Raw genomic sequence first — 115343 nt, 5'->3', positions numbered from 1 at the left:
CATGACCTGCGCAGGCGCGGCAGTGCACAAACGCTGGGTCGGTGTCTGCGGGGCCCTCGCCTCCGATCCGCTGGCCACACCGGTGTTGATCGGTCTGGGCGTCACCGAATTGTCGGTCAGCCCGGTGCAGATCGGTGAAATCAAGGATCGCGTGCGCCAACTGCATGAAGCCGAATGCCAACGCCTCGCCCGTGACCTGCTCAAGCTGAGCAGTGCGGCTGCGGTGCGTCACGCCTGTCATCAACATTGGCCTCTGCGCTAACAAAAACAACAAGGACAAACGCCATGTACCAACTCTTCATCGAAGGCCTGCAACGCCTCGGCCGTGCGCTGATGCTGCCGATCGCGATCCTGCCGATTGCCGGCCTGCTGCTGCGCCTGGGTGACACCGACCTGCTGAACATCGCAATCATTCACGATGCCGGCCAAGTGATCTTCGCCAACCTGGCGATGATCTTCGCCATCGGCATCGCCGTCGGTTTCGCCAAGGACAACAACGGCACCGCCGGCCTCGCCGGGGTGATCGGTTATCTGGTGATGATCTCCACGCTCAAGGTGCTCGACGCGAGCATCAACATGGGCATGCTCGCCGGGATCGTCAGCGGCCTGATGGCCGGCGCGCTGTACAACCGCTTCAAGAACATCAAGCTGCCGGAGTACCTGGCGTTCTTCGGCGGGCGGCGGTTTGTGCCGATTGTCACCGGGTTTGCAGCGGTCGGTCTGGGCGTGGTCTTCGGCTATATCTGGCCGCCGATCCAGCACGGCATCAACGCTTTTGGTGCGCTGATGATGGAAAGCGGCAGCCTCGGCGCGTTTGTGTTTGGCGTGTTCAACCGCCTGCTGATCGTCACCGGCCTGCACCACATCCTCAACAACATGGCGTGGTTTGTATTCGGCAACTTCACCGACCCAACCACAGGCGCACTGGTGACGGGCGACCTGTCGCGCTACTTCGCCGGTGATCCGAAGGGCGGCCAGTTCATGACCGGCATGTTCCCGATGATGATCTTCGGCCTGCCCGCCGCTTGCCTGGCGATGTATCGCAATGCCCTGCCGGAACGGCGCAAGGTGATGGGCGGGATTTTTCTGTCGATGGCCTTGACGTCGTTTTTGACTGGGGTGACCGAGCCGATTGAATTTGCCTTCATGTTTTTGGCGCCGTTGTTGTATCTGCTGCATGCGCTGCTGACCGGGTTGTCGATGGCGATCACCAATGCGTTGAACATTCACCTCGGTTTCACCTTCTCCGGCGGGTTCATCGACATGGTGTTGGGTTGGGGCCGATCCACCAATGGCTGGTTAGTGATTCCTGTCGGGCTGGCGTATGCCGTGGTGTATTACGCGGTGTTTGATTTCTGTATTCGTCGCTTCAATCTGAAGACGCCGGGGCGCGAGGATGTGGCTGCTGCTGAGAAAGCGGTCCTCACTGAAAACGAACGCGCCAGTGCTTACATCAAGGCATTGGGTGGGGCGGAGAATTTGGTCACCGTTGGCGCCTGCACTACGCGGTTGCGACTGGAGATGGTCGATCGCAACAAGGCGTCGGATGCTGAGCTGAAAGTGCTGGGGGCGATGGCGGTTGTGCGTCCGGGCAAGGGTGGAAGTTTGCAGGTGGTTGTCGGTCCAATGGCGGACAGTATTGCTGATGAGATTCGTCTGGCGATGCCTTCTCTGGGACGTGCCGTTCTGGTTGAGACATCTGTTGTTGCTGATGAGTCGAAAGCCGCTGTGATTGCCGGCTCCGAAGCGCAGCAATGGCTGACCGCACTGGGCGGTGGCGACAACGTGCTGCAACTGGATTGCATTGCCATGAGCCGGATTCGCTTGCTGTTGGCGGATGGCAAGGCGTTGTCCGAGGCGCAGTTGAAAGAGCTGGGTTGTCAGGGTGTCAGCCAGTTGGAGGGTGGGGTTTGGCATTTGCTGGTGGGGGATAAGGCTGCGAGTTTGAGTGGAGCGCTTGAAGCGTTGGTCAATCGCAGCGAGGTCAGCGCCAAGGTTTAGAGGTCTGGTGTTTGGACAGGCCTCATCGCTAGCAGGCTAGCTCCCACAGTTTGGAGTGTGTGCGTTCTGCCAGACTTGGGTTGTCTGGATCGGCGTCATCGCTGGCAAGCCAGGCCCCACAAGGGAATGCGTTTCAACTGTGGGAGCCAGCCTGCTGGCGATGAACGATGACGCGATCGTCAGGTTTGTGGATCGACTCGATCCAGCGCCCGGTTTACCGCGAGTTCGGCGAGCATGATGATTTGCTGGATGCCTAGCGCGGTGCTGCGCTGAGAACCGTTTAGCTCATTGGCGAAGTTGCTGGCGGCGGTACTTGCCGAGGCTAATGACTCGCAGGCGTGAGCGAGCAGGCTTTCGGTGTCGACCTCTGGGCAGACCATGAACATGGTGCTCGGTCGGCGGGGCTTTGCGGGTTCGGGGCTTAGGTAGAAGTCGAGGGCGCGTTTGATGGCTTCGCGGTTTTGGGCCTGGTCTTCGGCGCGGAGAGCTTCTTCGAGTGGGGTTTTGGTTTCGGGTGGATCGGGTACGGGCTTAGTCATTGCAATGATCTCTAATCAATGATTGAGCCATCACTGGTCGTTTCTCACGCGACGAAGAGGTGGCAGCTATGTGCGGAGTGAGAAACCGGTAAGAGATCAACCCGGCCGAACCGAAGTCCGCCCGCACACAGCCGCCATAGAACATCACCGGCAGCAAATGAGCTGGCGGCGATTATGGTGCTACTGACGTTTGATTAAAACCTCTTACCGGGTTCTCACACCCGATCACCGATTTGCGGTGATAGCCAAAGACTAGAGACCCGACGTCCGACGGACAACCTGAAAACCTTGTGGGAAGGTTCTGGCTATTCGACACATCATTAAACAGTCAAAAGCAAACCCTCACCCTAGCCCTCTCCCAGAGGGAGAGGGGACTGACCGAGGTGTTTGGTAGAAGTACGCCGACGTGAAAGACCGAGTCGAATTCAGATTCTGAAACAGATCAAAAGCCCCTCACCCTAGCCCTCTCCCAGAGGGAGAGGGGACTGACCGAGGTGTTTGGTGGATGTACGCCGACGTGAAATACCGAGTCGAATTCAGATTCTTGAAACAGATCAAAAGCCCCTCACCCTAGCCCTCTCCCAGAGGGAGAGGGGACTGACCGAGGTGTTTGGTGGATGTTCGCCGACGTGAAATACCGAGTCGAACTCATATCCTGAAAAGCCCAAAAATCGGCCCCCTCTCCCTCGGGAGAGGGCTGGGGTGAGGGGAAGCTCCAACACAAATCAAAAGCCGAACACCCCGTGCTCTTCACCACTCAACAGGATGAGCGTTAGCTCGGCTGCAGCTCTTGATCTTGATCCACCGGCCCCGTCGGCAGGCTGAGTGGAGGGATTTATCCGGGGGTGGGAGCGCAGCGACCGTTTGGCGCAGCCAAACACAGCGAGAGGAGGTGCAGCGAAGCAAACCGTAGGCGATGCGCCCGGATGAATTCCGGAGCGAAGGAACCCCGAGCTTTAGCGAGTGGGCCGAACGTTGGGGCAAGCGTTTTTTGCTTACTTTTTTAGGCGTTTGTAAAAAAGTGAGTCGCCGTAAGGGCGAAACCGCCAGCCGCAGCCCCCGAAAAAACGGATATTCACTCAGCCAGACAGAGCATGGTCGCCTGTCAGGGCGCCATCGCGAGCAGGCTCACTCCTACAGAAAAGCAAATCGGGGGCAACAAAAAAACCCGCAGACAATCACTCATCTGCGGGTTTCCCGTTTCAGCAGCAAGAAAGATCAGAAATCTTCCAGCCGCCACACTTCATAAGCCGGTGTCTCATACGGATGGCTCAACTTGAGCGCCGCCACAACAGCAACAATCAACTCATCCGCCACCACAAGCTCAACCTTCCATTCCTCAACCCGCTCAACCTGCCCCGCCTCGCCAATAAACGGCTGACTGCCGTCCAAAGGTCGAAACTGGCCCAGACCGAGCACCTGCCAGGCACAGTGGTCATAGTCACCGATTCGCCCACCACCGGCAGCGAACACAGCCCCTTTGACCACCTCGACATGACTGTCAGGAACAAAAAAAGCGAGCTTGTACACAGGCCTTAGTTCACCCAGACGCGCGCGTTACGGAACATACGCATCCACGGTGCATCTTCGTTCCAGTCTTCCGAACGCCACGAGTTCTGCACGGCACGGAACACACGCTCCGGGTGCGGCATCATGATCGTCACACGGCCATCACGGCTGGTGAGACCGGTAATCCCGCGCGGCGAACCGTTCGGGTTGGCCGGATAACGCTCGGTGACCTTGCCATGGTTGTCGACGAAACGCATCGCCACGCAACCGGACAGATCGGCTTCCAGCAATGCTTCTTCGCTGGAGAACTCGGCGTGACCTTCACCGTGAGCAATGGCGATCGGCATACGCGAACCGGCCATGCCTTGCAGGAAGATCGAGTTCGATTCCTGGATCTGCACCATCGCCACGCGCGCTTCGAACTGCTCGGAGCGGTTGCGCACGAAGTGCGGCCAGAACTCGCTGCCCGGGATCAGCTCGTGCAGGTTGGACATCATCTGGCAACCGTTGCACACGCCGAGGGTGAAGCTGTCGTTACGCTCGAAGAAGCCTTGGAAGGCATCGCGGGCACGGCTGTTGAACAGTGCCGACTTGGCCCAGCCTTCACCGGCGCCGAGCACGTCGCCGTAGGAGAAACCACCGCACGCCACCAGACCTTTGAACTCGTTCAGGTCGACACGGCCAGCGAGAATATCGCTCATGTGCACGTCGATCGCGTTGAAACCGGCGCGGTCGAACGCCGCGGCCATTTCCACCTGACCGTTGACGCCCTGCTCACGCAGCACGGCAACCTGTGGGCGGATGCCTTTCTTGATGTAAGGCGCGGCGATGTCCTGGTTAACGTCGTAGCTCAGCTTGACGCTCAGGCCCGGGTTGTCTTCTTCCAGCAGCACATCGAACTCTTGCTCGGCGCAGTCGGCGTTGTCGCGCAGACGCTGAATCTGGTAGCTGGTTTCAGCCCAGGTACGTTGCAGCAGACGACGCTGGCCTTCGAACACGGTGTCACCGTTAAAGGTGATGTTGATCTGACCATTGTTGATCGGCTGACCGATCACCGACACGCAGTCGCCCAGACCGGCCGCGCTAAATTGCGCGAGGATGTCTGGCGTGGCGTCCTGACGAACCTGGATCACTGCACCCAGTTCTTCGTTGAACAGGATGGCGGCGATGTCGGCGGTGGTTTCCGCCAGACCATCAAGGTTCAGGCTCAGACCGCAGTGGCCGGCGAAGGCCATTTCGACCACGGAGGTCAGCAGACCACCGTCGGAACGGTCGTGGTAAGCCAGCAGGTGACCGTCGGCGTTGAGGCCCTGGATCACTGCAAAGAAGGCTTTCAGGTCTTCGGCGTCATCGACGTCCGGCGCGTGTTTGCCGAGCTTGCCGTGAACCTGTGCAAGGATCGAAGCACCCATGCGGTTCTGACCACGACCGAGGTCGATCAGGATCAGGTCGGTGGTGCCCTTGTCCATGCGCAGTTCCGGGGTCAGGGTCTGACGGATGTCAGCCACTGGCGCGAAACCGGTCACGATCAGCGACATCGGCGAGGTCACGGTTTTTTCTTCGCCGTTGTCGCTCCAACGGGTGGCCATGGACATCGAGTCCTTGCCCACCGGAATGGTGATGCCCAGCTCAGGGCACAGTTCCATACCGACCGCTTTCACGGTGTCGTACAGACGCGCGTCTTCGCCCGGGTGGCCGGCAGCGGACATCCAGTTCGCCGACAATTTGATGTCGGAGATCTTGTTGATGCGCGACGCGGCAATGTTGGTCAGGGTTTCGCCGATGGCCATGCGGCCCGACGCCGGAGCGTCCAGCAGTGCCAGCGGAGTACGCTCGCCCATCGCCATCGCTTCACCGGTGTAGACGTCGAAACTGGTGGCGGTGACGGCAACGTCGGCCACCGGAACCTGCCACGGGCCGACCATTTGGTCACGGGCCACGAGGCCGGTGATGGTGCGGTCGCCGATGGTGATCAGGAAGCTTTTGCTCGCCACGGCCGGGTGATGCAGAACGCGTTCGATGGATTCGCTGATGTCGAGGTTCGACGGATCGAAGTCATCGCCCAGCTCGGCTTCACGAACCACCGAACGGTGCATGCGCGGGGCTTTGCCCAGCAACACTTCCAGTGGCATGTCCACCGGGTTGTTGCCGAAGTGGCTGTCGGTCACGGTCAGTTGCGGCTCGGCAGTCGCCTCGCCCACTACGGCAAACGGGCAACGCTCACGTTCGCAGATCGCCTGGAAGCGCTCGAAGTCTTCAGGGCCGACGGCCAGAACGTAACGTTCCTGGGATTCGTTGGACCAGATTTCGTGCGGGGCCATGCCCGGCTCGTCGTTGGGAATGTTGCGCAGTTCGAAACGGCCACCGCGGTCGCCGTCGTTGACCAGTTCCGGGAAGGCGTTGGACAGACCGCCCGCGCCGACGTCGTGGATGAAGCTGATCGGGTTTTTGTCACCCAGTTGCCAGCAACGGTCGATGACTTCCTGGCAGCGACGTTCCATTTCAGGGTTTTCACGCTGCACGGAAGCGAAGTCGAGATCCGCCGAGCTGGTGCCGGTGGCCATCGAGGAAGCGGCGCCGCCACCCAGACCAATCAACATCGCCGGGCCGCCGAGAACGATCAGCTTGGAGCCAACGACGATCTCGCCTTTCTTGACGTGTTCTTCACGGATGTTGCCCATGCCGCCAGCCAGCATGATCGGCTTGTGGTAACCGCGAACCTCGTCACCGTGCGGGGTGCTGATCGACTGTTCGAAGGTACGGAAGTAGCCAGTCAGGGCCGGACGGCCGAATTCGTTGTTGAACGCGGCGCCGCCGAGCGGGCCTTCGATCATGATGTCCAGCGCGGTGACGATGCGCTCAGGCTTGCCGTACGGCACTTCCCACGGCTGTTCGAAGCCCGGGATCTGCAGGTTGGATACGGTGAAACCGGTCAGGCCAGCCTTTGGCTTGGCGCCACGGCCGGTGGCACCTTCGTCACGGATCTCGCCGCCGGAACCGGTCGACGCGCCCGGGAACGGAGCGATCGCGGTCGGGTGGTTGTGGGTTTCAACCTTCATCAGGATGTGCACCGGCTCCTGCACCGCGCCGTACTGGCGGGTCTCAGGGTTCGGGAAAAAACGGCCGGCGACGTTGCCGACGATCACCGAGGCGTTGTCCTTATAAGCCGACAGAACGCCTTCGCTGTGCATCACGTAGGTGTTCTTGATCATGCCGAACAGGCTTTTTTCCTGGTTCTCACCATCAATATCCCAACTGGCGTTGAAGATCTTGTGGCGGCAGTGCTCGGAGTTGGCCTGGGCGAACATCATCAGTTCGATGTCGTGCGGGTTGCGCTTCAAGCCGTTGAAGGCGTCGACCAAATAGTCGATCTCGTCTTCGGCCAGAGCCAGGCCCAGCTCGGTGTTGGCTTTTTCCAGCGCGGCGCGACCGCCACCAAGGATGTCGATGGCCGTCAGCGGCTTCGGCTCGGCGTGGCTGAACAGACCGGCGGCCTGTTCGAGGTTGGCCAGCACGATCTGGGTCATGCGGTCATGCAGCACGTCGGCAATCTGCTGGGCTTCGGCTTCGCTGAACTGACCGGCCACGTAGAAGGCGATACCGCGCTCCAGACGCTGGATCTTGCTCAAGCCGCAGTTGCGGGCGATGTCGCTGGCCTTGCTCGACCATGGCGAGATGGTGCCGAAACGCGGCAACACCAGAAACAGACGACCGGTCGGCTCTTGTACCGGAACGCTTGGGCCGTACTTCAGAAGGCGCGCTAGCACCTGCTGTTCGTCGCCGGTCAGGACGCCGGTGACTTCGGCGAAGTGAGCGAATTCAGCATACAGGCCACTGACAGCTGGAACCTTCTGGCTCAGTTGCTCAAGGAGTTTGCTGTGGCGAAAGGCAGAAAGGGCAGGAGCGCCGCGCAGGATCAACATCTTCGGGACAGCCTCGGGAAGGGGTGTGCTTTGAGGCCGTGCATTCTAGCCTAAACCGCCTTCAACATCACCCGAAACGCTACGCACGGTTGCACTCGGGTATCAATCTGTGTTTCCGACTTCAGAGTCAGGTAAATCGGCTATTCTGAGGCCGCTTATTTTTACTGTAACAAAAAGCCGTAAAGGCCCGTTTCTGCGGGGTTCAGCCCGGTTTTGTGATCGCTAGCAGACTCGCCCTGCACTGTCGAGATATGGCGCCCGCGGCCGTTTGCGTATACTGCGCAGATGTTTTTCCCAACGGCTTTGCGTCCGCGGTACGCCAAATGGCTGATCGCAACCGGACTCTTCCTGATGCTCGGTGGCTGTGTTGATAAACCCAACACACTCGAGCGCGTAAAGGAGGATGGTGTGCTGCGGGTGATTACCCGTAACAGCCCCGCCACCTACTTTCAGGATCGCAGCGGTGAAACCGGCTTCGAATACGAGCTGGTGAAGCGCTTCGCCGACGATTTGGGTGTCGAACTGAAGATCGAGACCGCCGACAATCTCGATGACCTGTTCGATCAGATCGGCAAGCCGAACGGCCCGGTGCTGGCCGCCGCTGGTCTGGTCAGCAGCGATCAGCGCAAGCAGCAGGTGCGGTTCTCGCACTCCTACCTTGAAGTCACCCCGCAGATCATCTATCGCAATGGTCAGTCGCGGCCGACCGATCCCGGTGATCTGGTCGGCAAGAAGATCATGGTGCTCAAGGGCAGCACCCACGCTGAGCAATTGGCCGAGCTGAAAAAGAAATTTCCCGGTATCGAATACGAAGAGTCCGACGCGGTTGAAGTGGTCGACCTGCTACGCATGGTCGATGAAGGCCAGATTGACCTGACCCTGGTCGATTCCAACGAAGTGGCGATGAATCAGGTGTACTTCACCAACATCCGCGTGGCTTTCGACCTTGGCGATGCGCGCAGCCAGAGCTGGGCGGTCGGCCCGGGCGAGGACAACAGCCTGCTCAACGAGATCAATGCGTATCTGGACAAGGTGCAGAAGAACGGCACCCTGCAACGCTTGAAGGATCGTTATTACGGCCACGTCGACGTGCTTGGCTACATGGGCGCCACGACCTTCGCCCAGCACCTGCAGCAGCGCCTGCCGAAATACGAACAGCACTTCAAGAACTACGCGAAGAAAGAGAAAGTCGACTGGCGCCTGCTGGCGGCCATTGGTTATCAGGAATCGCTGTGGCAGCCGACCGTCACCTCGAAAACCGGCGTGCGCGGGTTGATGATGCTGACCCAGAACACCGCGCAGGCGATGGGCGTGTCCAACCGCCTCGACCCGAAGCAAAGCATTATGGGCGGGGCGAAATACCTGGCTTATATGAAGGATCAGCTCGACGATTCGATCAAGGAACCGGATCGCACCTGGTTTGCCCTGGCGGCGTACAACGTCGGCAGCGGCCATCTGGATGACGCGCGCAAGCTGACGGCCAAGGAAGGGCTGAATCCGGACAAGTGGCTGGACGTGAAGAAGATCCTGCCGCGCCTGTCGCAGAAGCAGTGGTACAGCAAGACGCGTTATGGCTACGCCAGAGGCGGCGAGCCGGTGCATTTTGTGGCGAACATTCGTCGCTACTACGACATTCTGACGTGGGTAACGCAGCCGCAGCTTGAGGGTGATCAAGTGGCTGAGGGCAATCTGCATGTGCCCGGTATCGACAAATCAAAGCCCACTCAAGAACCTGCCCCGCTCTAACTACCCCCCCAAATCAAATGTGGGAGCGAGCCTGCTCGCGATATCGGTGGGTCAGTCAATTAATTTTGTCTGACACACCGATATCGCGAGCAGGCTCACTCCTACAGGGGGTTTGTGTTGTTGATCAGGACTTGGCAGCCGCCAGGATCAGCGCTTTCATTTCCGATACGGCAGACTTGAAGCCAACGAACAACGCATGCGCCACCAGCGCATGGCCAATGTTCAGCTCGTTGATGCCCTTGATCGCCGCGACGGCTTCAACGTTATGGTAGTGCAAGCCGTGACCTGCGTTGACGATCAGGCCTTGGGCCAGACCAAACGCCACGCCGTCCGCCACACGCTTAAGCTCTTCAGCGACTTCAGTCGGGGTTTCAGCATCAGCATAACGACCGGTGTGCAACTCGATGGCAGGCGCACCGACGCGCTTCGACGCCGCAATCTGCCGCTCGTCCGCATCGATGAACAGCGACACTTCGCTGCCGATCTTCGACAGACGCTCGACCGCTGCTTTGATCCGCTCTTCCTGCCCCGCGACATCCAGGCCGCCTTCGGTAGTCAGCTCCTGACGGGTTTCCGGAACCAGACAGATGTGTGCCGGGCGAATACGCTCGGCGAACGCCATCATTTCTTCGGTGACGCCCATTTCGAAGTTCATGCGGGTTTGCAGCACGTCCTTGAGCAACAGAACATCGCGCTCCTGAATGTGCCGGCGGTCTTCACGCAAATGCACGGTGATGCCATCGGCGCCCGCCTCTTCCGCGTCCAGCGCCGCCTTGACCGGATCCGGATAGCGCGTGCCACGGGCCTGACGCAGGGTGGCGACGTGGTCGATGTTCACGCCAAGAAGAATGCGATTGCTGGTGGTCACGGATGCGCTCCTGAATTGAGAGATTCGGCGCACAGCATACGGGGTGATCAGGGCTTGCGAAACAGTTCGCGACTGACGAGGGGGCGACCGCCCAGGTGAACGGCCAATGCCTGACGCATCAGGCGCTTGGCAGCGGACAGCGCGCCGGGGGCGGTCCAGTCGGCTTCAGCCATGGCCAGTAGTTCAACGCCGTTGAACAGGCCCGGTTGCAATAGGAAAACCCTCTCAAGCCCCGCATCCACTTGCAGGCGATAGAGACCATCCGGCGCGACGGGCTCACCGTGAACGTCAGTGTTCAGTGAAAAGCCGTAACCGAGGTCGTCCAGCAGACGCCATTCGAAAGAACGCAGCAACGGTTCCAGTGGCCGACCTTCGGCCAGTGCCAGCAAGGTTGCAGCGTAGTGATCGAACACCGCTGGATGCGGATCTTCGGCAGGCAGCAAGCGGATCAGCAATTCATTGAGATAGAGACCGCTGAACAGCGCCTCGCCGTTGAGCCACGCCGAAGTGCCAGAACTCTCCATGCGCCCGACATTCTTCAACTCACCCTTGCCACGGAACTCGACTTCCAGCGACACAAACGGCCGCGCCAATGTCCCGGCCTTGCCCCGCGCACTGCGCAACACCGCCCGCAGCCGACCTTGCGGCGTGAGGAAGTCCACCAACGCACTGGTTTCGCGGTAGGCGCGACTGTGCAGGACATAGGCGGGTTGGGCGGGAGGCGGGTTTTGCGACATTGAGTTCTCGATGAAGAAACGCAGATTTACACACGACCCAAAACCACTGTGGGAGCGAGCCTGCTCGCGAAAGCGGAGTGACAGTCAACATCAATGCTGAATGTTACATCCCTTCGCGAGCAGGCTCGCTCCCACAGTGGGTATCGGTGTTCTCTGGAACGGTGATTACAGGTCGCCGTAACCCAGCGAACGCAGCGCCCGCTCGTCATCGGACCAGCCGCCCTTCACCTTGACCCACAGGTTGAGCATGATCTTGGAGTCGAACAGCAGCTCCATGTCCTTGCGCGCTTCGGTGCCGATGCGCTTGATACGCTCGCCCTTGTCGCCAATGATGATCTTCTTCTGGCCGTCACGTTCAACGAGGATCAAAGCGTGGATGTGCAGAGTCTTGCCCTGCTGCTTGAACTCTTCGATTTCGACGGTGATCTGGTACGGCAGCTCGGCGCCCATCTGGCGCATGATTTTCTCGCGCACCAGTTCAGCGGCGAGGAAACGGCTGCTGCGGTCGGTGATCTGGTCTTCCGGGAAGAAGTGATCGTTCTCCGGCAGATGATCAGCGATAACCTTTTCCAGCGCTTCGAGGTTATGCCCGTGCTGCGCGGAAATCGGAATGATCTGCGCGTTCGGCAGTTGTTCCTGCAACCAGCTCAAGTGCGGCATCAGCTCGGCTTTGTCTTCGATGCGGTCGGTCTTGTTCAGCGCGACGATCAGCGGGCCAGTCACGTACTGAACGCGCTCGAGAACCATCTGGTCTTCGTCGGTCCACTTGGTGCGATCGACGACGAAGATCACCACGTCGACGTCTTTCAACGCCGCCGAAGCAGTTTTGTTCATGTAACGGTTCAGGGCCTTTTCGCCACCCTTGTGCATGCCGGGGGTGTCGACGTAGATCGCTTGCACGTCACCTTCGGTTTTGATCCCGAGCATGTTGTGGCGAGTGGTCTGCGGCTTGCGCGAAGTGATCGCGAGCTTCTGGCCGAGGATGTGGTTCAGCAGCGTCGACTTACCGACGTTGGGACGGCCGACGATGGCAACATAGCCACAGCGAGTTGCGTTTGTATCAGTCATTGCCATTCTCCACGCCCAGGGCAATCAGTGCTGCAGCGGCCGCTACCTGTTCGGCAATACGACGACTCACACCCTGACCTCGGCTTTTTTCATTCAGTAAGACAACTTCGCACTCGACGAAGAAAGTTCGGCAGTGCGGCTCGCCCTGGATATCCACCACTTCATAGCGTGGCAGATCGCAACCGCGCGATTGCAGATGTTCCTGCAGGCGGGTTTTCGGATCCTTGTTGGTGTCGACCAGCGTCAGGCCTTCGAACTCGCCAGCCAGCCAGGCCAGCACGCGCTCACGCGCCATGTCCATGCCGGCGTCGAGGTAGATCGCACCGATCAAGGCTTCGAGGGCATCGGCCAGAATCGATTCGCGACGGAAACCACCGCTTTTCAACTCGCCGGAACCCAGCCGCAAGTAATCGCCAAGGTCAAAACCGCGCGCCAGTACGGCCAGCGTCTCACCTTTTACCAAACGTGCGCGCAAACGCGACAACTGGCCTTCGCGGGCCAGCGGGAAGCGATCGAACAGCGCCTCGCCGGCAACGAAGTTGAGGATGGCATCACCGAGGAATTCCAGGCGTTCGTTGTTGCGCCCGGCAAAACTGCGGTGCGTCAGAGCCAGCAGCATCAGCTCCTGGTCCTTGAAGGTGTAGCCGAGCTGGCGCTCGAGACGGCTTAGAGAAACGCTCACGGTTTACCCACGCTGAGTTCGTGGCTGGATTCCACTGCCATCGCCGGGATGCGGCGCAGGCCTGGGACAATTAACGCTGTGTTCAAAAATTAAATCCTGGCGATTGCGAAGCCGATTGTGCCGGCTCCAGAAATGCATTCGGCGCTGTGGTCAACAGCGCCGTGTGTGATTACTTGATCAGGCCAACCCGCGAGAAATTCGGCAGGTGACTGAGTTTCGGTTCTGGCCAGCTCATCCAGACCGCGAAGGCCTTGCCGACGATATTCTGGTCGGGAACCATGCCCAGCAGATCCTTGGGAATGTTCGGATCATCCCAGTAGCGACTGTCATTCGAGTTGTCGCGGTTGTCGCCCATCATGAAGTAGTGCCCGGCAGGCACTGTCCACGAGCGATCCGGCGTGGCGCGGTAGCGACTCATTTCCTTGCGGATCAGATGCTCGGCGGCGCCCAGTTTCTCTTTATACAGTTCGGCGCTGCCCAGCGTGCCCGGTTCGGCGCCGACCATCTGCTCGGCAATCGACTCGCCATTCACGAACAGACGCTTGTCGGCGGTGTAACGCACCGTGTCACCCGGCAGACCGACCACGCGCTTGATGTAGTTGACGTTCGGATCGCTCGGGTAGCGGAACACCATTACATCGCCGCGCTGCGGATCACCGACTTCGATGATTTTCTTGTCGACCACCGGCAGGCGGATCCCGTAAGAAAACTTGTTCACCAGAATGAAGTCGCCGACATCCAGGGTTGGCTTCATCGAACCCGAAGGGATCTGGAACGGCTCCACGAGGAACGAGCGCAGTACCAGCACGATGAACAACACCGGAAAGAACGACTTGCCGTATTCGACCAGCAGCGGCTCTTTATTCAGTTTTTCAACGACCACCCCGTCAGGCTGGCTGACACTGCCTTGATAAGAGGCAATGGCAGCACGCCGACGCGGCGCCAGGATCAACAGATCAAGCAACGCCAACAGGCCGCAGACAAACACGGCGATGACCAGCAACAGCGGGAAATTTAGCGACATAGGACCTAACTATCCAACCTGAGCACGGCAAGGAAGGCTTCTTGTGGAATTTCCACGTTGCCGACCTGCTTCATGCGTTTCTTACCGGCCTTTTGCTTCTCGAGCAGTTTCTTCTTACGGCTGACGTCACCACCGTAGCATTTGGCCAATACGTTCTTTCTGAGCGCCTTGACGGTTGTCCGGGCAACGATCTGACCGCCGATGGCGGCCTGAATGGCTACGTCGAACATCTGACGAGGAATCAGTTCTTTCATCTTCTCGGTCAACTGGCGACCTTTGTAGTGCGAGTTGTCACGGTGCACGATCAATGCGAGGGCATCGACCTTGTCGCCGTTGATCAGCACATCCAGTTTCACCAGATTAGCCGATTGGTAGCGATCGAAATGGTAATCCAGCGAAGCATAGCCACGGCTGGTGGATTTGAGGCGGTCGAAGAAGTCCAGCACCACTTCGTTCATCGGCAGGTCATAAGTGACTTGCACCTGATTGCCGAGGAACAGCATGTCGACTTGAACGCCACGCTTCTCTATGCACAGGGTGATGACGTTACCCAAGTGCTCTTGCGGCACGAGGATATTGGCGCGCACGATCGGCTCGCGCATGTCTTCGATCGACGACACATCCGGAAGCTTGGATGGGTTGTCGACGTAAATCGTTTCACCGGTTTTCAGCACCAGCTCGAAAATTACCGTTGGCGCGGTGGTGATCAGGTCCAGGTCGTACTCGCGCTCGAGGCGCTCCTGGATGATTTCCATGTGCAGCATACCGAGGAAGCCGCAACGGAAGCCGAAGCCCAGTGCGTCGGAGCTTTCCGGGGTGTACTGCAGCGACGAGTCGTTGAGGGTCAGCTTCTGCAGCGCTTCGCGGAAATCTTCGAAGTCGTCGGAACTGACCGGGAACAGACCGGCGTAAACCTGTGGCTGGATGCGTTTGAAGCCGGGCAGCACTTCAACGTCCGGGGTCGAGCTCAGGGTCAGGGTGTCACCGACTGGCGCACCGTGAATGTCCTTGATGCTGGCGATGATGAAGCCCACTTCGCCAGCCTTCAGGTCAGCGGTAGCGGTGTGCTTCGGGTTGAACACGCCCACGCTGTCGACCAGATGGATCTTGCCGGTGGACTTGACGAGGATCTTGTCGCCCTTCTTCACGCGGCCATGACGCACGCGCACCAGGGAGACAACGCCCAGGTAGTTGTCGAACCAGGAATCGATGATCAACGCTTGCAGCGGATCCTCGATGTTGCCGGTTGGCGCAGGGATGGTGTGCACCAGACGTTCGAGCACTTCGTCGACACCCAGGCCGGTCTTGGCGCTGCAGGTGACGGCGTCGGTGGCGTCGATGCCGATGATCTTCTCGATCTCGTCCTTGACGCGGTCAGGATCGGCCTGCGGCAGGTCGATCTTGTTCAGCACCGGCATGACCTCGAGGCCCTGCTCGATGGCGGTGTAGCAGTTGGCCACGGACTGGGCTTCAACGCCTTGACCGGCATCGACCACCAACAGTGCACCTTCACACGCTGCCAGGGAACGGCTGACTTCGTAGGTGAAGTCGACGTGACCCGGGGTGTCGATGAAGTTCAGCTGGTACTTGATGCCGTCTTTGGCGGTGTAATAAAGGGTGACGCTGTGGGCCTTGATGGTGATCCCGCGTTCACGCTCCAGATCCATGGAATCCAGTACCTGGGCTTCCATTTCACGCTCGGCCAGGCCGCCGCACATCTGGATGAAGCGATCGGCCAGCGTCGACTTGCCATGGTCAATGTGGGCGATGATGGAGAAATTGCGGATATGACTCAAATCACTCACGGATCAACACTCAAAAAGGCTGCAGGCATAGCCCGCCGAAAAATAGCCGGGAATTGTACCTGATACACGGCGCAAGCGTCACGTTCGCCTGTCACCCGGATTGCATGCAAAAACGCCCCGATCTGTCGACCGAGGCGTTTTCAAGTTTAAAGCGCAGGTCAAAGTGCGCGCATCAACCGGCTCGTCGCAGCAACCAGACACCCGCCAGCGCACAGACGCCGGCCGGTACCAGCACCGCGAACAGCGGCGAGAAACCGAACACCAGGCTCGACGGGCCGAGCAAATCCTGGACGATACGGAAGGTGAAGCCCACCAGTACGCCGGTGAACACACGCTGACCGAGGGTTACCGAGCGCAGCGGACCGAAAATGAAGGAGATCGCCATCAGCACCAGTGCTGCGGTCACCAGCGGCTGCAACACCTTGACCCAAAATGCCAGCCAATAGCGGCCGTTGCTCAGGCCCTGCTCGGACAGATAGTGGATGTAGCCCCACAAACCACTGATCGACAGCGATTCCGGTGCCATGACCACGGTGCTCAGCAATTGCGGGCTCAGGGACACGTCCCAGCGCTCGGTAGGCGTATTCACGACTTCAGTGCTGCGCTCATGAAACTTGGTGGTCGCCACATCCGTGAGCTGCCAGTGATTGCCATCGAACTCAGCCTTTTTGGCGAAGCTCGAACTGAGCAGATGGCGCTCCTTGTCGAAGTGATAACGAGTCACCCCGTACAGCAAGCCGTTCGGTTGCACGGCGTTGATGTGGATGAACTCTTCACCCTGGCGGTGCCACATACCGTGCTTGGCGCTTTGCGCGTCGCCGCTGCCCTGCGCCAGCGAGCGATTGGCCTGGGCCATGCTTTCGGTCGCCGGAGCGACGTACTCGCCGATCAGCACACCGGCCAGCATCAGCACCAGCATTGGCTTCATGACGGCCCAGACGATCCGGCCGATGGACACGCCTGCAGCGCGCATGACCGTCAGCTCACTGCTGCTGGCCAGACTGCCGAGACCGATCAGGCAGCCGATCAATGCGGCCATTGGCAACATTTCGTAGAGACGGCGCGGCGCGGTCAGCAATACAAAGCTCAGAACATCGACCAGCGTGTAGGTATCGCTGACGTCGCCCATCTCATCGATAAAGGCAAACAAGGTCGCCAGACCGAGAATGATGGCCAGCACGGCGATAATCGCCATGAACACGCTGCTGCCGATGTAGCGGTCGAGTTTAACCACGGGCCACCTCCAGCGCTGCAGAGCGACGGCTGGCCATCTTCAGGCGCAGCGGCTCCCAGTAGAGCAGGCCGAGACCGATGATCAGGAAGATCGCATGCACCCACCACAGGCCGAGGGCCGGCGGGATCTTGCCCTTCTCGAGGGCGCCGCGGGCGGCAATAAGGATGGTCAGGTAAGCCATATAAAGAAGAATCGCCGGCAGCAGCTTGAGGAAACGCCCTTGGCGCGGATTGACTCGCGACAGCGGCACCGCCATCAGGGTCACGATAAATACCAGCAGCGGCAGGGACAAACGCCATTGCAGTTCGGTTTTCGAGCGGATGTCATCGCTGCCCAGCAGAGACGAGGTCGGCATGGCGTCACGGTCGGTGACTTCTTCGCTGACGTCTGGCTTGGGCAACAGCACACCGTAGGTTTCGTAATGAATGGCGCGGTAATCGGCCTGCCCCGGGCTGCCGTCGTAGCGATAGCCGTTATCGAGGATCAGATAGCGATTGCCATCGGGGCGCACTTCCTGACGACCGCCTTCGGCCACCAGCACGGAAATCCCGCGATCCTTTTGATCAGCTCCGAGGTTTTTCTGCGAAATGAATACGCTACCCAGATTGACGCGATCGTCGCTCAACGTCTCGGTGTAGGTCACCCGCGTACCGTCACGCAGGGCCTGGAAACGTCCCGGTTCGAGGGTGTCGAATTCGGTCAGCGCGTCCTGCTTGTTCAGCAGCAACTGGAACTGATTGGCGCCTTGCGGGGCCAGGCCAAGGCTCAGCCATGCCACGACCAGTGCAACCAGGGTTGCCGGGAACAGGGTCATGCGAAACAGCTTCTGCTGGCTCATGCCGGTGGCCGAGAGCACGGTCATCTCGCTTTCCAGGTACAGGCGACCGTACGCCAGCAGGATGCCGAGGAACAGGCCCAGCGGCAGAATCAGTTGCAGGAAACCCGGCAGACGAAAGCCCATGATCAGGAACAAAGAGCCCGGATCGAGCTGGCCGGCAGCGGCCTGCGCCAGATATTTGATGAAGCGACCGCTCATGATGATGACCAGCAGCACGGCACTCACGGCGCTGAGGGTCAACAGGACTTCGCGGGACAGATAACGGAAGACGATCAAACCAGACACTCCAGGGTTGTCAGGCTAAGGCGGCCAAACACGCAAACACATCGACCGGCCCGCAACGCAGAGCCGTCGAAAAAAGATGCGGCATTATCCTGTGATTGGGGGCGCCTGTCACTGCGCACACTCATCCATGTCTGTAATCCTTTGCAGATCGTACAACCTAGGGGGCGTTCTCAATTAGTTTTCACACCGCGCCGGGTCTGCTGTTGTGCAGGGCAAGGCGCGAGAAGCGTGGTTTGGTCATTCCAAATAAGCTTCGAGCAACGCAGCCCTGCACAACAGCAGGCCCGGCCCTTCGGGTTGTGCCTTAAAGCCGGCCAGTCTGCGTTGCAGGCCTTGGAAAGGGAACAACCATTCCCAGCGACCTGCGCCTTGCCTGGCTGGCTTTAAGGCGACAACGCGGTGTGAAAACTAATTGAGAACGCCCCCTAGGGTTGTCAGGCGCGGGGAGCGAGGTTCAAACTGCGGCCCTTGTCGCAGGCTTTGGCCTGCGCCTCTTCTATCTATAAGCAGGCGACTGCGGACACCGTCGAACGCCTGCGTGTTGACCATTCATTCAGGGATCCGGACATGGAACTGGTTGTAAAAAGCGTTAGCCCAGAAACGTTGAAAACCGCCACCCTGGTGGTTGCTGTCGGCGAAGGCCGCAAACTCGGCGTCGCCGCCAAACAAGTCGACGAACTGAGCGGTGGTGCAATCAGCGCCGTCCTCAAGCGTGGCGATCTGTCCGGCAAAGTCGGTCAAAGCCTGCTGCTGCACAGCCTGCCGAACCTCAAAGCCGAGCGCGTGCTGCTGGTCGGCGTGGGCAAGGAAGAAGAGCTGGGCGACCGTCCGTTCCGCAAAATCGTTGCCGGCATTCTCAATACCCTGAAAAGCCTGAACGGCAGTGACGCCGTGCTGGCGCTGGATGAAGTTATTGTTAAAAACCGCGATAGCTACGGCAAAACCCGCCTGCTGGCGGAAACCCTGGTGGACGGCGAATACACCTTCGACCAGTTCAAGAGCCAGAAAGCCGAACCGCGCGCCCTGAAAAAAATCACCCTGCTGACCATCAAGGCTGCCCAAGCTGAAGTGCAGCGCGCCGTGAACCACGCTACTGCGATCGCCAACGGCATGGCCTTCACCCGCGATCTGGGCAACCTGCCCCCGAACATCTGCCACCCGACCTTCCTCGGCGAACAAGCCAAGAATCTGGGCAAAGAGTTCAAGGATCTGAAAGTCGAAGTCCTCGACGAAAAGAAAATCAAATCCCTCGGTATGGGTTCGTTCTACGCCGTCGGCCAGGGCAGCGAGCAACCGCCGCGCCTGATCGTCATGCAATACAACGGCGGCAAGAAATCCGAGAAGCCGTACGCACTGGTCGGTAAAGGCATCACCTTCGACACGGGTGGTATCAGCCTGAAACCAGGCGCCGGCATGGACGAAATGAAGTACGACATGGGCGGCGCGGCCTCCGTGTTCGGTACCCTGCGTGCCGTGCTTGAACTGAAACTGCCGATCAACCTGGTGTGCATCCTCGCCTGCGCCGAGAACATGCCTAGCGGCAACGCGACCCGTCCGGGCGATATCGTCACCACCATGAGCGGCCAGACCGTGGAAATCCTCAACACTGACGCCGAAGGCCGTCTGGTGCTGTGCGATGCGCTGACCTACTCCGAGCGCTTCAAGCCACAAGCAGTGATCGACATCGCCACCCTGACCGGCGCTTGCGTCGTTGCCTTGGGCGCTCACACCTCGGGCCTGCTGGGTAACAACGACGAACTGATCGACCAGTTGCTCAGCGCCGGTAAAGCCGCTGATGACCGTGCCTGGCAATTGCCGCTGTTCGACGAATACCAGGAGCAACTGGACAGCCCGTTCGCCGACATCGCCAACATTGGCGGGCCGAAAGCCGGCACCATCACGGCTGCATGCTTCCTGTCGCGCTTCACCAAGAACCTCAACTGGGCGCACCTGGACATCGCGGGCACCGCATGGACCAGCGGCGGCAAGGACAAGGGCGCCACTGGCCGTCCAGTACCGTTGCTGACCCAGTACCTGCTGGATCGTGCCAAAGCCTGAACCCGCTGATGGGCGGCGTCACTTTCGGGTGACGCCGCCTGCTGCTCTGGAACCGCAATGACCAAAGTCGACTTCTATATCCTGCCCAGCGCCGATCCGTCGGCTCGCCTGGACTTTGCCTGCAAGCTCACCGAGAAAGCCTGGCGCATGGGGCACCGCATCTACCTGCATTGCAGCGATGCAGCTCAGCGCGACGATCTCGATGCGCGCCTGTGGGCATTCAAGGGCGAAACGTTCGTGCCGCATGGCCCTGCCGACAGTGAGCCGGACGGTTGGATCGTTTTGGGCCTGGGTGACGACTGCGGTCAGCATCAGGATTTACTGGTCAATCTCGACCTGAAAGTCCCGGCCTTCGCCAGCAAATTCGCCCGGGTGGCGGAAGTGGTGGTGGAGGATCCGACGATTCGGGCGGCCGCGCGGGAGAGTTTCCGTTTCTACCGCGAACAGGGCTATCCTCTGCAAGATCACCGTTTACAGCGACTCTGAGCATTCCAATGGACACTCCGAAACCGCAGCAAAAGTCCGCACACCTGCTGGACGATCTCGAATCGATCCGCCAGCTGCTCGGCGATGACAACCTGCAACCGCCACTGTTGACCGATACGGTCGACGACGGTGAGCAGGAACAGATTCCGATGTTGTTTGATTCGGTAGGCAACGAGCCGGCCGCTGTCGAACCACCCCCCGCGCCAGCCCCGACACCTGCCGCGCAACCAGCGGCACCTGTGAATAAAGGTCCGGACGCTCTGCTCCACCTCGACAGCGAACTGCGCGCCGCCGCGCAATTGATCATGCAAGACGTGATCGACGACTTCGCTCCGCACATCGAAACCGAAATCAAACGCCGCCTCGATGCACGCATGGAACGCCTACTCGCCGCAGCTACGAGCGGCAAGCTTTAAGCTGCAAGCCAGAGCTAAAACAAACCTGCCACTCTCTTCTTGCAGCTTGTGGCTTGTAGCTTGCAGCTGTCCCCGCGGCTATACTCGTCGGCTTTTCCTGAATTAATGCCAATAGGGTCCCGCCGCGCATGGATAAGACCTACCAGCCGCACGCCATTGAAACTTCCTGGTACAACACCTGGGAGTCCGAGAACTACTTCGCCCCGCAAGGCGCGGGCGACTCCTACACCATCATGATCCCGCCGCCGAACGTCACCGGCAGCCTGCACATGGGTCACGGTTTCAACAACGCGATCATGGACGCCCTGATCCGTTTCCGCCGCATGCAGGGTCGCAACACCCTGTGGCAGCCGGGTACCGACCACGCCGGTATCGCCACGCAGATGCTGGTGGAGCGTCAACTCGAGGCCCAAGGCCAGAATCGCCATGATCTGGGCCGCGAAAAATTCCTCGAGAAAGTCTGGGAATGGAAGGATCAGTCCGGCGGCAACATCAGCCGTCAGATCCGCCGCCTCGGCTCGTCCGTTGACTGGAGCCGCGAACGCTTCACCATGGACGACGGCCTCTCGGAAGCGGTTAAAGAAGCCTTCGTGCGCCTGCACGAAGACGGTCTGATCTATCGCGGCAAGCGTCTGGTCAACTGGGATACCAAACTGCACACGGCGATTTCCGACCTCGAAGTGGAAAACCACGACGAGAAGGGTTTCCTGTGGAACCTGAAATACCCGCTGGCCGACGGCGCGAAAACCGCTGAAGGCAACGACTTCCTGATCGTCGCGACCACCCGTCCGGAAACCATGCTCGGCGACTCCGCCGTTGCGGTGAACCCGAACGATGAGCGCTACCAAGCCCTGATCGGCAAATTCGTCGAGCTGCCACTGGTTGGCCGCCGCATCCCGATCATCGCCGACGATTACTGCGATCCTGAATTCGGCACCGGCTGCGTGAAAATCACCCCGGCCCACGATTTCAACGACTACGAAGTCGGCAAGCGTCACAACCTGCCGTTGCTGAACATCTTCGACAAGAACGCCAACGTGCTGCCGGCAGCGCAGGTGTTCAACCTCGACGGTACGCTGAACGACAGCATCGACGGCAAGATCCCGGCTGAATACGCCGGCCTCGAGCGTTTCGAAGCGCGCAAGCAGATCGTTGCCGCATTCGATGCCGCCGGCCTGTTGGTCAGCGTCAACGACCACGGCCTGAAAGTGCCGAAGGGCGACCGCTCCGGCACCATCATCGAGCCATGGCTGACCGACCAGTGGTACGTGTCGACCAAACCGCTGGCCGAGCCGGCGATTGCTGCCGTTGAAGACGGTCGCATTCAGTTTGTGCCGAAGCAGTACGAAAACATGTACTTCTCGTGGATGCGCGACATCCAGGACTGGTGCATCAGCCGTCAGCTGTGGTGGGGTCACCGGATTCCGGCCTGGTACGACGAGTCGGGCAAAGTCTACGTCGGTCGCGACGAAGCCGAAGTGCGTGCCAAGCACAACCTCGGCCCCGACGTTGCGCTGCAACAGGACAACGACGTACTCGACACCTGGTTCAGTTCCGGCCTGTGGACGTTCTCCACCCTGGGCTGGCCTGAGCAGACCGAGTTCCTGAAGAAATTCCACTCCACCGACGTACTGGTGACGGGCTTCGACATCATTTTCTTCTGGGTTGCCCGGATGATCATGCTGACCATGCACCTGATCAAGAACGAGGACGGCACCCCGCAGGTGCCGTTCAAGACCGTTTATGTGCACGGTCTGGTGCGCGATGGCCAGGGCCAGAAGATGTCCAAGTCCAAGGGCAACGTCCTTGACCCGCTGGACATCATCGACGGTATCGAGCTGGAAGAACTGGTGCAGAAACGCACCTCGGGTCTGATGCAGCCGAAACTGGCGAAGAAGATCGAGAAGCAGACCCGCGACGAGTTCGCCGACGGCATCGCCAGCTACGGCACCGACGCCCTGCGCTTCACCTTCTGCTCGCTGGCTTCGACCGGGCGCGACATCAAGTTCGACATGGGCCGCGTTGAAGGCTATCGAAACTTCTGCAACAAGATCTGGAACGCCGCGCGTTACGTTCTGGACAAGGGCGAAGACTGCGGCCAGAACGGCGAAGCCTACGAGCTGTCGCTGGCGGACCGCTGGATCATCTCGCAGTTGCAACGCACCGAAGCCGAAGTGACCCGTCAATTGGATCAATTCCGTTTCGACCTCGCTGCACAAGCGCTGTACGAGTTCATCTGGAACCAATACTGCGACTGGTATCTGGAACTGTCCAAGCCTGTGCTGTGGGACGAGAACGCGCCGGTTGAACGTCAGCGCGGTACTCGCCGTACGCTGGTTCGCGTACTGGAAGTGGCGTTGCGTCTGGCGCATCCGTTCATGCCGTTCATCACTGAAGAAATCTGGCAGCGCATTGCGCCGCTGGCCGGCATTCAGGGCAAGACGATCATGCTGCAAGCGTGGCCAGTGGCCAACGAAGAGCGCATTGATCCGGCCGCCGAAGACGATATCGAATGGCTCAAGGAACTGATGCTCGGCACGCGTAACATCCGTGGCGAAATGAACATCGGCCCGGGCAAGCCACTGCCGATCTACCTGAAGAACGTCAGCGCTGAAGACCAGCGCCGTCTGACCGAAAACGAAGCGCTGCTGAAGAAGCTGGCGCGTCTGGAATCGATCACCGTTCTGGCGGCTGGCGAAGAAGCACCGTTGTCCGCTACCGCGCTGGTTGGCGAGATGGAAGTGCTGGTGCCGATGGCCGGCCTGATCGACAAGGGCGCTGAGCTCGCGCGTCTGGACAAGGAAATCCTGCGTCTGCAGGGTGAAGTCCAGCGCGTTGGTGGCAAACTGTCCAACGCCGGTTTCGTTGACAAGGCCCCGGCTGAAGTCATCGAAAAGGAACGCGCCAAACTGGCCGAGGCTGAACAAGCCTTGGGCAAACTGGCCGAGCAGCACGCGCGGATTGCCAGCCTGTAACGGCAAAACGCAATGAAAAAGGGAGGCCCAGGTGGTCTCCCTTTTTTATTCCTGATCACCACGAATCCCCTGTGGGAGCGAGCCTGCTCGCGAAAGCGGTGGGTCAGTCGACAAATCTGCCGGATGTGAAACCGCCTTCGCGAGCAGGCTCGCTCCCACAGTTTGAACGGTGTTGCCTTGAGATGTGGGACAATACCCGCCACTTTCAGCCATACCCGAATCGACCACGCCCATGAACGCCCCCCGCACACCCAAACCTGCGCGCAAAAAGCCTGACTCCGCGACCCCGGCCAAAGCCGTTGAGCCGCGTGAAAAGGCCAGCCTGCACCCGCGCAATCGCCATCAGGGTCGTTACGACTTCCCGGCGCTGATCAAGACCACGCCGGAACTGGCGAAGTTCGTGATCACCAACCCGTACGGCAAGGAAAGCATCGACTTCGCCAGCCCCGATGCGGTGCGCGTGTTCAACCGGGCGCTGCTCAAGTCGTTTTATGGCATCCAGCATTGGGACATCCCGGCGGATTACCTCTGTCCACCGGTGCCGGGCCGTGCCGATTACGTGCACTTCCTCGCGGATTTGCTGGCGAGCATGAACGACGGCAAGGTCCCGCGCGGCGCGATCGTCAACGTATTGGATATCGGCATGGGCGCCAACTGCGTGTATCCGCTGATCGGTAACAGCGAATACCGCTGGCACTTCCTCGGTTCGGAGATCGACCCGACGGCCGTAGCTGCCGCCAAAGCCATCGTTCAGTCAAACGACCTGAACAAGGTGATCCAGCTGCGCCAGCAGGAAAACCGCAAGCACATCCTGATCGGTCTGCTGGAACCGGGTGAGCGCTTTGACCTGACCATGTGCAACCCCCCGTTCCACGCTTCGATGGATGAAGCGACCAAGGGCAGCGAGCGCAAATGGCGCGCACTGGGCAAGGCCGACCCGAAACGCAAACTGCCAGTGCTGAACTTCGGTGGCCAGTCGGCTGAGCTGTGGTGTGAAGGTGGCGAGGCACGTTTCGTGACGCAACTGATCGCCGAGAGCGCGAACTTCCAGCATAAAGTGCTGTGGTTCAGCACATTAGTGTCGAAAGCTTCGAACCTGCCAGCCATCGAAACCGCGCTGAAAAAAGCCGGCGTGCTGGAAAGCCAGGTCGTCGAGATGTCTCAGGGCCAGAAGCAGAGCCGCTTTGTGGCCTGGACTTTCCAGACCAAGTCCGAGCAGCAGATCTGGCGCCGCGAGCGCTGGGTACGCTAACGCACCACAGATTCACCTGTGGGAGCGAGCCTGCTCGCGAAAGCGGTATGTCAGTCGGTATTGAAGGTGACTGATCCAACGCTTCGCGAGCAGGTTCGCTCCCACATTGGTTTCAATGTGCAGCGCCAAATCGCAGACACAAAAAAACCGTGCCCGGATCGCTCCGGTGCACGGTTTTTTATTACTGCGTCTTACTTGTTCACAGCGTCGGTCAGGCCTTTGGCCACAACCAGCTTGATCACTTTCTTTGCAGGGATTTCGATGGCAGCGCCAGTCGAAGGGTTACGGCCAGTGCGGGCAGGACGCTCGGTCACTTTCAGCTTGCCGATACCTGGCAAGGTGATTTCGCCGCCGTTTTCCAGCTGATCGGCAACGATTTGGCCCAGTTGGTCCAGAGCGTTACGCGCGGTGGTTTTCGGCGCGTCGATAGCTTCAGCGATGTCGGCGATCAGTTGGTCTTTAGTAAGAGCCATGTAGTGTTCCTTCCCTATCAAATTCATATGGATTGCAGAGTGCAGTGTCAGCCATCGAGCCCGATCTTCTGGATCTGGCACCCTCGGCGATAACCACGACGAGTCGGGTTATAGATACCGAAATCAGGGTTTGGTTCGACCTGACAAATGCTGATTGCACGCTTAACGCAGTGACTTCGCGTAAGACCGGGCAAAACTAGCACAGAGCCGGGGAAATATCCGCCTCTAGCTACCCATTTGGTCAGCTTTATTGCGCTAAATCGGTAAAAAACTGCATAAGCGCCAGTGCGCGCCCCGGTTTTGCCCTACAACCCGCGCCAAAACCAGTGGTTGCGGTACACTGGGCGCTTTTTCGGGGGAGCCTGCCCTCCTCCCTTCCAACAGCCGAGAAGCCCATGCCGATCCGTCATTGCATCGTCCACCTGATCGACAAAAAACCCGACGGCACGCCCGCAGTTCTGCACGCCCGTGACACGGAACTGGCCGAGTCTGCAGCCATCGAAAACATGCTCGCCGACCTCAACGAGAGCTATAACGCCAAACAGGGCAAAGCCTGGGGCCTGTTTCATCCGGAATCCGGTGCGTTCCCGTTCAGCGGCTGGCTGAAGGAATACATGGAAGGCGGCAAGGACTTCACCGCGTTCAGCAAGGTCGCGGTCGAGCACCTGCAGAAGCTGATGGAAGAATCGAACCTGTCGGTCGGCGGCCATGTGCTGTTCGCCCACTATCAGCAAGGCATGACCGACTACCTGGCCATCGCCCTGCTGCACCACAGCGAAGGCGTGGCGGTGACCGATGAGCTGGACGTGACCCCATCGCGCCACCTCGACCTCGGCCAACTGCACCTGGCGGCGCGTATCAACGTCTCCGAGTGGCAGAACAACAAGCAGTCCAAGCAGTACATCTCGTTCATCAAGGGCAAGAACGGCAAGAAGGTTTCGGAATACTTCCGCGACTTCATCGGCTGCCAGGAAGGCGTCGACGGCCCGGGCGAGACGCGCACGCTGCTCAAGGCGTTCAGTGACTTCGTCGAGAGCGAAGACCTGCCCGAAGAGTCCGCTCGCGAGAAGACCAAAACCCTGGTCGATTACGCCAGCAGCCAGGCCAAACTCGGCGAACCGATGGGCCTCGAAGAGTTGTCGGAGCTGATCGACGAAGAACGCCCGAAAGCCTTTTACGATCACATTCGCAACAAGGACTACGGCCTGTCGCCAGAGATTCCGGCGGACAAACGCACCCTGAATCAATTCCGCCGCTTCACCGGCCGCGCCGAAGGCCTGTCGATCAGCTTTGAAGCGCACCTGCTGGGCTCGAAGATCGAATACGACGAAGAGGCTGGCACCCTGGTGATCAAAGGCCTGCCAACGTCGCTCACCGATCAGCTGAAGCGGCGTAACTGATGCTCGGCAACGTGCTGAAGAAGGTCGCGCTGGTTCTGCTGGTGGTCGTGGTCTATCAGAACTGGGGCAAGATCGAGCGGGTGTTCAACCCCTCGCAGATGGTTGCCGAGCAGACGCGCGCGCAGGCCAACGTCGTACTCTACGCCACCGACTGGTGCGGCTACTGCAAGCAGACCAAACGCTTTCTCGACAGCAAGGGGATTGCGTTCAAGGAGTTCGATATCGAGAAGGATGCCGAGGCGCGCAAGGCGTATGAGGCATTGGGCGGACGCGGGATACCGTTGATCGATGTTAACGGCACATTGATTCGCGGATTCGACCCGGACGAAATCCTCGCCGCCCTGAAGTAACCAATGTGGGAGCGAGCCTGCTCGCGAAGACGGCTGATCATTCAACACTGTTGTTGTCTGACACACCGCTTTCGCGAGCAGGCTCGCTCCCACAATGGATCTTTAGCGGGCTTCGATGCGGAAACCGAAACGCGGGAAGTGCACATGCACCACACCGCCACGCTCGTCTTCACGACGAATGATCAACTCTTCGCGACCGGCAAACAGCAACTCGCCCACCACCGGATCAACCCCGTAATCGGTCGCGGCAATCGCCACCTGCTGCCCAGCCTTGAACCCATTCGGATCCACGAACTGCTCATCCGGCAATGCCGCCGGTGTCGCGTTGCGTGCAATCTCAAGCGCCTCTTCCGACGTCATCGCACTGGCTGCGCCATGGCCAAAGCCCAGCACTCGTCCCAACCAGGCCGAAACTGCCGGATACTCATCCACCAGTGGAGCCGTGACATGCGTAGCCTTGAGGAACCACAGCGGATGCGCCAGCGCGAAGTCGGCAATCGACGGTTCGCCGAACAGGAAGTCGCCCTGCTCGCGCTGCAACTGCTGCTCCAGACGCGCCATGATCGTCGGCCATTGATGCTTGGCCTGTTCGGCAGACAAACGCGTGGCGCTGCCACCACTGAACAGACCGGCACGGTCGGCAATAAAAGCCTTGATCGCTTCCGGCGGCAGCTTGGCGAAACGCACCGCCACCGATTCCGGCTGAAACACCAGGCTCACCGCATGTTGAAACACCACCGAGTCAGCCCACGTGGCAAAACTGGCGGCGGTGAATTCCTGGCCCTCGGGAAAGAACGCCGGCAACGCCTTTTCCTGCTCCAGGCGACGGGCGATCAGCGAAGTGTCGCAATAGATGTCGGCACCAATCTGCAGCACCGGGGTCTTGCGGTAGCCACCCGTCAGCGCGGTGAGATCCGGTTTCGGCATCACCGGCGAGATGTGCACCGAGCGCCACGACAAGCCTTTGAAGCCCAGCAGCAGGCGGGCCTTCTCGGCAAATGGGGAGGTCGGGTAATGATGCAGAATCAACTCGGACATGCTCGGCTCCGCCGCTCAGATAGTGAGCTGGCAGCTTAGCGTGCATTTGCTTAGCAGCCTACAGATCTGCCTGATGGGAACCAATCAGTCAGATTGATAAGACGCAACCAGACATTCCTTGGCGCTCTTCCTGAGTTTTTTGATCAAGCGTTCCTGACGCAGCGCATCGCTTTTGTCGCGGCACAGCTCGGTGTAGACCAGCGCCATCGCAGGGCTGGAGAGGAAGAACCGCGCGCCTTTGCCGCTTTGATGCTTGGCGAAACGGCGCACCGGATCATCGCTGATCCCGCAGTACAACGAACCATTGGCGGCGCGAACGAGGTAGACGAACCAGGACTTGCTCACCGGTTCGGCGACATCGACAGATTTTTCGCTAAGACTGGTCACTTCGGGATCAAGACGTGTAGGAAACAGGCGGCGATCTTATCAGCGACCGGCCTGAAATGCCTTCAGTCCCTTCAATGCCTGTGCACGCACGGCGTTGCGCACCAACGGCGTCCAGCCCAGCAGCAGGCCCTTGAAACCCAGCGCCTGACGCGACCAGCGCCACAGGTCGAAGTGATCGTGGTGCTCGCAGATCTTGCCGTCACGGAACACGAAGCGGGCCTGGATATCGTTGACCACGACGTTGCCGGTCTGGCTGAACAGGTAGGTCGCGACCCAATGCGCGCCGCCGCTGCGCTCATCGGCGCGGACATTGTCGAAGGTCAGCGAGAAATCCTTGGCGCGGGTGGTGAGCATGCGCCACATGTCGCCGGCATCGCGCCCGCGCAGTTCGCCGAAGGCCGGGTCGCTGAACACTACGTCATCGGTGTAGCAGGCGGCCATGGCTTCGGCGTCCAGGCGCTGGAAGGCCTGGTAGAAGCGGGTGATCAACGCGGCGTGGGCTTCGCTCATGGGCAATCTCCAAGATAGGTACAGATTGCCAGCACGATAATCTGCAATGCGCAGAAACACTATCGGCATTCGCACACCGAATACCTGCAGCACGCAAAACCCATGTGGGAGCGAGCCTGCTCGCGAAAGCGGCGTGTCAGTCGACACAGATATTGAATGTAAAATCGCCTTCGCGAGCAGGCTCGCTCCCGCATTTAAAATCAGTGCATTCAGATCTTCTCGCTTTGCACTTGCACGTACAGCGCGCGCCCGGCACCGAGGCCAGCAATGATCGCACCTGTGCCAATAATCCCGAAGATCCAGCCCACGGCATTCCAGCCGCCGGTCCAGTCATGCACCACGCCGACTGCGAACGGCCCCATCGACGCCAGCGTGTAACCGAAACCCTGGGACATGCTCGACAGGTTCGCCGCGACATGGGAATCGCGCGAGCGCAGCACAATCAACGTCAACGCCAGACTGAACGTACCGCCCTGCCCCAGACCCAGCAAAATCGCCCAGCCCCACAGGCCTTCGATCGGCGCGTACAGGCAGCCGAACAGACCGCCAAGGGTCAGCGCCATGACCACGACAATTGCCAGACGCTGATCCTTGCCACGGGTCGCCAGCCAAGGCGCGGCCAACGAGCTGGCAAGTTGAATGATCACCGAACCGGACAACACCAGACCGGCCTGAGTTGGCGTCAGGCCGCGACCAATCAGGATCGACGGCAACCAGCCGAAGACGATGTAGGCCAGCGACGATTGCAGGCCCATGTACAAGGTCACCTGCCAGGCCAGCGGATCACGCAGCAGGCCGCGCACGCGATAGGCGACGTTGTGCGCGCCATGTTTCTGCCCGACTTGCGGCAGCCAGAACACCGCTGCAACCAACGCCGGAATCACCCAGAAGCCCAGGCCCATCGCCCAGCTGTGACCGAAGTGTTCACTCAACGGCACGCTGGAACCGGCCGCCATCGCTGCGCCCAGACACAGCGCCATGGTGTAGACGCCGGTCATGGTGCCGGCGTGTTTGGCGAAGTCGCGCTTGACGATCCCCGGCAGCAGCACGCCGATGATGCCGATGCTCGCACCGCCCAATACGCTGCCGGCGAACAGGCCGATTTCACCGAAGTTGCTGCGCAGAATAATCCCGCCGGCGAGCGCCAGCAGAATCCCCAGCACCACCCGTTCAGCGCCAAAACGCCGCGCCAGAATCGGTGCCAGCGGCGCAAACAAACCGAGGCACAACACCGGCAACGTGGTCAGCAAACCGGCCTGAGCCGCCGATAAACCGAGACTTTTCGACACGTCGCTGAGCAGCGGCGCCATGCTCGATAGCGCTGGACGCAAATTCAGCGCCACCAGAATCAGCCCCAGCAACAACAGCCACGGGCGCTTCACCAGCGGATGGCTTTGTTGCACCTGCTCGTCGTCAGCCTCGGCGTCGATCAGCAGCTCTTCAAGTTCTGCCGTACGTTTCGGGGTTGTGGATATCTCACTGCGGGACATGGTTTTCTCGGTTTCAAGGTTCATTGATCAACTGCCTCGACAAGGCTTTGGCCCGTTCCGGGTCGCGTTGCTCGACCGCATCAAGCAACTCGATGTGCAGGTCGAACACTTCCTGACGGCGCGGGACGATGTTCAGGGTCTGGCGCAATTGCGCGCCGACGATGCTGGAGAAATAGCGATACAACTCGCTGAGGGTCGGGTTGTGCGCGGCGTCGACCAGACGGCGGTGGAACACCAGATCGCAGGCGATGTAGGTGTCGAGATCGCCGTGGTAGTGGCTGCCGCTGGTGCCAAGAGCTTCGCGCAATGCGACGAGGTCTTCGTCGGTACGACGTAACGCCGCAAGGCCGATGGCCTCGACTTCGAGGATGTGGCGGGTTTCCCGCGCCTGTTCCAGCGAGCATTGCGACAGCGCTTTCAGGGTATCCATCGGATCGATCACTGCGCGCAGGTAACTGCCGTCGCCCTGACGAATCTCGATCAGCCCGGAAAACGCCAGCACGCGCATGGCCTCGCGCACGGTATTGCGGCTGATGCCCAGTTCGGCGCACAGCTCGGGTTCGGTCGGCAAACGCTCGCCGACCTGCCAGGCGCCGCTGTTGATGCGCTGACGAAGTTGATCCAAGGCCTGATCGACCAAAGATCGCTTAATGAGTGGAGAAATGTCTGACATAGGATTCGCCCTTTCATCCAATCATAGGATGAATTTTCTGACATGTTAGTCAGACCCGTGTAGGACGGCAACTACCTAGGGTCAATCGGAGACACATGAAGCGGTATTTTCGATTAGTCAAAATTACCCTTTAAGGGTAATTTCAGGGACAGGGTTTTGGTTTCTTATGGAAAAGAACACACCCCATTACGACTTGGCGGTGATCAAGGCGGATGTCAGGCGACTTGGCTGGAGGGCTTTCGCGCACACGGCAAGAAAAACCGGCACTGCACTCAAACTCACTCTCGAAGAGATGCAAGAAATCGTTCTCAAACTGCAGCGCAGCATGTTGTACAAATCGATGACGACTTTTGACGATCACCGTATGTGGCAAGACGTCTATCACATCCAATCACATGGTTTGGAGATTTACATCAAGGTGTCATATCACTACGACAGGCGCCCACCCGTGATCTCTTTCAAGGAGAACCATTCATGAATACGCAGCAGTGTGTCAGTTGCGGCGCTCCGGAAGGCATGGTGCATTTCAAGGGTCGAGGCGAAACCCTGAGCGCCAAGGGAATGGAGCGTCGGATCGACGATTTGTCGGGCTGGGAGTGCCAGAAGTGCGGTGAGGTCGAATTGGACGATGAGTGCGGGCAGCGGTATTCCGACGCATGCGATGAACTCGTTATCGCCTGTAGAAAAATGGTCGGTGACGAAATGAAAAAGATCCGTCGCAAACTGCACCTGACGCAAAAGGAAACGGTGCAATTGCTTTCAGGGGGCGGGCACAACGCATTTTCACGATACGAACGCGGCGAGATACTTCCGCCGAAAGCATTGATGCTGCTCATGCGTCTGCTGGATCGCTATCCACACTTGCTTGCCGACGCGAGAGTCTTGGCCGAAGGGGCTGATTTAAGAGGCGCTTTCAAGTTCACTGAGCACAAAGAACAAGAACCTCTCACCGCCTCCTGACCCACAAAAAATCAAACCCGGCACAAGGCCGGGTTTGATTCACACACAAACCATCAATGCAAAATCTGACTCAAGAACAACTTTGTCCGCTCGTTCTGCGGATTATCGAAGAAGTCATTCGGCGCCGCCTGCTCAACGATCTCACCCTTGTCCATGAAGATCACGCGATTGGCCACGGTACGGGCAAAGCCCATTTCGTGGGTCACGCAAAGCATGGTCATGCCGTCTTCAGCCAGACCGATCATGGTGTCGAGTACTTCCTTCACCATCTCCGGATCGAGCGCTGAAGTCGGTTCGTCGAACAGCATGATTTTCGGTTTCATGCACAGGGCGCGAGCAATCGCCACACGCTGCTGCTGACCACCGGACAGTTGTCCCGGGAATTTGTGCGCCTGCTCCGGAATGCGTACGCGTTCCAGATAATGCATGGCGATTTCCTCGGCCTTGCGCTTGGGCATCTTGCGTACCCACATTGGTGCCAGGGTGCAGTTCTGCAAAATGGTCAGGTGCGGGAACAGGTTGAAGTGCTGGAACACCATGCCGACTTCACGGCGGATCGCTTCGATCTGCTTGAGGTCGTTGGTCAGTTCCACGCCATCAACGACGATGCGGCCCTGCTGATGTTCTTCCAGACGATTGAGGCAACGAATCGTCGTCGATTTACCGGAACCCGACGGGCCGCACAGGACGATACGCTCGCCCTGTTTGACGTTGAGGTTGATGTCTTTCAGCACGTGGAACTGGCCGTACCACTTGTTGACGCCCTGCATCTGAATAATGCCTTCAGGACCTGCAGGCTTTTTGATTGCTTCGCTCATTTACAGAGAACTCCTAACGCTTGTGGCCAGTGTCGAGCTTGCGTTCCAGATGCATGGAATAGCGCGACATACCAAAACAGAAAATCCAGAACACCAGGGCGGCGAACACGTAGCCTTCGGTGGCCATGCCCAGCCATTTCGGATCGGCAGCGGCTTGCTTGACGCTGTTGAGCAGGTCAAACAGGCCGATGATGATCACAAGGCTGGTGTCCTTGAACAGCGCAATGAAGGTGTTGACGATGCCGGGAATGACCAGCTTCAGGGCTTGCGGCAGGATCACCAGGCCCATCGAGCGCCAGTAACCGAGGCCCATCGCTGCAGCTGCTTCGTACTGACCTTTGGGGATCGCTTGCAGACCACCGCGCACCACTTCGGCGACATAGGCCGACTGGAACAGGATCACGCCGATCAGTGCCCGCAGCAGTTTGTCGAAGTTCATGCCTTCCGGCAGGAACAGCGGCAGCATCACCGAAGACATGAACAGCACCGTGATCAACGGCACGCCGCGCCAGAATTCGATAAAGGTCACGCAGACCACACGAATCGCCGGCATGTTCGAACGTCGACCCAGCGCCAGCACAATCCCCAGCGGCAACGCACCGGCAATACCGACTGTGGCGATCACCAGAGTCAGCATCAGGCCGCCCCACTGGCTGGTCGCCACGTTGGTCAGGCCGAAACCGCCGTGCAACAGGGTGAAAGCAATGATCGGGTAAAGCACCAGGAAGCTCAGCCCGTAGATCGCTTTACGCGGCACACGCGAGATGAACAATGGCGCTGCACCGATCACCGCCAGCCACACGGTCAGGTCGACACGCCAGCGCAGTTCCGTCGGGTAGTAGCCGTACATGAACTGGCCGAAACGCTGCTGAATGAACACCCAGCAGGCGCCTTCCTTGGTGCAGTCGGCGCGGGTGGTGCCGACCCAGTTGGCATCGACAATCGCCCAGCTGAGGATCGGCGGCACCACGAGGTAGATCAGGTAGAACGCAAACAGCGTCAGCAGGGTGTTGAGCCAGCTGGAGAACATGTTCGCGCGCATCCACGCCACCACGCCGATGCTGCTGTTCGGTGGGGGCATGTCAGGTTTGAAAGTATGAGTACTCATGCGCTTTTCCTTACCGCTCGATCAGCGCAATGCGCTTGTTGTACCAGTTCATCAGCAGGGAAATGCTGATACTGATCGCCAGGTACACGCTCATGGTGATGGCAATCACCTCGATCGCCTGGCCGGTCTGGTTAAGCACCGTGCCCGCGAACAGCGACACCATTTCCGGATAACCGATACCGGCCGCCAGCGAAGAGTTTTTCGCCAGGTTCAGGTATTGGCTGGTCAGCGGCGGAATGATCACGCGCAGGGCTTGCGGAATGATCACCTTGCGCAGGGTCGGACCGTTGCGCAGGCCGAGGGAACGCGCCGCCTCAGTCTGGCCATGGCTGACCGACTTGATCCCCGAACGCACGATCTCGGCGATGAACGCCGCGGTGTACACGGTCAGGGCCAGGGTCAAGGCAAGCAGTTCCGGGATCAGCACCCAGCCGCCAACAAAGTTGAAGCCTTTGAGCTCGGGCATTTCCCAATGCAGCGGTGCGCCGAAGATCAATGCGCACAACGCCGGGATCACCAGCAGAATCGCCAGCCCCACCCAGAACTTGTGAAACGGTACGCCGGTTTCTTCAAAGCGCTTGTTGGCCCAGCGCGTCATCAGCACGATGCCGACAATGGCCACCACGATGCTGAGCACGAACGCCCAGAAACCATCAGCCGCCAGCGCGGCTGGCATGTTCAGGCCACGGCTGCTGACGAAGAAGGTGTCGCCGAAATTATGGCTGTTGCGCGGCCCCGGCATGGTCAGGAATACCGCGAAGTACCAGAACAGAATCTGCAGCAGCGGCGGAATGTTGCGGAACACTTCCACATACACCGTCGCCAGTTTGCTGATGATCCAGTTCTGCGACAGCCGCGCTACACCGATGATGAAACCGAGAATCGTCGCCAGAATCACGCCGATCACCGTCACCAACAGGGTATTGAGAAGACCGATGACAAAGACGCGGGCATAGCTGTCCGCTTCGGTGTAGTCGATCAGGTGTTGAGCGATGCCGAAACCGGCACTGCGCTCCAGAAAGCCAAAACCGGAGGTAATGCCCCGGTGCTGAAGGTTGGTTTGCGTATTGTCGAACAAGTACCAGCCCAGCGAGACCACCGCCACAACGGTGATGATCTGGAATAGCCACGCACGCACTCGTGGATCGCTGAGGCTGAGCCTCTGCTTTGGTGCGCCGATTGAATTTTGCATGAAGTGCCCCGGAAGAAATGGAACAAGAACATCACCCGGCGGTTGGCCCGCCGGGTGATAGAACCATTAGCGCACTGGTGGTGCGTACTGAATGCCGCCGTTGTTCCACAGGGCGTTCAAGCCGCGGTCGATTTCCAGCGGAGTGCTCTTGCCGAGGTTTTTCTCGAAGATTTCACCGTAGTTGCCGACTTGTTTGACGATCTGCACAACCCAGTCTTTCGGCAGTTTCAGGTCTTTGCCGTACTCGCCGTCAGCGCCGAGCATACGGGCGACGTCCGGGTTCTTGGTCGACTTGGCTTCAGCTTCGACGTTCTTCGAAGTGATGCCGGCTTCTTCGGTGTTGAGCAGCGCGTAGCCAACCCAACGCACGATCGCCAGCCACTCGTCGTCGCCGTTACGTACGACCGGGCCCAGCGGTTCTTTGGAAATGGTTTCCGGCAGAACCACGTAGTCCTTCGGCGAGGCCAGCTTGGAGCGCTGGGCGAACAGCTGGGACTTGTCGGAGGTCAGCACGTCGCAACGACCGGATTCCAGCGATTTGGCGCTTTCATCGGAGGTGTCGAAAGTGATCGGGGTGTATTTCAGACCGTTGCCACGGAAGTAGTCGGAAACGTTCAGCTCGGTGGTGGTACCGGCCTGGATGCAGATAGTTGCACCGTCCAGCTCTTTGGCACTCTTCACGCCCAGCTTGTTGTTCACCAGGAAGCCGATGCCGTCGTAGTAGGTAATGAAGCCCGGGAATTTCAGGCCCATGCCCGCGTCACGCGAACTGGTCATGGTGGTGTTACGCGACAGGATGTCGATCTCGCCCGATTGCAGCGCGGTGAAGCGCTCCTTGGCGTTCAACTGACTGAATTTGACCTTGGTCGCGTCGCCGAATACGGCAGCGGCCACAGCGCGGCAGACGTCAGCATCAATCCCGAGGATCTTGCCGGTCGCGTCCGGAACCGAGAAGCCCGGCAGACCGTCGCTCACGCCACACTGCACGAAACCTTTCTTTTGCACTGCATCCAGGGTTGCACCCGCCTGAGCGAACCCGCTGACACCGAGTACTGTTGCTGCAGTCACGATGGCCAGGGTGGATTTCAACATCTTCATTCAAACCTCCAGTTTTGCTCTTGTTGTGTCGGAGCTTGAGTCCAGTCGCACCCTTTTGAGGCGTTGTTGACCCGTGTTGGCTTTTTTTGGGGTCAACCGACGTAAGACCTTCGCTATGAGTCTAGTAGGAGAAAATCCACATAATGGACAACTCACTTCTCACCAATCGGCCGAACGGGCTGTAGCCCTTTCACGTTCGCTGCGCCCGTAGCGGCCATTGGCGAACATCCATCACCGGATTCTTTGCCATCCCGTCGCGGGTCGTACACTGATAGTGTTACCGCCACGCGTAGGACGTTTCGTACAAAACCTTCCATAGCAAAGCCCGTACCACACCTGTCGCGGAATCGATTCGGCGACAGGTCAAGAGCAAAACTTGTACCCTTGCGACATCTTCTTAACGGATCAACCGGGCGCGCACTCGAATCACGCACTTAATGAGAGCGCCCGCACATATTTGGAGCAGACATGACCGAGCCCTTGATTCTTCAGCCTGTTAAGCCCGCAGACGCCTGCGTGATCTGGCTGCACGGCCTCGGCGCCGACCGCTACGATTTCCTGCCGGTGGCGGAAGCGTTGCAGGAAAGCCTGTTGAGCACGCGCTTCGTGCTGCCGCAGGCGCCGACTCGTCCGGTGACGATAAATGGCGGATATGCCATGCCGAGCTGGTACGACATTAAAGCCATGAGCCCGGCGCGGGCGATCGATCGTGATGAGCTGGAAGCGTCGGCGGATCGCATCATCGAATTGATCGAAAACGAGCGCGCCAGCGGAATAGACGCCTCGCGGATTTTCCTCGCCGGTTTTTCCCAGGGTGGCGCCGTGGTTTTGCACACTGTTTTCTTGAAATGGCAGGGGCCGTTGGGTGGTGTGCTGGCGTTGTCGACGTATGCGCCGACTTTCAATGATGAGATGGAGCTTTCAGCCAGTCAGCAGCGGATTCCCGCGCTATGCCTGCACGGCCAGTTCGATGGCGTGGTGCAGAACTCGATGGGCCGCAGTGCCTATGAGCATTTGGTGAAGCATGGTGTCACCGTGACATGGCAGGAATACCCAATGGAGCACGAAGTGTTACCCGAGGAAATTCGCGACATTGGCGTTTGGTTGAGCGAACGTCTGCGCTGATCACGCCAGCAATGCCTGCCCTTTGATCATCACACTACGCCGCGCCCGTTTCTTGCATTACACTGGCCGGCGTACATTCCTTAACCAATTGATGAGATGACCGTGCTCGAAGCACTCAAGAAAATGTTCGGTAAAAGCGAGGCTGAGCAGCTCGCGCCAGTTCCCAGTGCGCCGTCGCACGCCCCCGGTCATCGCCACGATGCGCCCCAGGCCGACCGCCCCGCTGCCGTAGCAGCACCGAAGCAAGACCCGCAACCCGCTCCGGCCGCGCCCATCGCCGCCGAGCCTGCGCGCAGTGACGAGCCGAAACCGGCCAGACCGCGTCGCGAACCGAAGCCCAAGGCATCGGTCATTCCGTGGAAACTCGAAGATTTCGTCGTCGAGCCACAAGAAGGCAAAACCCGCTTTCACGATTTCAAACTCGCTCCAGAACTGATGCACGCCATTCAGGATCTGGGCTTCCCGTATTGCACGCCGATCCAGGCGCAGGTGCTGGGCTTCACCCTCGCCGGCAAAGACGCCATTGGTCGCGCGCAGACCGGTACCGGCAAAACCGCCGCGTTCCTGATCTCGATCATTACTCAACTGCTGCAAACGCCGCCGCCGAAAGAACGCTACATGGGCGAACCTCGTGCGCTGATCATCGCGCCGACCCGTGAGCTGGTGGTGCAGATCGCCAAGGACGCCGCCGACCTGACCAAGTACACCGGCCTCAACGTCATGACCTTCGTTGGCGGTATGGATTTCGACAAGCAGCTCAAACACCTCGAAGCGCGTCACTGCGACATTCTCGTCGCCACCCCGGGCCGCCTGCTCGACTTCAACCAGCGCGGCGACGTGCATCTGGACATGGTCGAAGTGATGGTGCTGGACGAAGCCGACCGCATGCTCGACATGGGTTTCATCCCGCAAGTGCGCCAGATCATTCGCCAGACGCCGCCGAAAAGCGAACGCCAGACCCTGCTGTTCTCCGCGACCTTCACCGAAGATGTGATGAACCTCGCCAAGCAGTGGACGACCGATCCGTCGATCGTCGAAATCGAAATCACCAACGTCGCCAACGAAAACGTCGAGCAACACATCTACGCCGTGGCCGGTGCCGACAAGTACAAATTGCTCTACAACCTGGTCAACGATAATGGCTGGGAGCGGGTGATGGTCTTCGCCAACCGCAAGGACGAAGTCCGCCGTATCGAAGAGCGTCTGGTGCGCGACGGTGTGAACGCTGCGCAGTTGTCCGGCGACGTGCCGCAGCACAAGCGCATCAAGACTCTGGAAGGTTTCCGCGAAGGCAAGATTCGCGTACTGGTCGCCACCGATGTAGCCGGTCGCGGCATCCACATCGACGGCATCAGCCACGTGATCAACTTCACCCTGCCGGAAGTCCCGGACGACTACGTGCACCGCATCGGCCGGACCGGTCGTGCTGGCGCCGATGGCGTGTCGATCAGCTTCGCCGGTGAGGACGACTCCTACCAGTTGCCGTCCATCGAAGAGAAGCTCGGTCGCAAGATCAGCTGCGAAACGCCACCGACGCACCTGCTGCGTGCGGTTGAGCGCAAGCGTCCGCAGTAAGCGATACGAATAAAAGAAGCGCAGCCGGCAACGGACTGCGCTTTTTTTTCGCCCGGTGTTTGATCAGGTGCTTGCGAGAGAAAACTAAATGTCCATAATGGACAAATTAGTTTAAATACAGACTCCGGAGCCTGACATGTCCAGTACGCCCTACGTGATCGACCAGCATCAGGCCCGCGAGCTTCTGATGCGCATCGACGTGCCGCAGATTCTGCGCAAACTGTTTCGCGATCTTGCGGCGGGTAATGCCGTGCAACCGGCGCAACAACTGGTGGAGTTTCCTCAAGGTGCCGGCGACTTCATCAATTATCTGGGTGTGCTGGCTGAGGACGGCGTGTACGGCGTGAAGACCTCGCCGTATATCGTTCGCGAGCAAGGTGCGCTAGTGACGGCATGGACCTTGTTGATGTCGATGAAAACCGGTCAACCGCTGCTGCTGTGCGATGCCGGTGAACTGACCACCGCGCGCACCGCCGCGACCACGGCCGTGGCGGTCGACACCCTCGCTCCGGTCAATGCCACGCGACTGGCAATCATTGGTAGCGGCAAGGTTGCCCAGGCGCATTTGCACTACGTGAAATCGCTGCGTGACTGGCAGAGCATCAGCCTGTATTCGCCAAGCCTGTCCGCCGACGCGCAAACCCAGGCACTGTTGAAAGCCATCACGCCCAATCTGAAAATTGCCGATAGCCGTGAAGCGGCCATTGCCGAGGCTGATGTGATCATGCTGTGTACCTCGTCCCCCGGCCCGGTGATCGATCCTGCCGCGCTGAGCAAACCGGCCCTGATCACCTCGATCAGCACCAACGCCCCACGTGCCCACGAAGTGCCGCCGCAGAGCCTCAACGACATGCAGGTGTTCTGTGACTATCGTCTGACCACTCCGGGGTCGGCGGGTGAGATGCTGATTGCCAGTGAACAGCATGGCTGGAGCAAGGATTTGATTGTCGGCGATCTCGCCGACTTGCTCAGCGAGAAAGTCCAGCGCCCCGATTACGATCGTCACGTGTTTTTCCGTTCAATCGGCCTTGGCTTGGAAGACATCGCCCTGGCCAATGCGGTTTATCACTTAACCCACTAACACCACAAATCCCCTGTAGGAGCGAGCCTGCTCGCGAATGCGGTCTTACATTCAGCATTATTGTTGCCTGATACACCGCTATCGCGAGCAGGCTCACTCCTACAGGGGATAGCGAACTATTGGATATTGCTTACTCACTGGAGAACCTCATGAGCCAGGCAGATTTCATCATCATCGGCGGCGGAATTGCCGGCGCTTCCAGCGGTTTCTGGTTGTCGCCGCACGGCAAAGTGATCGTGCTCGAACGTGAATCGCACCCGGCCTATCACTCCACCGGGCGCTCCGCCGCGCTGTTCACTGCAGCCTATGGCACACCGCAGGTACGTGCACTGACCCAGGCCAGCCGCGAGTTTTTCGATCATCCGCCGGCCGGCTTCTGCGAACACCCGCTGCTGACCCCGCGCGGCGAAATGACCGTCGACTTCACCGGCGACCCCGCCGAACTCAACAACCAATACCTCAGCGCCAAAGCCACCGTGCCGGAGATGCAATTGCTCAGCGCCGACGAAGCCTGCGCACGCCTGCCGATCCTGCGCCGGGAAAAAGTCCATGGTGCGATCTACGACCCGAGCGCCAGCGACATCGACACCGATGCCCTGCATCAGGGCTACCTGCGCGGCATCCGTCGCAACAACGGCGAAGTGCATACCGACTGCGAAGTACTCGGCCTGAACCGCGACGCCGACGGCCTCTGGCACGTACAAACAAACGGCCAGACCTTCAGCGCACCGGTAATCATCAACGCCGCCGGCGCCTGGGCCGACAAGATCGGTGCACTGGCCGGCGCCAAGCCCTTGGGCTTGCAACCGAAACGCCGCGCCGCATTCATCTTCGCCGGCCCCGAAGGCGTCGACATTCATCACTGGCCGATGCTGGTGAGCCTCGACGAGTCCTTCTATATGAAACCCGACGCTGGCATGTTCCTCGGCTCGCCGGCCAACGCCGACCCGGTCGAACCCCACGATGTGCAGCCGGAAGAACTGGATATCGCCATGGGCATTTACCAGATCGAAGAAGCCACCACGCTGACCATCCGCCGCCCGACCCGCACCTGGGCCGGGCTGCGCAGTTTCGTCGGCGACGGTGATCTGCTCAGCGGTTTCGATCCGCAGGTGCCGGGGCTGTTCTGGGTCGCGGCGCAAGGTGGTTATGGCATCCAGACTTCGCCAGCGATGGGCCAGGCCAGCGCGGAGTTGGTGCGTGGTCAGCCACTGCCCGAGCACTTGCGTAACTTCGGTCTGAGCAGCGCCATGCTCTCGCCTGCCCGCCTCGCCTGATCGTCCATCCGGATGACGCGCCCAACGGATTGCGGCACACTCGCAGCGCCTCCTGATCACGGGGGCGTTGACGCTGCCTGGAGCTCCACTGTCATGACCGCCCCTGAATTCGACCCGGCGCTGGATAACTTCCGCGCCATCGCCGATGCCATCGCCACACTGTTCTTTCCGCACGCCGAAGTGGTGCTGCACGACCTGCGCACACAGAAGGTCGATTACATCGCCAACAACCTGTCCAAACGCGAAATCGGTGACGATTCGTCACTGGAAGACATGCTCAGCGAGGATGTCAGCGACAGAAACATCGGCCCGTACGAAAAGCTCAATTGGGATGGCCAGAAGATTCGCAGCCTGAGCAGCGTCCTGCGCGACAGTGAAGGCTTGCCGCTGGCGGTACTTTGCATCAATCTGAATATTTCGCTGTTCGAGAACGCCAAGGCGGCGCTGGACCTGTTCCTGTCGCCGAGCAAACTGATCCCGCAACCGGACTCACTGTTTCGTGATGACTGGCAGGAGCGCATCAACACCTTCCTCCACGCTTGGCTGCGCGAGCGGCAATTGAGCCTGAATGTGCTGACCCGCGATCACAAACGTGAGCTGGTGCTGGCGCTGCACGCCGAAGGCGCGTTCAAGGGCAAGAGCGCCTCGAACTATGTGGCCAATGTGCTGAATATGGGGCGGGCGACGGTGTACAAGCATTTGAAGGAAATGAAGGGCTAGAGATTTGCGGTGATTTCTCTGACGCCATCGCGAGCAGGCTCACTCCTACAGGGGGAACGCATTCCAAATGTAGGAGTGAGCCTGCTCGCGATAGCGGACTATCAGTCGCCGTAGATATCGGACTTGAAATACTTCTCGGAAATCTTCTGGTACTCGCCACTCGCACGAATGCCATCAATCGCGCCATTCAACTGGCTGACCAGTTCGGCATTACCCTTGCGCACCGCAATCCCCGCGCCCTCGCCCACGTACTTCGGATCCTTCAACTCAGGCCCGACAAACGCATAACCCTTGCCCCGCGGCATCGACAGAAAGTCATTGAGCGGAATAGTGTCGGCAAAAATCGCATCCAGCCGCCCCGCCGCCAGATCCATGTAGATCTCTTCGTTGTTGCTGTAGCGCTTGACGTTGATGCCCTTCGGCTCGAACACCTCGGTGGCATAACGGTCAGTAGTCGTTGCGCGCTGCACGCCGACGTTCTTGCCCTTGAGGCTGGCGTACTGGTCATCGACCGTTGCGCCTTCCTTCATCACCAGTCGCGACGAAGTGAAGTAGTACTTGTGGGTGAAATCCACCGACTTCTTGCGGTCTTCGTTGATGGTCATCGATGACAGCGCCATGTCGATTTTCTTCACTTTCAGCGAAGGGATCAGACCATCAAACTCACCTTCAACCCACACGCACTTGACCTTCATCTGCGCGCACAGGGCGTTGCCGATGTCGTAGTCGAAACCGACGATTTCGCCTTTATCGGTTTTCGACGCAAATGGCGGGTAAGCGGCTTCGATGCCGATGCGCAGGGTTTGTTCGGCGGCGAACGCGCTGGCTGAGGCTAACAGGCTGAGGGCCAGACCGGTGATGAGGGGGAGTTTCTTCATGTTCGTTCTCTCGCAGGTTGTTGTTGGTTTGGCAAGACAGAAGAAAGAGCTGAAAAACAGATGGGATTTTTTGTACTTGGAAATCCATACTGGACTTATATGTACATGCCGTCAATCGGGCCAGGCAGGAGGATTTTGGTGATGCAGATGACGCTTTCGCGAGCAGGCTCGCTCCCACAGGGGATCTGTAGCGAACACAATATCTGCGTTCATGAAGATCCAATGTGGGAGCGAGCTTGCTCGCGAAGGCTTACTGAAGGGCGCTACAAGACTTACTTTTTCCAGCGATCCGCCGCGGCATGATCACTGTCCCGCCCTTCAACCCAACGCGGGCCATCGCTGGTGTTTTCTTTCTTCCAGAACGGTGCACGGGTTTTCAGGTAGTCCATGACGAAAGCGCAGGCATCGAATGCGGCCTGGCGATGGGCACTGGCGGCGCCGACAAACACGATCGGCTCACCCGGTTCCAGTGCACCGATGCGATGCAGCACTTCCAGCTTCAGCAGCGGCCAGCGCTGTTCGGCTTCGATGGCGATCTTGCCGAGGGCTTTTTCGGTCATGCCCGGATAGTGTTCGAGGAACATCCCCGCCACATCCAGTCCGTCATTGAAGTCGCGCACATAGCCGACGAAACTCACCACCGCGCCGACGCCGACATTGGCCGCGTGCATCGCGTTGACTTCAGCGCCCGGATCGAACGGTGTGGCTTGCACGCGAATCGCCATGGCTCAGCCTCCCGTCACGGTGGGGAAAAACGCCACTTCGTCGCCATCAACCACAGGCTCGTCGAGCTGGCAGAGGTCTTCGTTGCGTGCACACATCAGGTTCTGCTCGCTCAGCACCTCGGCGCCATCGCGTTGTGCCAACAATGCCCGCACGTCGTCGACGGTGGCGAAATCGCCCTCAACCTTTACCGAATCCACGCCCAGCGCTTCACGGTAACGGGCAAAAAACTTCACGGTCAGGTTCATGGCTGCTCCGCTTGAAAGTGCCCGCTCTTGCCGCCGACTTTCTCCAGCAGGCGCACGCTTTCGATGGTCATGCCACGATCGACGGCTTTGCACATGTCATAAATGGTCAGGGCGGCAACGCTGGCGGCGGTCAATGCTTCCATTTCCACACCGGTCTGCCCGGACAATTTGCAGCGGGCAACGATGCGCACGGTGTCTTCGCCTTCAGCACTGAGTTCGACTTTGACGCCGGTCAGCATCAGCGGGTGGCAAAGGGGAATCAGATCGCTGGTTTTCTTCGCAGCTTGAATGCCGGCAATGCGCGCCACGGCGAACACGTCACCCTTGGGATGACCGCCGCTGACGATCATCTGCAGCGTTGCGGGGAGCATGCGCACCAGCGCTTGGGCCGTCGCTTCACGGAACGTCACGGCTTTTTCGGTGACGTCGACCATGTTGGCGCGACCTTGGGAATCGAGATGAGTCAGCACGGGGGCCTCCTTGAGGCAGCTGCGAGCGGCAAGCTACAAGCGGCAAGTGAAAAGCGCAGTAGTTTGCAGGTATGGAATGGCAGCATTTAAGCAGTTGCAAGCATTAAGCGGCAAGCTACAAGGGCATGAGAGAAACACTCTCTACGCTTGTATCTTGCCGCTTGCAGCTTGAATCTTGCAGCTGTTTTACAGGTGGGTTTCGGCGTATTCGGCCAGAATCGAGCGAGGCACCCCTTGCAGGGTGATGTGCACACCGTTGGGGAAATCCTTGAAGCGTTCGGTCAGGTAGGTCAGCCCGGAGCTGGTCGCGGACAGGTAAGGGGTGTCGATCTGTGCGAGGTTGCCCAGGCACACCACTTTGGAACCTGCGCCGGCACGGGTGATGATGGTTTTCATCTGGTGCGGCGTGAGGTTCTGGCATTCGTCGATCAGGATCAGGCTCTGCTGGAAGCTGCGACCGCGAATGTAGTTGAGCGATTTGAACTGCAACGGCACTTTGCTGAGGATGTAGTCGACGCTGCCATGGGTGTTTTCGTCATCCATGTGCAAGGCTTCGAGGTTGTCGGTGATGGCGCCCAGCCAAGGCTCCATTTTTTCCGCTTCGGTGCCGGGCAGGAAACCGATCTCCTGATCCAGGCCCTGCACGCTGCGGGTGGCAATGATGCGGCGATAACGTTTGCTGACCATGGTCTGCTCGATCGCAGCGGCCAGCGCCAGAATGGTTTTACCGGAGCCTGCCGCGCCCGACAGGTTGACCAGATGAATGTCCGGATCGAGCAGCGCGTACAGCGCCAGACTTTGATAGATGTCGCGCGGTTTCAGCCCCCACGCTTCCTGGTGCAGCAACGGTTCCTGATGCAGGTCGAGGATCAGCAGCTTGGCCTCGTCGATCTCCTTGATCCAGCCGACAAAGCCCTGTTCATCAATGATGAACTCGTTGATATGCACTGCCGGCAGATTATCGATCAGTTGCACTTGATGCCAGGTGCGGCCGTGATCCTGACGGGTGTCGACCTTGCTCACGCGGTCCCAGAAGGAGCCGGTCATGTTGTGGTAGCCGTTGGGCAACAGGGACACGTCATCGACCAGTTGGTCGGTGCTGTAATCCTCGGCATCGATGCCGCAGGCGCGCGCCTTGAGGCGCATGTTGATGTCTTTGGTGACCAGCACCACCGGTTTTTTCGGGTCGCGGGTGTGTAGATCGATCAGTTGGTTGATGATTTTGTTGTCGTTCAGGTGCTCGGGCAGAATCAGATTCGATTCGGCCTGTTTGCTCATCAGTATTGACAGTAAGCCCTTCGGCCCGCCCTTGCCGCGCTGGATCGGCACACCCAGCTCGACATCTTCCGGGGACGCATCGCCCAGGGTCTTGTCGATCAGCCGGATGGCCTGACGGCATTCAGCGGCCACGCTGTGATGCCCGCTCTTGAGCTTGTCCAGCTCTTCAAGCACGGTCATCGGGATTGCGACGTGGTGTTCTTCGAAATTCAGCAGGGCGTTTGGATCGTGAATCAATACGTTGGTATCGAGTACATACAGGATTGGCTGGTTGGAGGAAGGGCTACGTCCGTGATCATCCATACTCGGTCACCTTTGTCAGAGCCAGTAGACGCAATACCTGGGCGGTGCTGCGCCTCGAAGTGACTGCCGAAATCTCACCTGCGGAGATTCAAGTGACTGCAAACAAACGGGTCTTGGAAGACGCCACCTGTGTTGCAGGTTTCGGCGGTCTGTCTTCGTAATACTCCAAAACCGATGACATAAAAAAGTACTTTGACGGTTTTTTTAAGTTTATTTTGCAGAGTGACGAAAAGCCCTTGGCGGACTGCCAAGACCCCGCTAAAGTCGGAAGTCCGCCTGCACCGAATCCTGCAAAAAAATCGCCCCAAGCCCAATGTTTCCGGGCTTTCTTCGTTTCTCAGCGAAAAGCGTTCTGACAGTCTTCCCAACCGATACCGCTCTGCGCGGTTTGCGTGATCAGCCACGGCAACGAGGTCTTCACCGCGTCCTGTTTCATGTTGAAATTGATCACCCCGTGACGCCACAACAGCATCAGGGTCAGTACTCGTTGCGCGCTCGCTGAGCCCTTGAGTTTGCCGGCGCCGTCCTGGGCATCGATGTCCCACAGTGCCACTTGCAGGCCCTGGGTGTTGAAGAAACCTTGCGCATCACTGCGGCGTTGCCCTTCTGGCGGACGGAACAGCGGCACATAGTTTTCCGGCAATTTATTCCTGACCAGATCAGCACTGCGCCGCACCGAATCCTGCCAGTCCTGCCAATGGCTGTGGGAGCGGAACTCCCAACCTTGAACGCCGACGCACTGTTTCGAGAAGCCCGCCTGCAGACTGCTCACCGAACGATCGGCCAGCCGCGCCTGAATATCCTTGCCCAATACAAAGAACGTGCCGCTCAGGTTTGCCTTGCGCAGGTATTCGGTGAGCCAACCGGTGTTATCCGGTTGCACGTTGGCGGCGCTGTCGAAAGTCAGCAGAAACAGGCGGTCGTGCATGTCGTCGCCGTTGCGCTCGTAGTCTCCGAAACGATCGAATTCATTGCTGGTTTGCGGTGACAACGCAGCCTTGCGCATCAACTCATCCAGATACTGCAAATGGAAGATCCGGCTCGGTTCGGCCCACTTGGTGTAATAGCTGTCGTCACTGACCACGAACTTGGCGGCTTGCTCACGCAGGGTCGGCAGGTCTTCGACGAGGAAACAGAACGAGGCGTCCTGATCGCAGCTTTGCTGGGCGTAGTTGTAGTTCGCCAACAAGCGCTGCCAGAGGCGCTGACGCAGGCTGTTGACCGCATCGATATTGACTGTGCGCAGGCCCAGGCGCTGAGCCAACGCGGCCTCGTCCATCGATTCAGTGCCGAGCAGGCCACGGGCGAACATGAGGATTTCCGCCCGTGAAGCCACATCAAACAGCGTCGGATTGCTGAGCTGCTCTGGCCAGGTGCTGCGATCCAGCGTCGCCACATCGCCCGGCGCCGCGATGGCACCGACGCTTAACAGCCACGCGGTCAATAAAAGAACAATGCGCAAAAGGGATGTCTCCATAACAAAACCCGCGCGGCACTATAGCTGATGTGCAACGCTCACGGACGCTGCCCTCACCCCAGCCCTCTCCCGGAGGGAGAGGGAGCCGATCTTCATTGATTTCAAAATTTGAGTTCAACTCGATAGATCATGTCGGCGTAAATCGACAGTACAACTCGGTCAGCCCCCTCTCCCTCTGGGAGAGGGCTGGGGTGAGGGAAAAATCCACCAACCGTCGCAAATGCCCAAGCTTCCCCACACCTATTGCCCCCATAGCTGGAGTCAACACCGACAACCCCCTAGAATCGCCTCCACAATTAAAGGAGACGACTTCATGCTGATGGTGATTTCCCCCGCCAAGACCCTCGATTACGAAACACCGCCGGCGACCCAGCGCTTTACTCAGCCGCAATACCTCGACCACTCCCAGGAACTGATCCAGCAATTGCGCGACCTGACGCCTGCGCAAATCAGCGAACTGATGCACGTGTCGGACAAGATCGGCGGGCTAAATGCCGCGCGTTTCGGCAGTTGGACACCCGCGTTCACTCCGGAAAACGCCAAGCAGGCGCTGCTCGCGTTCAAGGGTGACGTTTATACCGGTCTCGACGCGCAATCCTTCAGCGAAGCCGATTTCGACTACGCGCAAAAACACCTGCGCATGTTGTCAGGCCTGTATGGCTTGCTGCGCCCGCTCGACCTGATGCAACCGTATCGCCTGGAAATGGGCACCAAACTGGCCAACGCCCGGGGCAAGGACTTGTATGCCTTCTGGGGCACGCGCATCAGCGAATGGCTGAACGAAGCGTTGGCCGATCAAGGCGACGACGTTCTGCTCAACCTGGCCTCCAACGAGTACTTCTCGGCGGTCAAACGAACGGCATTGAACGCACGGATCATCAACACCGAGTTCAAGGATCAGAAGAACGGTCAGTACAAGATCATTAGCTTCTACGCGAAGAAGGCTCGCGGTCTGATGAGCCGTTTCGTGATCCAGGAAAAAATCAACGATCCGACCCTGCTCAAGCAATTCGATGTGCAGGGATATCGCTACAGCGTCGAACAGTCGAAACCGGACAATCTGGTATTTTTGCGCGACCACGCCCCCGAATAAAGCATGCCCAATGCACGACTCTTTCTATATAGAGTCGTGCAGCTCGCACGATGTCAAAAAAACCCCGCTGCTTTTCGCCATTTTTATGGCGCCAGAAAATCCTCCCTGTCTTTTCTAAGATTAGTTTCACTCGACACTGATCATTTTTTTCAGTAGTGGCACCTAAATTTTTTCAGCGTAGTGGCACAAAACTATCTAACGTGATTATTCGCCTGTTAATAAAGGTCGGAAACGAAAGTGCTATCAAATTGAGATTAGTGCCATCTCTGACAATATTTCAAGAAATTTCAGATTTCGCGATGAGCGGACAGGAACTTCGTCCGAATGCATAGCTCATACCACCGGTAACGATTCTCGCTGAGTTTGTACGAGATAACTTACGCAGAGCAGATGGCCATGTAACCAAGTTGTCACAGCAACTTGCCTAGATGACTAACTAGTCTGATTACGAAACGATGGACAGGAGATACGCACCATTTATATCCCCTACAAAGGCCATGGCCGCGCCCCTATAAACGTGCTCGCCTGAGCACCAAACCGCTTGATTTACAGGACTTTAATCCTGCTTTCGAGCGCGCAAGACGATTGCACAAGAGTCTTCCACAAGGAAGATCGGCTGCATAACAGGGCAAGTCATAACAACAAGGCCTGGTTGCGCACATCTTGAGTGCACTTATTTAGACACTCGAAACTTAGTATGCCTGCACACGGCATTGTGGCGCCTGTAAGCCGCACTTTCGAGTGCACTAATGAACGCTGAACACCATTAACTCCGGCCCTCTAAGGCCTGATATATACAGAGGTAATTGCGATGCGCATCAGCATATTTGGTTTGGGTTACGTTGGCGCAGTATGTGCCGGTTGCCTGTCTGCTCGGGGCCATGACGTGGTTGGCGTCGATGTTGCCAAAGACAAGATCGACATGATCAACGCCGGCAAGTCGCCGATTGTTGAACCGGGTCTTGGTGAACTTCTGCAACAGGGTATCCAGACCGGTCGTCTGCGTGGCACGACCAACTTCGCCGAGGCGATTCGTGACACTGACCTGTCGATGATCTGCGTTGGCACACCGAGCAAGAAGAACGGTGACCTCGAACTGAACTACATCGAAGCCGTGTGCCGCGAGATCGGTTTTGTTCTGCGTGAAAAAACCACCCGCCATACCATCGTCGTACGCAGCACCGTACTACCGGGCACGGTTGCCAACGTGGTGATCCCGATTCTCGAAGATTGCTCGGGCAAGAAGGCCGGCGTCGACTTCGGCGTTGCGGTCAACCCTGAGTTCCTGCGTGAATCCACCGCTATCGCCGACTACGACCTGCCACCGATGACCGTCATCGGCGAGTTCGACAAGGCCTCGGGCGACGTTCTGCAGTCGCTTTACGAAGAACTCGACGCACCGATCATCCGCAAGGACATCGCCGTTGCCGAGATGATCAAGTACACCTGCAACGTCTGGCACGCGACCAAAGTGACCTTCGCCAACGAGATCGGCAACATCGCCAAAGCGGTCGGCGTAGATGGCCGTGAAGTGATGGAAGTGGTCTGCCAGGACAAGACCCTCAACCTCTCCCAGTACTACATGCGCCCGGGCTTCGCCTTCGGCGGTTCGTGCCTGCCGAAAGACGTGCGCGCTCTGACCTACCGCGCCGGCTCGCTGGACGTCGAAGCGCCGCTGCTCAACTCGCTGATGCGCAGCAACGAATCGCAAGTGCAGAACGCCTTCGACATCGTTGAAAGCCACGACAAACGCAAAGTCGCCCTGCTCGGCCTGAGCTTCAAGGCCGGCACCGACGACCTGCGCGAAAGCCCGCTGGTGGAACTGGCCGAGATGCTGATCGGCAAGGGTTACGACCTGAGCATCTACGACAGCAACGTCGAGTACGCCCGTGTTCACGGCGCGAACAAGGACTACATCGAGTCGAAGATCCCCCACGTTTCGTCGCTGCTCAACGCGGACTTCGATTCGGTGATCGACAACTCCGACGTGATCATCCTCGGCAACCGCGACGAGAAATTCCGCGCACTGGCCCAGCAAGCACCGCACGGCAAACAGGTCATCGACCTGGTCGGCTTCATGGCCAAAGCCACCGACGCCGGTACGCGCACCGAGGGTATCTGCTGGTAATGCAGACCTAAGCGACAAGCTCCGAGCTGCATTACTTGCAGCTCGAAGCTTGCAGCTTGAAGCCTCCCTTACCTTCGGATGACGCTGATGAGCAAGCTCAAACATTTTTTTCTGCAATCAGCCGGCTGGCTTTTTTATCTCAGTCTGCTGATGGGCCTGGCCTTGATGCTGCCCACGTCCACATTCGACTCCGAGTCGAAGGACTTCATTTTCCTGATTGGCGCCGTGGGTATCTGGCGCTACTCGATGGGTGCAACGCACTTTGTGCGCGGCATGATTTTCCTCTACATCGTTTACCCGCACCTGCGCCGCAAAGTGCGCAAGCTGGGCAAGGCGGCGGACCCGTCGCATGTGTTCCTGATGGTCACCAGTTTCCGTATTGACGCGCTCACCACTGCGCAGGTCTACAGCTCGGTGATCCGCGAAGCCATCGACTGCGAACTGCCGACCACCGTGGTCTGCTCGATCGTCGAAATGTCCGACGAGCTGCTGGTCAAGGCGCTGTGGGCGCGGATGAATCCGCCAGATCGCGTCAAGCTCGACTTCGTGCGCATTCCCGGCACCGGCAAACGCGATGGCCTGGCCTATGGTTTCCGCGCGATCTCCCGTCACCTGCCGGACGACCGCGCCGTGGTGGCCGTGATCGATGGCGACACCGTGCTCGGCGAAGGCACCGTGCGCAAGACCGTGCCGTGGTTTCAGCTGTTCGGCAACGTCGGCGGCCTGACCACCAACGAGTTCTGCGAAGTACGCGGCGGCTACATCATGAGCGAATGGCACAAGCTGCGTTTCGCCCAGCGCCACATCAACATGTGCTCGATGGCCCTGTCCAAACGCGTGCTGACCATGACCGGTCGTATGTCGGTGTTCCGCGCCACCGTGGTGACCAACCCGGAATTCATTGCCGACGTCGAAAGCGACTCGCTGCAACACTGGCGTCTGGGCCGCTTCAAGTTTTTGACCGGCGACGACAAGTCGAGCTGGTTCAGCCTCATGCGCCTGGGTTACGACACCTTCTACGTGCCTGACGCGGCGATCAACACCGTTGAGCATCCGCCGGAAAAGAGCTTTATCAAGGCCAGCCGCAAACTGATGTTCCGCTGGTACGGCAACAACCTGCGCCAGAACTCGCGAGCGCTGGGCCTGGGTGTGAAACGCCTCGGCGCCTTCACCTCGGTGGTGCTGTTCGATCAGCGCGTGTCGATGTGGACATCCCTGCTCGGTCTGACCGTGGCGCTCATCGCCAGCTTCAAATACGGCACCGCGTTCATCCTCGTTTACCTGCTGTGGATCGGCATCACCCGCCTGATCCTGACGTTGCTGTTGTCATGCTCCGGTCACCGCATCGGCCCGGCTTACCCGGCGATTCTTTATTACAACCAGATCGTTGGCGCACTGGTGAAGATCTACGTGTTCTTCCGCCTTGACCAACAATCCTGGACTCGCCAACCCACATCCCTGACCCGTGATCTCGCCAGCTTTCAACGTTGGTTCAACACCTGGTCGTCTCGGACCATGACCTTCTCCGCCGGCAGCATTTTCGTCGCCGTGCTGCTGATGATGGTCTGACCCGCCCCTATTGAATTAACAAGGAAATCGCCCCTATGAATACCGCCGTCAACGCCAACGTAGTGCATGAATCCGAAGCCCAGCGCCAACACGCCCGCGTGAAAATCCCGGCCAAACTGCGCTTCTTCGGTCCTGACCGGACGCCGGTCGAAGCGCGGGTCATCGACCTTTCCGCCGGTGGTCTGGCGTTCAACGCCGGGCAAATGCCACTGACCATCGGCGAGGTGTACAAGGCGCGCCTGCAATTCGTCATCGACAACCTCGGCCTGGCCATGGACGTTGAACTGCAAGTGCGCTCCTACGACCGCCAGACCGGCCGCGTCGGCTGCCAGTTCCAGAACCTCGAGCAGCAGGACATTTCCACCCTGCGCCACTTGATCACTTCGCACCTGGCCGGCGACATCGTCAGCATCGGCGAAGTGCTGGCGACCCTGCAGCGCGACAACTTCACCAAAGCGCGCAAGGTCAAGGACGGCGGCTCCGGCATGACCCCGTTCGGGCGCCTGAAAGCGGTAACGTTCAGCGCCGGTATCTTTGCGGTCGGCCTGGTCGCGGCGGGGTTCATTTTCAAATCGGTGTATGGCATGTACTTCGTCAGCCACGCGCAGGCCGGTCTGGTCAGCGTGCCGGGGATGAACATCACCATGCCGCGCGACGGCACCGTGCAGAGCCTGGTCAAGTCCGACGGCGTTGCGGCCAAAGGCGCGCCACTGGCGACCTTCAGCACCAGCATGCTCGACGTGCTCAAGGGCCATCTGGAAGAAGATCAATTGTCCCCGGCCAAGGTTGAAGAACTGTTCGGCAAGCAAATGACCGGCACCCTGACCTCGCCATGCGATTGCACCGTGGCCCAGCAACTGGTGGCTGACGGTCAATACGCGAGCAAGGGCGATGTGATCTTCCAACTGGTGCCGCGCAACACCCAAGCCACCGTCGATGCGCGCTTCTCCTATCGCCAGTTCGGTGACGTGCGTCCGGGTACTCCGGTGAGCTTCCAGATCGCCGGCGAAGACAAGACCCGCACCGGCAAGATCGTCAGCAGCACCAGCCTGAAAAGCGCCGACCTGTCCTCCGATATCCGCGTACAGATCCAGCCTGACGAGCCGCTCGACAGCAGCCTCGCCGGCCGCCCGGTGGAAGTGAACAGCGATCGTGGCCCGAACCTGAACTGGCTGATCGACAAAGCCATGGCTGCCGGTCTTTAAGTCGAGGACATGCCTGTGACTACTCCACCCATCCTGAAAACACCGCGATCCCTGTGGGAGCTGGCCTGCCGGCGATTGGATCAGCGCGGTGTGTCTGATGTACCGCGCCGCCTGAATCGCGAGCAGGCTCACTCCTACATGGGAACAGTGTGTGCCTTGGCATTGGCGGTCAGTCTGGCCGGTTGCGCCGGCCTGCCCGATCAGCGTCTGGCCAACGAAGCGCTGAAGCGGGGCGATACCGCCACCGCCGCGCAGAATTATCAGCAACTGGCCGATCTGGGTTACAGCGAAGCGCAAGTCGGTCTTGCCGATATCCAGGTCGACAGCCGCGACCCGGCGCAAATGAAACAGGCCGAGGCGACTTACCGCGCCGCTGCCAGTGTTTCGCCGCGTGCACAGGCGCGTCTCGGCCGTTTGCTGGTGGCCAAGCCGGGCTCCACCGAAGCCGAGCACCACGAAGCCGAAACCCTGCTGAAAAAAGCCGCCGCCAATGGCGAAGGCAACACGTTGATCCCGCTGGCGATGCTCTACCTGCAATACCCGCACAGTTTCCCGAATATCAACGCGCAGCGGCAGATCGATCAATGGCGCAAATCCGGCTACCCGGAAGCCGGTCTGGCGCAGGTGCTGCTGTATCGCACCCAAGGCACCTACGATCAGCACCTGGATGACGTGGAAAAGATCTGCAAAGCCGCGCTCAACACCACCGACATCTGCTACGTCGAACTGGCCACCGTTTACCAGAAACGCGCCCAGCCTGAGCAACAAGCCGAGCTGATCAAGCAAATGCAGGCCGGTTACAGCCGTGGCACCGTCACCGCGCAGCGCGTCGATTCCGTGGCCCGTGTACTGGCCGATTCGACCCTCGGCAAGCCCGACGAGAAAACCGCGCAGTCGCTGCTCGAGCCGATCGCTCCGGGCTACCCGGCGTCGTGGGTGACCCTCGCGCAACTGCTCTACGACTACCCGGAACTGGGCGACGTCGACCAGATGATGAAATACCTCGACAACGGCCGCGCCGCCGACCAGCCGCGCGCCGAACTGTTGCTGGGCAAGCTCTACTACGAAGGCAAAATGGTCCCGGCCGACGCCAAAGTCGCCGAAGAACATTTCCAGAAAGCCGTTGGCCGCGAAGTCGCCGCCGACTACTACCTCGGCCAGATCTATCGCCGTGGCTACCTCGGCAAGGTCTATCCGCAAAAGGCTCTCGACCACTTGCTGACCGCCGCGCGCAACGGCCAGAACAGCGCCGACTTCGCCATCGCGCAACTGTTCTCCCAAGGCAAGGGCACTAAACCCGACCCGCTCAACGCCTACGTGTTCAGCCAATTGGCCAAGGCGCAAAACACTCCGCAAGCCGATGAGCTGGCGACCACCCTCGCCGCGCAATTGCCGCCCGAGCGACTGGCCGAAGCGCAACGTCTGCTGCAACAAGAGCAAGCCAGCCGTGGCGCTCTGAACCCGAACACGCTGCAACTGCACGCCCTGCAAGAAGAAGACGGCGAGGAAAAATTATGAAGTTGAATCCATTCGTGAAGGCCGGCATTGGCCTTTCGTTCGCGCTGATCTGGTCTTGCCCGACACTGGCCGCGATGACTGAAACCAAGAACTTCGGCCTCGAAGTGAAAGTCACCGGCCAGTCCGAAGATGACCGTGACCTCGGCACCGCCAGCGGCGGCGACGTCAACGGCGTCGGCCTCGACCTGCGTCCGTGGATCTATGGCGAAAGCGGCGCCTGGAGCGCCTACGCCATGGGCCAGGCCGTGACCTCGACCGACATCATCGAAACCGACACCCTGCAACAATCCGACGGTGAACAAGCCACCGACAACGGTGATCGCAAAACCAAGAAAAACTACCTGGCGATGCGCGAGTTCTGGGTCGGTTACAGCGGCCTCACCCCGTACCCGGGCGAGATGCTCAAGTTCGGTCGCCAGCGTCTGCGTAATGACGACGGCCAATGGCGCGACACCAATATCGAAGCGCTGAACTGGACCTTCGACACCACCCTGCTGCGTGCCAACGCCGGTGTCGCCGAACGCTTCAGCGAATACCGCACCGACTTGAAAGAGCTGGCGCCGAAAGACAAGGATCGCCTGCACGCCTACGCCGACGCCGCTTACCAGTGGACGCCGGGCAACTGGGTCGGCATTCGCGGTCACCACACCCACGATGACGGCAAACTCGATTACGCCGAACCGGGCGTACCGCGCGACTCGCTGGACAAGACCGAGAACGGCGACATCAGCTGGATCGGCCTGACCGCCGACAGTGACGCCTACAACTGGCGCAACACCAACACCGTCAACTATTGGGGCAGCATCACCGGCATGAGCGGCGACCGCGACACGGTCAACGCGCTGAACGCCGATGGTTCGCGCCCGGCGCAAGCCAAGCGCAGCGATGACGTCAACGGCTGGGCCACCGACATCGGTGTGCGTCTGCGCCTCGATCCGCAATGGCAAGTCGGCGGTGCCTATGCCCGCGCCAGCGCCGATTACGAGCAGACCGGTCTGGAAAGCAACCGCTCCAACTACACCGGTACGCGCTCGCGGGTTCACCGTTTCGGCGAAGCCTTCCGTGGCGAAATGAACAACATGCAGACCGCGACCCTGTTCGGTTCGTGGATGGTCAACGACGAGTACGACGCCAGCCTGATCTACCACAAGTTCTGGCGTGTCGACGGCAACAAGCCAGTCGGCAGCAACGGTATCAACGCGGTGGAAAACAACACCGACGACGTCACCGGCGCGATCCTTTCCAGCACCTCGCTGCCGCTTGAAGACGGCAACAAGGACCTCGGTCAGGAGATGGATCTGGTCGTCACCAAGTACTTCAAGCAAGGCCTGTTGCCGGCGGCGCTGAGCCAGTCGATCGACGAGCCTTCAGCCCTCGTGCGCTTCCGTGGCGGTGTGTTCAAGCCGGGCGATGCCTACGGCAAGCAGGTTGATTCGTACATGCACCGCGCGTTCATCGACGTGATCTGGCGCTTCTGATGCAAACCGCCAAGGGAGTGCCCGACATGATCAGCACCAGGATAGGCTCACTCAGCCTGCTGGCCGGCGCGATGCTGCTGGCCAGCGCTGGCGCCTTTGCCAACGTGGAGCCGGCAAAGCCTGCGACCACGGCCAAGGAGCTGCAACAAGCCAAGACCTACACCGTCAGCAGCGCACCCACCGAGGCGCTGAATCTGGCCGCGCCGAAACTGCCGGACATTTCCGGCTACACCGCCGAAGCCGCCGCCGCGAAGGTCAACCGCAGCAAAGCGGGCAAGATCAGCGTGCGCCGGATGATGCAGGAAGACGCGCTGAAGGACTTCATCGGCGGCGACAACAAAATGGCCGAATGGGTGGTGCGTCAGCACGGCATCCCGCAGGCAATCTTTGTCGACGACGGTTACATGAACCTCAAGGATCTGGCGAAGAAGCTGCCCAAGCAGTACTTCAGCGAGACCGCGCCGGGCGTGTACCTGTCGAAGCTGCCGATCGTCGTGGGCCGTAAAGGCATCCTCGAAATCGACGGCCAGACCCAGGAACTGCGCCTGTCGCAAGAGGCCGGTGCGTTCATGGTCAACGACGGCCAACTGTTCGTGCGCGACACCAAAGTCACCGGCTGGCGCGAAAAGGAAAACGGTCCGGCGACCTTCCGTTCGCCGAAGGAATTCCGTCCGTTCCTGCTCGCCTGGGGCGGCACCGAGACCTACATCGTCAACAGCAAGATGGCCAGCTTCGGCTACGCCAACAGTAAGTCGTACGGGGTGAGTATTTCCCAGTACACGCCGAACATGGCCAAGGTCCTCAAGCGCCCTGAACCGACTGGCTGGATCGTCGGCTCCGAGTTCTCCGACATGTGGTACGGCTTCTACTGCTACGAGACCCGCGACTTCGTGGTCAAGGGCAACACCTACAAAGACAACATCGTTTACGGCATCGACCCGCACGACCGTTCCCACGGCCTGATCATTGCCGAGAACACTGTTTACGGCACGAAGAAGAAGCACGGGATCATTATTTCCCGTGAAGTGAACGACAGCTTCATCTTCAACAACAAAAGCTACGACAACAAACTCTCGGGCCTGGTGATCGACCGGAACAGCGTCAACAACATCATTGCCTACAACGAGATCTACAAGAACCACACCGACGGCATCACCCTCTACGAGTCCGCCGACAACCTGCTGTGGGGCAACAAGGTCATCAGCAACAAGCGCCACGGCATCCGCATTCGTAACAGCGTGAACATCCGCCTCTACGAAAACGTCGCCATGGCCAACGGTTTGACCGGTGTCTACGGCCACATCAAAGACCTCACCGACACCGACCGTGACATCAAGCTCGACCCGTTCGATGCACAGGTGTCGCTGATCGTCGTTGGCGGTGAGCTGGCAGCCAATGGCAGCGGCCCGCTGTCGATCGATTCACCGTTGAGTGTCGAGCTGTATCGCGTGTCGATGCTGGCGCCGACCAAATCCAGCGGCATCAGCTTCAACGGCATCCTCGGCGAGCGCCAGGATGAAATTCTCGACCTGCTGGTGCGCCAGCAGAAAGCCGTGCTGATCGACCCTGTCGAACGCCAGACCGAAATGCAGGACTGAGGATAATTTTATGCACCCACACTTGATCAGATTACTCAGCCTGTCGGCCCTGACCGTGGGCATTCTCGCGGCCAGCAACGGCGCCCGCGCCGATGAAGGCGCCGCTGCCACGCCACCAAAGTTCAGCGCCGAACCGTGCTGCAACCTGTGCCCGGCCGCGCATGACGCGAAGAACTACACCACGCGTTACCAGCAGAACTTCACCACCTTGGTGCAGGCGCAAGGCGACTGGCTGTTCCGGACTCAGGAAGATCTGCGCACCGAGTTCAACACCACCCCGGCCGGCTACAAACGCCTGCAACAACTGCACGATGCGTTCAAAGCCAAAGGCGTTGAGTTGGTGATCGTCTATCAGCCGACCCGTGGCCTGGTGAACCGCAACAAGCTCAACCCGCAGGAAAAAGCCGCGTTCGATTACGAGAAAGCGCTGGGCAACTACAAGACCATGCTCGGCCGTTTCGCCAAGATGGGTTACGTGGTGCCGGACCTGTCGCCGCTGACCAACGAATCGCTGCCGGACACCCTGCCCGCCCACGATTTCTACTTCCGCGGCGACCAGCACTGGACACCATACGGCGCGCAGCGCACGGCGAAAATCGTCGCCGAGAAGGTCAAGCAGATCCCGGCCTTCGCCGACGTGCCCAAGCGTGAATTCGAAACCAAGCGCTCCGGGCGCATGGGCAAGACCGGTACCCTGCACAACATGGCCGGGCAATTGTGCGGCACCAGTTACGCGATCCAGTACATGGATCAATTCACCACCGAGCCTAAGGGCGAGGCCGGTGACGGCGACCTGTTCGGTGATTCCGGCAACCCGCAAATCACCCTCGTCGGTACTTCGCACAGCGGTAAGAACTACAACTTCGCCGGCTTCCTTGAAGAGGCCATCGGCGCCGACATTCTCAACGTCGCCTTCCCCGGCGGTGGTCTGGAAGGCTCGATGTTGCAGTACCTCGGCAGCGACGAATTCCAGAAGACGCCACCGAAGATTCTTATCTGGGAATTCTCGCCGCTGTACCGCCTCGATCAGGAAACCATCTATCGCCAGATGATGTCCCTTCTCGACAATGGCTGCGAAGGCAAAGACGCGCAAATGTCGGCGAGCACCACGCTCAAGCCGGGCAGCAAACAAGAACTGCTGGTCAACAGCAAGAACCTGAACCTGCAGAACAGCAGCCATCAGGTCGACATCCGCTTCGCCGACCCTTCGGTGAAAACCCTGCAAGCCACCCTCTGGTACATGAACGGTCGCCACGAGGACATCAAGATCGAGAAACCGGAAACCTCCGACACCGACGGTCGTTTCGCCTTTGAGCTGCGCACGGACGAAGACTGGGCCTCGCAAAACCTGCTGGCGGTCGAAGTCCAGGGCCCGGAAGCGGGCACCGCGCCACAAAAAGTCGAAGCGAAAATCTGCAAACGCAACGTATTCCCGGGCGCTGGGCAACAAACCGCTCAGGTCGGGCAATGAGGTCTGCTATGCGAAACTCGAAACTGAAAACTCTTTTAGCGCCGACGCTGCTTGGGCTGGCGATTTTCGCCGGCACCGCGCAGGCCGCCGCGCCACTGCGTCCACCTCAGGGCTATTTTGCGCCTGTGGATAAATTCAAGACCGGTGACAAAAGCGAAGGCTGCGATGCGATGCCGACGCCGTACACCGGGCCGTTGCAATTTCGCAGCAAATACGAAGGTTCGGACAAGGCCCGCGCGACGCTGAACGTGCAGTCGGAAAAAGCCTTTCGCGACACCACCAAAGACATCACCACGCTGGAACGCGGCACCGCCAAACGCGTGATGCAATTCATGCGCGACGGTCGCCCGGAACAGCTCGATTGCACGCTGAACTGGCTGACCGCGTGGGCCAAGGCCGATGCGTTGATGTCGAAAGACTTCAACCACACCGGCAAGTCGATGCGCAAATGGGCGCTGGGCAGCATGGCCTCTTCGTACATTCGTCTGAAGTTCTCCGACTCGCATCCGCTGGCGCAGCATCAGCAGGAAGCGCAGTTGATCGAGGCGTGGTTCAGCAAAATGGCCGATCAGGTGGTCAGCGACTGGGACAACCTGCCGCTGGAAAAAACCAACAACCACTCGTACTGGGCTGCATGGTCGGTGATGGCGACCTCGGTCGCGACCAACCGCCGCGACCTGTTTGACTGGGCGGTGAAGGAATACAAGGTTGGCGTCAATCAAGTCGATGCCGACGGCTTCCTGCCGAACGAACTCAAGCGCCAGCAACGCGCCCTCGCCTATCACAACTACGCCCTGCCGCCGCTGGCGATGATCGCCAGTTTCGCTCAGGTCAACGGGGTTGATTTGCGCCAGGAAAACAACGGTGCGCTGAAGCGTCTCGGTGATCGGGTGTTGGCGGGGGTGAAAGACCCGGATGAATTCGAGAAGAAGAACGGCAAAGAGCAGGACATGACCGACTTGAAAGAGGACATGAAATTCGCCTGGCTCGAACCGTTCTGCACGCTCTACACCTGCCCGCCTGATGTGATCGAGAAGAAGCACGGCATGCAGCCGTTCAAGACCTTCCGCCTCGGCGGCGACCTGACCAAGGTCTACGACCCGTCGCATGAAAAGGGCAACAAGGGCTCATGAAGCAAAAGCCCCTCACCCTAACCCTCTCCCGGAGGGAGAGGGGACTGACCGAGGTGGCTGCGCGAGTTACGCCGAAATGAAATACCGAGCCGATCTCAGGTGTTGAAAAACAACCGAGATCAGGTTGCAAGGAAATACCGAGTCGATCTCCATTTTTGAAAACCATGGAGATCAGGCTCCCTCTCCCTCCGGGAGAGGGCGGGGGGTGAGGGGCGCGGTCTGACGGCCAGCTCCGACCTCAAGCAAGCACTGTGTCACCCCTCCACTACCACGGGGGGTTTGGGGGGGCTTTGGCCCTTGACTGTTGGTTCAAACATGGAGAGATCGGGATGGTATTTTCATCCAACGTGTTCCTGTTTCTGTTCTTGCCGATCTTTCTCGGCTTGTACTACTTGAGCGGGCAACGCTATCGCAACCTGCTGCTGCTGATCGCCAGCTACGTGTTCTACGCCTGGTGGCGTGTGGACTTCCTCGCGCTGTTCGCCGCCGTCACGCTGTGGAACTACTGGATCGGCCTCAAAGTCGGTGCCGCCGGCGTACGGACCAAACCGGCGCAGCGCTGGCTGTTGCTCGGCGTCGCGGTGGACCTGTGCATCCTCGGCTACTTCAAGTACGCCAACTTCGGCGTCGACAGCATCAACGCGATGATGACGTCGGTGGGTCTGTCGCCGTTCATCCTCACCCACGTGCTGCTGCCGATCGGTATCTCGTTCTACATCTTCGAGTCGATCAGCTACATCATCGACGTGTATCGCGGCGATACCCCGGCGACGCGCAACCTGATCGACTTCGCGGCATTCGTGGCGATCTTCCCGCACTTGATCGCCGGCCCGGTTCTGCGTTTCCGCGACCTCGCCGACCAGTTCAACAACCGCACGCATACCCTCGACAAATTCTCCGAGGGCTGCACGCGGTTCATGCAGGGTTTCATTAAAAAGGTCTTCATTGCCGACACCCTCGCGGTGGTCGCCGACCATTGTTTCGCCCTGCAAAACCCGACTACCGGCGATGCCTGGCTTGGCGCGCTGGCGTACACCGCGCAGCTGTATTTCGACTTCTCCGGTTACAGCGACATGGCCATCGGTCTGGGCTTGATGATGGGTTTCCGCTTCATGGAAAACTTCAAACAGCCGTACATAAGCCAGTCGATCACCGAGTTCTGGCGTCGCTGGCACATCAGCCTGTCGACGTGGCTGCGTGACTATCTGTACATCACCCTCGGCGGTAACCGTAAAGGCACGCTGATGACGTATCGCAACCTGTTCCTGACCATGCTCCTCGGCGGTCTATGGCACGGCGCGAACATCACCTACATCGTCTGGGGCGCCTGGCACGGCATGTGGCTGGCGATTGAAAAAGCGCTGGGCCTGAACACCTCTCCGCGCAGCCTCAACCCGATTCGCTGGGCGCTGACCTTCCTGCTCGTGGTCATGGGCTGGGTGATCTTCCGTGCCGAAAACCTGCACGTTGCCGGGCGCATGTACGGCGCGATGTTCAGCTTCGGCGACTGGTCGCTGTCGGAACTCAATCAGGCCAGCCTCACCGGCCTGCAAGTGGCGACTCTGGTAGTGGCGTACGTGACGCTGGCCTTCTTCGGCCTGCGCGATCTGTACACCAACCAGCCGCCGGCCAAAACCAAACCTGAAGTCAACGTCGAGGCCAACGGCCCTGCCACCGCGACCCCGGGAATGATCAAAGCGGCCCCCGGCGAAAATCCGGCAAGCATCCACGAGCCTGGCTACACCGTCGGCGTCGAAGCCCAGGTGCAACCGGCCTACTGGAGCGCGGACTGGTCACGCTACGTGATGCGCGGCCTGATCCTGCTGCTGTTCATCGCCTCGATTCTCAAACTTTCGGCGCAAAGCTTCTCGCCGTTCCTTTACTTCCAGTTCTGAGGGATCTGACATGACCCGCTCATTACGCATCTTCTACATCGCCCTGTTCCTGGTGACCCTGTTGGTCTTGGGTCTGTGGTCGGTTCGCAGCTTCTTCGGCTTCAGCACCAACGCCGACGCAACGGTGCTTAACGGCCGCTGGACCAAGGCTGTGGAAACTCATTACGACGAAGAATTCCCGATCAAGCGTCTGGGCACCAACCTCTGGGCCGCGCTGGATTTCAAACTGTTCAACGAAGGTCGTCCGGGCGTGGTGCTCGGTCGCGATCAGTGGTTGTACAGCGATGAGGAATTCAACCCGATCGTCAACGAAGAGCTGAACCTGCAAGGCAACTACGCGCTGGTCGAAGGCGTGCGCCAGACCCTCAAAGAGAAAGGCGTGAAACTGGTGATGGCGATCGTGCCGGCCAAGGTTCGTCTGTACCCGGAGCATCTGGGTGAAGTGAAACCAGCGAGCATCCACGAAAATCTCTATCAGGATTTCCATGCTCGTGTAGCCGCCGACAAGATCCTCGCCCCTGACCTGCTCAAGCCTTTCCAACAGGCCAAGCAGAACGGTCAGCAAGTGTTCCTGCGCACCGACACCCACTGGACGCCGGAAGGTGCCGAAATTGCCGCGAACACCCTGGCGAAAACCATCGCCGACAAGTTCCCGCTCAGCGGCGAGCCACAGCGCTTCGTCACCACGCCAGCGGAAAAGGTTACGCACAAGGGCGATCTGCGCTTGTTCCTGCCGCTCGATCCGCTGTTCGAAAACCTGATGCCGGCGCAAGAACCACTGCAAAAGCGCAACACCGTCGCGGCCGGCGATCAGCCTGCCAGTGACGACGCGCTGTTTGCCAGCAATGAAGTGCCGGTCGCACTGGTCGGCACCAGCTACAGCGCCAACCCCAACTGGAACTTCGTCGGTGCACTGAAACAGGCGCTGCACAGCGACGTGGTGAGCTACGCCGAAGACGGCCACGGCCCGATCCTGCCGATGCTCAGCTACCTGAAAAGCGATGACTTCAAGAACAGCCCGCCACAGGTGCTGATCTGGGAGTTTCCTGAACGTTATCTGCCTGTGAACAACGAAATCGGCGACGCCGACCCGCAGTGGGTCGCAGAGCTTAAACAAGCCGGCGCGCGCCAACAAAACGTAGCAATCAACACTAAATCCGAGACGCCCGATCGGGCGCAAAACTGAAAGAGAGGTACACCATGACTTTCACTACTACTCCTCGTCGTCTCGCTAAAAGCTTCGCTCTGGTTGCTGGCCTCAGCGTGCTTTCCGTGCCTGCCTTCGCCGGTGGCGACGCCGCACTGTACGGCCCGACCGCACCGAAAGGCTCGACCTTCGTGCGTGTCTACAACGCCAGCAACGCAGAAGTCAGCGCCACCGTTGGCAGCACCAACCTGAGCGACGTTGCGCCACTGGCCAGCAGCGATTTCAGCTTCATGCCGGGCGGTGATTACAGCGCCAAGGTCGGCAGCCAGACCCTGCCGGTGAAACTCGCCGGGGACCACTACTACACCTTGGTCAACAACGCTTCCGGCGCGCCGCAACTGATCGAAGAGCCGCCGTTCAAGAACAAGCAGAAATCCCTGGTGCGCGTGCAGAACCTCAGCGACAAGCCGCTGACCCTGAAGACTGCCGACGGCAAGACCGACGTGGTGCCGAACGTGGCCGCCAAGGGCCGTGGCGAACGTGAAATCAACCCGGTGAAAGTCAGCCTGGCGCTGTACGAAGGTGACAAGAAAGTCGGCGACGTCAAACCGGTCGCCCTGGAACGTGGTGAAGCCGCAGTGCTGTACGTCACCGGCAGCGGCAGCAGCCTGTCGCCAGTCTGGGTAAAGCGCCCGGTATCGACCCGCTAACCCATTTTCCGAACTGACGCAGTCCCCTTTGTAGGAGTGAGCCTGCTCGCGATATCGGTTTCACATTCAAAGAATGTGTTGATTGATCCAACGCAATCGCGAGCAGGCTCACTCCTACAGGGGATCGGGTTGTCAGTTCGGACACGAAACAAAAACAAGAGTGAAACGACACAGCGTTCGTGCCTCTAACCAATCGATTTTATGGAGTAAACAATATGATTCCGGTGATCTTGTCAGGTGGTAGCGGTTCGCGTCTCTGGCCGCTTTCGCGTAAGCAGTTCCCTAAGCAATTCCTCGCCCTGACCGGCGAACACACCCTTTTCCAGCAGACCCTCGAGCGCCTGGTGTTCGAAGGCATGGACACCCCGATCGTGGTCTGCAACAAGGATCACCGTTTCATCGTCAACGAGCAGTTGAGCAACCGCAATCTGGAATGCCAGCGCATCCTGATGGAACCGTTCGGCCGCAACACCGCACCGGCCGTGGCGCTGACCGCGATGATGCTGGTCAATGAAGGCCGTGACGAATTGATGCTGGTGCTGCCGGCCGACCACGTGCTGGAAGATCAGAAAGCCCTGCAACGCGCACTGGCCTTGGCCACCGTCGCCGCCGAAAATGGCGAAATGGTCCTGTTCGGCGTGCCGGCGACCAAACCGGAAACCGGTTATGGCTACATCAAATCCACCGGCGATTCGCTGCTGCCCGAAGGCGTCAGCCGCGTTTCGCACTTCGTCGAAAAACCTGACGTCAAACGTGCCACCGAGTACGTCGAATCCGGCGGTTACTACTGGAACAGCGGCATGTTCCTGTTCCGCGCCAGCCGCTTCCTTGAAGAACTGAAAAAGCATGATCCGGACATCTACGACACCTGCCTGCTGACCCTCGAACGCAGCCAGCAAGACGCCGACACCATCACCTTCGACGAAGCGACCTTCGCCTGCTGCCCGGACAATTCCATCGACTACTCCGTCATGGAAAAAACCCAGCGCGCCTGCGTGGTACCGCTGACCGCTGGCTGGAGCGATGTCGGTTGCTGGTCGTCGCTGTGGGAAGTCAACGAGAAAGACGCCAACGGTAACGTCACCAAGGGCGATGTGGTGATTCAGGACAGCAAGAACTGCATGATCCACGGCAACGGCAAACTGGTGTCGGTGATCGGTCTGGAAAACATTGTGGTGGTCGAAACCAAAGACGCCATGATGATCGCCCACAAAGACAAGGTTCAGGGCGTCAAGCAGATGGTCAACACCCTCAACGAGCAAGGCCGCAGCGAAACCCAGAACCACTGCGAAGTCTATCGTCCGTGGGGTTCCTACGACTCGGTGGACATGGGCGGGCGTTTCCAGGTCAAGCACATCTCGGTGAAACCGGGCGCGTGCCTGTCGCTGCAGATGCACCATCACCGCGCCGAACACTGGATCGTGGTCAGCGGCACCGCCGAAGTGACCTGCGATGAAAACGTGTTCCTGCTCTGCGAAAACCAGTCGACCTACATCCCGATCGCCTCGGTGCATCGCCTGCGCAACCCGGGCAAGATCCCGCTGGAAATCATCGAAGTTCAGTCGGGTTCGTACCTGGGCGAAGACGACATCGAACGCTTCGAAGATATCTACGGCCGTTCCACCCCGATCGAACGCGGCGTGTCGGTGAAGACCATCGCGCAATAACGTTCAGTAGAACAAGAAGCCCCCGTCCAGCCCGCTGCGTCCCCTATCCGCAGTGGGTTGGGCGGGGGCTTTTTTACTTAACCGTAATGTGAGCCTCGACGCGGACGATCAAGATATTCGTCATCGTTTACTGAATCATCGTTCGCATGAACGATCTGTAGCGGTGGCGGCTTAAAGGCGACGGCCAATAACTGTTGTGCCCATTCACTTGGCGCCGCCGACGCCTCTGAAAACAGCGATTGCTGAGGCAAAGTGAATGTTTGCTGGAATGATTGAAAAGATATCTGCGCATTATCCCCCGGGACGTTCATCGCCACATTGGCCGGCGTATTCAACATCCTGTACTGCACACGCGTCTGCGCTTCCGAGATTTCCATGACGTTACCCATCGCGGTACTGGCTGCACCGAGTAATTGGGCCGCGGGATGGGCTGCATGCATCAACAGTTGTCCACCGGTCTTGAAGGTCTTCGCCACAGCATCGCGCCTGCCGGCAAGAACCTGCGGGTCTTCGGTCGGACTGTTGAAGGCAACCGACATCGGGCCCATTATCCGACTGGTGTTCTGCTCCCCGATAATCTTGCTCATGCCCGCAGAGAGCAGCTCACCGGAGTGATAAAGAATGGGCCCTGATGGCGATGCGGTCTGTGTTCTGACCGCCGCCCTCACATGGGCTTCATGGGTATTGAGCAGAGAGTCGCTTTTGGCTCCCAGCTTTGCCAATTCATCGGGAATGGCCTTACGGTAGGCCTGTACTTTGGGATCATTGCTGGCTTCAAAATAGTTGCGCACCGGCTGCATTCCGGCAGCTTGCAGCGGATTGACCAGTTTTTGCTCGGCAAGCTCATGATAAACCCGATCACCGTTTTTGTTGCCTGGCTTGCGCCCGTCCCCGTCGGTATACACGATGGGGTTGTTGCGCATTGCCCGATAACGGTTATGCCCGTCTATGGCACCGGCAGGATCAGGATTCAACCAGCGTTGCAACCACGGCATGTAATAACGGAAACCATAGTAGTACAGACCCGTTGCATCGCACTCCTTGCCCGAATAACGCAGGGTCTTGTAACTGACCTCGCTTTCCTCACTCCACGCAGTCGCACCAAACGGGTAGAAATGCTCCCGACTGATCAAGCGTGAATCTGCATCCAGTTCAAGACTGATCGATCCCAGATGATCGCTGAAACCGTAGCGATATTGATCGTTGACGCCTGTCGGCGGCACGCTCTCCCAATGCAGGACGCGAATACTGTTCAGGCCAGTCTGCACCGTGATGACCTGTAATGCCTCACCGGTGCCGCTGTCCGTGCGCAATTCCAGCGCCGGCAGATAACGCACCTGCGAGACCACACTGCGAGCATGGTTCTGCAACGTACGCATCTTGCTCACGCGCTCGCCGTGACCGTTGTAGAAAAATACTTCGCCATCATCCGCGCGCGCATCGCGTCGCACTGCCGTTACCGATTGCAGCTGATTGCGCAGATTCCACTGCAACCGCCGCCCTTGATCCAGCAGCAGTAAATTGCCGCGAGCGTCGAATGCAGCGCCAATCTCTACCTCATCGGGCGGCACGCCATTACGCCACGGCAGGCAACGATTACTGGAGCGGGCAGCCTGCAGATCATGACCTGGGCTTTGTGCCCCCACGTGGATCAACTTGAGCAAATTGCCGCCAGCGTCATAACGGTAACGTTGCGAGTAATTGGCGATCGCTGTCGGGCCACCATCGCCCGCCCCCGCCTCCCAGCCGCTGGCCTCGCTCAACTGGTAGAGGCTGTCGTAGATGAAGCAGCTGATCGGTTCGATGCGCTGGTTGGCGAAGTAGCGCACGGGCAGCGCCCGGTCTTCGATGCTCAGCACATTGCCTGTCCGGTCGTATTGGTACAGCAGATGCTGCAAGACCACGCCCTGACTGTTTTTGGCGTGACGCTCTATCAGACGCCCATCCTCTTGACGGTAGGTCAGCGTTGTCAGTACGCCATTGCCCGCCCGCTCCTGCGTGACCCGCCTTTCTGCGTTGTAGTGAATATCGCAAACCACCGCCAGCCATTCAGTCTGATGCTTCAACTGCAAATGGCACGCCCGCAAACCGCCATCAAGCGTCCATTCGTTGCCATGTCGATTGCCCCGTGCATCGACTTGTTCCAGCAACGCACCGAGTGGCCCGAAACGCCAACGCGTGGTTGCCCCCTCACCGGGTTCCAGCAAACGCTGGCGCTCATCAATCGGTTCGGGCCAATCGGCAGAGACGGGTTCGAGGGTGAAATGCCGGGTGTTTTCGACGTTTTCTCCACTGATGGCGAAGGCATCGAACAACACACTTCCCGCCGGATCATCGTGACGAAGCAGCTGGCCAAGTTGATTACGGGTTGCATCGGCAACACCCGGCCGACCATAAACAAAGCGCTCGGCGCAACGGCGTGGCTGCAATCCGCCTTCTTCGAACACCGCTGTCGGCCGCAATAGCGCGTCATGCTCACGGTCCCGGCGGGTACCTCGGCTGTCCCAATACGTCAGTGTTTCTGAACCCAGCCCCAGCAGGCTGATTTGCATGCCGGCGTCGACACTGTTCGAGCGCAGAACGTGCCCGTTCATCGAGTACACGGTGTCCAGATTGGCCGGTGCCAGCGGATCATCGCTTTGCAGTGCCCACAATCGCGGGTCCCACTGCTTCACCGGGTGGCCGGCCGCATCACGCGCTGTGCGATGAAGACGGGTTTCAGGCACCTGGCTGGCATCGCAGCGCCAATAATCGACCCTGCAGATGGTCAAACCACGCGGATCGGTTACGGCCAGCACCGGTGTTTTGCTGTGAATGTCCATATAGCTCGCCTGCATTTTCTGCGCCTGCAAACATCTGAGCAGACGTGTCGCGAAGTGCCTACTGTCAGAAATCACAGTTCCGACCAACGGTTAAATCACCTGCGCAACAAATGTCCATTCCAGCGGGCCTTCGGTAGGATGGTGCTCACGACCTATTGGAGCGTTCCAACATGTTCATCGGCATTCTGCTGGTCATCACCTGGTTGATCCTCCTGCTGCGCTACCCGGCCAAGGCCCTGCCGGTCTCGGTGGCGGCGGCGATTGGCCTGGGTTTCGTGGCCATGTGGGTGGTGTGGCTGGACAACCGCGAGATCAAGCAACTGGCGCGCCTTGAGATGCGCATCAGCTATGCCCCGCAGCAATGCCCGGCCGATCGTCCGCTGCAACTGAAAATGAAAAACAGCAACGATGTGCCCCTGACCGAACTGCGCTGGCGCATCGCCGCCTACGCGCCGGGTGACACGGTCAATCTGGCCGACAACCAATACACCGCTCCGCGCTATCGCGGCCCCGGCGAACTGCAGGCCGGCGGCGAGTGGGAAGACTGCCTGCCCATGCCGCCGCTACGCCCTGGTTATCGCCCGCAAACCCTGGAGTTTCGCGCCGAGCGATTGCAGGGTAGTTTCTCCGATTGATCCTCCCTTCCTCACTCTTTTGCACAAGGAATGCGCCATGCCCGTTGCGTTGATTACCGGTTGTTCCAGCGGCATCGGCCGCGCCCTCGCCGATGCGTTCAAAGCCGCCGGTTACGAAGTCTGGGCCAGTGCGCGCAAGGCTGAAGACGTGGCGTTGCTGGCGTCTACCGGGTTCACCGCCGTGCAACTCGACGTCAATGACAGCGCCGCGCTGGAGCAACTTGGCGAGCGGATCAACCAGCAACACGGCGGCCTTGATGTGCTGATCAACAACGCGGGTTACGGCGCCATGGGGCCGCTGCTCGATGGCGGTGTTGCGGCGATGCAGCGCCAGTTCGAAACCAATGTGTTCTCGATTGTCGGTGTCACCCGTGCGCTGTTCCCGGTGCTGCGCCGGGCCAAAGGATTAGTGGTGAATATCGGCAGTGTTTCCGGGGTATTGGTCACACCGTTTGCCGGTGCTTACTGCGCCTCGAAAGCAGCGGTGCATGCGTTGAGCGATGCACTGCGCATGGAGTTGGCTCCGTTCGGGATTCGCGTGATGGAAGTGCAGCCGGGGGCGATCCAGTCGAGTTTTGCCAAGAACGCCGGGCATGAAGCCGAGCAATTGATCAACGAGCAGTCGCCATGGTTTCCGCTGCGTGAGGGCATTCGCGCGCGGGCCAAGGCGTCACAGGACAAGCCGACGCCGGCCAATGAATTTGCGGCTGAACTGTTGAAAGCTGTGCAGCAGAGCAAACCGCCACGCTTGATCCGCATCGGCAACGGCAGCCGCGCGTTGCCGTTGTTGGCGGCGTTGTTGCCCAAGGGTTTGCTGGAGTCGACGTTGATGAAGCGCTTCGGTTTGCGCGGGCGGCTCTGAGGCAGCGCCGACGCCGTCGCGAGCAGGCTCGCTCCTACAGGGGATCTTCGGTGTCACACAGATCCAGTGTAGGAGTGAGCCTGCTCGCGATGCAGACGAGCCGGTCCATCAGTTATCCACAGCGCTCTGACTCACCACAACCGTACAAGTAATCCCCGCCGCCAACAAAACACCCTCTGGCACCTCATCAATGTGAATCCTTACCGGCACTCGCTGGGCCAGCCGCACCCAGTTGAACGTTGGGTTCACATCGGCAATCAGCTCCCGGCTTTCCGGGTTGTCGCGGTCGTAGATGCCACGGGAAATGCTTTCCACGTGGCCCGTGAGCACTTCGCCGCTCATCAATTGCATGTCGGCTTTATCACCGACTTTCACGTGGGGCAATTTGGTCTCTTCGAAGAAGCCGTAAACCCAGAACGAGTTCATGTCGACCACGGCCATTTTCGCATCGCCGATGCGCGCGTAGTCACCGCGATGCACGTTGAGGTTGGTCACATAACCGTCGACCGCCGCGCGCACTGCGGTGCGTTTGAGGTTGAGCTCGGCCGCTTCCAGTTGCGCCTGCGCATGTTGGTAATCGGCCAGCGCGGCGTCAGCGATGTTGCTGGCGTCGTCGCGGTTTTCCTTGGAGATCACCAGGTTGTCGAGGTCGGCGCGGCGATGGGCATTGACCTTGCGCATCTCCCAGGTCGACTTGCGCGAGGCGACCAGCGACTGCGCCTGTTTGACCGCAATGCGGTAATGCTCGGGGTCGATCTGCATCAGCAGATCGCCCTTCTTCACCAATTGGTTGTCACGCACCGGCACGTCGATTACCTCACCGGTAACGTCGGCGGCGACGTTGATGATGTCGGCGCGAACCCGACCATCACGGGTCCAGGGCGTGTTCATGTAGTGCTCCCACAACGTGCGGCCGATCCACAGCGCCAGGGCCAGCACCAGCAGGGTCGCGAGCAGGCTGAAAAACTTTTTCATCGTGACGTTCTCAACGGTAGACAGTCAGCGCCATGGCGCCGAACAGACAGGTAAACAGACTCAGACGCAGCAGCGCCGGGTGCCAGAAAAAACTGTATAGGTCGAACCCCGACAAGAAGCGGTCCACCGCCCAGGCCAGTGCCGCAGCAATGAAAAACATCAAAGTCATGGTCGGCATGTACACGCCGTGGAAAGCGATTTCACGAGGCATGGGCAAGTCCTTCGGGCTTGGCGATGGCGTAAGCAGCGAGCGGTGATTGCGGGTCGAGCAACGAGGTACGGATGAAGTGCAGATAACTCTTCACCCGACGCAATGCTGAGGTATCGAAGTGCGGCGCGAATGGCTCATCGGTCGCCGCGACGCGGCTGATCGCATGATCGACCGCGACCAGTGCGCGTTCGAGATTGCTGGAGTTCGGCTGCAGAAACAGCCGCACCAGCGCGCGGCCCATCACGCGGATCGCCTGGCGCCACGGCTGCGATTCGGCATAGGCCGGGTGCACCGGCAGGATCGCCTGTTCCTTGCGCAGCTCAATGATCGCGTGGCCGACTTCCAGCACCACAAACATCCAGCGCAGCAGATTCTTTTGCACCTTCGGCTCCCCAGCCGCCAGACCGTAAGCCTGATGCAGCAGATCGCGGGTACGGCTCTCGAAGCTCGACGCCAGGCCTTTGAGTTTGCCGCTGATTGCATAGACCACCTGGCCGCGCAGATCCTGCTCCAGACGTTTCCATAACCAGCGGCTGTTCGGCGGCAGAATAATTGCCCCCGCAGCGGCGCAGACCAACATGCCCATGACCATGGCGATGTAGTCGTTGATGAAGGTGTACGGGTTGTAAATGGTCAGGTTGTCCGGCACCGACCCGGTACTGAAGAAGATCAGCAGCCCGAGGCCGACACCGGCGTACTGCGGGCGCGAGGTGAGGAACGAGCCAAGCACGATCACCGGCGCGAGCATCACACACAGCAGCGGAAAACCATCGATCCACGGGAAGATGAAAAACATCTCGACGAAGCCGATCAGCGCACCGAGGAAGGTGCCGCAGGCCATTTGAAATGCCATGCGTTTCGGGTTCGGCGTAGCGGCGGAGAGGCCCACGGTAGCGGCTGCAATCAGGGTCATCGTCGCGCCGCTTGGCCATGCTGTGGCGACCCAGTAACTGCCGAGCACCACCAGAATGAACGAGGCGCGAATGCCCGACGCAGCGGCCGCCCACCAGTTGGTTTGCGGGGTGAATGGCTCGTCCCAGCGCTCGCGTTCGTGGCGGTGGTCGGCGAGCGAAGCGTGGGTCTGTGCATAACTGTGCAGATCGTCGACGAAGCGGTAGAGCAATTCGTAGGCGGTGTGGAAATCCAGTTGTTCGGCTTCGCTCGGATCGGTGTCCTGAAAGATGCCCCGCAGGGTTCGTACACGTGCTGGCAAGCCTTCCTTGTAGGTGGCCAGCGCTGTCGCCAAGCGTGCTGCGTCGGGACTGGTCAGGGCGCGACCGCTGAAGCCGTCGAGCACTTCGGCGAGATCCTGCAGGCCCGGTCTGATCGCTGCGACAACGTGTTCTTCGCCGTTGCCGCGCAGACGTTCAAGCAACTGATGCAAGGCGTTGAAGCGTGTGGTGATGCCCATGAACTCGCTGTTCAAACGACTCAATCGGCCGTTGCGCCGACGCATGTGCGGGTCTTCGAATACGGTCACGCTGCGCAGCCCTTCCAGCCCCACGGCTTCGGCGATAAAGCGCACGTTGCTCGCCTCGAAAGACTCGGCTTTGCTGCGTCCGCGCAGGCCATCGGTGACGAATAGCGCGAACACACCGAAACGCTGATACAAGGCGTTGCGCATGGCGGCGCTGGCGGTTTGCGGCAGGATCGCGGCGCTGATCACGGTCGAGCAAAGAATCCCCAGCGAGATCTCCAGCACTCGCCATACGGCAGCCATGAACGCGCCGTCCGGGTGCGCCAGCGCAGGCAAGCCGACCATCGCGGCGGTGTAGCCGGCAAGGACAAAACCGTAGGCGCGGAAGTTGCGGCAACGTGCGGCACCGGCCGAGCAGATGCCGACCCAGATCGCCAGCGAGCCAAGAAACAGCTCGGTGTTTTGCGCGAACAAGGCGATCAACGTGACCATCATCGCCGACCCGGCCAGCGTGCCGAGGAAGCGATAGAAACTCTTGGCGAACACCTGGCCGCTCTGCGGCTGCATGACGATAAACACGGTAATCATCGCCGTGCGTGGTTGTGGCAATTCCAGGCGCATGGCCAGCCACAGGGTGAGAAACGCGGCGAGCAACACCTTGAAGATGTAGACCCAGGTCACGCCATCGCTGCGCGCCCAGTCGAAGAAACCCCGGCGCCATTCCAGGGAGTAGAGCCAGCGCAGAGGTGCGGGCAAGGGAGTCATTCAATGTACTCAAGAATATTCAGGTAAAACGCGGTCCCTGTAGGAGTGAGCCTGCTCGCGATAGCCATTTCACATTCAACATTTCTGTCGACTGAAACACCGCTATCGCGAGCAGGCTCACTCCTACAATGGGTTGTGTGTTCAACGCAGGAGTGCCGGGGTTTTCGGCGCTTGGGTTTTCTCGGCAGTCGGCACATCGTTGCCAGCCCCGAGGCCACCGCCTAACGCAGTCACCAGCTCGGCATGCGCACTCAACCGCGCCGCCTGCACTTGCTGCTGAACTTGCTGTTGCTTGAACAACAACGTCTGCGCATTGAGCACATTGAGGTAATCGGTGAGGCCGCGTTGATAAGCGATCATCGCGATGTCGTAGGTCTTCTGCGCCGTGGCCACCGACTCGGCGGCAAAACCTTGCTGCTTGTCCATCGACTCGCGGCGGATCAACTGATCGGAAATGTTCTTCAGCGCATTCACCAGCGTCTGGTTGTAATGCGCCACGGCAATGTCATAACCGGCGGAAGCCTCGCCCAATTCGGAGCGCAAACGCCCGCCGTCAAAGATCGGCAGCGAGATCGCCGGGCCGACGTTGTAGTTGAGTTTCTTGCCGGTCAAAAACTCCAGCGCGCCACCGCCGGTGGCCATGTAACCGAGGCTGCCGACCAGATCGACGTTGGGATAAAACCCGGCGTGCGCCACATCGATTCCACGAGCCTGCGCCGCCACTTGCCAGCGACTGGCAACCACATCCGGACGCTGGCCGAGCAGTTCGGCGGGCAAGACAGACGGCAGTTTCAGCGCAGCACCGAGCGACAGGGTCGGGCGCTGCAACTGCGCGCCCGCCCCCGGACCTTTGCCGGCGAGCGCGGCGATCTGGTTGCGACTCAGGGCGATTTCTTCGTCCAGCGCATCGAGCTGACGATGAGTTTCCGGCAGTGGCGTTTCGGCTTGGCTGACTTCGAAGTGGGTGCCGATCCCGCCGTTCAAGCGCTTCTGCGCCAGATCGAGAATCTGTTGCTGCTGCTTGAGCGTCGCCGCGACGATGTCGCGCTGGGCGTAATGCAGCGACAGTTCGATATAGGCGCGGACGATGTTGTTCTGCAATTCCAGCTGCGCCAGCCGCGCCTCGGCCGCGCTCATGTGCGCCAGATCCACCGCGCGTTCACTGGCATTGCTTTCACGGCCCCAGAGGTCGAGGGCGTAGCTGAAACCCAGTGCGGCGTTGTTGTCCCAAGTGGTGGTGTTGGCCAACTCGCCCGGCCCGTAGAACTGATCTGTCGGCCAGTTGTGGCGCTTGAGGGTCGACTCGCCATTGATCTGCAACGACTCGGCGGCTTCGGCGACACCGGCCATGGCTTTGGCCTGCCGCACTCGCGCGGCGGCCATGGCCATGCTCGGGCTGTCTTGCACGGCGAGGTCGATCCAGCGATTGAGTTGCGGGTCGCCGTAGGCTTGCCACCATTGCGCGGTGGGCCAATTGGCGTCACGGGTGGCGTGGGCGATGGCGTCGTCGGTAGCCAGTGAATTGGCCTCCAACGCCTTGCCTTGCGGGGCAATTCCGTCAGTTGAGATGCAGCCGCTGAGACCCAGGGTAAAAGCCAGAACACTGAGCGGCAAAAGCGCTCTGTTGATGCGACGCGGCACAGCTGCGAATTCCTGAGAAGAGGATAAGGCGGGGCTTGCTCTCGGTAGGAGCTGCCGCAGGCTGCGATCTTTTGACCTTGATTCCCTTAAACCAAAATCAAAAGATCGCAGCCTTCGGCAGCTCCTACAGGGATCGGCGCAATTCTAGGGGGCACCCTCAATGGCGATAAGCTGGGATTTCTGTGAATCTTTGTTACGGTTAACGAGATAATCCCTTGGTCGGGGGTCTCGCCCCTGAAACTTCGTGTCACAATTTGCCATCTCCCTTGAGAGCACCCCATGGACACTTTGCAAAACATGCGCGCCTTCAGTTGTGTCGCCGAAGCCGGCAGCTTCACCGCCGCTGCCGTGCAACTCGACACCACCACCGCCAACGTCTCGCGCGCGGTCTCCAATCTGGAAGCCCACCTGCAAACCCGCTTGCTCAACCGCACCACCCGGCGCATTGCCCTCACCGAAGCGGGCAAACGCTACCTGCTGCGCTGCGAGCAGATCCTCGCCTACGTCGAAGAGGCCGAAGCCGAAGCCAGCGACGCCCACGCGCGCCCGGCCGGGCAATTGAAAGTGCACACCATGACCGGCATCGGCCAGCACTTCGTCATCGACGCCATCGCCCGCTACCGCAAGACCCACCCGGACGTGACCTTCGACCTGACCCTGGCCAACCGCGTGCCGGACCTGCTCGACGAGGGCTACGACGTATCGATCGTGCTCGCCAGCGAACTACCGGATTCGGGTTTTGTTTCGCAACGTCTGGGCATCACCTACAGCATCGTCTGCGCATCACCCGCCTACGTGAAAGCCAACGGCGCCGCGCAAAAACCCAGCGACCTGCTCAACCATGCCTGCCTGCGTCTGGTCAGCCCGGTAATCCCCCTGGAAAAATGGGCCTTCGACGGCCCGGAAGGCCAGGAAATGGTCACCATCAACAGCTCGCCGTTTCTGGTGAACTCCGCCGACGCCATGAAAACCGCGATCACCAGCGGCATGGGCGTAGGCGTGTTGCCGGTGTATGCAGCGATCGAAGGCTTGCGCAACGGCACGCTGGTGCGGGTCATGCCGAACTACCGCTCGCAAGAGCTGAACCTGTATGCGATCTACCCCTCGCGACAATATCTGGATGCGAAGATCAAGACGTGGGTTGAGTATTTGCGCGGCTCGCTGCCAGAGATTCTCGCCGCCCACCAGGCCGAATTGGCCGCCTACGAACTCAGCGGCAGCCTCGCCGGCGTACGCGTCGCCAACTGATTTTTAAACACAATGCGTCTTCTGTAGGAGCTGCCGCAGGCTGCGATCTTTTGATCTTGATGTTTAAAAATCAAAAGATCGCAGCCTACGGCAGCTCCTACAGAATGGGGATTTCGCGGATGTTTCCGACAGGTTTTGACGGTTGTCCGTCGGAAGTGCGGTGGCTAGGATTTGGGTGTCGCTGACGCATCAGCGACCGGGTCTGGAAAACCCGATTTCAACTACCAAAGCTCATGGCATACTGCGGCGCTTTTTAGCTCGCAATGTTATGGCGGCTGTGCGCGGGAGGCCCTTGGGCCTGCCGGTTTTGGTGAGTTGACCGGTTTTTCCAGTCCGCGCACAGCTGCCACCCTTTCGCCTGGAAAACGAAACGTGGCAGCTTCAACTCAACTTGCCACGAGTATGTTTCCTATGTTCAAACCAACGCCTAATCCACCTGAAACCGACGACACCACCCCCTACGAATTCCCCGGCTCGAAGAAATTCCACGAAGCCGCCGAACGCGCCCTCGACCACTACCTCAAACCCAACGCCCTCACCCTGCGCTTCCACAAACCCAGCACCATGTTCCAGGTCGCTCCAGAGCAGGACAGCGAAAGCCTGTTGGTCCACGCCTGCGAATCACTGGCCCAGGCCAGCCTGATGACCAGCGACATCGCCGCCTACATCGACCTGCCGCAACGGCGCACGATTCTGGCGATTCAGCAGATCATCATGCTCGCTGAACTGGCGGTGAACCGCGTGCTGGATAACCACGAAATCACCCAATCTCCGGGACACAGCTAAAAGCCCCTCACCCTAACCCTCTCCCGGAGGGAGAGGGGACTGACCGTGGGGTTTGGGAGAGTTACGCCGACGTGAAATACCGAGTCGAGCTCCGGTTTTGAAAGGCCCACAAATCGGCTCCCTCTACCTTGAATGATGCCGGATGAGGGCCTTAAGCATCGTCCAATGGCCGCAAACCTGAAGTGGGCAATCAAGTCTCAAAAAACATCTTCCGAAAAACCTTAATAGCCAATCGATATAGTAAACCTGTCAGATCTGACAGTAGCGCTTTAATCCCTTCAGCCGAACAATGAATGTCGTCAACCCGACATAAGCTTGAAGGAGCAAGACATGCCCATTAAAGATCTGAAGCTCGAAAACCTTGATAAATCAGGTGAAGGCACTGTAACTGCCAAACTAAACAAAGACTACATCACCGACAAGTTCGAAGGAAAACCCGACCATTTTGTCACCGACAATAATGTAGTCGCGCTAAAAGCAACTTACCAAAAAACCGACACCACTTCATTCACCATCAACCTCAAATTTGACATAGACATTAAACATGGAAGACATGAATTCAGCGCGGCGCTCTTTCCCTCTCCATTCAGATTCTCATATACGTCAGGTTTACACACAAAAGGCTATACAAGCGCTAAAAATGCAGGGTTTATTTTTATAGAAGAATTTAATATTGCCAAGGGAACTTTCAAGGCAGCCTTCAACTTTAGTTTTGTAAATTTCGACACAGATGAGCTGCATCAAGTTCATCATGGTCAGATTGATGTCCAAGGCCTTGAGTTTATCAAGAAGACAGGTCGTAAAGTCTGAACCAAGTGCAGGCGCAAATAGGCCGAGTGTCAGCTCGCCTGCTCTTGATCTTGATCCACGGGCGACGTCGGAAGGCTGAGTGGAGGGATTGATCCGGGGGTGGGAGCGCAGCGACCGTTTGGCGCAGCCAAACACAGCGAGAGGAGGTGCAGCGAAGCAAACCGTAGGCGCTGCGCCCGGATCGATCCCGCAGCGAAGGAACCCCGAGCCCCAGCGAGCGGGCCGCACGTAGGAGCAAGCCTTTTTGGTTACTTTTTCGGCGTCTGGAAAAAGTGACCCGCCGTAAGGGCGGAACCCTAATCAGCAACACCCGCAGCAACGGATATACACCCAACCCCCCAAGAACATGGTCGGCCCAGAGGCCGCCAAGACAACCCCAAGCCAGAAATGTTAGCGTGCTTGGTATCAAGCCCGAACAAGAGCCAAAAACGATGAAAAAGACTGTCCTGGCCTTCAGCCGCATCACCCCACCCATGATCGAACGCCTGCAACAAGAGTTCGACGTCATCGTCCCCAACCCAAAAGCCGGCGACATCAACGCCCAATTCAACGAAGCCCTGCCCCACGCCCACGGCCTCATCGGCGTCGGCCGCAAACTCGGCCAGGCCCAACTCGAAACCGCAACAAAACTCGAAGTGGTCTCAAGCGTCTCCGTCGGCTACGACAACTACGACCTCGACTACTTCAACGAACGCGGGATCATGCTCACCAACACCCCCGACGTGCTCACCGAAAGCACCGCCGACCTCGCCTTCGCCCTGATCATGAGCAGCGCCCGCCGCGTCGCCGAACTCGACGCCTGGACCAAGGCCGGGCAATGGCAAGCCAGCGTCGGCGCCCCGCTGTTCGGCTGCGACGTCCACGGCAAAACACTCGGCATCGTCGGCATGGGCAACATTGGCGCGGCCGTCGCCCGCCGTGGCCGCTTCGGCTTCAACATGCCAATCATCTACAGCGGCAACAGCCGCAAGACTGAACTGGAGCAAGAACTCGGCGCGCAATTTCGCAGCCTCGATCAACTGCTCGGCGAAGCCGACTTCGTCTGCCTGGTGGTGCCGCTCAGTGAAAAAACCCGCCACCTCATCAGCCATCGCGAACTGGCGCTGATGAAACCCGATGCCATCCTGGTGAACATATCGCGTGGTCCGGTCGTCGATGAACCGGCCCTGATCGAAGCCCTGCAAAACAAGCGCATTCGTGGCGCCGGCCTCGACGTCTACGAAAAAGAACCACTGGCCGAGTCGCCGCTGTTCCAGTTGAGTAACGCCGTGACCCTGCCGCACATTGGCTCGGCGACGAATGAAACCCGTGAAGCCATGGCCAATCGTGCACTGGCCAACCTGCGCAGCGCCCTGCTCGGCGAACGCCCGCAGGATCTGGTCAACCCGCAAGTCTGGCGCGGATAAAAAAACACGGGCAAGTGCGCTATCGCAGTTGCCCGTTAGTTACGCCAATACACAACTTGAAATCGAACAACAAACAAAATCAAACAACAGCATTATAAGCTCTGCCTGGCCATCGAATTATCGACAAGCGCTATGGAGAGCAAAAACCTTGAACGCCCTGACCACTGACAAACTTATCCGTTACAGCAAAGTTATTTTGATGGCTTACATCAGTTTCTTTGGCCTGCTGGTGATGATCCACAACTTTACTGACTACAACTCAAACTACACCTACGTGGCTCATATCCTCAGTATGGACACCACCACCGCCAGTGAATCCATCAAGTATCGGGCCATTGAATCACCGATGATTCATCACCGGATCTACTGGTTCATCATCACGCTGGAAGTCACGTATACCTTGCTGTGCCTGATAGGCACCTATCAGCTATATCGCCACATAAATGCGACCGCAGAAGTATTCCACGAGGCGAAGAAGTTCTCGATCATGGGCATACTGACGGCCATTTTCATTTATTACGTCTGCCTGCAGACAGTTGGAGTGGAATGGTTTGACATGGACACTTCGCAATCCTGGAATGCCAAGGACTGGGCACGGCATATCGTTGACTTCATATTCCCGGTAATGATTTACATCACCTTGAAAGTCGAGCGTTGAGGTTCAGCGCTGGTTTATTTCAGGCCAACTTTCCCTGCACCGGCGTCGACACCACTTTCGGTTTACGAAACACCAGAACATTACCCAGCATCACTAGCACCAGCCCGACCAGCGCCGGCGCTGTCCATTGATAACCTTCGGCAAAAGCCGAGACGTTCAGCGCCACCACCGGGAACAATACCGTGCAGTAAGCCGCCCGCTCCGGCCCCATGCGCCCGACCAGCGTCAGATACGCAGTGAAGCCGATCACCGAACCAGGGATTACCAAATACAGCAACGCACCGACATAACGCGGGCTCCAATCCATGTCGAACGGAATACCTTTGAACAGGCACCACACCGACAGCATCGCTGCGCCGTAGGCCATGCCCCAGGCGTTGGTGGTCAGCGGTTTGAGGCCGGCCTTCTGCTGCAGACTCGAAAGCATGTTGCCCGCCGAAAAACACAAGGTGCCGCACAACGCCAGGCCGAGACCGAGCAAGGTTTGCGGGCTGGCGTGATGCCCGGCCAGTTCCGGCCAGAACAACATGCCCAGGCCGAACAACCCAAGTGCACCGCCCATCAGCACATTGCGCGCAATGCGCTGGCCAAAGAACACCCGCGCATTCAGCGCGTTCCACAACGTCGCGGTTGAGAACACCACCGCGACCAGACCGCTCGGGATCCACTGACTGGCGGTCAGAAAGCACATGAAATTGACGCAGAACAAACACAACCCTTGAGCCACGCAGATCAAATGCCCACGGCGGTTCATCGGTTGCAGACGGCGGCTGAGCAGCAACAGCGCAAACAGCACCAGCGCGGCAAGGCCGAAGCGATAGACGATCGACACCGGAATCGCCACCACGCCCAGTTGCCATTTCAGGGCAATCCAGGTAGTGCCCCAGATCAGCACGGTCAGCAAGTACAACGACAGGTTCATGGCACACACTCCTCGGTAGGGCTTGAGTGTCTGCCCGAGCGTGCATTGCGCGCTTGCAGATTCTTGCGCTTTTGTCGGGCAGCAGGCTGGCAGCGCGGCGTCTACGGAGTAGGATGCAAGGCGTTGAAGAGAACCGCTCATGGCCGCCATCGATACCCTGCAAGTCTTTCAAGCGTTGAACAGTTCGCCGAATGCACGCCTTGTGCACAGCGCCGAGCTTGGAGATGGCTTGTCTGCCGCTTTGTGGACCAACCACCATGATGCGCAGGAGTATGCAGCGCCGAGCCATCACACCCTCTCTTGCTACATTGCCGGTGGCACAGGCACGTTTCGTCGCGGCCAACCGGGCCACAAGGGCGGGCCGGACAAGCTGTGCATCCTGCCGGCAGATCATGAGTCAGGCTGGGTGATCAATGGCGATATCTGCCTGGCGCATCTGTATTTTAACGCCGAACAATTTGCCCTTGGTTGCGTCACCTTGCTCGATCGCGAACCGCGAGAGATGCAATTGCGCGAGCAGACCTTTCTCGACGACCCGCAGCAGGCACAACGCTTTCGGCAGTTGCTGACGCTGAATTGGGACGAACCCGCCGAACGTTTGCTGACCAGCAGCCTCGCCCATGAACTGATCAGCCACACCCTGCTCAGTCAGGTCGGCGCGCGTCAGGGTCTGCGTTTGAGGGGCGGACTGGCGCCACACCAGCGTCGGCAACTGGTGGAGTTCATCGACACTCAGCTGGCCGAGCCGATCAGCCTCGGACAATTGGCCGGGTTGTGCGCGCTGTCGGAATACCACTTTGCGCGGATGTTTCGCACGAGTTTCGGCCTGCCGCCGCATCAGTATGTGCTGGCGCGGCGCTTGAGCCGGGCACGGGAATTGTTGCGCGGGACGGGGTTGCCGTTGGGCGAGATTGCGCTGGCGTGCGGGTTTGCCAGCGCGAGTCATTTCACTAATCGGTTCAAGCAGGTGTTGGGTGGGACGCCCGGTGAGTATCGGCAGGCGTTTTTGCGTTGAGCCCTTCTCTTCTCCCCTCACCCCAGCCCTCTCCCGGAGGGAGAGGGAGCCGAACGAGGTGTCTGGCGTTATACGTCGACCTGAAACACCGAATCGATTATGGATTCAAAGCATTACTTTCAGGTCGATGTATCTCTGGAATATCCCCCGGTCAGTCCCCTCTCCCCCCGGGAGAGGGTTAGGGTGAGGGGCTTTTGATCTTGCCTTAAAACTCCAAAGTGCTGGACAGCGAAACCTGCCGCGCATCCCCCATCGACACAAAGAACCGGCTCGCCGCCGAGGTGTAGTACGTGCGATCAAACAGGTTCTTCACATTGAGCTGAAACTTGACCTTCTGCCCTTCAACCTTGGTGTCGTAAGTGGCAAACGCATCGGCCACGGTATAGCTCGGCAGATCAAAATCATTCACCGCGTTACCCGCACGCTCCCCGACATAACGCGCTCCAGCCCCTACGCGCAATTGATCGCCGCCGATCACGCTGCCGAAGTCATACACTGCCGACAACGAGCCGGAATTCTTTGCCACGTTCTGCAAGCGCTTGCCTTTGTAGTCCGGGTCTTCAGTCACTTCGGCATCGGTGTAGGCGTAGCTGCCGATCATGCTCCAGTGGTCGCTCAACTGACCCGTCAGGTCCATTTCCAGGCCTCGCGAACGCACCTCACCGGCCGCACTGTAAATGGTCGTTGGGCCTTCGGAATTGGCCACCAGCACGTTGCGTTTCTTGATATCGAACAACGCGATGTTGCCGGTGACACGCCCCGGCATGTCCAGCCGCGCCCCCAGCTCCCACGACTTGGCTTCTTCCGGCGCGATACTGCCGTCGAGCACGGTGCTGCTGCCGCTCAGCGGGGCGATGGTTGAGTTGGGTTTGAACGATTCGGTGTAGCTGCCGTAGAACGACAAGGCGTCGGTGTAGCGATACACCAGACCGGCGCGCGGGACGAACTTCTGGCCGTTGCTGTCGGTGTTGGCCTTGAACGGCACGCCTTTGCCGGCGTACTGGTCGTACTCCTGAAAGCGTCCGCCAGCGACCAGAATCCACTGGTCGTTGAGGTGAATCGAGTCCTGCATGAACACCGAATCACTGCGCAGCTCATCGGTCTGCGCGCTGTCGGGAGCGCTGACAGTCGTGCCGGCGACTTCGCGGCCATACACCGGATTGAGGTAGCTGAAGGTGGTCAGGCTTTTCTGCCGGATCAGGTCGGCGCGGTAGATCTTGCGGTACTCGTCATCGACGCCAAATACCAGATCATGCTGCATACCCAGCACGTTGACCTTGCCTTCAAGGCTGGCGGTGGTGAAACGGTCGGTGCTGATCGCATTCTGGGTGCCGTCCATGCTGCGGGTCAGCGTGCCTTTTTTGGTGTCGATGGCGGTAACACGGACTTGGCTGGCGTCGTAGGTTTCGCGGTTCCAGCTGTAACCGAAGTGGGCTTTCCAATCGTCGTTGAGGTCATGGTCGGCTTCAAAGTGATACAGATCCGAACGGCCTTCCATGTTGTTGAACGGCTCGTCGAGGCGTTGTTTGCGCGAGATGTCCAGTGGGTGATTGGTGCGCGGATCGATCAGCGTGCCACGATCGAACGGCGTGAGAAATTCGCGGTGCTCGTAGGCGAACAACAGCTTGGTGCTTTCGCCGAACCAGGCCAGCGACGGCGCAATCAGGGTTTCACGGTGGGTGCCGAAGTTGCGCCAGTAATCTTCGTCTTCGTGATCGAGCACCATACGGTAGGCAAGCCCGGAATCGCCCAGCGGGCCAGTGCTGTCGAGGGTGCCGCCGCTGCCGTTCTTGCCCTCGCCATAGGTCGAGCCGCGCAAGGTCAGCGCATTGTATTGCGTCAGCTCAGGCTTTTTACTGACCAGGTTGACCACGCCACCGGGATCTTGAATGCCGTACAGCAATGAGGCCGGGCCTTTGAGCACTTCAACACGGTCGACGGTAGCGTTCATGCCGCGCCCCTGCACGATCGGCATGCCGTCGCGCATGATCGAGCCGTTGCGGTTGTCGCCGAAACCACGGGTCATCACCGAATCCTGAGTGCTGCCCAAGGTGTTGCCTTGGGTGATACCGCTGACATTGGCCAGGGCGTCATCCAGATTGCGTGGCGCCTGATCACGGATAACTTGCGCCGGGATGACGTTGACGGTCTGCGGGATTTCCTGAAGCGAAGCTGAGGAACGCATCACCGAACTGGTTTCCGGCGGCTGATAACTCATCGATTCGTCGCGGATCGAGGTGATGGTCGTAGCACCGAGATTCAACGCGCCTTCGGTAGGCTTCGGCTCCAGCGCCAGCGTGCGGCTATCGGTGCGGCGGAAGTTGAGGCCAGAACCACTGAGCAAGCGTTGCAGTGCCTGCTCGGCACTCATCTGGCCATTGACCGCCGGCGCGGTGAGGCCGTACGGCGCTTCGTCGGTGTAGACCACGCTCTGCCCGGTGACGCGGCTGAAGTCGCTCAAGGCTTGCGGCAGCGGTTTGGCGGCCAGGGAAAAATTGAACTGCTTTTGCGCCTGGCTGCTGACGGTTTCAGCGGCCAGAGACACGCTTATCGGCAGCAATGCCAATGCCGAAAAACTCAATGCCGACACGCTTAACCACTGTTTGACCGAACCCGATTTTGCCCTGGACTTCATGACTCAATGACCTGTGTAGAACCGCAACGGATGCGAATGACTCGCAGTTTCAGTCACTACACGGATGGGGCTCGGGTTTACCTCACCACAAATCTGAAAATATTTTTGCAGATCAAAAGATCGCAGCCTTCGGCAGCTCCTACAGGAGATCGCATTCCAATGTAGGAGCTGCCGAAGGCTGCGATCTTTTGACTTTTGCTTCAGCGCAAAATAATCAGATGACCCAACACCTGATGCTGCTCAAACCCCATCACCCCCTGCAGGGAACTGAGCACGGCCTGCGGATCCTTGCTCGGAAAACTGCCACTGACCTTGCGCGCCGCCAGCTCATCGTTGAGCAACACGATCCGCCCCGGGTAATAGCGCCGCAGATCCTCGACCACATCGGCCAGCGTCGATTTGTAGTACGTCAGCCAGCCCTGACGCCAGGCCAGTTGCGCCTCAGCGTCCGCCACATGCAGTTTTTCTGCCGTGCCTCCAGCGTAAGCAACCTGCTGGCCGGCGATGAGAATCTGCTGCACGGCGCCACGCTCTGCCGTGACACCGACGCGACCGGACAATACCGTCACCTGCGCGCCCTGCGGTTGCAGACGCACTTCGAATTGCGTGCCAAGCACCCGCGCCTCGCCCTTCTCGGCCGCGACCACAAACGGATCGCCGGTGTGGGTGACGCTGAAAAATCCGGCGCCGCGGCGCAATTGCACATGCCGTTCGCCCTGAGTGAAATCCACGGCGATCGCGCTGTCGGCATCCAGTGTCACTTGCGACTGATCGGCCAGCGTCACGGTGCGAATTTCACCAGGCGCAGAAACGTAATCGGCGCCCAGATCATCGATCCAGCGCTGCGGCTGCCAACCGCTGCCGAGGCTGACCATCAGCAGCAGACAGGCCGCCATTGCCAGCGCCCCCGACCAACGCAAAAGCTGCGGACGGCGCGGGCGATCCATCGCATCGAGATACCCCTGCAACGCCAAAGCCTCTTCATCGGCCAGCGTTCGCGCCGGGCTTTCGCTCAGTTCCCAGAGCACCTGCGCCTGCGCGTAAGCCTCGGCATGCGCCGGATCAGCCCGTAGCCATTGGCTGAATGTCAATTGATCGCCGGTGCTCGGCCGATCATGCAACAGGCTCAGCCAGGCAAACGCGGCCTGCTCTTGCGCGGGCGTCGGAATAATGGAGTCGGATGGCTTCACGGTGCTTTCCCTGGCAGGCGTGGCGCGGGTTCGCGCAGGCTGGCCTTGCAGGCCTCGAGGGCGCGCATCATATGTTTTTCCACGGCACTTTGGGACAAGCCCATGGCTTTGGCGATTTCCGCGTACTTGCGGCCGTGAATGCGATTGAGCAAAAAGATCTGCCGGGTGCGCTCGGGCAAGGCGCGCAACGCCGCTTCGACATGTTTCAAATCATTGCCCGCTTCCAGCGCTGCTTGTGGTTCGCTGCCGTGGCTGTCCGGTTCGTCCGGTTGCCAGCCTTCGTTGACGCGCGTGCGTGTGCCTTCGCTGCGCAGATGGTCGATGGCGATGTTGCCGGCGCAGCGCAAAAGATAGGTGCTGAGTTCTTCGACCTGCACCAGCGGTCGCCGCCAGAAACGCAGAAACAGGTCCTGCACCAGGTCCGCCGCCGTCGCCCGACAACCGACGCGACGGTTCACCAGCGCCTCCATTTGCGAACGCTGGGACAGGAACACCTGCAGAAAATGCGCACGCGCCCCGCGCGGCTCGTCGTCGCGGGATTCCGGCGGCAGGCCGATCAGCACTTCAGCACTGCGCCCATGCGGCGACCGGGCTGGCCAGCAGACTGACACCGGCCAGCGCCAAGGCCAGACGTGGGCGATACGGCAGCAGCAATACCAACGCCAGGGCGCTGAGCATCAGTACGGCGAACCAGTCAACCAGGCCGAAACTCCAGCCGTTGGCCTTCACCGCCGCCCAAAGCGACAAACACAGCAATAACCATCCGCCGACTTTCAGGCCCTGACGGCGACGCGTGGACGGTTTGTGACCGAGCAATTCATCGTGGTGCCGAGGCATCGACAGGCACAACACGGTGAATCCGGCGTAGGTGAGCAACAGGGCCAGCAGCATCAGTTAACCCCTTGCTCAAGAGTGATCGGCCGTGGCGTTTCGCGACGTGGCTTTTTTAAGCTAACCGTGTTGCCGGCGCGCTGCATTTTCCATGCAGCCCAGGCGAGGAAAAAACCTGTGGCGAGGCAAGTCAAATCAAAACCGGCCAACGCCCAGTCACCCTGCATCAACGCGACGCCGAGATTCCAAGGGGTGGTCAGCGCATTGATCAGCGGCACCGCGACAAACAGCGCCGCCCCCAACACCAGCTGTTCAACCCAGGCTTTGCGCCCCGGTCGTAACATCGCGTGCAGCACGCTCAGGCCCCAGGCCATGAAGAACGCGTTCACCTCCCAATCTGCGCGCCCGGCGAGGCTCACCGGCAATAGACGATTGGCCAGAAAGAACACCGCCACCGCCGACACCAGCCCGGCCATGCTGGCGATGTTCAGTACTTCCACCAGCCGCAGTTCGAACGGCATCACCCCGCTCCTGGCATGTTTGAGCTGACGCTTGCCGAGCCAGATCACCAGCCCGGTGCCGATCATCGCCGTGCCGGCCAATCCGCAGATGAAGTACAGCCAGCGCAACACCGGCCCGGCAAAGTGGCCCATGTGCAAACCATAGAACGCGCCGCCCACCGCCATCGCCATTGGCTGCTCCGGTGTGCTGCCGAGCATCAGCCCGGTCACCCCGTTGAACGTCACGGCGCGGCCAAAATCATGCACCACGCGATCGCCGGCACGCGACAGCACCACCGTGGCATTGGCATCACCCGGATTACTCACCGACAGACGCGCCGTGTGGCCGCCCGCCCATTGCTCGCTGGCCTTGCTCAACAGCGGCGCCATGGACATCAACGGCGCCGCGATATCGGCGCGCTCCGGGGTCTTCGACGCCGGGAAAACTTCGTCATAAAACGTGCGCACGTCACTGCCGTAAGACGCGACGATGCTCGCTGGCATGACCATCGACATGAAAATCACCAGGCTGCTGTAGGTGATCATCAAGTGAAACGGCAGCACCAGCACACCCACCGCGTTATGCCCGTCGAGCCAGGAGCGCTGGCCCTTGCGCGGGCGGAAGGTAAAAAAGTCTTTGAAGATTTTCTTGTGAGTGATGATCCCGGTGATCAGCGCGACGAACATCACCATGGCAGCGATGGTCGATAGCCAACGGCCCCACGGATAAGGCATTTGCAGCTGGAAGTGGAAGCGGTAAAAGAACTCGCCGCCCATGCTGTCGCGGCCCTGCACTTCAGCGCCGGTTTGCGCGTCGAGGGTTTTCGATTCAAAGCGTCCGCGCTCACCGGGCTTCGCCGGCGCTGGCTGCCAGCGCACGGTCAGGCCGGGATCTCGGGCATCAGGCAAATCGATCAGCCAGCGTGAAGCGCCCGCCGCGTGTTGTTGCAGATAATCCTGGGCCAGCGTCAGGCTGGTCTCGGCACTCACCGATCGAGCAGGGATTTCCGGCTGCATCCAGTGGCTGATTTCATCCTTGAAATAGGCCAGCGTCCCGGTCAGGAAAATCGCGAACAGCAACCAGCCGAACAGCAGTCCGGCCCAGGTGTGCAGCCAGGCCATCGCCTGACGAAAGCCCTCTTTCATGCCAGTCCCAATCCACGTGCTGCGCCGGAAATGGTTGCCAGAATCACGCTTGGCACCAGCAAGCCAACCCATGCCGACCACGCCGTACGACAGGCAAAGCACCACAGCACCGCTACCAGATAGACCAGAAAGGAAATGGTCATGCCGGTCACCACTGCTTCGGCTCGGTTCAACGGCAGCCACAGCGTCAGGGTGACACTGGCCAGTGCCGCGACGAGATAGCCGCCAAATACCGCGGCCAGCACCCGTGAGGTGACGGCCAGACGATAGGACATGGGAAGTGTGGCGAGTTTGCCTTTCATGTTTCGACCCTGAAACGAAAAACGTCCGGCCGATCAGCCGAACCTTGAGGCGAGCAATATTAATGATAAATATTCTCATACGCAAAAGCATCTGATTGCCGGCCGAGTATTTAGCCCACTACAATGCGAACAGTTCTTGTTCTCTAACGCATACTCTCTACCGCGCCATCAAGCGCCCGGAGTAATACCGTTGTCGTCCGCCCATCCCGTCGAATCGCTCTATCAGGCTCATGACAGTTGGCTGACTGGCTGGCTGCGGCGCAAGCTCGGCTGCCCGGACAGCGCGGCGGACCTGGCACAGGACACCTTCATCAAGGTGCTGACCGCCCGCGAGCCGCCGGTGATCATCGAGCCGCGCGCCTTTCTGACGACGTTGGCCAAACGCGTTCTGTTCAATCATTACCGCCGTCAGGATCTGGAACGCGCCTACCTCGATACATTGGCGCAGATGCCGGAAATGGTCGCGCCGTCGGAAGAAGACAAAGCGATCATCCTGCAAACCCTGGTGGAGCTGGACGAGTTGCTCGACGGTTTGCCGCGTCAGGTCAAACGCGCCTTTTTGCTGGCGCAGGTCGATGGCCTGACTTATCCACAGATTGCCGCAGAACTCGGAATCTCCGTGGCCACCGTCAAACGTCATCTGAACAAAGCGGCGATGCGCTGCTACTTCTCCCTATGAACCGCGCCCCGGATTTTTCCTCGCAGGTTGCCGAACAGGCTGTGCACTGGCTGATGGAAGTGCAGCAAGGCGCGCTGTCACCACGCCAGCACTTGGCAATGCAACAATGGCTGGACGCGCACAGCGAGCACCGCCGCGCGTGGGAGCATATTCAGCGGGTCAACCAGCGTTTGCGCGGAGTGTCGTCGCCACTGGCGCATGCAGCGTTGAACGGGCCGAAGTCCGCCAGCCGTCGTCAGGCGCTGAAGCTGTTGCTGATTTTTGGCGCCGGTTCGGCGGTGACCTGGGGCATGCGCGAACACGCACCGCTGCCGTCGCTCTTCGCCGATTACCGTAGCCCGCTGGGGCAGCGACGCAAAGTTTCCCTGGGTGGCGGTGATAAGTTGCAACTCAACACCGCCAGTGCCGTGGACGTCGACGGTGGGCAGCGATTGATCCGCTTGCTCGAAGGCGAAATTCTCCTGACGGCCGCGCAATCCTTCGAAGTGCACACGGCTCAGGGCCTTCTGAAAGCTCAGGGCGCGCGCCTCAATGTGCGCCAGTTTGCCGATCGCACGCAGATTGCGCTGTTCGAAGGTCGCGTCGAACTGAACGGTAATGGACGAGCGCCGATGTTGCTGCCGGTCGCGCGTCAGCTCAGTTTCACTCCGGCATCGGTCAGCGAGGCCAAACCGCTGGATGCCAACAGCGGCGCCTGGGCCGACGGTATGCTGGTAGCGGCGCACATGCGCCTGGGCGACTTCCTTGATGAACTGGGTCGCTACCGTCGCGGCCAGCTCAATTGCGCCAAGAACGTCGCCGATCTGCTGATTTCCGGAACTTACCCGCTGGACGACAGCGAGCGGATTCTTGATCTGCTGGAAATCAGTTTGCCGGTGAAGATGAGGCGCTTTACCCGCTACTGGGTGACCGTCGAAGCGCGGGTTTAAGGAGCAAGATCAGAAGATCGTCCGATCGCGGCCCGAGCCTTCGGCAGCTCCTACAGAAGATATGCATTCCAAATGCAGGAGCTGCCGAAGGCTGCGATCTTTTGATTTTGAAAAATAAATGAGCCGTTTTTCAGATCTGGCGTGACAGAGAAGGAAAGCCCCCTTGATTCAACCTTCTCAGGATCATCCACATGCACCCCACCCGCCTCACGCCACTGGCCCGCAGCCTGCGCAATCTTGTCCTCGGCGCCAGCCTGAGTTTCAGTGCCCTGCCCGCTGCGATGGCCGCCGATGCCAAGGCCTATCACATCGCGCCGTCGTCACTGGAAAACGCCCTCAACCAGTTTGGCCGTGAAGCGGGCGTGTTGATTTCTTTCGGATCGCAAGTTACCGGCGGCGTGCAAAGTCGAGGCCTGGAGGGCAGCTACACGCCTGAGCAAGGTCTGAATGCGCTGCTCGAAGGCACCGGTCTGCAAGCACGCGCCGAGGGCAATAATGCGTTCAGTCTGCAACCGGTGGCGGATGCCGCGCTGGAACTGGACACCTCGAAAGTCGTCGGCGACTGGCTGGGTGACGCCGCGCAAATCAACGTGTTTGAACATCCCGGTGCTCGCGACGTGATCCGCCGCGAGGAGTTCGAACGTCAAGGCGCAACGCAGGCGCGCGATGTGCTCAACCGCATCCCCGGCGTCAACGCCCCGGAAAACAACGGCACCGGCAGCCACGATATGGCGCTGAATTTCGGTATCCGTGGCTTGAATCCACGCCTGGCCGCACGCTCGACGGTGTTGATGGACGGCATTCCGGTGCCGTTCGCGCCTTACGGTCAGCCACAACTGTCGTTCGCGCCGATCAGCATGGGCAACATGGATGCCGTGGACGTGGTACGTGGCGGCGGTGCTGTGCGCTACGGCCCGCAGAACGTCGGCGGCGTGGTCAACTTCGTGACCCGGGCGATTCCCGACGAGCCGACGGTCAAGGGCGGCTTCCAGACGGAAACCAGCCCTTCGTCGAGCCATGATGGCTTCAAGACCAGCGCCAATCTGCTGGCCGGCGGCACCAATGCCAATGGCCTCGGCGGTGCGTTGCTCTACTCCGGCACCCGTGGCGGTGACTGGCGCGAACACAGCGACACCGAGATCGACGACCTGATCCTCAAGGGCAAATACCAGCTCGACGAGGCCAACAGTTTCAACGCCATGGCCCAGTACTACGAAGGCAAGGCTGATATGCCCGGCGGTTTGAACGTCGCCGATTACGACGCCGACCCGTACCAATCGACCCGACCGAAAGATCAGTTCTGGGGCCGTCGGACGATGTTCAATTTTGGCTATCGCTATCAGGAAGATCGCCGCGAATTCACCGCCAACACCTTCTTCACCAAGACCTTGCGCAGCGGTTATCTCGATCAAGGCACGTTCCTTTCACTGTCGCCGCGCGAGTATTGGGTGCGCGGTCTGGAAACCCGTTTCGCCCAAGGCTTCGACCTCGGCCCGACCAGTCATGAAGTCGGCGTCGGCTATCGCTACATCAACGAGGCCGGCCACGAACTGCGCTATCGCACGCCGATCAGCAGCAACGAATACCCGACCACTGCCAGCCGCAACGACCGCGATACCCGTGGCGGCACCGAGGCCAATGCGTTCTTCGTTGACGACCGCATCGACATCGGCAAATGGACAATCACCCCCGGCGTGCGTTACGAGATGATCGAATCGCAGCAGACCAACAACCTGACCAACGTCAAATACAAGGGCGACTACAACACCGCGTTGCCGGCGTTGAACGTGCTCTATCACCTGACCGACAGCTGGAATCTGTACGCCAACACCGAAGGCTCGTTCGGCAGCGTGCAATACAGCCAGATGCCCAACCGTGTGACCAGCGGCGAAGTGAAACCGGAAAAGGCGCGCACCTGGGAACTCGGCACGCGCTATGATAATGGCGCATTGCGCGCGGAGATCGGCGCGTTCCTGATCAACTTCGACAATCAGTACGAAAGTAATCAGACCAACGATTCGGTGATTGCCCGTGGCGAAACCCGTCATCAAGGTATCGAGACCAGCGTCAATTACGCGCTGGATGATTTGAGTCCGGCGCTGGCTGGTTTCGATGTGTACGCCAGCTACGCCTATGTTGACGCAACCATTCGCGAAGACGGGCCGAACAAAGGCAATCGCGTGCCGTTCTCCTCGAAACACAAAGGCACGATTGGCGTCGGTTACACCGAGGGGCCATGGAAGTTGAATCTGGATAGCAGCTTCCAGAGCGACCAGTTCGCTGACAACGCCAACACCTCGAAGGAAAGTGCTGATGGCAGCACCGGCAAGATCCCGGGTTACATGCTGTTCAGCAGCCGCGCCGGATATGACTTCGGCCCGCAGTTGTCGGATTTGAACGTGGCGGTAGGGGTGAAGAACATCTTCAACACGCAGTACTTCACGCGCTCGTTTGATGACAATAACAAGGGCAAGTATGTGGGGGAGCCGCGCACGGTTTATGTGCAGACTTCTGTGGCGTTCTGAGGGTTGAAAAGCCCCTCACCCTAACCCTCTCCCTGAGGGAGAGGGGACTGATTGGGGGATGCTTGCGAGGTACGCCGACCTGAACGTGCTGTGCCGAATCCATAATCGACTCGACCTGAAACCGCTTTGCCGAATCCATAATCGACTCGACCTGAAACCGCTTTGCCGAATCCATAATCGACTCGACCTGAAACCGTTTTGCCGAATCCATAATCGACTCGGTCTTTCAGGTCGATGTACAACACCAGACACCTCGGTCGGCCCCCTCTCCCTCTGGGAGAGGGCTGGGGTGAGGGTCAGCGGGTCAGCTGGGTCAGCTGGGTCATGGTCTACAGTAAAACTTCAAACCAACTTCACAAGGATCGTGAAGCATGCAAACCCGCCCCACCCTCGCCCAATTCGCCCGCCAGTTACGTGTCAACCAAACCGATTGCGAACAGCTGCTCTGGCAAAAACTCCGCTCCCGCCAAATCGCCAATCTGAAATTTCGCCGGCAGTTTCCCTGTCCGCCCTATGTGCTGGACTTTTACTGTGCCGAACTGAAATTGGCGATTGAACTGGACGGTGGTCAGCACTATGAAACGTCGGGACTGATTCATGACCAACGCCGGACGCACTATCTGAATCAAAAGGGCATTGAAGTCGCGCGTTTCAGTAACCTCGAGGTGATCCAGCAGATGGACAATGTGCTAGAGCAGATAATAAGAATTGCGGCGAATCGAAAAATGCCCTCACCCTAACCCTCTCCCAGAGGGAGAGGGGACTGACCGGGGGATGCTTGCGAGCTACGCCGACCTGATTCTGCTTTGCCGAATCCATAATCGACTCGGTCTTTCAGGTCGAAGTACCTCTTCAGACACCTCGGTCGGCCCCCTCCCGGAGAGAGGGGGACTGATTACGGGATGCTTCAGAAATACATCGACCTGAAACCGCTTTGCCGAATCCATAATCGACCCGGTCTTTCAGGTCGAAGTACCTCTTCAGACACCTCGGTCGGCCCCCTCTCCCGGAGGGAGAGGGCTGGGGTGAGGGGCCGCTTTCTTATGCCCTGCGCAAAAACCGCCACAAACAAAAACGGGCCTGCATTCGCAGGCCCGTTCTCATTGGGTGGCTTATGAAATCAGCGCATCAACTGTTGATCGCTGCCTGTTCGTTCTCAAGAAATTCTTCCTCCAGCAGAGCGTCATTCGCCTTGCTAAATGGCACCACAGCCGCGCGTGGCTTACCTCGCAGCTTGCCGAAAAGGTGCTCCAGGGCGTGCTCGAGTTTTTCGGCAGCGCCGTCGATCGCTTGTTCCAGCGAATCGGCCTTATGGGTCACGGAAATCGGTTGATGGCCTTTTGGCCGCGCTTCCAGTTGGCAGCGCATGTCATGGGGACCTGGTTTGTCACCGTTCTCGTCGGCCAGATGGACTTCGACGCGGGTCAGGTCTTCTTCATAACGTTCGAGCGTGCTCTCAATGGTTGTACGTACCCACTCCTCCAGTCGTTGACTACTTTGAATATGGTTATCGCTGTTGACTTGGATTTGCATAGTTCATCCCTTATTTCAGCTAGCTCGTCAGAGGCCTTGAGTTGAATTTCCTGACCTCCTGGTTACAACAATCGGCCCGACCGGCGAACATTTCAACCCCTGAAAAAAGATAAATATTCATTCGCAAAAAAAGCCGGACAACCGAGCAAAGCGCTGGTAAGGTCGGGAGTCGGGTTGACTCGCAACCCGGCAAAATTTGCTCACAATTGCCCGTCATTCAACGGATGCAAACTGCGAAAAATCCCCGCTTCCTCGACCAACCAATCATGCACAGCCCGTACGCCCGGATGGCTCAACGCCCCCGGCGCATACAGCAACACGTAGCGTTTGTGATTGGGCACCGACAGGCCAAACGGCACAATCAATGTCCCCCGCTCCAGCTCATCGTTAAGCAACGTGCGTCTGGCAATCGCCACGCCCATGCCGGCAATCGCCGCTTCGATGGTCAGGTGATTGCGATTGAACGTATGCCCGCGCCTCACGTCGGCGCCCTCGAAGCCGATCGCGTTCAAATAGAATTCCCACTCTGCGTATTCATAACTGCCACGCCAGGCAGTGATGTCATGCAGCAACGGGAAATGCACCAGATCCGCCGGCCCGTGCAACGGTGGACGCCCACGCAACAGGCTCGGTGCACATACGGGGAAAATCTGCTCGTCGAGCAAGGCTGTGGATAACAATCCCGGGTAACTGCCGTCGTTAAGATCTATCGCCAGATCAAAGTCGCCCTCGTGCAACGGCACGCTGCTGTCCTCGGCGACGAGCCGTAGCTGAATGTCCGGGTAACGCTGTTGCAGGCGCGGCAAACGGGGCGTCAGCCACTTGCTGAGGAATGACGGAATCGAGCGCAGGCGCAGAATCCCGCTGATCATTCCGGCATCCAGTCGCCGCAATTCCGCATCGATGCTGCCATACGCCTCATTGACGGTAATGGCCAACCGCTGCCCTTCTGCACTCAATTCCACACCGCGCGCGCGCCGATGAAACAGACGAAAGCCCAGACGCTCCTCCAGTTGTCGAATCTGTTGGCTGACCGCCCCCGGGGTGATGTGCAGTTCTTCGGCACAACGGGTGAACGACAGGTGCCGCGCGGCACAGGAAAACACCTGCAGCCAGACATAGGTCTGGGCATGCAATTGACGACTCATCGTTTAGTCCTGCTAAAGGCTTACTTAGGAAGTTTCGTTAGTCACGTAGGACCGAGGTAGGCAGTATCGCCGACATTGCGCTTGTCCTACAAAAAATGGCAGCGATTCGTACTCCATTGCTTGTAAGGGTTTAGCATGGCTATCAGTGTTTTCGATCTATTCAAAGTCGGCATCGGCCCGTCCAGCTCCCACACCGTCGGCCCGATGCGGGCGGCAGCGACCTTCGCTCAGGCGCTGATTGATCAGCATTTGTTGAACGATGTGCGTCGTGTGGAAATCCGTTTATATGGCTCGCTGTCAGCCACCGGCGTCGGTCACGCCACCGACCGCGCCACAGTCATGGGTCTGATGGGCGAATGGCCGGACAGCATTGATCCGGCGACCATCGATCCGCGCATTCAGCAACTGCGCGAGACAGGCCAACTGTCCCTCGCCGGGCAAAGAGAAATCGCCTTCGACTGGCAGCGTGATCTCCTGCTGCTCGACGAGAGTCTGCCCTACCATCCCAACGCCATGTCCCTGACAGCCTTTGGCGAAACGGCCGAGCTGTTCGAGCAGACGTACTACTCGGTCGGTGGCGGTTTCATTATCGAAGCGGAAGAAGCTGAGTCCGGTGTCGCACCGGCCGGTGACGTGGCGTTGCCGTACGATTTTTCCAGCGCCGCCGAACTGCTGTCACTATGCAAACAGCACAATCTGCGCGTGTCCGAACTGATGATGGCCAACGAGCGCGCCTGGCGTACCGACGCCGAAATCCGCCAAGGCCTGCTGCACATCTGGTCGGTAATGCGCGAGTGCGTCGAACAAGGCCTGCGCCACGAAGGCATCCTGCCCGGTGGTCTGAATGTGCCGCGCCGGGCGGCGAAACTGCATCGCAGCCTGTTGGAAATCGGCAAGCCGAACGTGATCAGCTCAACGCTGTCGGCGATGGAGTGGGTCAACCTGTTCGCCCTCGCCGTCAACGAAGAAAACGCGGCCGGCGGGCGCATGGTCACCGCGCCGACCAACGGCGCAGCCGGGATCATCCCGGCAGTTCTGCACTACTACATGAAATTCAACCCGGATGCGTCTGACGATGACGTGGTCGCTTTCTTTCTCGGTGCGGCCGCCGTCGGCATTCTCTGTAAGAAAAATGCCTCGATCTCGGGCGCCGAAGTCGGCTGTCAGGGTGAAGTCGGTTCGGCCTGCGCGATGGCGGCTGCCGGTCTGGCCGACGTGCTCGGCGCCACCCCGGAGCAACTGGAAAACGCCGCCGAAATCGGCCTGGAACACAACCTCGGCCTGACCTGCGACCCGGTCGGCGGCCTGGTGCAGGTGCCGTGTATTGAACGCAATGCGATCGCCGCCGTGAAGGCGATCAACGCCACGCAAATGGCTCTGCGCGGCGACGGCAACCACTTCATTTCCCTCGACCGGGTGATCCGCACCATGCGCGATACCGGCGCCGACATGCATGACAAATACAAAGAGACTTCACGGGGTGGCCTGGCTGTGAACTGGGTGGAGTGCTGAGGCGCATTCCCTGACTGCCCCGGCAGACCGCATTCGACGGTCTGCCAACCGTGAGCCCGAGCAAAAATAATAACGAGGCGATACCGATGACCGATGTACGTACACCTGCTGCCGAAAATCCCGCTGTAGACCGCACAAGCAACACAGAAACGGCCCACACGGGCTGGAGCAAATTCGACACCACCTGGATGCTTGGCCTGTACGGCACGGCTATCGGTGCCGGCACGTTGTTCCTGCCGATCAATGCCGGTGTCGGTGGTTTCTGGCCGTTGCTGATTCTCGCTGTGCTGGCCTTCCCGATGACGTTTCTTGCTCACCGTGGCCTGACCCGTTTTGTCTTGTCCGGGCGCTCCGGGGATATCACCGAAGTGGTCGAAGAACACTTCGGCATCGGTGCCGGCAAGCTGATCACGCTGCTGTATTTCTTCGCGATCTTCCCGATCCTGCTGGTGTACAGCGTGGCGCTGACCAACACCTTGAGCAGTTTCCTCGAACACCAACTGCACATCGCCCCGCCGCCTCGGGCGATCCTCTCGCTGGCGTTGATTCTGGGTCTGATGGCCATTGTCCGTTGTGGCCAGAGCGTAATCGTCAAAGCCATGAGCGTGCTGGTTTATCCCTTTGTTGCCGCGTTGCTGCTACTTGCACTCAGCCTGATTCCGAACTGGAATGGCGCGTTTTTCGCCAGCGCCCAAGAAGCCATGCCAATGTCTGCTTTCTTCAAGACAATGTGGCTGGCGATCCCGGTGATGGTGTTCTCGTTCAACCATTCGCCGATCATCTCCGCGTTCGCGGTTGAGCAGAAACAGCGCTACGGCGAGCAGGCCGAACGCAAGAGCAGCGGCATCCTCGCCATGGCTCACGGCATGATGGTCGTCACGGTGATGTTCTTTTGCTTCAGTTGTGTACTGGCGTTGTCGCCGGCAGATCTGGCAGCAGCGAAAGCGCAGAACATTTCGATCCTGTCGTACCTGGCCAACCACTTCCAGACCCCGGTGATCGCTTACGCCGCGCCGCTGATTGCGCTGGTGGCGATCACCAAATCCTTCCTCGGCCACTACATCGGCGCCAGCGAAGGCTTCCAGGGCATGATCGTGAAAAGCCTGCGCAGCCGTGGCCGGGTCATGTCAGCGAGCTGGCTGAACCGCGCGACCGCCGTGTTCATGATCCTTAGCTGCTGGGCCGTGGCGACCTTCAACCCGAGCATCCTCGGCATGATCGAAACCCTCGGCGGGCCGGTGATTGCCTGTCTGTTGTTCCTGATGCCGATGTACGCCATCCGCCGCGTGCCAGCCTTGCGCCAGTATTCGGGCCAGGTATCCAACGTGTTTGTGGTGTTGATCGGCCTGATTGCACTGTCAGCGATCATCTACTCGGTTCTGCCCTGAAAACGCGCCATTAAAAAAGGCGAGCCGCGTGGCTCGCCTTTTTTATGCCCGTGTTCATTGTTCGACAATTTTCCCGGCACAGCCCTTGCTAAGTCCCTGCAGGAGCTGCCGCAGGCTGCGAACTTTTGCTCTTCATGACCGAAATCAAAACACTGAAGAGCAAAAGATCGCAGCCTCGTTTCACTCGACAGCTCCTACATGAAGCAGCAAATACAGGCCACGGAATGGCCGATGATCCGGTTTGGCGAACCAACCCGATCACGGCCGGTCAACAACTGCACGTTCAATCAGGCGGTGACGCATCATGGACAATCCTTTTCAGATCATTACCGATGCCTTCGCGCCGGACTATCAGATCAACCTGAGCATTCAGGGCCTGGACGGCAGCATCATGCTGACCCTGTCCAACAGCGGTCGGATCGTGGCCAAACGCATGATCAGCGCCGAACAGCGCAACGATCCCGCGCGCCTCAAACGCTTGGTGCAAAGCATTCAATTCGGCATCGCCATCGAACAGGGCCACAGCGCCATGGCGATCCTCGAAGCGATGACCAGCGGCGCCGGGCTGACCCCGCCACCGCCACGCGTCATCGGCCGGCCACGACCTGCGGCCGGGCTTTAGAGTTCGCCTTTCTCGACTTCCGGATGCTCGCTGGAGCCGGCGCCAAGTTTGCGCTGTGGTTTCTCGATCTTCACCGAAGGAAATTGTGACGAGGCGTAACGCACCACCAGAATCGAGAACGCCAGCAGCAGAATCCCGCCGCACAGGTAGATGATGCCCATGTCCGGCGGGTTGTGGTGCGAGACGTTGGAAATCAGCAAACGGGTCAGCGCGGTGATCGCCACGTAGATCAGGAAGCGCACCGGCATGTGGTTGGTCTTGAAATAGATTCCGACCATCGCCCCCAGTTCGAGATAGATGAACAGCAGCAGAATGTCATCGATCTTGATGTGGCCTTCCTCGAGCATCCCGAGAAACTCCATCACCGCCGCCCACGCCGTCACCGCACCAATGGCAAACAGCGCCAGATAATGGAAGGTCTCGACGAACAGGTTACCCAGGGACTCGGCCAGTTGATGCACGTTTTGCCGCAGTTTCTCGGCCCAGTTTATTTTCACGATGATGTTCCTTAGCTCGAATGCGAGCGGATGATGCGTGTTGGACGTGACGGTTTTCTGCACGTAACGGTTTTCATGCAGAAAAGAGGCCACGCCATCATGGCGAGACGCCGCCAAACCCGCGCCGTGGCGTTTGGTCGCACCGCTGTGCTTTTGTGGGAGCGAGCCTGCTCGCGAATGCAGCGACACGGTCTCCCTGACAAACCCGAAATCCGGTCTACATTGAAAAGCCACTACCCATAGCGCAGGGATTCGCTTATCCTTTTCGCTGTATATGGATACAGTAGTCGTCAAGACAACTTAATGTGAAGGCATGTGAGGTGGTGAATGGCCGTCGAAGTGGTATACCGCAGCAGCCGAGATCTGGAGCGCTTGTTCATGGATAAAGCCGAAGCTGACCGTCATGACAAAATGCTCGAACTGGCCGAATATCTGGCCGATGTGCTGCAAAAAGCCGTTCCGTCCCTGACTGAACAACAAGTGGAAGAAGCCGGGATCTACATGGCGAAGAATCGCGATGTGTTCGCCCGGGCGTTCAAGAGCCAGCCGGATGCGCTGTCCGAGCTGCTCAATGCACCGGCCGAACCGGTCGATAATGCCGAAGCTGCAGAACCTGCTGAAACGCCGGCCAAACCTGCCAAAGCGGCAAAAGCCGCGAAGTAATCTGCGCCCCTTGAAAGATCGCAGCCTTCGGCAGCTCCTACATTTGGAATGTGTATTCCCTGTAGGAGCTGCCGAAGGCTGCGATCTTTTGCGTTTCAGCGATACAAAACTTTCTCGGCCAACTCGTCGGCCACCCGCGCCGGCGAACGTTTTTCCGCCTGTGCATGGGCAAATACTTCGGTGAGTCGAGAGCTGATCTTCGACAGGTGCGCGGTAATGGTGGTCAATTCTTCGCCGCGATGCTTGAGCGAGACGTAGATCAAACCACCGGCATTGATCACATAATCCGGCGCATACAGAATCCCGCGCCGTTCCAGTTGATCAGCGACATCCAGATGCGTCAGTTGATTGTTCGCCGAACCCGCCACCGCCGAGCAACGCAGTTGAGTGACGCTGTGGCTGTTCAGCACGCCACCCAGACCGCACGGCGCAAGGATGTCGCACGGCGTGCTGAGCAATGCATCGTTGGCGATCGGATGGGCGTTGAGTTGTTCCATCGCCAGTTGCACTTTGCCGTGGTCAATATCGCTGACCAGCAATTCCGCCCCGGCAGCGTGCAGTTGCTCGGCCAATGCGTAACCGACATTGCCCAGCCCCTGAATCGCGATGCGCAAACCTTCGAGATTGTCGCTGCCCAGCCGTGCCATGGCGGTTGCCCGAATGCCGGCAAACACGCCCATCGCTGCGTGTGGTGCGGGATCACCGGCCGACGTGGTGCTGGTGACATGCTGGGTCTGCTGGGCGATGCAATCCATGTCCGCCACCGAGGTGCCGCTGTCGATAGCGGTGATGTAGCGACCGTCGAGCTGTTCGATGCAGCGGCCAAAGGCTTCGAACAGTGCGCCACGGTTTTCCACGTGCACCGGACGCACAATCACTGCAACGCCACCGCCTTGCGGCAACCCCGCCAGTGCGGCCTTGTAACTCATGCCCTGAGCGAGGCGAATGGCATCCTCGACAGCCGATTCGTCATTGGGATAGGCAAGATAACGACATCCGCCCAAGGCTGGCCCGAGGCGACTGTTATGGATGGCAATGACCGCCTTCAACCCGGAGACCGGGTCAACGCTAAGGTGCAGCGATTCCAGGCGAGTGCTTTGCATGAGCGCAAACATCGTTGGGCTCCCGAATCACTTCTTGTAGAACGCCAGTATAGGCCTGCGCCTGAAAATTGCTGGAGCACACCGGAATAAGCGCCCGCATCGACAACGGCTTTGCGGCATAACCCGACACCGGTGTCGCGAGGCACTGGACGAATGACACGGACCGGGCTAAAACGAGGCATTCCCCGGAGATTTCGATGAGTGCGCGTCAACGTTTTTTCGAATGCCTGCACCGTTCACCGCCCGCGCTGTTCGAAGCCGCGCTGTGGATGGCGGCCGAGCACGAAAAAGCGATCGACCCAGAAGCGTTGCTGCAGGACCTCAAGGACTTGCAACAGCGGGTCAGCTACGGCTTGCCAATGCTGCCGGTAAGTGAACTGGCGCAACCCTTGTTACGCCGCATGACCGACCTGGGCTTTGCACAGGACGATTTTCTGCCACTGCGTCCGCAGGCTGCGCTGTTGCACAAAGTGTTGCAGACCCGTCGCGGCCAGCCATTGGCGTTGGCGCTGATTGCCTTGGAGCTGGCGCGTGGCCTGGAGATTCCTCTGGTCGGGGTCAACTTCCCCGGACACTTCCTGTTGCGGGTGCCCGGCGCTGATCACTTGCTGGATCCGTGCGGCGGCCGGCGCTTGTACCCCAATGACTGTCGTGAACTGTTGCAGCGCCAGTACGGGCCGAACATGAAACTCAATGCCGAGCATCTACTGACCGCCTCCCCCCAGCAGATGCTTCAACGCCTGTCGCGCAACCTGCGGCAGTTACACCTGACGCATGATGACTTCATTGCCGCTCTGATTGATGCCGAACGTGTGCTCGAACTGGGTGACGCCGGAGCTGCTGATTACCTGGCCCGAGCCAGTCTTTATCAGCGGCTCGACTGTCCGAATGCCGAGCGCTTTGATCTGGAACACGCGCTGATGCTCAGCGACGACCCGATTCAACGCCTGCGCCTGACCGAACGCCTCGGGCACCTGCCGCCCAACTCGGTCGTCCATTAAAAGCAAAAGATCGCAGCCTTCGGCAGCTCCTACATTGGGATTATGTATTTCCCTGTAGGAGCTGCCGAAGGCTGCGATCTTTTGCTCTTCAGGATTTGACAGACATCCCCACTCCAGCTGCTGAACTGCCTTCGGAGGGCGAACGTACTTGAATAATCAGCAGCGCGGCAATCACCGCCGGGATCGCGCAGAAGAAGAAAATCTGCGCCACCGGAATGTGCATCGCCAGCAGCAGGCTGCCGAATAGTGGTCCGAGAATCGAACCGAAGCGCCCCACGCCCAATGCCCAACCGGTACCCGTCGCACGCACATGCGCCGGGTAGAAATTGCTGGCAAACGCATTCAGCGTCAGTTGCCCGCCGATGATGCAGAACCCGGCGGCGAAGACGCAGGCCACCAGATAACGCGGATTGTCATGATTGAGTCCCAGCAGAATCGTGCACAGCGCAGCCCCTGCCAACACCGCTGACAACAGACGCACCTTGCGCTTCAAGCGATCGGCGAACCACGCCATGCTAATCGCGCCCAAAGTACCGGCGAAGAGGAACATCGACGTCACCAGATTGGCTTCGTTGAGTTTCAAGCCACTTTCCAGCAACAGCGTCGGCAACCAACTGATCATGAAATACAGCAAAATCAGGCTGACAAAAAACGTCGCCCAGATCAGCAAGGTAGGCCGCGCGTAGCCATTGCGGAACAACTCGACCACGGTCAGTTTGCTGCCCTGCTCGCGCTCGTTCTGCTCCAGGGTTGCGGCAGGTGCTTGCCAGTCCGGCAACATCCGCGCGGTGACTTTGCGCAGTCGCGCGTATGGCGGCGCATCACGCAGCAGGCGTGGCAGCGACTCCGGCAGCATCCACCACAGAAACGGAAACAGCAGCAACGGCGTGACACCACCGGCGAGGAACACCGCTTGCCAGCCGAACTGGTCGATGAACCCGGCGGCAACAAAACCACCCGCCGCCCCACCAAACGAAAAGCCACACGCCGCCAGCGTCACCATCAAAGTGCGCAAACGCGGTGGTGAGTATTCCGACATCAACGCCATGGCACTGGGCATCGCCCCGCCCATGCCGATGCCACAGATGAAGCGCGCGATCATCAGCGTGTTGAGCGAGTCGGCGAAGACCATCAGCACCGTCAGTGTGGCGTAGATCAATACGCAAGCGAGCAGGATCCGGCGCACGCCAAAGCGGTCAGCCAGCGGCGTGACCGCCAGTGAACCAAGAGTGAGACCGAGCAGATTGGCGCTGAACACAGGCCCGAACGCAGATTTTTCCAGGCCCCAGTCCTGGGCCAGCGCGGGCACCACGTAACCGAGCACCTGGGCGTCATAGCCGTCGGTGACCAGCAACAGCGCGAGCAGGATCAACAGTAACCACTGATAGCGGGACACAGGACGGGCGTCGAGTGCCGCCCGGAAGCTGGCAATCTGGTTGTGCATCGCAAGGTACCTGTTTTGTTTTTATGATTATGTGAACGGCGATATTCCCTTGTAGGAGTGAGCCTGCTCGCGATAGCGGTGGGTCAGTCAGAACATGAGTGACTGACACTCCCTCATCGCGAGCAGGCTCACTCCTACAGGGTTATGGGGTGTCTGGTTGATTGGCAGGATGGGCCTTGATGAATGCTGAATGTTCAGCCGCCAGTGCGGCGACCCGACGAATTTTCGGATACGTCTCAAGGCTGACGTTGAACCGCTCTGCCGCATACAACTGCGGAATCAGATAAACATCCGCCACGCACGGCCACTCACCAAAACAGAATCCCTCGTCGCCAATCAACTGCTCCACCGTCGCCAGCCCTTGGCTGATCCAGTGAGTGATCCACTCGACCACCTGAGGCTCGTCCTGCCCCGACTGACGCAAGCGATTGAGCACGCTGACGTTGTGCAGCGGATGCACATCGCAACCGATCACCGCCGCCACACCGCGCACTTGTGCACGGGCGAGCAGATCTTCAGGCAGCAACGGCACCTGTGGATAACGTTCTTCCAGGTACTCGATGATCGCCGGCGATTGAATCAGCAAACCGCCCTCATCAGTGCGCAAGGCCGGTACCCGGCCCTGTGGATTGATCGCCAGATACGCCGCTTGCCGATGCTCGCCACCCGGCGGTGCGATCAGGTTGACCGGCAGCGCCTGGTAGTCCAAACCTTTGAGCGCCAGCGCGATCCGCACCCGGTACGACGAAGTGGAACGGTAATAGGTATAGAGATCCATGAGCCGCTCCTGTCAGCGCGCCGCCAGCACTTTGCCACGGCACTCGCCGAATCCGATCGAAGCAAAACCATCACGGGCACAACGTGCGCGCAGAATGATTTCGTCACCGTCCTCGAGGAATTTACGCACCTCGCCAGTGGCCAGTTCGATCGGTTTTTTACCGCCCTCGGTGATTTCCAGCAGGCTGCCGAACTGGCCGTTTTCCGGGCCGGACAAAGTGCCCGAACCGAACAGGTCACCGGCCTGCAACTGGCAACCGTTGACGCTGTGGTGCGCGACCATTTGCGCGACGGTCCAGTACATGTAGCGGGTGTTGCTCAGGGTCAGGCGATGGGCGGGCAGGTTCTGCTCGCGCATGGCTTCGGTCAGCAGCAGCACTTCCAGTTCGATGTCGAAGGCACCGCCGTCCTGATCGCGTTTGTCGAACAGGTACGGCAGCGGCTGCGGATCACCTTCAGGACGCTTCGGTTGCGCGGTACGGAATGGCTCCAGCGCTTCGGCAGTGACGACCCACGGCGACACGCTGGTGATGAAACTCTTCGACAGGAACGGCCCCAGCGGCTGGTATTCCCAAGCCTGGATATCGCGTGCCGACCAATCGTTGAGCAGGCAGAAACCGGCGATATGATCAGCGGCGTCACCGATGGCGATCGAATCGCCCATCTCGTTGCCTTGGCCGATCCAGATGCCCAGTTCCAGCTCATAGTCCAGACGTGCGCACGGGCCAAACGTCGGCTCGGTCTGACCGGCCGGCAGCGTCTGGCCTTTCGGGCGACGCACATCGGTACCCGAGGCACGCACAGTGGAGGCGCGACCGTGATAACCGATTGGCACGTGCTTGTAGTTCGGCAGCAGCGGGTTATCCGGACGGAACAGTTTGCCGACATTCTGCGCGTGCTCGATGCCGACGTAGAAGTCGGTGTAATCGCTGATGCGTGCCGGCAGATGCAGTTGGCAATCGGCGGCCAGTGGCAGCAGTTTCGCGCCTTGGGCTTCGATGTTGCCACGGTGAGTGCTGCCTTCGCTGAACAGTTCCAGCAGACGCTCTCGCAAAGCAACGCGTGCCTCGCGGCCCAGTTCGAAGAACGCGTTCAACTGGCCGCAATGCATGGCTTCCACGGCACTGCGCGCGACACCGTCGAACAGCCCGGCTTCCAGCGCAACTTGCAGATCGAAGATGTGTTCGCCAATCGCCACGCCAGCGCGCGGTGCCGAATCGGCGATGCTGAATACGCCGAGCGGCAGGTTCTGCAACGGGAAATCAGCGTGGCCGTTGGCCGAGGCGACCCAACTGCGGGTGATGGAATTCTGCGTCATGGGTTATCTCCGGGTCGGGTCGAACGTGGCGGGCAGAGTGGCCCAGCAAGCGTCGTAAGTGGATTGCAGTTGCGGGCAGTCGAGGGCGAAGCGGCTCGGGCGCAGCACTTGGCTGGTCTCGAACATGAAGGCCATGGTGTTGTCGATCTTCGCCGGCTTGAGCTCGGCATTGATCGCTTTGGTGCAGGTTTCGCCGTCCGGGCCGTGGGCGCTCATACAGCTGTGCAGCGAGGCACCGCCGGGCACAAAACCTTCAGCCTTGGCGTCGTATTCGCCCTGGATCAGGCCCATGAATTCGTTCATCAGGTTGCGGTGGAACCATGGTGGCCTGAAGGTGTTTTCGGCGACCATCCAGCGCGGCGGGAAGATCACGAAATCGAGGTTGGCCAGACCGTGGACGCTGGTCGGCGAGGTCAATACGGTGAAAATCGACGGGTCCGGGTGATCGAAGCTGACCGTGCCGATGGTGTTGAAACGGCGCAGATCATATTTGTACGGCACGTTGTTGCCGTGCCAGGCGACTACGTTCAACGGCGAGTGATTGAGCTCGGTGGCCCACAACTGACCGAGGAATTTCTGCACCAGTGTGGTCGGTTGCTGCAGGTTTTCGTAAGCGGCGACCGGGCTCAGGAAATCGCGCGGATTGGCCAGACCGTTGCTGCCGATCGGTCCCAGATCCGGCAGACGCAGTGGCGCGCCATGGTTTTCGGCGACGTAACCGCGCGCTTGCGGGTCGAGCAGTTCAACGCGAAATTTCAGCCCGCGTGGCAGTACGACGATTTCCAGCGGTGCGACTTCCAGCACACCCAGTTCGGTGGCGATACGCAGACGGCCAAGTTGCGGCACCAGCAGCAGTTCGCCGTCGGCATTGAAGAACACGCGCTCCATCGAACGGTTGGCGGCGTAGTTGTAGATGCTGATGCCGGCCGGTTTTTCCGCGCCAGCGTTGGCGGCCATGCTCACCAGTCCGTCGATGAAATCGGTTGGTTCGGCCGGGATCTCCAGTGGATTCCAGCGCAGGCGATTGGGCGTCACTTCACCCAACGGGCCACCGGCCAGTTGTCGCTCCAGTTTGACGAAGGCCGGGTGATTGGCCGACGGCTGAATGCGGTACATCCAGGTGCGCCGCGCTTCACTGCGGGTCATGGTGAACGCGGTGCCGGAAAACAACTCGGTGTAAAGGCCGTACGGGGCTTTTTGCGGGGAGTTCTGGCCGACGGGCAGCGCGCCGGGCAACGCTTCAGAGCTGAATTCGTTGCCGAAACCGGACTGATACGCCAGCGCCTGAGCGGTTGAATCGAGGTTCATGGAGCCTCCTGAACAGGGAGTCGGCAGTGGCCCATCGCTCTGGCTCAGAGGTTTCGGCACGCCGGGGTTGTTATTATCGTAATTCGATTACGCATAACGTAATTTGCTCGCTATCCAGCGTCAAGCTATAAAGACGCCCATTCGTTTCGGAACCCGGCCGCACCATGGAAAAAACCAGCGACAGCAACGGCAAACAGAAAGTCCGCTCCGCCGAAGTCGGCACCGACATCCTCAAGGCCTTGGCCGAGTTGTCGCCATCGACCTCGTTGTCGCGACTGGCCGAACATGTGCAGATGCCGGCGAGCAAGGTTCACCGCTATCTGCAGGCACTGATCGCCTCGGGGTTTGCCGAGCAGAACGCCGCCACCAACCACTACGGTCTCGGCCGCGAAGCGCTGCGTGTAGGCCTGGCTGCACTCAACAGTATGGACGTGCTGAAAGTCGCTGCCCTGCCGCTGGCCGAACTGCGCGACGAACTCAACGAAACCTGCTTTTTGGCGGTGTGGGGCAATCAGGGCGCAACGGTGGTGCACATCGAACCGGCAGTGCGCGCGGTGACAGTGGTGACGCAATTGGGTTCAGTGCTGCCGCTGCTCAGTTCATCGACCGGACTGGTATTCAGTGCCTATCTGCCACATCGCGAAACCGATGATTTGCGCGTGCGAGAGATTGCCGCTGCCGATCATCCGCTGAAGGACGAGAAGACTTACCTAACGCTGTGTGAACAGATCCGCGAACGCGGTCTGCATCATGTGCATGGTTTGCTCATGCCGGGTGTGGATGCGTTGTCCGCTCCGGTGTTCAACGCCGTCGGACAAGTCGCCGCCGTGCTGACCATCGTCGGTCCGACCTCGTTGTTCCACGCCGACGAAAACGGCCCGGCGGCGCAGCGGTTGTTGGCTGCGACACGGGCCGTGAGTTGGCGGATGGGTTATGAGCCTCTGCTGGCTTGAACTGCGCCAATCGAGCGAGTAACGAGGTCCGTTACTCGCGCGGTTTCACCTGTCAGTTGAGCAGGCGAGTGGTGCTGTTCACGACCGCAGGAGGTGCCGTGACTGCGGTCACGTAGCTGATGCTGACTTCAACGCCGGTGACGCCTTTCACCACGTCAGCAAAGTCCCTGACGCTCGATAGGAGTGCAATCGGGTTGACGGGCGCGCCGATCGCCGCCACTTTGCCAACGTACAACAGAATCGCCCCTCTCCACGCCCATGCAAAGTGTGCGTTCGCAGCCTCATCGGAGCCCTGACTGGAAGCCACAATGCCCAGCACAACCGACTCAGTAATGCGCAATACGGTCAGTGCGAGGCCAAGGGGCGCAATGAACATTGAAGCCACATCCAGGGCAAATTCGGCCAGTACCCTCACATCTTTCCACAGCGCTTCCAGATAACTGGTCGTCTGAAAGTCCACATCGGCGACGAGCTGCCCGATTTTAGCCAGGTACTCCTGTTTGAAAGCCAGTACTGGATAACTGTTGGTCAATTCCGGAGTGCCGGTCGCTACGGGGATCGAGTCCCAGTAAGCGTCCAGGAGATTTTTCACTTCCTGCTGATGTTCCAGACGAGCGAGGCTCAAGACCTTTTTGTTGAAGGTCACGCTTTTCAACCGACCAGCAAGTTCCTGCACAGGGAAGAAATCCTTGCCATCAGGCGTATCGGGAATATAGACAAAAAACTCATCACGCCCACTGACTCTGCGCCCAAAAACGTAAGCTCCGACAAGGGCGCGTCCCCTAAGGGTGAACTCATAAACACCAATGCCCGGCTTACTACCCGTGGTCACGATGTCCTGACGAGGCAGATCCCGATCAAATCCGTTAATGAGTGCCTGCAACCAGTTGTATTGGTCGACCGACAGCTCGCCTTTGATTTTCTGTATCAATGCAGACCGAAGCATTTCGTTTTGTTTTGTTTTTCGATACAGGCTTGCCTTCAGGTCAATATCGGATGCATTGAGGAATTTGTCCTTTAGATATTGAAGATATTTTTCACCCGGCCTCAGATCAATGAGGTCATTGATGATTTTGGCATCCAGTTGGTCAATGCGCTGACCGGTAAACGTCCAGAAAGTGGCTTTTCTGAGCTGCTCTCTCAATTCACCAAGTCCGGCCAATAGAGGGTTCACCCAAGTGAAAAATTTCTCAAACGCGCTTACGTCACTGCGCCACGTATGCCACTGAATAAACAGATCGGTGAGGCTGATTTTCGAATCGGCGTGAAAGTTGACCCAGACCTCATCAGGGTTAATGTCCACAGATGCACCTGTCCGCGCAAAATATTGCTTCAGCTCCTGCTTCACCAGTTGGCTGGCAAATTGTTTGAACGGCTCGACCGCCAGTGTCTCCCGGGAATGATGATGAATAGCCTTGAAATCATGACTCAGACGATTTAGTAGTTGCTGATCGCTCGAATTAGCCTTTCTGTACCATTGGGGGGTAGCGACTTCGGTTTGATCGATATTCCACGTGATGTGATTTTTAACGGCGCCGAACAAAGGCCCCTTCTCGGCTAAATCGACCAACTTGATCTTCGACCACCACCATTCGTTCAGTATCTCAAATGGTTTTTTGCTTAGATAATCACGTTGCATCTCGGCACTGTCGCTGGCGTGTGCCTGACTCAACATGTACGCCCAGATTTCAGGTTTGGTCGCCCATTGCGCCAGCTTGTGCTGCAGGCTTTTCAGGTCAGCGAACTCGAACCAGTCCTGCCCGACTGGCGAACCCGGCATATGAAGGACATGAGCGCTATGATCGGCTGCCACACCTTTCCTGCGATAAACCAGCAAACCATTGAAGGGCTTGAACCAATTTTTGAGTGCCACGCCCAGCGTTTCAATCGAAACGTCGCCGAAGTTGTAACGCGTCACCAGATCCTGCGCAGCCGGACTCACGTGCTTCTGCAGGATCGCCGAGAACATGGATAGCGCAGTTCGGCGACCAAAGACCTCTCGAAGAGATTCGGAAAACTCTTCTGTAGAATATAGAAGACGTTGCGCCGAAGTATAAGCAACACGAACATTCAACGTCTGGATAGCACGGAGGATGCTGGAAGGGCTCAGTTTTGGAAGACTGCTGGGGACTTCCGGAACGATCTGATATTGCCCTGCCAAATCATGAGTACCGTGCATAAAGGCCTGAGTCAGTGTTTTGCGCTCGATGAGCTCCACTTTCTTGCCGTCCGCCAGAGGCACGGTATGAGTTACTTTCACGAACAAGGTATCCGGATCGATTCGTTCATCTTTACCCGGTGATATGAAGTCCTCTACGACTAATCGCGCATAGTCTTTCAGGGAAGAAACACCGTGAGTGACATCGTGATGTTTGACCTCGGTTTCCAGCAACTGCGTTTGCAGAGAAACATAGACTTCCTGATTGGCTTCGGAGGTACTCTTCAACCACTGAGGCCAAGCATTGCGCTCTATATGCTTAAGCAGTTGTACTTGGCGCTGCTTTGCCTGGCTAATAATAGCTGGCAAGGATTGTGCAGCTTCAACAGCGACAACAATTTTATCAAGGTCAGTACTTGGCATACCGACGGTTTGAAGATACCCAGCGACGTCGCTGTACATCGTCTGAAGCCGTTTTTCCGCGAAACGCTCAAACAAATTCGCACGAACTTTCAAAAAGCGAATAGCGTGAACATAGGCAAATCCCGCTCGCTCACTAAGCGGCAGCGCTTGCAGAAATTCCTCCTGAGTCTCCGGAGCGCCCAGTCGTTTTAGTAGCGTCTGTTCGAGTATCGATGTGGAGGAAAACACCTCAAGACCACGACTTGCGCTATACAGCACAACAGCACCCTGCACACCTGGAACCAACTGTTCGTAAACAGGTTCTTTAAGGGGTAATACAAACATCGCGTTCTGTTCGATGTATTTGCCATTCTGCCCTTCAATAAATACACCGTAACCAGTGCCTGTCAGACCAGGTTGCACTGTTGTACTGACTAACGCCCTTTCTTGCGCAGTCAGGAGGCCCTGAATCGCCAACGCCTCCAGTTCACGAGTGAAAAGGTTAGCCTCGAGAACGCCTAGAGCAGACTTCCGCGATAACTGGGGATAAGCCCCACCGGCCTTTTGAACAGTCGGGTTTTCCCAGTACTGCCGTACAGCCGCCGTGTAATCAACTGCAAGCTTCTTCAGCAAATCTGCTAGCAGTTTTTCAACTGCCGAGATCGGCACTTGCGCAAGCAAGTCTTCACGACTGGTAAAACTCGGGTGATCGAAAACGCCATAATCATTGACATCATAGTTTGGCGCCCGACCACTTCGCAGGCACTCAAGCGCGACATCCAGCAAACGTCCGACCAGCTGTTTATTTGTCGGTTTGGCGCCCGCTACAACATTGACGAACAGGCTGCTTAGCCGCACACCTTCGGAGACTTTCCATAACGCTTCACGCAAAGTGTCCTGCAGTACCACCGAGAATGACGGAACACGCATCAATTCTTGCGAGATACTTTCCAGGGCTTCCCCCACTTCGCGCAGACTTTGGCTTTCGGCTTCTTTATTAATTTTCACAATAGATTCTCTATCAGCTTGATGATGGCAAGTAATCAATAGAACTTGCCTCGCCAAATCAAACTAATTCAGATCAAGAGCAGAAAGATACCCACTACACTGTTTCCAACAATGTGGAATCACGACAACAACAAACTTCGACGTTACAACTACAAATATCTAACAAGCTCACCCCAACATCAAACCCAATGTTCTGGCCTTCGCCACCGCATGAGTTCTACGCATCACCCCCAACTTTATATAAATTCTTCGGACATGTGTTTTTACGGTATGCAATGAAAGGAAAAGCTTTTCTGCGATTTGTTGATTGGAATCTCCTGTCGCAATCAAGGCCAACACTTGCAACTCGCGCTGACTCAGTGAACTTTCGGTTTCAGTTACATTTATAACTTTCTGCTTTTCGTCCGACACAATGGTCGGATCAAATATTTTCGGTGAGCGCAGAGTGACCTGCCGTATCAGCAATTGCGACCCCGAGCGCCGAACGATCCTTAATGCGCAATCCACATGCTCAACTACTCGTAACGAATCGTTGTGCAGCAATGCCACTTCGGCCAAGGCAAAATGCAACTCCGCTTCAAGTGTCTGCGCCCCACACTTACGTGCTTTATCCAGCAACAACTGAAGTTGCTTTGGCTGGTCACTGGCCCGTTGCAAATATGCCGTGGCCAATATCAACAAGTATTGGATACGCGCAATCAATTGAACTGTCGCCGGAGGCGCCTGTAATGCGTTCGGTGGTTGATAGTGACGCAGCACCCGGCTCAGCGCCTCATGCGCCAATTGCGCCCGCCCCTGCTGCAGCCAGATCTGGCTACTGACCTGTAACAACACACCACGGTAAACCGTGTCTGGAATCCTGCGCTGCTGCATCAACCGCTCGGCCTCGTGCAAGCGCTCGAATGCTTGCGTGTATTCACAGTGGTTGGCCGCTATCTGCGCCAGCCCCAGATAGCCGAACAACACCCGTTTATCGTGACTGCGCAGACAATCCTCCAGGCCACGTTTGAACAGAACGGCGGCTTGCTCCTCCAGCCCCATGGCCAATGCCAATCGACCACGACGCAGGGCGATGCGACCGAGCAGCGGTGATGGCCGCTCGGCGCGCTGGCCAAGCAATTGCTCGACGCTCAGCAGCAGGTTGTCAGCGCGGGCGGGAGTTCCACGCTGCTCAAGCAACTGCGCGTGATCAAGTTCGAGCAAGCCTTCAAACAGCAAGGAGCCTTGTGCCCGCGCCAGACGCAATGCTTCACGGCTGATGGCATGCGCTTGTTCGAGTTCATCGCATAACAAGGCCTGTTGAGTCAGCCCTGACAGGCACAGCAGCCTTGCGGCCCAGGCATCGCCATCGAGCGCTTCCAGAGCTTGTTGAAAGAGTTCGTGCGCAGGCGTCATACATCCCTGCAAATGCATCAGCCAACCTTGTTGCGCTTGCCAGCGTGCAATCAGTTGTCGTTCCAGTGCCGCCGAAGGTTGCGGCATGAACCTCGCCAGATGCGAGATGCACTGCGTCGCCTGTTCAAACCGCCCGGCAAACAGCAGAGCTGCGGTAATCAGCCCGACCAACTGCGGTGATCCCAAGGTCAATCCTTCGCCCTGAGATTCATGCAAGCGCAACAACAGCACCACCGTTTGCTCTTCAAACAGATGCTCAAAGTTGAAGTGCTGCAACAGACTGATTGCCGTTTCGAATTCCTCGGCAAACAACGCCTGCTCGAAAGCCGAGCGCCAGTCCCCGGCACCGGCGAACCATTGGCATGCTCGACGATGCCATGAACGGGCCGCAGGCCAGCGCTCATCACGCATTACTTGAGCCAACGGTGCAAATATCTGCAACCACTGGGACGAGTCATTCCATGGTTCGATGAAGCAACCCAGCGTTTGCAGGGTTCGCAGGTAGTCCGCGCCCTCTCCGGCACCGAACAAGTACTCACACAACTCAGCGTTGAAGCGCGGCAGATTCGCCAGCACCCGCCAGACTTCCGCCAACTCCGGCGTCAGACTGCTGAACAATTCGTGTTGCAGGTAATCAAGCAACGTTTCCACCCGTTGCTGCGGTTGGGTACTTTGCGCCCAGTCGCATTTTTGCAGCAGCGCCATGCGCACGCCGGCGCACCAGCCACCGGTTCGATGAACGATCCGTGCGGCCACACTGGCGGCCTGCTCAGCTGACAAGTGTTTCAAGGCCAAGGCGATTTCGTCTTGTGTCAGCGCCAGCGTCGTGCTTTCGCACTCATACAACTCGTCGTCCAGTAGCAACCGAGGCCAATTGCATTGCGGCCGTCGTCGCGTGCCGATCCACCAGGTCAATGCCGGGCTGCTGAGCGCCAGCAGGCGGTCAAGAAGCGCATCAACTGCCGGGGCGGGCAACCGACAGTAATCGTCGAGAAACAACCAGGTGGGCGTCGACCAGCGTGCCAGAGCTACCGCCAACTGCGCTTCAGCCATCTCGGCCAGCCCCAGCGCCAGGCTCAGCCGCTGACAGAATTCGTCAGCACTCAAGGACATGCCCATCAATGGCAGCCAGTGCACCGGACAACGCGCCGGTGCCTGTGACAGGCACTCAGAGAGCAAAGCGCTTTTGCCACTGCCCGCCGGCGCGCAGATCAGCCTGATTCGTGCGGCCGATGTCAGCAGAGGCTCACTCAATCGAGGGCGAAGTTGATGATGAGAAGAAAGTCTGGGCAGAAATCCGGGGCGATCCAGACAGGCAGTCATGGCGGTCATCGGGTGAGCCTTTTTATCGTTGTGCAGTCACCCTAGTCCTCTCCTCTGTACTTGTTGACGAGTATTCAGCGCGCTGATTGGCGCCCATAAAAAAGGCGACCGAGCGGTCGCCTTTTGTCCACTGATGTATCAGAACCGTTACCGCACACCCTCTGCACGCA

At 59.0% G+C, this 115343-nt stretch carries 97 protein-coding genes and 1 pseudogene (2 of these 98 only partly in view); 48 read left to right on the top strand and 50 right to left on the bottom strand.

Going from position 1 to position 115343, the window contains the following annotated elements:
• Both ptsP and nagE read left to right on the top strand, forming a co-directional pair.
• Window positions 1-262 carry the end of a phosphoenolpyruvate--protein phosphotransferase gene (ptsP, locus tag PspR84_RS05570; protein ID WP_160056077.1) on the top strand. The gene continues 2252 nt to the left of window position 1, outside the view, so only the last 262 of its 2514 coding nucleotides appear in the window; its start codon lies beyond the left edge, outside the window; its stop codon occupies window positions 260-262.
• Window positions 263-285: 23 nt separating this feature from the next.
• Complete coding sequence (nagE, locus tag PspR84_RS05565) at window positions 286-2001, top strand: N-acetylglucosamine-specific PTS transporter subunit IIBC (protein WP_160056075.1); 1716 nt, start codon at window positions 286-288, stop codon at window positions 1999-2001.
• Between the two features lie 179 nt (window positions 2002-2180).
• Here the strand turns inward: nagE and PspR84_RS05560 are convergent, their stop codons facing one another.
• The 3 genes from PspR84_RS05560 to purL form a co-directional block, all read right to left on the bottom strand.
• Window positions 2181-2540, bottom strand: coding sequence for a DUF6124 family protein (locus PspR84_RS05560; protein ID WP_160056073.1), 360 nt, complete (start codon window positions 2538-2540; stop codon window positions 2181-2183).
• 1218 nt (window positions 2541-3758) lie between these two features.
• Window positions 3759-4070 (bottom strand): YqfO family protein, encoded by a 312-nt coding sequence (locus PspR84_RS05555; protein WP_042607740.1) that lies wholly within the window; start codon window positions 4068-4070, stop codon window positions 3759-3761.
• A gap of 5 nt (window positions 4071-4075) precedes the next feature.
• Window positions 4076-7972, bottom strand: coding sequence for a phosphoribosylformylglycinamidine synthase (gene purL, locus PspR84_RS05550; protein WP_160056071.1), 3897 nt, complete (start codon window positions 7970-7972; stop codon window positions 4076-4078).
• A 285-nt stretch (window positions 7973-8257) separates the two neighbouring features.
• Between purL and mltF the strand changes: the two genes are divergently transcribed.
• Window positions 8258-9718 (top strand): membrane-bound lytic murein transglycosylase MltF, encoded by a 1461-nt coding sequence (mltF, locus tag PspR84_RS05545; protein WP_160056069.1) that lies wholly within the window; start codon window positions 8258-8260, stop codon window positions 9716-9718.
• Between the two features lie 124 nt (window positions 9719-9842).
• Here the strand turns inward: mltF and pdxJ are convergent, their stop codons facing one another.
• From pdxJ to lptF, 8 genes are all read right to left on the bottom strand, one after another.
• Window positions 9843-10586 (bottom strand): pyridoxine 5'-phosphate synthase, encoded by a 744-nt coding sequence (gene pdxJ / locus PspR84_RS05540; protein WP_160056067.1) that lies wholly within the window; start codon window positions 10584-10586, stop codon window positions 9843-9845.
• Between the two features lie 47 nt (window positions 10587-10633).
• On the bottom strand, window positions 10634-11323 hold the full coding sequence (gene recO / locus PspR84_RS05535) for a DNA repair protein RecO (protein ID WP_134174770.1): 690 nt from the start codon (window positions 11321-11323) through the stop codon (window positions 10634-10636).
• A 165-nt stretch (window positions 11324-11488) separates the two neighbouring features.
• The gene (gene era / locus PspR84_RS05530) at window positions 11489-12391 is read right to left on the bottom strand and encodes a GTPase Era (protein WP_016771562.1); all 903 of its coding nucleotides are present in this window, start codon (window positions 12389-12391) and stop codon (window positions 11489-11491) included.
• Window positions 12384-13073 (bottom strand): ribonuclease III, encoded by a 690-nt coding sequence (rnc, locus tag PspR84_RS05525; RefSeq protein ID WP_016986099.1) that lies wholly within the window; start codon window positions 13071-13073, stop codon window positions 12384-12386. Before rnc ends, era begins: the two co-directional genes overlap by 8 nt.
• A 169-nt stretch (window positions 13074-13242) precedes the next feature.
• The gene (gene lepB / locus PspR84_RS05520; RefSeq protein ID WP_127925937.1) at window positions 13243-14097 is read right to left on the bottom strand and encodes a signal peptidase I; all 855 of its coding nucleotides are present in this window, start codon (window positions 14095-14097) and stop codon (window positions 13243-13245) included.
• A 5-nt stretch (window positions 14098-14102) separates the two neighbouring features.
• The gene (lepA, locus tag PspR84_RS05515) at window positions 14103-15902 is read right to left on the bottom strand and encodes a translation elongation factor 4 (protein WP_016986097.1); all 1800 of its coding nucleotides are present in this window, start codon (window positions 15900-15902) and stop codon (window positions 14103-14105) included.
• 172 nt (window positions 15903-16074) lie between these two features.
• Window positions 16075-17136 (bottom strand): LPS export ABC transporter permease LptG, encoded by a 1062-nt coding sequence (gene lptG, locus PspR84_RS05510; protein WP_160056065.1) that lies wholly within the window; start codon window positions 17134-17136, stop codon window positions 16075-16077.
• A complete protein-coding gene (lptF, locus tag PspR84_RS05505) occupies window positions 17129-18250 on the bottom strand; it encodes an LPS export ABC transporter permease LptF (RefSeq protein WP_160056063.1) in 1122 nt (373 codons plus the stop codon). Before lptF ends, lptG begins: the two co-directional genes overlap by 8 nt.
• 576 nt (window positions 18251-18826) lie before the next feature.
• On the opposite strand from lptF, the gene PspR84_RS05500 reads away from it, so the two are divergent.
• From PspR84_RS05500 to rlmF, 5 genes are all read left to right on the top strand, one after another.
• Window positions 18827-20317 (top strand): leucyl aminopeptidase, encoded by a 1491-nt coding sequence (locus PspR84_RS05500; RefSeq protein WP_160056061.1) that lies wholly within the window; start codon window positions 18827-18829, stop codon window positions 20315-20317.
• A 57-nt stretch (window positions 20318-20374) separates the two neighbouring features.
• Window positions 20375-20803: a DNA polymerase III subunit chi gene (locus PspR84_RS05495; protein WP_160056059.1), complete on the top strand. Its 429-nt coding sequence runs from the start codon at window positions 20375-20377 to the stop codon at window positions 20801-20803.
• Window positions 20804-20811: 8 nt separating this feature from the next.
• Window positions 20812-21219, top strand: coding sequence for a DNA polymerase III subunit chi (locus PspR84_RS05490; protein ID WP_160056057.1), 408 nt, complete (start codon window positions 20812-20814; stop codon window positions 21217-21219).
• 128 nt (window positions 21220-21347) lie between these two features.
• The gene (locus tag PspR84_RS05485) at window positions 21348-24194 is read left to right on the top strand and encodes a valine--tRNA ligase (protein ID WP_160056055.1); all 2847 of its coding nucleotides are present in this window, start codon (window positions 21348-21350) and stop codon (window positions 24192-24194) included.
• A gap of 232 nt (window positions 24195-24426) precedes the next feature.
• Window positions 24427-25446, top strand: coding sequence for a 23S rRNA (adenine(1618)-N(6))-methyltransferase RlmF (rlmF, locus tag PspR84_RS05480; protein ID WP_160056044.1), 1020 nt, complete (start codon window positions 24427-24429; stop codon window positions 25444-25446).
• A 191-nt stretch (window positions 25447-25637) separates the two neighbouring features.
• Here the strand turns inward: rlmF and PspR84_RS05475 are convergent, their stop codons facing one another.
• Window positions 25638-25919 (bottom strand): HU family DNA-binding protein, encoded by a 282-nt coding sequence (locus PspR84_RS05475; RefSeq protein ID WP_003221909.1) that lies wholly within the window; start codon window positions 25917-25919, stop codon window positions 25638-25640.
• A 395-nt stretch (window positions 25920-26314) separates the two neighbouring features.
• Between PspR84_RS05475 and yejK the strand changes: the two genes are divergently transcribed.
• Window positions 26315-27319 (top strand): nucleoid-associated protein YejK, encoded by a 1005-nt coding sequence (gene yejK / locus PspR84_RS05470; protein ID WP_007909053.1) that lies wholly within the window; start codon window positions 26315-26317, stop codon window positions 27317-27319.
• Window positions 27319-27669 (top strand): glutaredoxin family protein, encoded by a 351-nt coding sequence (locus PspR84_RS05465; RefSeq protein WP_008083649.1) that lies wholly within the window; start codon window positions 27319-27321, stop codon window positions 27667-27669. Before yejK ends, PspR84_RS05465 begins: the two co-directional genes overlap by 1 nt.
• 102 nt (window positions 27670-27771) lie before the next feature.
• Here the strand turns inward: PspR84_RS05465 and PspR84_RS05460 are convergent, their stop codons facing one another.
• The 5 genes from PspR84_RS05460 to PspR84_RS05440 form a co-directional block, all read right to left on the bottom strand.
• Complete coding sequence (locus PspR84_RS05460; protein WP_160056042.1) at window positions 27772-28707, bottom strand: glutathione S-transferase family protein; 936 nt, start codon at window positions 28705-28707, stop codon at window positions 27772-27774.
• A gap of 84 nt (window positions 28708-28791) precedes the next feature.
• On the bottom strand, window positions 28792-29094 hold the full coding sequence (locus tag PspR84_RS05455) for a GIY-YIG nuclease family protein (protein ID WP_008083651.1): 303 nt from the start codon (window positions 29092-29094) through the stop codon (window positions 28792-28794).
• A gap of 39 nt (window positions 29095-29133) precedes the next feature.
• On the bottom strand, window positions 29134-29604 hold the full coding sequence (locus PspR84_RS05450; RefSeq protein ID WP_007909058.1) for a nuclear transport factor 2 family protein: 471 nt from the start codon (window positions 29602-29604) through the stop codon (window positions 29134-29136).
• A gap of 209 nt (window positions 29605-29813) precedes the next feature.
• Complete coding sequence (locus tag PspR84_RS05445) at window positions 29814-31118, bottom strand: CynX/NimT family MFS transporter (RefSeq protein WP_160056040.1); 1305 nt, start codon at window positions 31116-31118, stop codon at window positions 29814-29816.
• Entirely contained in the window at window positions 31108-31767 is a 660-nt protein-coding gene (locus tag PspR84_RS05440; RefSeq protein ID WP_160056038.1) for a FadR/GntR family transcriptional regulator, read from the bottom strand. The genes PspR84_RS05445 and PspR84_RS05440 overlap by 11 nt, the downstream gene beginning before the upstream one ends.
• A 166-nt stretch (window positions 31768-31933) precedes the next feature.
• Here PspR84_RS05440 and PspR84_RS05435 point away from each other — a divergent pair, with 166 nt between their 5' ends.
• Together PspR84_RS05435 and PspR84_RS05430 are read left to right on the top strand one after the other, a co-directional pair.
• The gene (locus PspR84_RS05435) at window positions 31934-32245 is read left to right on the top strand and encodes a type II toxin-antitoxin system MqsR family toxin (RefSeq protein ID WP_160056036.1); all 312 of its coding nucleotides are present in this window, start codon (window positions 31934-31936) and stop codon (window positions 32243-32245) included.
• A complete protein-coding gene (locus PspR84_RS05430) occupies window positions 32242-32727 on the top strand; it encodes a type II TA system antitoxin MqsA family protein (RefSeq protein ID WP_160056034.1) in 486 nt (161 codons plus the stop codon). The genes PspR84_RS05435 and PspR84_RS05430 overlap by 4 nt, the downstream gene beginning before the upstream one ends.
• A gap of 53 nt (window positions 32728-32780) precedes the next feature.
• On the opposite strand, the gene PspR84_RS05425 is transcribed toward PspR84_RS05430, so the two are convergent.
• From PspR84_RS05425 to PspR84_RS05410, 4 genes are all read right to left on the bottom strand, one after another.
• The gene (locus PspR84_RS05425; protein WP_038357653.1) at window positions 32781-33545 is read right to left on the bottom strand and encodes an amino acid ABC transporter ATP-binding protein; all 765 of its coding nucleotides are present in this window, start codon (window positions 33543-33545) and stop codon (window positions 32781-32783) included.
• Between the two features lie 13 nt (window positions 33546-33558).
• Window positions 33559-34653, bottom strand: a complete 1095-nt coding sequence (locus PspR84_RS05420) for an amino acid ABC transporter permease (protein WP_095112603.1) — start codon at window positions 34651-34653, stop codon at window positions 33559-33561.
• A 10-nt stretch (window positions 34654-34663) separates the two neighbouring features.
• Window positions 34664-35845, bottom strand: coding sequence for an amino acid ABC transporter permease (locus tag PspR84_RS05415; RefSeq protein ID WP_160056032.1), 1182 nt, complete (start codon window positions 35843-35845; stop codon window positions 34664-34666).
• A gap of 66 nt (window positions 35846-35911) precedes the next feature.
• Window positions 35912-36943, bottom strand: coding sequence for an amino acid ABC transporter substrate-binding protein (locus PspR84_RS05410; protein WP_007914328.1), 1032 nt, complete (start codon window positions 36941-36943; stop codon window positions 35912-35914).
• Between the two features lie 468 nt (window positions 36944-37411).
• Between PspR84_RS05410 and PspR84_RS05405 the strand changes: the two genes are divergently transcribed.
• The 5 genes from PspR84_RS05405 (at window position 37412) to PspR84_RS05385 (ending at window position 42721) form a co-directional block, all read left to right on the top strand.
• Window positions 37412-38068 (top strand): alpha/beta fold hydrolase, encoded by a 657-nt coding sequence (locus PspR84_RS05405; RefSeq protein WP_160056030.1) that lies wholly within the window; start codon window positions 37412-37414, stop codon window positions 38066-38068.
• 96 nt (window positions 38069-38164) lie between these two features.
• Complete coding sequence (gene rhlB, locus PspR84_RS05400; protein WP_160056028.1) at window positions 38165-39643, top strand: ATP-dependent RNA helicase RhlB; 1479 nt, start codon at window positions 38165-38167, stop codon at window positions 39641-39643.
• A gap of 136 nt (window positions 39644-39779) precedes the next feature.
• Complete coding sequence (locus tag PspR84_RS05395) at window positions 39780-40724, top strand: ornithine cyclodeaminase family protein (protein ID WP_160056026.1); 945 nt, start codon at window positions 39780-39782, stop codon at window positions 40722-40724.
• Between the two features lie 149 nt (window positions 40725-40873).
• Window positions 40874-42001 (top strand): FAD-dependent oxidoreductase, encoded by a 1128-nt coding sequence (locus tag PspR84_RS05390; protein WP_160056024.1) that lies wholly within the window; start codon window positions 40874-40876, stop codon window positions 41999-42001.
• Window positions 42002-42094: 93 nt separating this feature from the next.
• Complete coding sequence (locus PspR84_RS05385; RefSeq protein ID WP_064393297.1) at window positions 42095-42721, top strand: PAS domain-containing protein; 627 nt, start codon at window positions 42095-42097, stop codon at window positions 42719-42721.
• A gap of 101 nt (window positions 42722-42822) precedes the next feature.
• Here the strand turns inward: PspR84_RS05385 and PspR84_RS05380 are convergent, their stop codons facing one another.
• The 6 genes from PspR84_RS05380 to PspR84_RS05355 all read right to left on the bottom strand — a co-directional run bounded on the left by PspR84_RS05380 (window position 42823) and on the right by PspR84_RS05355 (window position 48083).
• Window positions 42823-43599, bottom strand: coding sequence for an ABC transporter substrate-binding protein (locus PspR84_RS05380; RefSeq protein ID WP_160056022.1), 777 nt, complete (start codon window positions 43597-43599; stop codon window positions 42823-42825).
• 272 nt (window positions 43600-43871) lie between these two features.
• Complete coding sequence (moaE, locus tag PspR84_RS05375; protein WP_038357637.1) at window positions 43872-44324, bottom strand: molybdopterin synthase catalytic subunit MoaE; 453 nt, start codon at window positions 44322-44324, stop codon at window positions 43872-43874.
• 3 nt (window positions 44325-44327) lie between these two features.
• On the bottom strand, window positions 44328-44570 hold the full coding sequence (locus PspR84_RS05370) for a MoaD/ThiS family protein (RefSeq protein ID WP_016985014.1): 243 nt from the start codon (window positions 44568-44570) through the stop codon (window positions 44328-44330).
• On the bottom strand, window positions 44567-45040 hold the full coding sequence (gene moaC, locus PspR84_RS05365; protein ID WP_160056020.1) for a cyclic pyranopterin monophosphate synthase MoaC: 474 nt from the start codon (window positions 45038-45040) through the stop codon (window positions 44567-44569). The genes PspR84_RS05370 and moaC overlap by 4 nt, the downstream gene beginning before the upstream one ends.
• Before the next feature lie 186 nt (window positions 45041-45226).
• The gene (locus tag PspR84_RS05360) at window positions 45227-46621 is read right to left on the bottom strand and encodes a PhoH family protein (RefSeq protein WP_016985016.1); all 1395 of its coding nucleotides are present in this window, start codon (window positions 46619-46621) and stop codon (window positions 45227-45229) included.
• A 337-nt stretch (window positions 46622-46958) separates the two neighbouring features.
• The gene (locus PspR84_RS05355) at window positions 46959-48083 is read right to left on the bottom strand and encodes a polysaccharide deacetylase family protein (protein WP_160056018.1); all 1125 of its coding nucleotides are present in this window, start codon (window positions 48081-48083) and stop codon (window positions 46959-46961) included.
• A gap of 328 nt (window positions 48084-48411) precedes the next feature.
• Between PspR84_RS05355 and yaaA the strand changes: the two genes are divergently transcribed.
• From yaaA to PspR84_RS05290, 13 genes are all read left to right on the top strand, one after another.
• Window positions 48412-49191 (top strand): peroxide stress protein YaaA, encoded by a 780-nt coding sequence (gene yaaA / locus PspR84_RS05350; protein WP_160056016.1) that lies wholly within the window; start codon window positions 48412-48414, stop codon window positions 49189-49191.
• An 811-nt stretch (window positions 49192-50002) separates the two neighbouring features.
• The gene (locus PspR84_RS05345; protein ID WP_008087506.1) at window positions 50003-51319 is read left to right on the top strand and encodes a UDP-glucose/GDP-mannose dehydrogenase family protein; all 1317 of its coding nucleotides are present in this window, start codon (window positions 50003-50005) and stop codon (window positions 51317-51319) included.
• An 87-nt stretch (window positions 51320-51406) separates the two neighbouring features.
• Complete coding sequence (gene alg8 / locus PspR84_RS05340) at window positions 51407-52888, top strand: mannuronan synthase (RefSeq protein ID WP_007914304.1); 1482 nt, start codon at window positions 51407-51409, stop codon at window positions 52886-52888.
• Between the two features lie 35 nt (window positions 52889-52923).
• A complete protein-coding gene (locus PspR84_RS05335; protein ID WP_150650155.1) occupies window positions 52924-54093 on the top strand; it encodes an alginate biosynthesis protein Alg44 in 1170 nt (389 codons plus the stop codon).
• A 15-nt stretch (window positions 54094-54108) separates the two neighbouring features.
• Window positions 54109-55611: an alginate biosynthesis TPR repeat lipoprotein AlgK gene (gene algK, locus PspR84_RS05330; RefSeq protein ID WP_174244433.1), complete on the top strand. Its 1503-nt coding sequence runs from the start codon at window positions 54109-54111 to the stop codon at window positions 55609-55611.
• Window positions 55608-57089 (top strand): alginate export family protein, encoded by a 1482-nt coding sequence (locus tag PspR84_RS05325; protein WP_102900627.1) that lies wholly within the window; start codon window positions 55608-55610, stop codon window positions 57087-57089. Before algK ends, PspR84_RS05325 begins: the two co-directional genes overlap by 4 nt.
• A gap of 26 nt (window positions 57090-57115) precedes the next feature.
• The gene (algG, locus tag PspR84_RS05320) at window positions 57116-58687 is read left to right on the top strand and encodes a mannuronan 5-epimerase AlgG (protein WP_160056012.1); all 1572 of its coding nucleotides are present in this window, start codon (window positions 57116-57118) and stop codon (window positions 58685-58687) included.
• A gap of 10 nt (window positions 58688-58697) precedes the next feature.
• Complete coding sequence (locus tag PspR84_RS05315) at window positions 58698-60158, top strand: alginate O-acetyltransferase (protein WP_077571213.1); 1461 nt, start codon at window positions 58698-58700, stop codon at window positions 60156-60158.
• 8 nt (window positions 60159-60166) lie between these two features.
• On the top strand, window positions 60167-61291 hold the full coding sequence (locus PspR84_RS05310) for a mannuronate-specific alginate lyase (protein ID WP_160056010.1): 1125 nt from the start codon (window positions 60167-60169) through the stop codon (window positions 61289-61291).
• 329 nt (window positions 61292-61620) lie between these two features.
• Window positions 61621-63186, top strand: coding sequence for an MBOAT family protein (locus PspR84_RS05305; protein WP_160056008.1), 1566 nt, complete (start codon window positions 61621-61623; stop codon window positions 63184-63186).
• A 10-nt stretch (window positions 63187-63196) separates the two neighbouring features.
• Window positions 63197-64372 (top strand): alginate O-acetyltransferase, encoded by a 1176-nt coding sequence (locus PspR84_RS05300; protein ID WP_160056006.1) that lies wholly within the window; start codon window positions 63197-63199, stop codon window positions 64370-64372.
• Window positions 64373-64386: 14 nt separating this feature from the next.
• Window positions 64387-65043: an alginate O-acetyltransferase AlgF gene (locus PspR84_RS05295; RefSeq protein ID WP_007914291.1), complete on the top strand. Its 657-nt coding sequence runs from the start codon at window positions 64387-64389 to the stop codon at window positions 65041-65043.
• A 215-nt stretch (window positions 65044-65258) separates the two neighbouring features.
• Window positions 65259-66710: a mannose-1-phosphate guanylyltransferase/mannose-6-phosphate isomerase gene (locus PspR84_RS05290; RefSeq protein WP_077571209.1), complete on the top strand. Its 1452-nt coding sequence runs from the start codon at window positions 65259-65261 to the stop codon at window positions 66708-66710.
• 77 nt (window positions 66711-66787) lie between these two features.
• Here PspR84_RS05290 and PspR84_RS05285 read toward each other — a convergent pair whose 3' ends face one another.
• Window positions 66788-69532 carry an RHS repeat-associated core domain-containing protein gene (locus PspR84_RS05285; protein ID WP_160060052.1) on the bottom strand — a complete coding sequence of 915 codons (2745 nt, stop codon included), beginning with the start codon at window positions 69530-69532 and terminating at the stop codon, window positions 66788-66790.
• A 170-nt stretch (window positions 69533-69702) separates the two neighbouring features.
• On the opposite strand from PspR84_RS05285, the gene PspR84_RS05280 reads away from it, so the two are divergent.
• Together PspR84_RS05280 and PspR84_RS05275 are read left to right on the top strand one after the other, a co-directional pair.
• Entirely contained in the window at window positions 69703-70167 is a 465-nt protein-coding gene (locus PspR84_RS05280) for a multidrug transporter (protein ID WP_160056004.1), read from the top strand.
• Between the two features lie 37 nt (window positions 70168-70204).
• The gene (locus PspR84_RS05275) at window positions 70205-71029 is read left to right on the top strand and encodes an SDR family oxidoreductase (protein WP_160056002.1); all 825 of its coding nucleotides are present in this window, start codon (window positions 70205-70207) and stop codon (window positions 71027-71029) included.
• Between the two features lie 108 nt (window positions 71030-71137).
• On the opposite strand, the gene PspR84_RS05270 is transcribed toward PspR84_RS05275, so the two are convergent.
• From PspR84_RS05270 to PspR84_RS05255, 4 genes are all read right to left on the bottom strand, one after another.
• Window positions 71138-72004 (bottom strand): HlyD family secretion protein, encoded by an 867-nt coding sequence (locus tag PspR84_RS05270; RefSeq protein WP_160056000.1) that lies wholly within the window; start codon window positions 72002-72004, stop codon window positions 71138-71140.
• Between the two features lie 10 nt (window positions 72005-72014).
• Entirely contained in the window at window positions 72015-72215 is a 201-nt protein-coding gene (locus PspR84_RS05265; RefSeq protein WP_160055998.1) for a DUF1656 domain-containing protein, read from the bottom strand.
• Window positions 72205-74397: an FUSC family protein gene (locus PspR84_RS05260; protein WP_160055996.1), complete on the bottom strand. Its 2193-nt coding sequence runs from the start codon at window positions 74395-74397 to the stop codon at window positions 72205-72207. Before PspR84_RS05260 ends, PspR84_RS05265 begins: the two co-directional genes overlap by 11 nt.
• A gap of 141 nt (window positions 74398-74538) precedes the next feature.
• On the bottom strand, window positions 74539-76038 hold the full coding sequence (locus tag PspR84_RS05255) for an efflux transporter outer membrane subunit (protein ID WP_160055994.1): 1500 nt from the start codon (window positions 76036-76038) through the stop codon (window positions 74539-74541).
• Between the two features lie 279 nt (window positions 76039-76317).
• On the opposite strand from PspR84_RS05255, the gene PspR84_RS05250 reads away from it, so the two are divergent.
• The 5 genes from PspR84_RS05250 to PspR84_RS05230 all read left to right on the top strand — a co-directional run bounded on the left by PspR84_RS05250 (window position 76318) and on the right by PspR84_RS05230 (window position 80946).
• Window positions 76318-77286, top strand: coding sequence for a LysR family transcriptional regulator (locus PspR84_RS05250; RefSeq protein ID WP_102900633.1), 969 nt, complete (start codon window positions 76318-76320; stop codon window positions 77284-77286).
• A 411-nt stretch (window positions 77287-77697) separates the two neighbouring features.
• Window positions 77698-78072, top strand: coding sequence for a DUF6124 family protein (locus tag PspR84_RS05245; protein WP_160055992.1), 375 nt, complete (start codon window positions 77698-77700; stop codon window positions 78070-78072).
• Between the two features lie 330 nt (window positions 78073-78402).
• Entirely contained in the window at window positions 78403-78882 is a 480-nt protein-coding gene (locus PspR84_RS05240) for a hypothetical protein (RefSeq protein ID WP_160055990.1), read from the top strand.
• 431 nt (window positions 78883-79313) lie between these two features.
• Window positions 79314-80288, top strand: a complete 975-nt coding sequence (locus PspR84_RS05235) for a D-glycerate dehydrogenase (RefSeq protein ID WP_160055988.1) — start codon at window positions 79314-79316, stop codon at window positions 80286-80288.
• 148 nt (window positions 80289-80436) lie between these two features.
• Window positions 80437-80946 carry a DUF2165 domain-containing protein gene (locus PspR84_RS05230; RefSeq protein WP_160055986.1) on the top strand — a complete coding sequence of 170 codons (510 nt, stop codon included), beginning with the start codon at window positions 80437-80439 and terminating at the stop codon, window positions 80944-80946.
• Between the two features lie 19 nt (window positions 80947-80965).
• Here the strand turns inward: PspR84_RS05230 and PspR84_RS05225 are convergent, their stop codons facing one another.
• Window positions 80966-81868 carry a DMT family transporter gene (locus PspR84_RS05225; RefSeq protein ID WP_160055984.1) on the bottom strand — a complete coding sequence of 301 codons (903 nt, stop codon included), beginning with the start codon at window positions 81866-81868 and terminating at the stop codon, window positions 80966-80968.
• A 139-nt stretch (window positions 81869-82007) separates the two neighbouring features.
• Here PspR84_RS05225 and PspR84_RS05220 point away from each other — a divergent pair, with 139 nt between their 5' ends.
• Window positions 82008-82883 (top strand): AraC family transcriptional regulator, encoded by an 876-nt coding sequence (locus PspR84_RS05220; RefSeq protein WP_160055982.1) that lies wholly within the window; start codon window positions 82008-82010, stop codon window positions 82881-82883.
• Between the two features lie 205 nt (window positions 82884-83088).
• Here the strand turns inward: PspR84_RS05220 and PspR84_RS05215 are convergent, their stop codons facing one another.
• The 6 genes from PspR84_RS05215 to PspR84_RS05190 form a co-directional block, all read right to left on the bottom strand.
• Complete coding sequence (locus PspR84_RS05215) at window positions 83089-85518, bottom strand: TonB-dependent receptor (protein WP_160055980.1); 2430 nt, start codon at window positions 85516-85518, stop codon at window positions 83089-83091.
• A 200-nt stretch (window positions 85519-85718) separates the two neighbouring features.
• Window positions 85719-86708 (bottom strand): FecR family protein, encoded by a 990-nt coding sequence (locus PspR84_RS05210; protein WP_160055978.1) that lies wholly within the window; start codon window positions 86706-86708, stop codon window positions 85719-85721.
• The gene (locus tag PspR84_RS05205) at window positions 86705-87271 is read right to left on the bottom strand and encodes an RNA polymerase sigma factor (protein WP_160055976.1); all 567 of its coding nucleotides are present in this window, start codon (window positions 87269-87271) and stop codon (window positions 86705-86707) included. The genes PspR84_RS05210 and PspR84_RS05205 overlap by 4 nt, the downstream gene beginning before the upstream one ends.
• Window position 87272: 1 nt before the next feature.
• Window positions 87273-87599, bottom strand: a complete 327-nt coding sequence (locus tag PspR84_RS05200) for a DUF3325 domain-containing protein (RefSeq protein ID WP_160055974.1) — start codon at window positions 87597-87599, stop codon at window positions 87273-87275.
• Window positions 87599-89185 (bottom strand): PepSY-associated TM helix domain-containing protein, encoded by a 1587-nt coding sequence (locus tag PspR84_RS05195; RefSeq protein WP_160055972.1) that lies wholly within the window; start codon window positions 89183-89185, stop codon window positions 87599-87601. The genes PspR84_RS05200 and PspR84_RS05195 overlap by 1 nt, the downstream gene beginning before the upstream one ends.
• The gene (locus PspR84_RS05190; protein WP_038357590.1) at window positions 89182-89487 is read right to left on the bottom strand and encodes a DUF3649 domain-containing protein; all 306 of its coding nucleotides are present in this window, start codon (window positions 89485-89487) and stop codon (window positions 89182-89184) included. The genes PspR84_RS05195 and PspR84_RS05190 overlap by 4 nt, the downstream gene beginning before the upstream one ends.
• A 190-nt stretch (window positions 89488-89677) precedes the next feature.
• Here PspR84_RS05190 and PspR84_RS05185 point away from each other — a divergent pair, with 190 nt between their 5' ends.
• From PspR84_RS05185 to PspR84_RS05170, 4 genes are all read left to right on the top strand, one after another.
• On the top strand, window positions 89678-90166 hold the full coding sequence (locus PspR84_RS05185) for a sigma-70 family RNA polymerase sigma factor (RefSeq protein ID WP_160055969.1): 489 nt from the start codon (window positions 89678-89680) through the stop codon (window positions 90164-90166).
• Window positions 90163-91095 carry a FecR domain-containing protein gene (locus PspR84_RS05180; protein ID WP_160055967.1) on the top strand — a complete coding sequence of 311 codons (933 nt, stop codon included), beginning with the start codon at window positions 90163-90165 and terminating at the stop codon, window positions 91093-91095. Before PspR84_RS05185 ends, PspR84_RS05180 begins: the two co-directional genes overlap by 4 nt.
• Before the next feature lie 191 nt (window positions 91096-91286).
• On the top strand, window positions 91287-93620 hold the full coding sequence (gene fecA, locus PspR84_RS05175) for a TonB-dependent Fe(3+) dicitrate receptor FecA (protein ID WP_160055965.1): 2334 nt from the start codon (window positions 91287-91289) through the stop codon (window positions 93618-93620).
• 371 nt (window positions 93621-93991) lie between these two features.
• A complete protein-coding gene (locus PspR84_RS05170; protein ID WP_160055963.1) occupies window positions 93992-94360 on the top strand; it encodes an endonuclease domain-containing protein in 369 nt (122 codons plus the stop codon).
• Between the two features lie 388 nt (window positions 94361-94748).
• Here the strand turns inward: PspR84_RS05170 and PspR84_RS05165 are convergent, their stop codons facing one another.
• The gene (locus PspR84_RS05165; RefSeq protein ID WP_116029519.1) at window positions 94749-95153 is read right to left on the bottom strand and encodes an HPF/RaiA family ribosome-associated protein; all 405 of its coding nucleotides are present in this window, start codon (window positions 95151-95153) and stop codon (window positions 94749-94751) included.
• Between the two features lie 200 nt (window positions 95154-95353).
• Window positions 95354-96301: a LysR substrate-binding domain-containing protein gene (locus PspR84_RS05160; protein WP_160055961.1), complete on the bottom strand. Its 948-nt coding sequence runs from the start codon at window positions 96299-96301 to the stop codon at window positions 95354-95356.
• Window positions 96302-96436: 135 nt separating this feature from the next.
• Between PspR84_RS05160 and PspR84_RS05155 the strand changes: the two genes are divergently transcribed.
• The 3 genes from PspR84_RS05155 to PspR84_RS05145 all read left to right on the top strand — a co-directional run bounded on the left by PspR84_RS05155 (window position 96437) and on the right by PspR84_RS05145 (window position 99823).
• Complete coding sequence (locus PspR84_RS05155; RefSeq protein WP_160055959.1) at window positions 96437-97813, top strand: L-serine ammonia-lyase; 1377 nt, start codon at window positions 96437-96439, stop codon at window positions 97811-97813.
• Window positions 97814-97899: 86 nt separating this feature from the next.
• Complete coding sequence (locus PspR84_RS05150) at window positions 97900-99201, top strand: serine/threonine transporter (RefSeq protein ID WP_160055957.1); 1302 nt, start codon at window positions 97900-97902, stop codon at window positions 99199-99201.
• Window positions 99202-99505: 304 nt separating this feature from the next.
• A complete protein-coding gene (locus PspR84_RS05145) occupies window positions 99506-99823 on the top strand; it encodes a DUF3509 domain-containing protein (RefSeq protein ID WP_160055955.1) in 318 nt (105 codons plus the stop codon).
• Here the strand turns inward: PspR84_RS05145 and PspR84_RS05140 are convergent.
• Complete coding sequence (locus tag PspR84_RS05140; protein ID WP_026000737.1) at window positions 99820-100320, bottom strand: phosphate-starvation-inducible PsiE family protein; 501 nt, start codon at window positions 100318-100320, stop codon at window positions 99820-99822. The genes PspR84_RS05145 and PspR84_RS05140 overlap by 4 nt on opposite strands.
• Window positions 100321-100647: 327 nt before the next feature.
• Between PspR84_RS05140 and PspR84_RS05135 the strand changes: the two are divergent.
• Window positions 100648-100887 (top strand): annotated as a pseudogene (locus tag PspR84_RS05135) (YebG family protein); the annotation flags it as partial.
• A 191-nt stretch (window positions 100888-101078) separates the two neighbouring features.
• Here PspR84_RS05135 and PspR84_RS05130 read toward each other — a convergent pair.
• Complete coding sequence (locus tag PspR84_RS05130) at window positions 101079-102098, bottom strand: Glu/Leu/Phe/Val dehydrogenase dimerization domain-containing protein (protein WP_160055953.1); 1020 nt, start codon at window positions 102096-102098, stop codon at window positions 101079-101081.
• A 185-nt stretch (window positions 102099-102283) separates the two neighbouring features.
• On the opposite strand from PspR84_RS05130, the gene PspR84_RS05125 reads away from it, so the two are divergent.
• Window positions 102284-103087: a transglutaminase family protein gene (locus PspR84_RS05125; protein WP_160055951.1), complete on the top strand. Its 804-nt coding sequence runs from the start codon at window positions 102284-102286 to the stop codon at window positions 103085-103087.
• 88 nt (window positions 103088-103175) lie between these two features.
• On the opposite strand, the gene PspR84_RS05120 is transcribed toward PspR84_RS05125, so the two are convergent.
• The 4 genes from PspR84_RS05120 to hmgA form a co-directional block, all read right to left on the bottom strand.
• The gene (locus tag PspR84_RS05120) at window positions 103176-104531 is read right to left on the bottom strand and encodes an aromatic acid/H+ symport family MFS transporter (RefSeq protein ID WP_160055949.1); all 1356 of its coding nucleotides are present in this window, start codon (window positions 104529-104531) and stop codon (window positions 103176-103178) included.
• A gap of 142 nt (window positions 104532-104673) precedes the next feature.
• Complete coding sequence (maiA, locus tag PspR84_RS05115) at window positions 104674-105309, bottom strand: maleylacetoacetate isomerase (RefSeq protein WP_160055947.1); 636 nt, start codon at window positions 105307-105309, stop codon at window positions 104674-104676.
• A gap of 12 nt (window positions 105310-105321) precedes the next feature.
• Window positions 105322-106626 (bottom strand): fumarylacetoacetase, encoded by a 1305-nt coding sequence (gene fahA / locus PspR84_RS05110; protein ID WP_160055945.1) that lies wholly within the window; start codon window positions 106624-106626, stop codon window positions 105322-105324.
• 3 nt (window positions 106627-106629) lie between these two features.
• Window positions 106630-107934: a homogentisate 1,2-dioxygenase gene (hmgA, locus tag PspR84_RS05105; RefSeq protein WP_160055943.1), complete on the bottom strand. Its 1305-nt coding sequence runs from the start codon at window positions 107932-107934 to the stop codon at window positions 106630-106632.
• Between the two features lie 164 nt (window positions 107935-108098).
• Between hmgA and PspR84_RS05100 the strand changes: the two genes are divergently transcribed.
• Window positions 108099-108887 (top strand): IclR family transcriptional regulator, encoded by a 789-nt coding sequence (locus tag PspR84_RS05100; RefSeq protein ID WP_160055941.1) that lies wholly within the window; start codon window positions 108099-108101, stop codon window positions 108885-108887.
• A gap of 52 nt (window positions 108888-108939) precedes the next feature.
• Here PspR84_RS05100 and PspR84_RS05095 read toward each other — a convergent pair whose 3' ends face one another.
• From PspR84_RS05095 to PspR84_RS05085, 3 genes are all read right to left on the bottom strand, one after another.
• Window positions 108940-112455, bottom strand: coding sequence for a DUF6543 domain-containing protein (locus PspR84_RS05095; protein WP_160055939.1), 3516 nt, complete (start codon window positions 112453-112455; stop codon window positions 108940-108942).
• A 168-nt stretch (window positions 112456-112623) separates the two neighbouring features.
• Window positions 112624-115182, bottom strand: a complete 2559-nt coding sequence (locus tag PspR84_RS05090; RefSeq protein ID WP_160055937.1) for a LuxR C-terminal-related transcriptional regulator — start codon at window positions 115180-115182, stop codon at window positions 112624-112626.
• Window positions 115183-115320: 138 nt separating this feature from the next.
• On the bottom strand, window positions 115321-115343 hold the end of the coding sequence (locus tag PspR84_RS05085) for a DUF1329 domain-containing protein (protein WP_077571173.1). It continues 1345 nt past the right edge of the window; 23 of the gene's 1368 nt are visible here — the last part of the coding sequence; its start codon lies off the right edge, out of view — the gene reads right to left on this strand; it ends in the stop codon at window positions 115321-115323.

This window comes from Pseudomonas sp. R84 (assembly GCF_009834515.1).
GTDB lineage: Bacteria > Pseudomonadota > Gammaproteobacteria > Pseudomonadales > Pseudomonadaceae > Aquipseudomonas.
Note: the sequence above shows the minus strand (reverse complement) of the source record. Positions and strands in the feature narration are given on the sequence as shown.

Coding starts and splice junctions, on each gene's coding strand:
- PspR84_RS05290 (WP_077571209.1), top strand. CDS start 65,259: ATGATTCCGGTGATCTTGTCAGGTGGTAGCGGTTCGCGTCTCTGGCCG.
- PspR84_RS05390 (WP_160056024.1), top strand. CDS start 40,874: ATGAGCCAGGCAGATTTCATCATCATCGGCGGCGGAATTGCCGGCGCT.
- era (WP_016771562.1), bottom strand. CDS start 12,391: ATGACTGATACAAACGCAACTCGCTGTGGCTATGTTGCCATCGTCGGC.
- PspR84_RS05160 (WP_160055961.1), bottom strand. CDS start 96,301: ATGAGTCGTCAATTGCATGCCCAGACCTATGTCTGGCTGCAGGTGTTT.
- PspR84_RS05315 (WP_077571213.1), top strand. CDS start 58,698: ATGCACCCACACTTGATCAGATTACTCAGCCTGTCGGCCCTGACCGTG.
- yaaA (WP_160056016.1), top strand. CDS start 48,412: ATGCTGATGGTGATTTCCCCCGCCAAGACCCTCGATTACGAAACACCG.
- PspR84_RS05420 (WP_095112603.1), bottom strand. CDS start 34,653: ATGAGTACTCATACTTTCAAACCTGACATGCCCCCACCGAACAGCAGC.
- PspR84_RS05410 (WP_007914328.1), bottom strand. CDS start 36,943: ATGAAGATGTTGAAATCCACCCTGGCCATCGTGACTGCAGCAACAGTA.
- PspR84_RS05440 (WP_160056038.1), bottom strand. CDS start 31,767: ATGTCAGACATTTCTCCACTCATTAAGCGATCTTTGGTCGATCAGGCC.
- rhlB (WP_160056028.1), top strand. CDS start 38,165: ATGACCGTGCTCGAAGCACTCAAGAAAATGTTCGGTAAAAGCGAGGCT.
- PspR84_RS05295 (WP_007914291.1), top strand. CDS start 64,387: ATGACTTTCACTACTACTCCTCGTCGTCTCGCTAAAAGCTTCGCTCTG.
- recO (WP_134174770.1), bottom strand. CDS start 11,323: ATGTCGCAAAACCCGCCTCCCGCCCAACCCGCCTATGTCCTGCACAGT.
- PspR84_RS05305 (WP_160056008.1), top strand. CDS start 61,621: ATGGTATTTTCATCCAACGTGTTCCTGTTTCTGTTCTTGCCGATCTTT.
- PspR84_RS05395 (WP_160056026.1), top strand. CDS start 39,780: ATGTCCAGTACGCCCTACGTGATCGACCAGCATCAGGCCCGCGAGCTT.
- PspR84_RS05460 (WP_160056042.1), bottom strand. CDS start 28,707: ATGTCCGAGTTGATTCTGCATCATTACCCGACCTCCCCATTTGCCGAG.
- PspR84_RS05435 (WP_160056036.1), top strand. CDS start 31,934: ATGGAAAAGAACACACCCCATTACGACTTGGCGGTGATCAAGGCGGAT.
- PspR84_RS05415 (WP_160056032.1), bottom strand. CDS start 35,845: ATGCAAAATTCAATCGGCGCACCAAAGCAGAGGCTCAGCCTCAGCGAT.
- PspR84_RS05300 (WP_160056006.1), top strand. CDS start 63,197: ATGACCCGCTCATTACGCATCTTCTACATCGCCCTGTTCCTGGTGACC.
- maiA (WP_160055947.1), bottom strand. CDS start 105,309: ATGGATCTCTATACCTATTACCGTTCCACTTCGTCGTACCGGGTGCGG.
- PspR84_RS05485 (WP_160056055.1), top strand. CDS start 21,348: ATGGATAAGACCTACCAGCCGCACGCCATTGAAACTTCCTGGTACAAC.
- PspR84_RS05500 (WP_160056061.1), top strand. CDS start 18,827: ATGGAACTGGTTGTAAAAAGCGTTAGCCCAGAAACGTTGAAAACCGCC.
- PspR84_RS05150 (WP_160055957.1), top strand. CDS start 97,900: ATGACCGATGTACGTACACCTGCTGCCGAAAATCCCGCTGTAGACCGC.
- PspR84_RS05465 (WP_008083649.1), top strand. CDS start 27,319: ATGCTCGGCAACGTGCTGAAGAAGGTCGCGCTGGTTCTGCTGGTGGTC.
- PspR84_RS05560 (WP_160056073.1), bottom strand. CDS start 2,540: ATGACTAAGCCCGTACCCGATCCACCCGAAACCAAAACCCCACTCGAA.
- PspR84_RS05270 (WP_160056000.1), bottom strand. CDS start 72,004: ATGAAAAAGTTTTTCAGCCTGCTCGCGACCCTGCTGGTGCTGGCCCTG.
- PspR84_RS05220 (WP_160055982.1), top strand. CDS start 82,008: ATGGCCGCCATCGATACCCTGCAAGTCTTTCAAGCGTTGAACAGTTCG.
- purL (WP_160056071.1), bottom strand. CDS start 7,972: ATGTTGATCCTGCGCGGCGCTCCTGCCCTTTCTGCCTTTCGCCACAGC.
- rlmF (WP_160056044.1), top strand. CDS start 24,427: ATGAACGCCCCCCGCACACCCAAACCTGCGCGCAAAAAGCCTGACTCC.
- PspR84_RS05430 (WP_160056034.1), top strand. CDS start 32,242: ATGAATACGCAGCAGTGTGTCAGTTGCGGCGCTCCGGAAGGCATGGTG.
- yejK (WP_007909053.1), top strand. CDS start 26,315: ATGCCGATCCGTCATTGCATCGTCCACCTGATCGACAAAAAACCCGAC.
- PspR84_RS05125 (WP_160055951.1), top strand. CDS start 102,284: ATGAGTGCGCGTCAACGTTTTTTCGAATGCCTGCACCGTTCACCGCCC.
- PspR84_RS05325 (WP_102900627.1), top strand. CDS start 55,608: ATGAAGTTGAATCCATTCGTGAAGGCCGGCATTGGCCTTTCGTTCGCG.
- PspR84_RS05370 (WP_016985014.1), bottom strand. CDS start 44,570: ATGAACCTGACCGTGAAGTTTTTTGCCCGTTACCGTGAAGCGCTGGGC.
- PspR84_RS05215 (WP_160055980.1), bottom strand. CDS start 85,518: ATGAAGTCCAGGGCAAAATCGGGTTCGGTCAAACAGTGGTTAAGCGTG.
- fahA (WP_160055945.1), bottom strand. CDS start 106,626: ATGACGCAGAATTCCATCACCCGCAGTTGGGTCGCCTCGGCCAACGGC.
- PspR84_RS05165 (WP_116029519.1), bottom strand. CDS start 95,153: ATGCAAATCCAAGTCAACAGCGATAACCATATTCAAAGTAGTCAACGA.
- PspR84_RS05385 (WP_064393297.1), top strand. CDS start 42,095: ATGACCGCCCCTGAATTCGACCCGGCGCTGGATAACTTCCGCGCCATC.
- PspR84_RS05250 (WP_102900633.1), top strand. CDS start 76,318: ATGGACACTTTGCAAAACATGCGCGCCTTCAGTTGTGTCGCCGAAGCC.
- nagE (WP_160056075.1), top strand. CDS start 286: ATGTACCAACTCTTCATCGAAGGCCTGCAACGCCTCGGCCGTGCGCTG.
- PspR84_RS05280 (WP_160056004.1), top strand. CDS start 69,703: ATGTTCATCGGCATTCTGCTGGTCATCACCTGGTTGATCCTCCTGCTG.
- PspR84_RS05265 (WP_160055998.1), bottom strand. CDS start 72,215: ATGCCTCGTGAAATCGCTTTCCACGGCGTGTACATGCCGACCATGACT.
- PspR84_RS05285 (WP_160060052.1), bottom strand. CDS start 69,532: ATGGACATTCACAGCAAAACACCGGTGCTGGCCGTAACCGATCCGCGT.
- PspR84_RS05240 (WP_160055990.1), top strand. CDS start 78,403: ATGCCCATTAAAGATCTGAAGCTCGAAAACCTTGATAAATCAGGTGAA.
- PspR84_RS05360 (WP_016985016.1), bottom strand. CDS start 46,621: ATGGATGATCACGGACGTAGCCCTTCCTCCAACCAGCCAATCCTGTAT.
- mltF (WP_160056069.1), top strand. CDS start 8,258: ATGTTTTTCCCAACGGCTTTGCGTCCGCGGTACGCCAAATGGCTGATC.
- PspR84_RS05235 (WP_160055988.1), top strand. CDS start 79,314: ATGAAAAAGACTGTCCTGGCCTTCAGCCGCATCACCCCACCCATGATC.
- PspR84_RS05120 (WP_160055949.1), bottom strand. CDS start 104,531: ATGCACAACCAGATTGCCAGCTTCCGGGCGGCACTCGACGCCCGTCCT.
- PspR84_RS05170 (WP_160055963.1), top strand. CDS start 93,992: ATGCAAACCCGCCCCACCCTCGCCCAATTCGCCCGCCAGTTACGTGTC.
- PspR84_RS05225 (WP_160055984.1), bottom strand. CDS start 81,868: ATGAACCTGTCGTTGTACTTGCTGACCGTGCTGATCTGGGGCACTACC.
- fecA (WP_160055965.1), top strand. CDS start 91,287: ATGCACCCCACCCGCCTCACGCCACTGGCCCGCAGCCTGCGCAATCTT.
- hmgA (WP_160055943.1), bottom strand. CDS start 107,934: ATGAACCTCGATTCAACCGCTCAGGCGCTGGCGTATCAGTCCGGTTTC.
- PspR84_RS05090 (WP_160055937.1), bottom strand. CDS start 115,182: ATGACCGCCATGACTGCCTGTCTGGATCGCCCCGGATTTCTGCCCAGA.
- lepB (WP_127925937.1), bottom strand. CDS start 14,097: ATGTCGCTAAATTTCCCGCTGTTGCTGGTCATCGCCGTGTTTGTCTGC.
- PspR84_RS05335 (WP_150650155.1), top strand. CDS start 52,924: ATGAATACCGCCGTCAACGCCAACGTAGTGCATGAATCCGAAGCCCAG.
- PspR84_RS05130 (WP_160055953.1), bottom strand. CDS start 102,098: ATGTTTGCGCTCATGCAAAGCACTCGCCTGGAATCGCTGCACCTTAGC.
- PspR84_RS05275 (WP_160056002.1), top strand. CDS start 70,205: ATGCCCGTTGCGTTGATTACCGGTTGTTCCAGCGGCATCGGCCGCGCC.
- PspR84_RS05155 (WP_160055959.1), top strand. CDS start 96,437: ATGGCTATCAGTGTTTTCGATCTATTCAAAGTCGGCATCGGCCCGTCC.
- alg8 (WP_007914304.1), top strand. CDS start 51,407: ATGAGCAAGCTCAAACATTTTTTTCTGCAATCAGCCGGCTGGCTTTTT.
- PspR84_RS05260 (WP_160055996.1), bottom strand. CDS start 74,397: ATGACTCCCTTGCCCGCACCTCTGCGCTGGCTCTACTCCCTGGAATGG.
- PspR84_RS05380 (WP_160056022.1), bottom strand. CDS start 43,599: ATGAAGAAACTCCCCCTCATCACCGGTCTGGCCCTCAGCCTGTTAGCC.
- algG (WP_160056012.1), top strand. CDS start 57,116: ATGATCAGCACCAGGATAGGCTCACTCAGCCTGCTGGCCGGCGCGATG.
- moaE (WP_038357637.1), bottom strand. CDS start 44,324: ATGGCGATTCGCGTGCAAGCCACACCGTTCGATCCGGGCGCTGAAGTC.
- PspR84_RS05495 (WP_160056059.1), top strand. CDS start 20,375: ATGACCAAAGTCGACTTCTATATCCTGCCCAGCGCCGATCCGTCGGCT.
- PspR84_RS05345 (WP_008087506.1), top strand. CDS start 50,003: ATGCGCATCAGCATATTTGGTTTGGGTTACGTTGGCGCAGTATGTGCC.
- PspR84_RS05200 (WP_160055974.1), bottom strand. CDS start 87,599: ATGCTGCTGGCCCTGTTGCTCACCTACGCCGGATTCACCGTGTTGTGC.
- PspR84_RS05425 (WP_038357653.1), bottom strand. CDS start 33,545: ATGAGCGAAGCAATCAAAAAGCCTGCAGGTCCTGAAGGCATTATTCAG.
- PspR84_RS05405 (WP_160056030.1), top strand. CDS start 37,412: ATGACCGAGCCCTTGATTCTTCAGCCTGTTAAGCCCGCAGACGCCTGC.
- PspR84_RS05195 (WP_160055972.1), bottom strand. CDS start 89,185: ATGAAAGAGGGCTTTCGTCAGGCGATGGCCTGGCTGCACACCTGGGCC.
- PspR84_RS05450 (WP_007909058.1), bottom strand. CDS start 29,604: ATGAGCGAAGCCCACGCCGCGTTGATCACCCGCTTCTACCAGGCCTTC.
- PspR84_RS05190 (WP_038357590.1), bottom strand. CDS start 89,487: ATGAAAGGCAAACTCGCCACACTTCCCATGTCCTATCGTCTGGCCGTC.
- PspR84_RS05180 (WP_160055967.1), top strand. CDS start 90,163: ATGAACCGCGCCCCGGATTTTTCCTCGCAGGTTGCCGAACAGGCTGTG.
- PspR84_RS05445 (WP_160056040.1), bottom strand. CDS start 31,118: ATGAACCTTGAAACCGAGAAAACCATGTCCCGCAGTGAGATATCCACA.
- PspR84_RS05145 (WP_160055955.1), top strand. CDS start 99,506: ATGGACAATCCTTTTCAGATCATTACCGATGCCTTCGCGCCGGACTAT.
- PspR84_RS05475 (WP_003221909.1), bottom strand. CDS start 25,919: ATGGCTCTTACTAAAGACCAACTGATCGCCGACATCGCTGAAGCTATC.
- PspR84_RS05490 (WP_160056057.1), top strand. CDS start 20,812: ATGGACACTCCGAAACCGCAGCAAAAGTCCGCACACCTGCTGGACGAT.
- PspR84_RS05310 (WP_160056010.1), top strand. CDS start 60,167: ATGCGAAACTCGAAACTGAAAACTCTTTTAGCGCCGACGCTGCTTGGG.
- PspR84_RS05100 (WP_160055941.1), top strand. CDS start 108,099: ATGGAAAAAACCAGCGACAGCAACGGCAAACAGAAAGTCCGCTCCGCC.
- PspR84_RS05245 (WP_160055992.1), top strand. CDS start 77,698: ATGTTCAAACCAACGCCTAATCCACCTGAAACCGACGACACCACCCCC.